Genomic DNA, 103,907 nt, shown 5'->3' on the forward strand with positions numbered 1-103,907 from the left:
CCAGCGGGCCCAGATCCACGACAGCGCCAAGGCGATCTGTCGGGAGGCGGGTTACCACGGCGCCGGCACGGTGGAGTACCTGGTGGGCGCGGACGGCACCGTCTCCTTCCTGGAGGTCAACACCCGGTTGCAGGTCGAGCACCCGGTCACCGAGGAGACGGCGGGCATCGACCTGGTCCGCGAGCAGTTCCGGATCGCCGACGGCGAGGAGCTGCGGCTGACCGAGGACCCGGCCCCGCGCGGGCACTCCATCGAGTTCCGGATCAACGGCGAGGACCCGGGCCGCAACTTCCTGCCCGCGCCGGGCACGGTCACCGCGCTGCGGCTGCCCACCGGCCCGGGGGTCCGGGTCGACACCGGCATCTCGGCCGGCGACGTGATCGGCGGCAACTTCGACTCCCTGCTGGCCAAGGTGATCATCAGCGGGGCGACCCGGACCGAGGCGCTGGAGCGGGCCCGGCGGGCGCTGGACGAGATGATCCTCGACGGGATGGCCACGGCCCTGCCGTTCCACCGGCTGGTGGTGCGCGACGAGGCGTTCACCGCCGAGCCGTTCACCGTGCACACCCGGTGGATCGAGACCGAGTTCGACAACACCGTCCCGCCGTTCGCCGCCGCCGCCGGCCCCGCCGAGGGCGCGGCCGAGCGCGAGACCGTCGTGGTCGAGGTGGGCGGCAAGCGGCTGGAGGTGACCCTCCCCGCCGGCCTCGGCTCGGGTACGGCGGCAGCCGCTCCCGCCGGCAGGAAGCCGGCCCGCCGTTCCGGTGGGGCGAAGGCCGCCGCGACGGTCGGCGGCGACGCGCTCACCTCCCCGATGCAGGGCACCATCGTCAAGATCGCCGTGGCGGACGGGGACGCCGTCGCCGAGGGCGATCTCGTCGTCGTCCTGGAGGCGATGAAGATGGAGCAGCCGTTGTACGCGCACAAGGCGGGCACCATCGGTGGCCTCGCGGCCGAGGCCGGGGCGACCATCACCGCCGGCGCGACGATCTGCACCATCGGCTGAGCGCCGCCCGGCCGGCGCGGCCCCAACGGGACGGGCCGGCCTCGCCCTGCCCGGTAGGGGTCTTCCGCTGGTAGGGGGTCTTTTCCGTCACCAGTGGCGGCGGCGCGGCCCGGGGCCGGGAATGATGGCCGGGTGAGGTTCCTTCATGGCGCGGTACCCGCGCACGACCTGACCTACAACGACGTCTTCATGGCGCCGGCCCGCTCGCAGGTCGGCTCCCGGCTGGACGTCGACCTGGCGACCTCGGACGGCACGGGCACCACGATCCCGCTGGTGGTGGCGAACATGACGGCGGTGGCCGGCCGGCGGATGGCCGAGACCGTGGCCCGGCGCGGGGCCATCGCGGTGATCCCGCAGGACATCCCGATCGAGGTGGTGGCCAACGTCGTCGAGTGGGTCAAGCGGCGGCACCTCGTGTACGACACGGCGATCACCCTCGGCCCGACCGACACCGTCGGCGACGCCATCCACCTGCTGCCGAAGCGCTCGCACGGCGCGGTGGTGGTGGTCGACGAGCAGGAGCGCCCGCTGGGCGTGGTGACCGAGGCGGACACCGTCGGGGTGGACCGGTTCGCCCAGCTTCGGCACGTGATGTCGACCGAGCTGCACACGGTGCCGTCGGACGCGGATCCGCGTACCGGATTCGACCGGCTCTCGGCGGGCCGGCGGCGGCTCGCGCCGGTGGTGGACGGCGCGGGCCGGCTGGTCGGGGTGCTGACCCGCAAGGGCGCGCTGCGCGCGACCCTCTACCGGCCGGCGGTGGACGACCGGGGCCGGTTGCGGATCGCGGCGGCCGTGGGGATCAACGGCGACGTCACCGGCAAGTCCGCCGCGCTGCTGGCGGCCGGGGTGGACACCCTGGTGGTGGACACCGCGCACGGCCACCAGGAGCGGATGCTGGCCGCGCTGCGGTCGGTCCGCGCGCTCGACCCGGGCGTCCCGATCGCGGCCGGCAACGTGGTCACCGCCGACGGGGTACGCGACCTGGTCGCCGCCGGTGCGGACATCGTGAAGGTGGGCGTCGGGCCGGGCGCGATGTGCACCACCCGGATGATGACCGGGGTGGGGCGGCCGCAGTTCTCGGCGGTGCTCGACTGCGCGACGGCGGCCCGGGAGCTGGGCCGGCACGTCTGGGCCGACGGCGGGGTGCGACACCCCCGCGACGTGGCGCTGGCGCTGGCGGCCGGGGCGTCGAACGTGATGATCGGTTCCTGGTTCGCCGGCACGTACGAGTCGCCGGGGGATCTCTACACCGACGCGGACGGGCGGCGCTACAAGGAGAGCTTCGGGATGGCGTCGTCGCGGGCGGTCAGCGCGCGCACCGGCGACGACAGCCCGTTCGACCGGGCCCGCAAGGCGGTCTTCGAGGAGGGCATCTCCTCGGCGCGGATGTACCTGGACCCGAACCGCCCCGGCGTGGAGGACCTGATCGACGAGATCATCGCGGGGGTGCGCAGCGCCTGCACGTACGCGGGCGCGCGGGACCTGACCGAGTTCCACGACCGGGCGCTGGTCGGGGTGCAGAGCACGGCCGGCTACACCGAGGGGATGCCGCTGCCGACGAGCTGGTGACCGGCTCGCCGGGCGGGGCCTCGGTCGGCCCGGCCCGGCCAGCCGGAGAGCGGACGGCGTGCGGCGGTGGCGCTCAGTCGGTGGCCCGCGCCGCCGGGCCGCCCTCGGCGGCGGCAGCCCGACCGGCGTCGACTTCGGCGCTGGCGTCGGTGGCGGTGGCGGTGGCGGTGGCCTTCTCGGCGGTGGCGTCGTCGGCGGTGGCGTCGTCGGCGTCGGCGGTGGCGTCGTTGGCGCGGGGAAGCCGGGCGCAGGCGACCAGGCCGATCAGCAGGAAGCCGGCGGCGGCGAAGGCCGCGTACCGGGTGGCCTCGGAGAAGGCGGCCTTGGCCTCCTCGGCGATCGCGGCGGTGCGCGGGTCGTCGGCCAGCCCGCCGATGGCCGCGCCGGCGCTCTCCTTCACCGCGGTGACCACCCCGTCGCGTTGGTCGGCGCTCAGGCCGGGCTGGTCGGCGAGGCGGTCGCCCAGGATGCCGCCGAGGCCGGCGAAGAGCACCGTGCCGAGCACGGCGATGCCGAGCGCGGAGCCCACCTGCCGGGCGGTGCTCTGCAGGGCGGAGCCCTGACCGCTGCGCCGCACCGGCACCTCGGCCAGGGAGACCCCGGTGAGCTGGGCGGTGGCCAGGCCGACGCCGACGCCGTAGACGAAGAGGAAGCCGACCGGGGCCCACCAGGTGGTGTCCGGGGCGACCACGAGCCCCAGCCCGGCCACGCCGACCAGCTCGGCGGCGACCCCGAGCTGGACGACCCGGACCGGGCCGACCCGCCGGGTCAGGGCCGCGCCGAGTCCGCTGGCCAGGAAGCTGCCAAGCGCCAGCGGCAGCAGCGCCACGCCGGTGCCGAACGCGCTGTAGCCGAGGACGTTCTGGAACCACAGTGGCAGGGCGAAGAGCAGCCCGAACTCGCCCAGGCTGACGATCGCGGCGGCCAGGATGCCGGTGCGGAACGAACGGATGCCCAGCAGCGACACGTCGAGCAGGGCGACCCGGCCGGCGCGGTTGCGGCGCACCTGGTGGGCCACGAAGGCGCCGAGCGCGGCGAGGCCGAGCAGCCCGGCCACCGGCACGGGCGAGATCGGGGCGGTCCAGTCCAGCCCGAAGAGGCTGAACGGCCGCTCCCGCGCCCACCAACCGTAGGTGCGTCCCTCGATGAGGGCGAAGACCACGCCGGTCATGCCGACCACCGACAGCAGCGCGCCGACGAGGTCGACGCCCCGTTCGGCCCGCTCGTCGCGGGACTCGGCGACCAGCGCCAGGGTGACCGCGACGACGACGATCCCGACCGGGACGTTGATGCCGAAGGCCCACCGCCACGAGTATTCGGTGGTCAGCCAGCCCCCGAGCAGCGGCCCGAGGGCGGCGGAGCCGCCGATGGTGGAGCCCCAGACCGCGAAGGCGATGCCGCGCTCGCGGCCGACGAAGTTGGCGTTGAGCAGGGAGATCGAGGTGGGCAGCATCATCGCCCCGCCGACGCCCTGGAGCACGCGGGCGCCGATCAGCGTCTCGCCTGAGCCGGCCAGCGCGGCGAGGACGCTCGCGGCGACGAAGACGCCCACCCCCGCGACGAACATCCGCCGCCGCCCCGCCCGGTCGGCGAGGCGCCCGGCGACCAGCAGCAACGCCGCGAAGACCAGGGTGTACGCCTCCTGCACCCACTGTGCGTCGGTGGAGGTGATACCCAGGTCCTCGATGATCTGCGGCACGGCGACGTTCACGATCGTGGCGTCCACGATGATCATTGCCACGCCGAGGCTGATCGCCAGCAGCCCCCACCAGCGGCCGGCTCCCTGTCCATATTTCACGCCTGCCAAGATACTTGACGGGCGAGCTTTCCGCCGATCGGCCGGCCCGTGGCTTCCCGCCGCGATGCGGCCGGGCACCGCCGCCACCCGTTCGGGTGACGCGCGACAAATTCGTTTGGGCCCTGACTATCAGGGGGCTAACCTCGCCGCATGGACGGGATAATCGGGGCGGGGGACGTGCCGCTCGGTCGGCTGCTGGTGACCGCCGGTCACATTGTCGGCCAACGATGGAACCGCCACCTGGCCGAGGAGCACGGCCTCACCCAGGCCGGCATGGGCACCCTGATCACCCTCGCCCGGCACGGCGAGCTGCCGCACCGGGCGGTCGCCGAGCGCTGCTTCGTCCGGCCGGCCACCCTCACCGGAATCATCGACACGCTGGAACGCGACGGCCTGGTGGAACGGCACCGCGACGACGCCGACCGACGCAGCGTACGGCTGGCCCTGACCCCCGCCGGCCGGGAGCGGGTCGCCAAACTCATCGCCCTGATGCGCAACACCGGGCCACTGACCTCGATCGACGCCGACCCCGCGAAGGCGGCCATCATCCGGCAGTTCCTGTTCGAGGTCATCGCCAGTGGAGAGGAGCCACAGATGACGGGTCCCGACGCGAGACCGGAGGGCCGGGCATGCTGATCCGGCTGCTCCGCACCCACCTGCGTCCCTACCATCGGCCGCTGGCGGCGGTGGTGGCGTTCCAGTTCGTCGGCACGATCGCCTCGCTCTACCTGCCGAGCCTCAACGCCGACATCATCGACCAGGGCGTGGCCCGCAGCGACACCGGCTACATCCTGCGCACCGGCGGCTGGATGCTGCTGGTCAGCCTCGTCCAGATCGCCTGCTCGGTCGCCGCGGTCTACCTCGGCGCGCGGACGGCGATGGGCTTCGGCCGGGACGTGCGGGGGGCGCTCTTCAGCCACGTCAACCGCTTCTCCGCCCGCGAGGTGGCCCGGTTCGGCGCCCCCTCGTTGATCACCCGCAACACCAACGACGTGCAACAGGTGCAGATGCTGGTGCTGATGAGCTGCACCATGCTGGTCACCGCGCCGATCATGAGCGTCGGCGGGGTGGTGATGGCGCTACGCGAGGACGTCGGGCTCTCCTGGCTGCTGCTGGTCTCCGTGCCGGTGCTGGCCATCCTGGTCGGGTTGATCGCCCGACGCATGGTCCCCGGCTTCCGGCTCATGCAGACCCGGATCGACACCGTCAACCGGGTGCTGCGCGAGCAGATCACCGGCATCCGGGTGGTCCGGGCGTTCGTCCGCGAGCCGTACGAGACCGAGCGGTTCGGCCGCGCCAACGCCGACCTCACCGCGACCGCCCTGCGCATCGGCCGGCTGATGGCCCTGATCTTCCCGGTGGTGATGCTGGTCCTCAACCTCTCCAGCGTCGCGGTGCTGTGGTTCGGCGCGCAACGCGTCGACGCCGGTCAGATCCAGGTCGGCGCGCTCGCCGCCTTCCTGCAGTACCTGATGCAGATCCTGATGGCGGTCATGATGGCCACCTTCATGTTGATGATCGTGCCGCGCGCCGCCGTCTGCGCCGAGCGGATCGTCGAGGTGCTCGACACCGACTCGTCGGTGGTCCCGCCGACCGCGCCGGTCACCGAGGTCGCCGGCCGGGGCGAGCTGGAGCTGCGCGACGTGCGCTTCCAGTACCCGGGGGCGAGCGAGCCGGTGCTGCACGACATCTCGTTCCGGATCACGGCCGGTCGCACCACGGCGATCATCGGCAGCACCGGGTCCGGCAAGACCACCCTGCTCAGCCTCATCCCCCGGCTGGTCGACGCCACCGCCGGCGAGGTGCTGGTCGACGGGGTGGACGTCCGTGACCTGGCCCCCGACGAGCTGTGGCGGCGCATCGGCCTGGTGCCGCAGCGGCCGTACCTGTTCACCGGCACGATCGCCAGCAACCTGCGGTACGGCAACCCGGACGCGGGCGACGAGGAGCTCTGGGCCGCCCTGGAGGTCGCCCAGGCCCGGGACTTCGTCGCCGAGCTGTCCGAGGGGCTGTACGCCCCGATCGCGCAGGGCGGCACCAACGTCTCCGGCGGGCAGCGGCAACGCCTGGCCATCGCCCGCGCCCTGGTCCGCCGCCCGGAGATCTACCTTTTCGACGACTCGTTCTCGGCGCTCGACCTCAGCACCGACGCCCGCCTGCGGGCGGCGCTGCGGCCGGTCACCGCGGACGCGGCCGTGCTGATCGTGGCCCAACGGGTCTCCACGATCATCGACGCCGACCAGATCATCGTGCTCGAGGACGGGGGCATCGTCGGGATGGGCCGACACGCCGAACTGTTGCAGGACTGCCCGACGTACGCGGAGATCGTCGCCTCCCAGCAGACCGCGGGGGTGCCGGCATGACCGCCGTACCGGCGCAGAAGCCCTCGGCCCCGCAACCGGCCGACGCGCAGGGCCCACCGAGACGACTACCCCCGGCCGCGCAGCGCGGTGGCCCGCCGTGGGCCGCCGGTATGCCGGCGGAGAAGTCGATGAACTTCGGGCCGTCGGCCCGGCGGCTGCTGGGCCGGCTACGCCCGCATCGTCTCCCGCTCCTCGCCGCCGTCGGCCTCGCCGTGGTCAGCGTCGCGTTCAGCGTGTACGGGCCCAAGGTCCTCGGTCACGCCACCGACCTGATCTTCAGCGGGGCGCTCGGCCGCCAACTGCCCGCCGGCACCACCGCCGAGCAGGCCGTGGCGGCGGCGCGCGCCGCCGGCAACGACAACTTCGCCAACATGCTCGCCCGGATGGACGTGGTGCCCGGGGCGGGCATCGACTTCACCGCGCTGAGCCGGGTGCTGCTGCTGGCGCTCGGGCTCTACCTGACGGCCGGCCTGCTGCTGTGGTGGCAGGGCTGGCTGCTCAACGACGTGGTGCAGCGCACCACGCTGCGCCTGCGCGCCGACGTGGAGGAGAAGCTCAACCGGCTGCCGCTGCCGTACTTCGACAAGCAGCCCCGCGGCGAGCTGCTCAGCCGGGTCACCAACGACATCGACAACATCTCGCAGACCCTGCAGCAGACCCTGAGCCAGCTGCTCACCTCGCTGCTCACCCTCGTCGGCGTGCTGGTCATGATGTTCTGGATCTCGCCGCTGCTGGCCCTGGTCGCCCTGGTCGCGGTGCCGCTGTCGGTGCTGGTGACCGGCCAGATCGCCAAGCGGTCGCAGCGGAAGTTCGTCGCCCAGTGGAAGCACACCGGCGAGCTCAACGGCCAGATCGAGGAGGCGTTCAGCGGCCACGAGCTGGTCAAGGTCTTCGGCCGGCAGCGCGAGGTGGAGGCCGACTTCACCGCCAAGAACGAGGAACTCTTCCGGGCCAGCTTCGGCGCGCAGTTCATCTCCGGGATCATCATGCCGGCGATGATGTTCGTCGGGAACCTCAGCTACGTGGCGATCGCCGTGGTCGGCGGGCTGCGGGTGGCCTCGGGGACGATGAGCCTCGGCGACGTGCAGGCGTTCATCCAGTACTCCCGGCAGTTCACCCAGCCGCTCACCCAGGTCGCCGCGATGGCCAACCTGCTGCAGTCCGGGGTGGCCTCCGCGGAGCGGGTCTTCGCCGTCCTCGACGCGCCGGAGCAGAGCGCCGACCCGGCGGTGCCGGCCCGGGTCACCGACCCGCACGGCCGGGTCGAGTTCGCGCACGTCTCCTTCCGGTACGAGCCGGACAAGCCGCTGATCTCCGACCTGTCGCTGGTCGCCGAGCCGGGGCACACGGTGGCCATCGTCGGGCCGACCGGGGCGGGCAAGACCACCCTGGTCAACCTGATCATGCGCTTCTACGAGCTGGACGCCGGCCGGATCACCCTCGACGGGGTGGACGTGACCACCCTGAGCCGGGCCGACCTGCGCGGCCGGGTCGGCATGGTGCTGCAGGACACCTGGCTCTTCGGCGGCACCATCCGCGACAACATCGCCTACGGCCGGCCGGGCGCCAGCGAGGAGGAGATCGTCGCCGCCGCCCGGGCCACCTTCGTCGACCGCTTCGTGCGCAGCCTCCCCGACGGCTACGACACCCTCATCGACGAGGAGGCCAGCAACATCAGCGCCGGCGAGAAGCAGCTCATCACCATCGCGCGGGCGTTCCTGGCCGAGCCGTCGCTGCTGATCCTCGACGAGGCGACCAGCTCGGTGGACACCCGCACCGAGGTGCTGCTCCAGCGGGCCATGGCGGCGCTGCGCTCGGACCGGACCAGCTTCGTGATCGCCCACCGGCTCTCCACGATCCGTGACGCCGACCTGATCCTGATGATGGAGAACGGCAGCATCGTCGAGCAGGGCACGCACGAGGATCTGCTGGCCGCCCGGGGGGCGTACCACCGGCTCTACCAGTCCCAGTTCACCCGCCCCGACCCGGTGGTTTCGCTCGACGCCGAGCCCCAGCCCGCCAGCGTGCAGGGCTGACGGTCGTGGCGACGGACGACGGGCCCGGGGCAGGGAGCGCGTGGACGGGCCGGTGAGCGCGGGCAGCGGGGGCGGGCCGCCGGCACGGGACCTGCCGGCGGCCCGCGGCGGCCCGGTCGTCACGACCGAGAGGCCCGACGCACCCGTGCCGCGCCGACAACGGTACGCCGACCACCGCCCCGGCGTCGCCCACCCACGGCGATCCGCCGAGGTCGGCAAGGGCGGCGGGCCTGCTCCGCGCCGGTCGGGTCCGGTCGTGGCGATGGTCACCAGCGGCGGGGGTGCGCACCGGTGATGCCGGCCACACGGCCAGGCTCGGTGGATCCGATCCGCCGGCCCCGGCCCCTGGCGCACCCGATCGGCCGAACCCGGCAAGGTGGCAGTCGTGCCTGAGCTCCTCACCCACGTGGCGTCGCCGCTCTGGGCCTACCTGGCGCTGCTCGGCCTGCTGGCCGTCGACGCCTTCGTGCCGATCGTGCCCACCCAGCTCGTGATGATCACCGGCGGGGCGCTCACCGTCTACGGCGGGCTGAACCTGCCGCTGACCATCGGGGTCGGCGCGCTCGGCGTCTTCGCCGGCGACGTGGCCTGTTACCTGCTCGGCCGCAGCGCCCCGCAGCGCCGACGCCGGCCGCCCACCGAGCCGGGCCGGGCCCGGCGGATGGCCGGCCGCGCCACCCGGGGGCTGCGCCGGCCCGGACCGTTGGTGATCCTGCTCTGCCGGTTCGTGCCCGGCGGGCGGATGGCCGCCTGCTTCGCCGCCGGGCGCAGCCGCTACCCGTACCGGCTCTTCCTCACCTACGAGACGGTGGCGGCGGCCGGCTGGGCCACCTACGGGGCGCTGATCGGCCACCTGGGCGGGACGGCGCTGACCGACTCCGCCTGGCACCTGCTGGTCGTCGCGGGCGCGGCGGCGGCCGGCTTCGCGGTCGCCGGGTGGGCGATGACGGCGTTCGGCGCCCGCACCGGCCGCCCCGGCGCCCGCACCGACGACTCCGGCACGCCCGCCGCGGAGACCCCGGCGGCTACTCCAGCTCGTGGAGCATGAGCTGGCGGGCGGCCTCCGTGATGGAGCCCGACAGGCTCGGGTAGATGGTGATGGTGTGGGCCAGCTCGTTGACCGTGAGGTTGTTCTCCACCGCCATCGTGATCGGCAGGATCAGCTCGCTGGCCTTCGGGGCGACCACCACGCCGCCGACGACCTGACCGCTGGCCGGGCGGCAGAAGAGCTTGACGAAGCCGTCGGCCAGGTCGTCCATCTTCGCTCGGGCGTTGCCGGCCAGCGGCAGCATCACCTGCCGGGCCGGGATCTTGCCGGCGTCCACCTCGTCCTGGGAGACGCCGACGGTGGCCAGCTCCGGGTCGGTGAAGACGTTCGCCGAGACCGTACGCAGCCGCAGGGGCCGGACCGCCTCGCCGAGCGCATGCCACATCGCGATCCGCCCCTGCATCGCGGCGACGCTGGCCAGTGGCAGCACGCCGGTGCAGTCGCCGGCGGCGTAGACGCCCGGCACGTTGGTCCGCGACACCCGGTCGACGGCGACGTAGCCACCCCGGGCCAGCTCCACGCCGTACTCGGCGAGGCCGAGGCCGGCCGTGTTGGGGATCGAGCCGACCGCGATCAGCGCGTGTGAGCCGGGCACCAGCCGACCGTCGGAGAGCTCGACCTCCACCCCGTCGGCGGTGCGGCGCACGGCCTCGGCGCGGGAGTTGTTGAGGATCGTCATTCCCCGGGCGCGGAAGACCCGCTCGATGGCCATGGCCGCGTCGGCGTCCTCGTGCGGCATCACCCGGTCCCGGCTGGAGACGAGGGTGACCTCGACCCCCATGGCCAGGTACGCGCTGGCGAACTCGGCGCCGGTCACGCCGGAGCCGACCACGATCAGGTGCTCGGGGAGCTCGGGCAGGTCGTACACCTGCCGCCAGGTGAGGATGCGCTCGCCGTCGGGCTGGGCGGTGGGCAGCCGGCGCGGGGTGGCGCCGGTGGCGACCAGCACGGTGGAGGCGTTGACCGGGTACTTCTCGCCCCCGTCGGCGGGGGTGACGACGACCTGGTGGGTGTGGCCGAGCATGTCCTCGCCGAGCCGGGCCGTCCCCGCCACGAAGTTCACGCCGGCCTTGACCAGCTTGGCGTGGATGTCGGCGGACTGGTGCAGGGCGAGCCGCTTGACCCGCTCGTGCACCGTGCGCGCGTCGACGGTGACCGCCTCCAGGCCGTCGGAGTGCACCCCGAACTCCTCGGTGTCCCGGTACCCGGTGACCACCTGTGAGCTGGCGATGAAGGTCTTGGACGGCACGCAGTCGGAGAGCACGCAGGCGCCACCGGCCCCCTCGGCCTCCACCACGGTGACATCAGCGTCCAGCTGGGCGGCGACCAGGGCCGCCTCGTACCCGGCCGGCCCCCCGCCGATGATCACGATCTGGCTCACGGCTATCGCTCCTCGTCCATGGTCACGGTGACTTTCTTCTCCCCGACGCGTCCGACACGCACCGTCGTATTCTCCCCCACCCGTCCGCCGGGCTATCGTCATCGCCGTGCGTCACTACGCCGCCTACGGCTCAAACCTGGACCCTGCCCGGATGCGTGCCTATTGTCCGCATTCCCCGATGGTGGGCATCGGCTGGCTGGAAGGCTGGCGGCTCACCTTCGCCGGCGCGGACGTCGTCGGCTGGGAGGGGGCGGTCAGCACGATCGTCGAGTCCCCCGGCGACCGCGTCTTCGTGGCGCTCTACGACATCCACTCCTTCGACGCCGCCCAGCTCGACGAGATCGAGGGGGTGACCGCCGAGACGTACCGCAAGCTGCACGTGCGGGTCTCCACCCTCGACGGCGACGTCACCGCCTGGGTCTACGTCTTCGACGGGTACGAGGGCGGCCTGCCGACGGCGTGGTACCTGTCGGAGATCGCGAACGCGGCCGAGAAGGCGGGCGCGCCCGACGACTACGTCAGCGAGCTGCGGTCCCGACCCACCGGCACCGCGTCGGCGTAGCGCGTCTGGCACGCCCCCCAGTCTGCTCCGCCCGCCGGGCGGGCCACCCGCCGCCCCCGCCCCGGGTCACCCGCCCCACAGCGGCGGGTGCCGGGCGGTCAGCCGGCCGCGGCGACGACCAGCTCGTACAGGTCGATGGTGCGGTCCTCGCGCAGGCCCACGGAGCGGTAGAGGGAGAGCGGGCCGGTCGGGTTGGCCAGGTCGACGCCGAGACCGGCGAAGGCCCGGCCCTTCGCCGCGTACCGGTGGAACGCCCGCAGCAGCAGCGCCGCGCCGACGCCCCGCTTGCGCGCCCCGGGGAGCACGGCCAGGCTCTTGACGAACCCCTCGTCCCGGTCGAGCGCCTGGTCGGAGGATTGGAGCACGCCGACCGGGGCGCCGTCGGCCTCGGCGAAGAACCACTCGTCCCAGGCGGAGTCGTCGCCGACCCGGGCCCGCCACCGGTCGTACGGCAGCGGCTCGTAGTCGCCGAGGTCCCGGAACGCGGTGTCGTAGACCCGGTGGAACTCCCGCAGGTCCGCCTCGTCGCCGCCGCGCACCTGACGGATCGTCACCCCGGCGGGCGGGGCGGGCGGCTGCGCCGGCAGGTCGGCCAGCCGGCGGCGCATCCGGACGTACCGCTTGGTGTAGGTGAACCCGCGTTCGAGCAGGGCCGCGCGCCACTGGCGCTCGGGCGGGCAGGCCACGCAGCGGACCGTCAGGGCCGGCAGCCCGCGCTCGGCGGCCCGCTCGGCCACCCGGGCGAGCTGCCGGTCCAGCAGCGGCGTCTGGACGGCCCGGCCCGCCACCGGGTCGGCGAAGACGTCGACGAACTCCCGCCCGACGCCGGTGGGGTTCTCCACGGTGGCCCAGGCGACCACCGTGCCGAGCGGGTCGAGCCCGAGCCAGCAGTCCCGCTCCGGGTCGACGTACGGCGCGGTCAGCGCGGCCTGCACGTCCTCGGCGTCGAAGTCCGGGTAGCCGATCGCGTAGGTGTCGGCGGCGTGCACCACCGCGAGGATCGACGGCACGTCGTCGAGGGTCGGGCGACGCGCGCCCCAGCCAACGGGAAGGGTCACCGCGCGATCCTGGCAGCCGCCCGCCGCCCGCGCCGCCCATTTTTCCCCCGGCAGAGCGGGTGCGCGGCGGGCCTCAGGAAGGGGCTCTGCCCTGCGCGCGGGCGCGGGCGGTGGCCAGCAGGTCCAGCAGCGCCGGCCCCTCGGCCGCGCCGAGGGCGCCGAACCCGACCGAGGCCAGCCGGTCGGTCACCGCGTCCGCCCAGAGCCGACGCCGCACCTGCGGGCCGATCCGCGGGTACGGCGGCGGCCAGCCGCAGGCCACCGCGCTGTGCTCGCCCCCGGGGCCGGCGAGCAGCGCCTCCAGCGGGGTCAACCCGGCAACCCGCACCGCGATCAGGTACGCCCCGGCGAAGTGCTCGCGCAGCAGCAGCAGGCCGACGGCGGCCCGCGCGCCCGGCGCGTCGCCCGGTGGGGTCATGGCCCGGCGGGCGGCGAAGAGCGGCATCCCGGTGGGGTCCGCCGCGTCGACCACCCGGTCCAGCAGCCCGGCCAGCCGCTCCACCCCGGGCAGGCCGGCGAGGGTCTGCTCGCCCCAGCGGCAGCATTCGGCGAGGTTCGCGGCGGCCACCTCCAGCGGGGGGATCCGGCGGGCCCCGCTCTCCCAGCCGTCGGCGACGGCGTCCGGGGCGATGAAGCCGAGCGCGGCGGCCACCGTCGGGGTGCGGACGTCACCCAGGGCCCCGGCCCGGCCGAGCAGGTGGAAGGCCCAGCCGGAGATGCCCAGCAGCCGGGCCCGGTGCAGCCGCCCGGGGCAGCGTTTGAACAGCTTCCCGAGCTCCAGCACGTCCGGCCGGCTCGCGGCGGCGACCTGCTCCGGCGTCATCGTCACTCAGTGCGCCCCTTCGTCGTCGGCGGCGGCGGCCCGGCCGGCGTCATCGTCGGCGACCCGGTCGTCGGCAGGTCGGTCGGCGGCGGCCCGTTCGTCGGCGTCGATGGCCTCGAGCGCCCCCTCGACCTCGCCGGTGTGCCGCCGGGCGGCGGTCAGGGCGCGTTCGGCCGCCCGCCGGGCCAGCTTGCGGCGGCTGAGTTCCTGCTCGGCCTCGGCGCGTCGCCGTTCCAGCTCGGCCAGCGAACGCTCGATGTCGGCCAGTTTCTCGACGCCGTCGTGCTCGGCGTCCGCCGCGCCGGTCAGCTCCGCCGCCGCCCGCTCCTGGTCGGTACGCGCCTTGGCCAGTTCCCGGTGCAGCGCCCGCCGCTGCCGGTCCCGCTCGGCGGCCTTCTTGGCGGCGGCCTTCTTGGCGGTCTTGGCCGCGGCCTTGTCGGCGGCCTTGTCGGCGGCCTTGTCGGCGGCCTCCTTGCCGCCCTTCCTGCCGCCCCCGCCGGCGGTCTCCTTGCCGGCGCCGCCGGCGGTCTTCTTGCCGCCCCGGTCGGCGGTCTCCTTGCCGCCCCCGCCGGCGGTCTCCGTGCCGCCCCGGTCGGCGGCGCTGCCGTCCCGGTCGCCGGCCCTGCCGCCCCGGTCGGCGGTGCGGTCGGTGGTGACCGGTGTCGGTGCCTCGCCGCCGGTGATCAGCCTGAGCTGTGGGCGGGGCACCTCGCCGAAGCCGGCGTAGCTGGCGGCCCGCAGCAGCCGGCCGGAGCGCACCTGCTCGGCGACGCCGGCGTCGGCCAGCGCGGCGTTGAGCGTCGACTCCACCTCGGCCAGCGGCAGCTTCCCGCCCGGCGGGCCGCCCTCGACGTCGGCGGCCAGCTGCCGTACCTCGGTGACCAGGGCCGCGACCAGCGCCCGGCGCTGGGCGGAGAGCTCCCGCAGCCGGGGGCCGCGCAGGTCGCGTTGGGCAGCGCGCAGCGCCTCGGCGAGCTGGGCCAGGTCGGCGACGAGGTCGGGGCGGCGGAGGGCCAGCAGGTTGACCAGCCAGGCGGCCACCGTGGGGCGGCGCAACCGGGCGATCTCGCGGGCGGTGGCCGGGTCGCCGGCGCGACGGGCCTCCGCCACGGCGGCGTCGCGGGTGGCGACGAAGCGCTCCGGCGGCTCGCGGTAGAGCCGTCGGGTCAGCTCCTCGGGGGGCGGCACCGGGTCAGGCGTCGAGCCGGCTGCCCGGCTCGAGACGCTGGTAGTCGGTGTGGCACAGCGCCGCGTACTGGCGGTCGAGCACCGCGAGGCCGTTGGCGTTGAGCAGCCCGTCGTGCAGGGCGAACGCGCGGCGCGGGGCGACCGCGCGGATGAAGTCGAGCACCTCGGAGAACTTCGACCAGGGGGCGTGGATCGGCGCGAAGAGCGTGTCGACCCGGACGTCCTCCGGCACCACGAGGGAGTCGCCGGGGTGGTAGACCACGCCGCCGAGCAGGTATCCCAGGTTGTCCACCACCGGGATGTCCGGGTGGATGACGGCGTGCCGCCCGCCGTACGCCCGCACGGCCACGCCGGCGGCGGTGAACGACTGCCCGGGGGTCACCGGCTCCAGCGCCTCGGCCGCGTCGCCGAGCACGCCGGCCAGGCTGGCCGGGCCGTGGATGCGCAACGGCCGGCGGTCGAGCTGCCGGGTGACCGCCTCGACGTCCAGGTGGTCGGGGTGCTCGTGGGTGATCAGCACCGCGTCCGCCCCGTCCAGCGCCGCCGGGTCGCTGAAGCCGCCCGGGTCGACGACCAGCACCCCGGCGTCGTCCTCGACGCGCAGGCACGAGTGGGCGTACTTGGTCAGCTGCATCGTGGCTCCCTCGATTATCGAATCGTGACGTTCCTGAGCGCAGTCTGCCGGAACCCCCGGGCCACCGCCCCGCGTCTGACGTAACGCCCGAGTGGGCCGAGGAAATGGGGGGCGCAGTGGACGGACAGGTAGGACGACGGTTGCTGGCGGCGGTCGGGGTGGTGGCGCTGCTCGCGGTGGGCGGGTGCGGAGCACTCGGCGACGATCGTTCGTCGAAGGACTCGGCGGACACCGCGCCGCAAAGGGCGGCGCCGCAGGAGGGCAAGGACACCAACGGGGCCAAGCCCGGCACGGACGGGCCGAAGGCCGGCGCGGGCGGCGGAGCGCCCGATCTGCGGGTCGACCAGAAGTCGATCGTCTACACCGGAAGCATGCAGGTCCGGGTCGACGAGGTGGACGCCGCCGCCCGGTCCGCCGTCACGGTGGCGACCACGGCCGGGGGCTTCGTCGGCGGCGACGAGCGGCGCAGCACCGGCGACAACGCGTGGGCGAAGCTGGAGCTGCGGGTGCCGGCGGCGCGGTTCAACCCCGTGCTGGACGAGCTGGCGAAGCTGGGTCAGGAGGTTTCCCGGTCGATCAGCGCGGAGGACGTGACCGAGCAGGCCGTGGACCTGGACGCCCGGATCGCCACCCAGCGCGCCCGGGTGGAGAGCGGGCGCAAGCTGCTGGCCCGCGCCAACTCGATCGACGATCTGGTGTCGCTGGAGAGCGAGGTGGCCCGGCGGGAGGCCGACCTGGCGTCGCTGGAGGCGAAGAAGCGCCGGCTGGCCGACCTGACGGCGCTCTCCACCATCACCCTCAACCTGGTCGGCAAGGACGCCCGGCCCTCGGACGAGGAGTCGGAGGCGGGCTTCCTGACCGGCCTGGAAGGCGGCTGGAAGGCGTTCACCGCGTCGGTGACCGTCCTGCTCACCGTCCTCGGCGTGCTGCTGCCCTGGGCGGTGGCCCTCGGCGCGCCCGTCGCGCTGCTGGTGCTGCTGCTGCGCCGACGCCGGCGCCAGCGTCGGCCGGCGCCGGCGGCAACGTTCAGCGAGCCGCCGCGAGTGCCCGCAGCGCGGTCTGAACCATGAGTCGTACGCCGAACCCGATCGCCCGCTCGTCGACGTCGAACGAGGCCCGGTGCAGGTCGATGTTGGGGCCGGAGCGGCCGACGCCGAGGCGGGCCAGCGCGCCGGGGACGTACTCCAGGTACCAGGAGAAGTCCTCACCGCCCATGCTCTGCGGGGTCTCCGCGACGCCGTCGGGGCCGAGCGCCGCGACGGTGGCGGCGGTCAGCACCTGGATCGCCCGCGCGTCGTTGCTGACCGGCGGGCGACCGCGCAGGTATTCCAGGTCGACGGTGGCCCCGGTGGGGGCGATGACGTCCCGGACCACCTGAGTAACGATCTCGGGGGCCTGCTCCCAGGTGTCGCGGTCCATCACCCGCAGGGTGCCGGAGGCGCTCGCCTCGGAGGGGATGACGTTGTACTGGGTGCCGGCCGAGGCGTGGCCGAAGACCAGCAGCAGCCCGCTGTTGGCCGGCACCCGGCGACTGACCAGGGCGGGCACCTCGGTGACCAGCCGGCCGAGCGCGTCGACCAGGTCGACGGTCAGGTGCGGCCGGGCGGTGTGCCCGCCCGGCCCGGTGAGCCGGACGGTGACGTTGTCGGCGGCGGCGGTGATCGGGCCGACCCGCAGGCCGACTTTGCCGGCCGGCTGGTTGGGGTCGCAGTGCAGGGCGAAGATCTGCACCACGTCGTCCAGGCCGCCGGCCTCGATGACCTCCAGCGAGCCGCAGGGCAGGATCTCCTCGGCCGGCTGGAAGATCAGCCGGACCCGGCCGTCCAGCTCGCCGAGGTCGGCGAGCTGGGCCAGCAGCATGCCGACGCCGAGCAGCACCGTGGTGTGCACGTCGTGGCCGCAGGCGTGGCAGACGCCGTCGTGGGTCGACCGGTAGGGCACGTCCTTGACGTCGGTCAGGGGCAGCGCGTCGATGTCGGCGCGCAGCGCGACCACCGGGCCGTCGGGGCGCCCGTCGATGTCGCAGATGACCCCGTTGCCCTTCGGCAGCAGGCGCGGGCTCAGCCCGGCGAGGGAGAGCTCGCGGGCGATCAGGGCGGCGGTCTCGAACTCCTCGCCGGAGAGCTCCGGGTGGGAGTGGATGTGCCGTCGGGTGGCGATCAGCCCGGGTATCCGCAGGGCGAGCAGGTGGTCCAGCTCGAAGGGGAGGGGCTGGGACCCGGACGGGGCTTCCGGCCAGGCCGACGACGCCAGCTGGCCGCCGTTCGGCAGCGTCAACGCACTCGTCACGTCGAAATCTCGATCACTAGAAATGGATGGATCATGAGGGAGGACAGCAGACAGACTAGACCTCCGGTGGTGACGCTGTGCAACTTCAATCCCGTAATGATCAGACCGCGCAGCGTCACGAAAGCCCTGGTCCAAGGGCTCCACAATCTGCGGGACAGCAGGTAGATCATGCTCGTAAGCCATCATCTGCCCCACACCTCCTACAACCCGTAATCGACCGGCGGTCACGAAATCGCCGTCGATCCGAGGCCGTCGCTTCCCGAATTGTCGCATTAGTGGCTTGCCACAACTGCCACTCGGACAATTAACCGACTGCGGTCGACGGCCGGAATTCATCCGACGGTGACATGGCCCGAAGCCACGCTCGCGGACACCCTGTCCGCCCCTGTCGCCGGGAGGGATACCCCCGCTGCCGGGCGGGCACACACCCGAGCCGACGACGCCGATCGGCGTCGCGGCCGTCGGTGGCGCGCGGGCGGGCCGAGGGGTGAGGCCCCGACCGCCCACCCGACCCTAGCCCCGGGCGCGACGGCATGCGACCCCACTTCCGGACGGCGCGGACCCCCTTCCGGACGGAGAACGCAAGCCGGCCGACCCCACGTCCGGCGTACCGGAGGCGGGGTCGGGCAGGACGCAGCGGTGGGGGCGGGGAAGGCGCAGGAGGCAGGGGCGTCAGAACCGGTCGGTGGGGCGGTAGGTGCCCCAGACCTGGCGCAGGGTGCCGCAGACTTCGCCCACCGTGGCGCGGGCCCGCAGGGCCTCCCGCATCGGGTAGAGCACGTTCTCCGTGCCCTCGGCGGCGACGCGCAGCTCGTCGAGGGCGCGGGCGACGGCCGCCCCGTCGCGCTCCGCGCGCAGCTTGGCCAGCCGCTCGGCCTGCGTCGCCTCGATCGTCGGGTCGACCCGCAGCGGCTCGTACGGCTCGTCGGTGTCGACGGTGAACCGGTTGAGCCCGACCACCACCCGCTCGCCCGAGTCGATCTCCTGGGCGATCCGGTACGCGGACTGCTCGATCTCCCGCTTCTGGAAGCCCGCCTCGATGGCGTCCACCACCGAACCGTGGTCGGCCACCCGCTCCATCAGCTCGACCGCCGCCGCCTCGATCTCGGCGGTCATCGCCTCCACCACGTACGAGCCGGCGAAGGGGTCGACGGTGGCGGTCAGGTCCGTCTCGTACGCCAGCACCTGCTGGGTGCGCAGGGCCAGCCGGGCCGCCTTCTCGGTGGGCAGGGCGATGGCCTCGTCGAAGCTGTTGGTGTGCAGCGACTGGGTGCCGCCGAGCACCGCGGCCAGCCCCTGCACCGCCACCCGGACCATGTTCACCTCGGGCTGCTGGGCGGTGAGCTGCACGCCCGCGGTCTGGGTGTGGAAGCGCAGCATCATCGACTTCGGGTCCTTCGCGCCGAACTCGTCGCGCATCACCCGGGCCCAGATCCGCCGGGCGGCGCGGAACTTCGCCACCTCCTCCAGCAGGGTGGTGCGGGCCACGAAGAAGAACGACAGCCGGGGCGCGAAGTTGTCCACGGCGAGCCCGGCGGCCAGCGCCGCCCGCACGTACTCCACGCCGTTGGCGAGGGTGAAGGCGATCTCCTGCGCGGGCGACGCCCCGGCCTCGGCCATGTGGTAGCCGGAGATGGAGATGGTGTTCCACTTCGGCACCTCCTTGCGGCAGTACGCGAAGGTGTCGGCCACCAGCCGCAGCGAGGGCTTCGGCGGGAAGATGTACGTCCCCCGGGCGATGTACTCCTTGAGGATGTCGTTCTGGATGGTGCCGTTGAGCGCCGCGCCGGGCACCCCGTTCTCCTCGGCGACGAGCTGGTAGAGCAGCAGCAGCACCGAGCCCGGCGCGTTGATCGTCATCGAGGTGGAGACCTTGTCCAGCGGGATGTCGGCGAAGAGTAGCCGCATGTCCTCGATGGAGTCGATCGCCACCCCGACCTTGCCCACCTCGCCGTGGGCGATCGGGTCGTCGGAGTCGTACCCCATCTGGGTGGGCAGGTCGAAGGCGACGGAGAGGCCCATCGTCCCGGCGCGCAGCAGCTGCTGGTAGCGGGCGTTGGACTCGGTGGCGGTGCCGAAGCCGGCGTACTGGCGCATGGTCCACGGCCGCGAGGTGTACATCGTGGGGTAGACCCCCCGCGCGTACGGGAACTCGCCGGGCGCGCCCAGCCGGGAGTCCAGCCCCTCCGGCAGGTCGTCGGCCGTGTAGACGGCCTTGATCGGAAAGCCGGACTCGCTCGGCCGAGGTTCGCTCATCCCCGGATGGTAGGACGCGCGGGCGCACCGACGGGTGAGGGATGGCACACATCGTCGGGCCCCGAGAGCGCGGCCGGAACGTGAACGACCAGGCACGCAGGGTCGAGTTCGGTATTCGTCCGCCGCGTCGGGTTTCGCATCGGGCGTCGGAACCAGCAAGATAGAGGAGTTCTGTCCCAGCCCCCTCGATTTACCCCGGTGGCTTTTCTGTGACTCAGATCCCGACGTGGAGCGGCGGATCGATCAGTCCACCCCACGGACGCGCGGCGCCCGGCACCACCATCGGTGGTCGCTACTCGCTGCGGTCCGCGGTGGGCAACGGCGGCATGGGCACGGTTTGGCGTGCCACGGACACCCTGTTGCGGCGCGACGTGGCCGTCAAGGAGGTCATCCTCCCGCCGGGCCTGGCCCCGAGCGACCGCGACGCGATGTACGAACGCACCCTGCGCGAGGCCCGCGCCGCGGCGGCCATCCAGCATCCGGCCGTGGTCCAGGTGTACGACGTGGTCACCGAGGGTGGCCGCCCCTGGATCGTGATGGAGCTGCTGGACGCCCGCAGCCTGGCCGACATGGTCATCGAGGACGGTCCGATCGCGCCCCGCGCGGTCGCCAAGATCGGCATTGCCCTGCTCGGCGCGCTGGAGGTGGCACACGCGCTCGGCGTGCTGCACCGCGACGTCAAGCCGGCCAACGTGCTGATCTGCACCGACGGCCGGTGTGTGCTCACCGACTTCGGCGTGGCCAAGCTCCCGACCGACGTGCAGCTCACCACCCCCGGCATGGTGCTCGGCTCGCCGCACTTCATCTCCCCCGAGCGCGCCATGGGCCAGGAGTTCGGGCCGCCCAGCGACCTGTTCTCCCTCGGCGTCACCCTCTACACGGCGATCGAGGGGCGGCCCCCGTTCGACAAGGGCGACCCGATCGAGACCATGCACTCGGTGGTCGAGGACCCGCCGGCCACGCCGCAGCGCAGCGGCCCGCTGACCCGGGTGCTGATGGGGCTGCTGGAGAAGGACCCGGCCCGCCGGCTCGACGTGCACACCTCCCGGGCGATGCTGCGCGAGCTGCTGGCCGGCCCGCTGACCAGCAACGCCACCGCCGTCAACTCGGTGACCGACCCGTACGCGGTGGTGCCGATCGCGCCCCGGCCGCCGGTCGCGGTCAACCCGCCGCCGGCCCCCGAGCCGAAGCCCAGCGGGCAGATCGGCGGCTCGGCGATGCTCGCCCCCGGCGAGTCGCTGACCGACCGGCTGGCCGCGCTGCGTCGCGGCGGTGGGGCGAAGAAGGCCATCGCCGCCGCGAGCACCGCCCCGCTGGACGAGACCAGCGCCGACGCGCTGGCCGGGCCGCTGCACACCCCCACCGGGGCGATGCCCGCGCCGACCGCGACGCCGTCCGTCCCGGCCTCGACGCCGCCCGCGCCGACGCCGCCGGCCGGCCGGACGTACGGCGGCTCGTCGGAGGCCACCCAGCGGGTCGACTCGGCGAGCGCGCCGGAGGCCACCCAGCAGGTGACGTACGGCACCTCCCCCGACGCCACCCAGCAGGTGCCCTTCGGGACCCGCCCCGGCGTGAGCGGGCGGACGCCCTTCGGGGCCCGGCCGGGCCCCGCCCCGCGCGCGCCCTTCGGCGGGCCGGACGCCACGCAGCGGGTGCCCTTCGGCGGGCCGGACGCCGGCCAGCAGTCGGGTCACGCCGATGCCACCCAGGCGGTGCCGGGCTACGGCACGCCCGCCGCGCAGCGCCCCGGCGGCCAGTACGGCGGCGGGCAGTACGGCGGCGGGCAGTGGTCGGTCCCCGGCACCGGCCAGCCCTGGGCCACCTCGCCCGCGCCGGCCGACGGCCCCCCGCCCGGCGGGGTCGGCCGGGTCGTCGCCGGCATGCGGGGCTGGTCGCGCAAGGTGCAGCTCGCCGCCGCCGGCGGCCTCGTGCTGCTGCTGGTGGTGGCCGGTTTCATGATCTTCGGCGGCGACGACCCCAAGCAGCCGGGCCCACCGGCGGCGCCGCCCAACGCGGCCCCCGCCGCACCGCAGGAGGTCGAGATGGAGGAGCACTCGACCAAGGGCATCACGGTGCAGGTGCCCAAGGGCTGGGAGCGCCGCAGCGCCGGTGTCTGGGTGGACTTCATCGACCCGCAGGACAACGGCCGCAAGGTCCGCATCCTCGCCGAGGACTGGAGCGGCACGTCGCTGCGTTGGGCGGAGACCGCCGAGCGGGGCCTGCGGACCAGGTCGACGTCCTGCCCGAAGCCGTACAACCAGGTGTCGATGAGCGAGCAGCAGCTCGCCGGCCAGGCGGCGGCCCAGTTCGAATACACCTGCGGCGAGGGCGACGGCATGCGGCACGGCGTCTGGCGCGGCGTGGTGCACGAGGGGAAGGTCTACTCGTTCTACCTCTCCGCCACGGACGCCCGGTTCGCCGAGAGCAAGCCGATCTTCGAGAAGATGGTGACCTCGTTCAACTTCGGCTCCGGCGGCTGAGGCCAGGCGGGCCGGCGCGGGGCTCGGCCGGGTTGACCCCGGCGGGGCCGACGGGAGGTGGCGTTCCGCCGCCGTGCTATCAAGGGGCATGGCGGCGGAACCCACAGACCATGACGACCTTCGTGACCAGGCCCGACGGTGGCTCGACGACGACCCCGACCCGGCCACCCGCGACGAGCTGCGGGCCGTGCTCGACCGGCTGCCGGCGAGCGCGCCCGAGCTGGCCGACCGGTTCGCCGGGCCACTGACCTTCGGCACCGCCGGGCTGCGCGGCCCGCTGCGCGCCGGCCCGAACGGGATGAACCTGGCCGTGGTCACCCGGGCCGCCGCCGGGCTGGTCGCCTGGCTCGCCGACCAGGGCGGCACCGGCCCGCTGGTGATCGGGTACGACGCCCGGCACGGTTCCCGGGAGTTCGCCGAGCGCACCGCCCGGGTCGCCACCGGCGCGGGCCGCCCGGCGCTGCTGCTGCCCCGCCCGCTGCCCACCCCCGTGCTGGCGTACTCGGTGCGCCACCTCGACGGGGTGGCCGGCGTGATGGTCACCGCCAGCCACAACCCGCCGCAGGACAACGGTTACAAGGTCTACCTGGGCGCGGGGCTCGGCGGTGCGCTGGGCGCGGGGGCGCAGATCGTGCCGCCGGCCGATGCCGGGATCGAGGCGGCCATCCGGGCGGTCGGCCCGCTGGCCGAGGTGCCGCTCGGGCCGGCCGGGCAGGTGCTCGACGACGACCTCGTCGCCGCATACGTGCAGCGGGCCGCCGCCGTGATCGCCCCGGACGGGCCGCGCGACCTGCGGGTGGCGTACACGCCGCTGCACGGGGTGGGCGCGGCGGTGCTGACCGCCGCCTTCAGCCACGCCGGCTTCGGCGTGCCCGGCGTGGTGGCCGAGCAGGCCGAGCCGGACCCGGACTTCCCGACCGTCAGCTTCCCCAACCCGGAGGAGCCGGGCGCGGTGGACCGCCTGGTCGCGCTCGCCGAGCGCATCGACGCGGACCTGGCCATCGCCAACGACCCGGACGCGGACCGCTGCGCGGTGGCCGTCCGCGACGGGGCGGTCGGGTGGCGGATGCTGCGCGGCGACGAGGTGGGCGCGCTCCTCGCCGACCACCTGATGCGCCGGGGCGTCACCGGCCTCTACGCCACCACCATCGTGTCGTCGTCGCTGCTGCGGGCGATGTGCGCCGCGCGGGGCCTGCCCTACGACGAGACGCTGACCGGGTTCAAGTGGATCGTGCGGGCCGGGGGCGGCTCCGCGCCGCTGGTCTACGGCTACGAGGAGGCGCTGGGCTACTGCGTCGCCCCGGAGCACGTACGCGACAAGGACGGCATCACCGCCGCGCTGGTCGTCGCCGAGCTGGCCGCCGGGCTGAAGGCGCAGGGGCGCACCCTCACCGACCGGCTCGACGAGCTGGCCGCCGAGTTCGGCGTGCACCGCACCGACCAGCTCTCCGTCCGGGTGGACGACCTGCGGATCATCGCCGACGCGATGGCCCGGGTCCGGGCGGCCACCCCGACGGCGCTGCTCGGGCAGCCGGTCACCGAGTCGCGGGACCTGCTCCCCGTCTCCGACGTGGTGGTGCTGCGCACCGACTCGGCCCGGGTGGTGATCCGCCCGTCGGGCACCGAGCCGAAGCTGAAGGCGTACCTGGAGGTGGTGGAGCCGGTCGCGGACGGCGACGTGCCGGCGGCCCGGGAACGGGCGACCACGGCCCTGGCCGCCCTACGCGCGGAAATCGCCACGACCCTCGGCCTCCCGACGTAGCCCGCCAAGGTGATCAGGACGCCATGGACCCTAAACCGGCGCGGAAAGGTCCATGGCGTCCTGCTCACCGAAGCTTGGGCGGGGGTCAGGGGCGTTTGCCGAGGGCGGCGTCGACGGCGCGGCCCAGGGCGGTGACGACCAGCGCCACCGAGGGGCGCACCACCGAGACGTCCAGCCCCACGGTGCCCGAGAAGCCGGCCCCGCCGGCAATCTCCTCCAGCCGGGTGTGGGCGTCGCGGGCGGCGTCGCCGGTCAGGCCCAGCGCCGGCTCCATCCGCAGCACCGCGACCAGGGTGGCCAGGGCGGCGGTGCGCTCGTCGGGAAGCTGCCCGTCGGCCAGCGCCTCGGCCAGCCGCCGCCGGATGTCGGCCTCCACCGAGGCGTCCGTCGTCGGGTAGCGGTGCACGTGGATGAAGCCCAGCTCGGTCTCGTCGACGTCGCGGACCACGCCCTGGGCGACCAGCTCGCCGAGGATCCGGTCGCGCAGGCCGTGGCGCAGCCGCTGCACCCAGGACGACGGGGTGTGCGGGGTGTCGGCGGCCATCCGCCCCAACACCTCGTCGAGGTGCGGCTCGCCGGTCGGCGTCGGGTCGGTGACCACCAGGTTGCCCTCGGCGTACGCGACCCGGCCCGCCAGGGCCAGCTCGATCAGCACCGCCGCGGCCATGCCCAGGTCGAGGCTGATCCGGGGCATGGTCGCCTTGCCGGATTCATCGTCGTACGCCAGGAGCAGCAGCTCCTCGGCCAGCGCAACACCAGTCATGGCCCGAGACGCTATCGCCTGCGCGCACCCGGCGCGCCCCCCACTCACGCTTTCGGTCAGCGGGGGCCGCCTTCACCGCACTTCTCAGCAGCGGGGCATGCCGCTCTCAGCAGCGGGGCACGCCGCTCTCAGAAGCGGGGCATGCCGCCGAACTGGCGGTCGCCGGCGTCGCCGAGGCCCGGCACGATGAACTTGCTGTCGTTGAGGCCCTCGTCGATGGCGGCGGTGACCAGGCGCAACGGCAGGCCGGAGCGTTCCAGCCGCTCGATGCCGACCGGCGCGGCGAGGACGCAGAGCACGGTGATGTCGGTGCAGCCCCGATCGGCCAGCAGTCGGCAGCAGTGCTCCAGCGAGCCGCCGGTGGCCAGCATCGGGTCGAGGACCAGCACGGGCAGGCCGGCCAGGTCGCGGGGCAGCGACTCCATGTACGCCCGGGGCTCGTACGTCTCCTCGTTGCGGGCCAGGCCGACGAAGCCCATCGACGACTCGGGGAGCAGGGCCAGCGCGGCGTCGGCCATGCCCAGGCCGGCCCGCAGCACCGGCACCAGCAGCGGCGGGTTGGCCAGCCGGGTGCCCTCGGTGCCGGTGACCGGGGTCTGCACCTGGTAGTTCTCGACGGGGAAGGAGCGGGCCGCCTCGTACACGAGCATGGTGGTGAGCTCGTGCAGCGCGGCCCGGAACGAGGAGGAGTCGGTGCGTGCGTCCCGCATGGCGGTCAGCCGCGACTGGGCGAGCGGGTGGTCAATGACGTGTACGTCCACGGTCACTGAACCTACCGAACCGCCGGGTCGCCCGGTGCGGGTGCGGGCTGTGGCAGCGACGCCGCTCACCTGCCGGTGGGCCTCCCGGCACCGCCCGGCAGCGACGCGAGGCCGCGCCCGACGCCGCGCGGGAGGTTCGCGGGCCCGTCGAGCGTGACCAGGATCACCACCCGGGTCGATGCGTAGACTTCCGGGCATGACGGCGACAGCGACGTCGGCCCGGTCGGACCTCTCCGAGCTGGGACGATCCGAGACGGCCCTGCGGGCGTTCCTGCACGGCCTGCCCGGCGTGGACCAGGTGGGCGCGGAGCAGCGGGCCGCCCAGCTCGGCACCCGCTCCATCAAGACCACGGCCAAGGCCCAGGCCATCGACCTGGCCATCCGGATGGTCGACCTGACCACCCTGGAGGGCGCGGACACCCCCGGCAAGGTGCGGGCGCTCGCGGCGAAGGCGCTGCGCCCCGACCCGGCGGACCCGTCCTGCCCGCACGTCGGGGCGGTCTGCGTCTACCCGGCGATGGTGCCGCACGTCGCCGAGGTGCTGCGCGGCTCCGGGGTGCACCTGGCCAGCGTGGCGACCGCGTTCCCGTCCGGGCAGGCGCCGCTGGCGGTCAAGCTCGCCGACGTCCGGGCCGCCGTCGCGGCCGGCGCCGACGAGATCGACATGGTGATCAACCGGGGCGCCTTCCTGGCCGGGCGCTACGGCGAGGTGTACGACGAGATCGTCGCCACCAAGGAGGCCTGCGGCGACGCCCACCTCAAGGTGATCCTGGAGACCGGCGAGCTGGCCACCTACGACAACGTGCGGCGGGCCTCCTGGCTGGGCATGCTCGCCGGCGGCGACTTCATCAAGACCTCCACCGGCAAGGTCCCGGTCGCCGCGACCCTGCCGGTGACCCTGGTGATGCTGGAGGCGGTGCGCGACTTCCGGGCCGCCACCGGGCGGCAGGTCGGCGTGAAGCCGGCCGGCGGGATCAAGAACACCAAGGACGCGATCAAGTACCTGGTCATGGTCAACGAGACCGTCGGCGCGGACTGGCTGGACCCGGACTGGTTCCGGTTCGGCGCGTCCAGCCTGCTCAACGACCTGCTCATGCAGCGCACCAAGCTGACGACCGGCGTCTACCCCGGTCCCGACTACTTCACCCTGGACTGACCGTGATCTTCGAATACGCCCCCGCGCCCGAGTCGCGCGCGATCGTCGACCTCCGGCCGTCCTACGGTCTCTTCATCGACGGCGAGTTCGTCGACGGCGAAGAGCTCGACAAGTCGGTCAACCCGGCCACCGAGGAGGTGCTGACCGAGGTCACCTGGGCCGGCAGCGCCGACGTGGACCGCGCGGTCCGCGCCGCCCGCCGCGCGTACGAGACGGTGTGGGGCCCCATGCCGGGCCGGGACCGGGCCAAGTACCTGTTCCGCATCGCCCGGCTCATCCAGGAACGCTCCCGCGAGCTGGCGGTGCTGGAGACGCTGGACAACGGCAAGCCGATCCGGGAGTCCCGCGACGTCGACCTGCCGCTGGTCGCCGCGCACTTCTTCTACTACGCCGGTTGGGCCGACAAGCTGCCCTACGCCGGCTTCGGCGCGGACCCCCGGCCCGTCGGGGTCGCCGCGCAGGTCATCCCGTGGAACTTCCCGCTGCTCATGCTGGCCTGGAAGGTCGCCCCGGCGCTGGCGGCCGGCAACACGGTGGTGCTCAAGCCCGCCGAGACCACCCCGCTGACCGCGCTGCTCTTCGCCGAGATCTGCCAGCAGGCCGACCTGCCCCCCGGGGTGGTCAACATCATCACCGGGGCCGGCGAGACCGGCCGGGCCCTGGTCGAGCACCCGGGCGTGGACAAGGTCGCCTTCACCGGCTCCACCGAGGTCGGCCGGGCCATCGCCCGGACGGTCGCCGGCACCCGCAAGAAGCTCACCCTGGAGCTGGGCGGCAAGGCCGCCAACATCGTCTTCGACGACGCCCCGATCGACCAGGCCGTCGAGGGGATCGTCAACGGCATCTTCTTCAACCAGGGGCACGTCTGCTGCGCCGGCTCCCGGCTGCTGGTCCAGGAGAACGTCGCCGAGCAGGTGCTGGAGTCGCTGAAGCGCCGGATGGCGCTGCTGCGCGTCGGCGACCCGCTGGACAAGAACACCGACGTCGGCGCGATCAACTCCGCCGCCCAGCTCGACCGCATCCGCGCCCTCACCGACGCGGGGGCCGCCGAGGGCGCGCAGCGCTGGTCGCCGGCGTGCGAGCTGCCCGACCGCGGCTTCTGGTTCGCCCCGACGATCTTCACGGGGGTCACCCAGGCGCACCGGATCGCCCGGGAGGAGATCTTCGGCCCGGTGCTGTCGGTGCTGACGTTCCGCACCCCCGCCGAGGCCGTCGAGAAGGCCAACAACACGCCGTACGGGCTCTCCGCCGGGGTCTGGTCCGACAAGGGCTCCCGCATCCTCTGGATGGCCGACCGGCTGCGCGCCGGCGTCGTCTGGGCCAACACGTTCAACAAGTTCGACCCCACCTCGCCGTTCGGCGGCTACAAGGAGTCGGGCTACGGTCGCGAGGGCGGCCGGCACGGGCTGGAGGGGTACCTCAATGTCTGAGCGGGTCGCGGTACGCAAGACGTACAAGCTCTTCATCGGCGGGAAGTTCCCGCGCAGCGAGTCGGGACGGTCGTATCTCGTGCAGTCGGCGAACGTGTCTCTGGCCTCCCGCAAGGACGCGCGGGACGCGGTGGTCGCCGCCCGCGCCGCCGTGAAGGGCTGGTCCGGGGCGACCGCGTACAACCGGGGTCAGATCCTCTACCGGGTCGCCGAGATGCTGGAGGGCCGGCGCGAGCAGTTCGTCGCCCTGGGCGTGCCGGCTGACGAGGTGGACGCCGCGATCGACCGCTGGGTCTGGTACGCGGGCTGGTCCGACAAGCTCCCCCAGGTGTACGGCGGCGCGAACCCGGTCGCCGGCCCGTACTTCAACCTGTCGGCGCCCGAGCCGACGGGCGTGGTGGCGGTGGTGGCCCCGGCGGCCCCGGCGCTGCTCGGCCTGGTCAGCGTGATCGCCCCGGCGATCGTCACCGGCAACACGGTCGTGGTGGCCGCCTCCCCCGCGCAGCCGCTGGCGGCGGTGACCCTGGCCGAGGTGCTGGCCACCTCCGACCTGCCCGGCGGGGTGGTCAACATCCTCACCGGCGCGATCGGCGAGACCGCGCCGACGCTCGCCGCCCACCTGGACGTCAACGCCATCGACCTGACCGGGGTGACCGACCCGGAGCTGGCCACGGAGCTGGAGGTCAAGGCGGCGGAGAACCTCAAGCGGGTGCTGCGCCCGGCCCCGGCCGACCACGACTGGACGGCCGACCCCGGCGTGACCCGGATGACGACCCTGCTGGAGACGAAGACCGTCTGGCACCCCAAGGGCACCTGACCCTCTACGCACGAGGCCTTCGGGTGCAGTTCTTGTCACCAGGGCGACCAGAACTGCACCCGATGAAGGTGGCGAACCGGGCCGGCGGGGCAGCGGGGACGGGGGGTTTCTACTACGGGGGGTAGGATTGGGCGGTGACGCGGCTTGGGGAGCTTGAACGTGCGGTGATGGACGTGCTGTGGGACACCGTTCCGGGCACGTCGGACGGGACGACCGTGCGCGAGGTCGCCGACGCGCTCGACGGCCGCGAGCTGGCGTACACGACGGTGATGACCGTGCTCGACCGGCTCGCCGGCAAGGGCATGGTGCGCCGGCAGCGGGAGGGTCGGGCCTGGCGGTACCGGGCGGCGGCCACCCGCGAGGCGCACATCGCCCAGCTCATGCTCGACGCCCTGGACCTCGGCGGCAGCCGGGACGCCGCCCTGGTGCGCTTCGCCCGCTCGGTCACCGGCACCGAGGCCGAGGTGCTGCGCGCCGCGCTGGCCACCGAGGCGGCCAAATCCGCACCCGCCACCGACGCGGCCCGGTCCGCGCCGGCCACCGCCGGGACCGGGGCGCTGACCGACCGGGTCGAGGACCCGCGCGCGGGGCGGGCCGGGCAGCCGGCCACGGTCGACGAGGCCACGGAGCGGTAGGGGCCACCCGCCATGGCGTACGCCGTGCACTTCGCCGCGACGGTCCTGGCCTGTTACCTGACCGCCCAGGTCCTCGCCGCCGCCACCTGGACGTGGCGCAGCCCCCGGGTGGCGATCGTCTGCTGGCAGGCGGTCGGGCTCGCCCTCGGCCTCTCCGCGATGGGCCTGCCGATGGCGCTCGGCGTGGCCCCGTACGACCGCCCCACCGGCGGCGCGCTGCTCGCCCTCGCCACCGACCTGGCCCACGGCACCCTGCCGGCCGGGCTGGGCGTGGTCCACCTCGGCGGAGTCGGCGTCGGCGTGGGCATCGGGGCGGTGCTGCTGGCCACGACCGTACGCAGCCTCCACGCGGCGGTGCGGGCCCAGCGTCGGCACCGGGACCTGCTCACCCTGGTCGCCCGCCGGGATCCCGACGTGCCGGGGGCGCTGGTGCTGGACCATCCGAGCGCGGCGGCGTACTGCCTGCCGGGGATGCGGCCCCGGGTGGTGGTCAGCGCCGGGGCGCTCGACCTGCTCGACCGGGCCGAGCTGGAGGCGGTGCTCACCCACGAGCGGGCGCACGCCCACGAGCGGCACGACCTGGTGCTGCTGCCGTTCCTCGCGCTGCGCCGGGCGCTGCCCTGGTTCCGCTGGGTACGCGACGCCCACGACCGGGTGGCGCTGCTGGTCGAGATGCGGGCCGACGACAAGGCCCGGGAGCTGCACGCCGAGGTGCCCCTGGCCGGCGCGCTGCGGCGCTTCGCCGCCGCCGGCCACCGGATCGCCCCGGCCGGCACCCTGGGCCTGGGCGACCGGGACCTGGACGTACGGGTCCAGCGGCTGCTGGTCACCGGTCGGCCGCCCCGGCTGATCGGGGCGACCGCACTGGCGGTGGCGGCCACGCTGGTCGCGCTGCCGATCTCGCTGTTCCTGAGCTGACTCTTCCCGAGCTGACTCCTCCTGAGCCTGACCGCCCGCAGGTCACGCCGTCGGCCCTACTACGCTTCAGGCGATGAGCTGGTCGAGGTGGCGGGGACGAATCGACGGCAGGGCACCGGTATTCCGGTGAACCGCCGTCCCTTCGACCCGCGTCTGCTGCGCCGGGTCCCCGCGGCCCGGCGCGACTTCGCCGTACTCGCGGTGCTCGGCGGGCTGACCGCGCTGCTGATCGTGGCGCAGGCCACCGCGCTGGCCACGCTGCTGGCCACCGCGATCGACGGGCGGCTGGACCGGGCGGCGCTGGCCGGTTTCCTCGCCGCCGTGGCGGGGCGCGGCCTGGTCGCCTGGGGGCAGGGCACGGTGGCGGCGCGGGCCGCCGCGACCGTCAAGGCGGCGCTGCGGGAGGACCTGCTGGCCGCCGTGGGCCGGCACGGGCCCGGCTGGGTCGCCGGGCAGCGGGCCGGGCAGCTCGCCACGCTGGCCGGGCGGGGGCTCGACGCGCTGGACGCGTACTTCACCGGTTACCTTCCCCAGCTCGTGCTCAGCGTCACGGTGCCGGCGGCCGTGCTGGCCCGGATCGTCTTCGCCGACTGGGGCTCCGCAGTGATCATCGTGCTGACCCTGCCGCTGATCCCCGTCTTCGGCGCGCTGCTCGGCTGGCAGGCCCAGGCCGCCACGGAACGCCAGTGGCGGCGGCTGTCGCTGCTCGGCGGGCACTTCCTCGACATGGTCGCCGGGCTGCCCACCCTGCGCGTCTTCGGCCGGGCCCGGGGCCAGGTCGAGGTGGTACGCCGGATGGCCGACGGCCACCGCGAAGCGACCATGCGGACGCTGCGGATCGCCTTCCTCTCGGCGTTGGTGCTGGAGCTGGTCGCCACGCTGTCGGTGGCGCTGGTCGCGGTGCCGGTGGGCATCCGGCTGCTCGGCGGCGGGCTCACCCTCTCCACCGCGCTGCTGGTGCTGCTGCTCACCCCGGAGGCGTACCTCCCGCTGCGGGCGGCCGGCAGTCGGTTCCACGCCAGCATGGAGGGGCTCACCGCGCTGGACGAGGCGCTCACCCTCTCCGCCGTGGAGCCGGGTACGGCCGGCCGGGCCGCGTCGACGCCGGTCCCCGACGGGCGGGGCGAGATCCGGTTCGAGGGCGTGACCGTCGCGTACGAGCGCACGGTCGCGCTGCGCGACGTCACGCTGACCATCCGACCCGGCGAGCGGATCGCCGTCGTCGGCCCCAGCGGCGCGGGCAAGAGCACCCTGCTCAACCTCCTGCTCGGCTTCGTCGCCCCGACGCGGGGCCGGGTCACCGTGGACGGGGTCGACCTCGCCGACGTCGACTCCGACGCCTGGCGGGAACGGCTCGCCTGGGTGCCCCAGCGGGCCCACCTCTTCGCCGCGACGCTGGCCGACAACATCCGCCTCGGCGCGCCCGACACCCCCGACGACGCGCTCGCCACCGCGCTCTCCGCCGCCGCGCTGGACGAGGTGGTCGCCGCCCTGCCCGACGGGCTCGACACCGTGCTCGGCGAGCGCGGCCACGGCCTCTCCAGCGGGCAGCGGCAGCGGGTTGCGCTGGCCCGCGCGTTCCTCCGCGACGCCCCGGTGGTGCTGCTCGACGAGCCCACCGCCCGGCTGGACACCGCCAGCGAGGCGGTCGTACTCACCGCCACCCGCCGGCTGGTGGCCGGGCGGACCGCCCTGCTGGTGGCGCACCGGCCGGCGTTGCTGGAGGACGCCGACCGGATCCTGCGGGTCGAGGACGGCCGGGTCACCGAGCTGACCACGGCGCGGGCCGGGGAGCCGGCCCGATGAGCCGCGACGACCGGCAGGCCGCACCCGTGGACCGCGACGACGGGCGAGCCGGCGTGGTGGGCGGTGACCGTCTGGCCGGCGGCCCGCGTACGCCGGGGGTGACGCCCGCCGACGACGCGGTGGCGCCGCCGCTGCCGGCCGGGGTGCCCGGCCCGGTTTCGCCGGCCGACGCCCCGACGCCCGACGCGACCGCTGGGAGCGTCCGGGCCGCCGAACGGGTGGTGCTCCGGCTGGCCCGGCCGTACCTGGGGCGGCTCGTCGGGGCGGGGCTGCTCGCGGCCGCCACCGAGTTCGCCGGGCTGGCCCTGATGGCCACCGCCACCTGGCTGCTGATGAGCGCCGCCGGCCAGCCACCGCTGGACCGGCTCACCGTGGCGATCGTCGCGGTCCGGGCGCTGGCCATCGGCCGGGGGGTGTTCCGCTACACCGAGCGGCTGGCCGGGCACGACGCCGTACTGCGGATGATCACCGACGTCCGGGCCCGGGTCTTCGCCGCGCTGGTGACCCGCCCCGACACCGCCCGGCGGCGCACCGGGGACGCGCTGAGCCGGCTGGTCTCCGACGTGGAGGCGGTCCAGGACCTGTTGCTGCGGGTCCTCGTGCCGGGGGCCGCCGCCGCAGGCGTGAGCGTGCTGGCCCTGGCCGGGGCGGCGGCGGTCTCGCTGCCGGCGGCCGGGGCGCTGGCGCTGGGCCTGCTCCTCGCCGGGGTGGCGCTGCCGCTGGCCGCCACCGCGCTGACCCGCCGGGCCGCCGACGAGGTCGCCCCGCTGCGCGGCGCCCTCGCCACGGACGCGGTGGACCTGGTCCACGGCGCGGCGGACCTGGCCGCGTTCGGCGCGACCGGGCAGGCGCTGGGCGTCGCCGCCGGGCGGGCCCGGCGGCTGGCCCGGCTGGAACGGCGGCTCGCCGCGACCGGGTTCGCCGTGGACGCCGCCGGGGTGCTGATCGCCGGGGCGACCGCGGCGGGGGTGGTGGTGGCCGCGCTGCGCACCGACGTCGGCGGGGTGCTGGTCGGGGTGCTCGCGGTGGGGTCGCTGACCGCCGTCGAGGTGGCGCTGACCCTGGTCGGCGCGGCCCGGCAACGCACCCAGCTCCGGGCCGGCCTGATCCGGGTGGCCGCCCTGCTGGGCACGCCGGAGGGCAACGCCGCCGGCCCCTCCCCCGGCACCCCACCCACCGGGTCGGGCCCGGCGCGGCACGACGGCGAGACGGCGGTACCCGCGCGCCACGACGGCGAGACGGCTGCCCTCGCGCGGCACGACGTGCGCTTCGAGGAGGTGACCGTCCGGTACCGGGCGGGCGGGGCACCGGCGCTGGACCGGTTCACCCTGGACCTGCCGGCCGGCCGCCGAATCGCCGTGGTCGGGCCGAGCGGGGCCGGCAAGAGCACCCTCGCCGCCGTCCTCACCGGCACGGTGCGCCCCGAGGCGGGCCGGATCACCCTCGATGGGGCGGAGCTGTCGGCGTACCCGGCCGACGAGCTGCCGGGCGCGGTCGGCGGGCTGCTGGCCGAGGCGTACGTCTTCCACGCCACGGTCCGGGAGAACCTGCTGCTCGGCCGCCCCGACGCCGACGCCGACGAGCTGACCGCCGCGACCCGGGCCGCCGGCCTGCTGGACTGGGTGCACGCCCAGCCCGCCGGCTGGGACACCGTCGTCGGCGAGGAGGGCGGGCAGCTCTCCGGCGGGCAGCGGCAGCGCCTCGCGCTCGCCCGCGCGCTGCTGGCCGCGCCGGGGGTGCTGGTGCTCGACGAGCCGACCGAGGGCCTCGATCCGGCCGCCGCCGACGCGGTGCTGGCCTCCGCGCTGGCCGCCACCCCGGCCGGGCACTCGGTGCTGCTGATCAGCCACCGGCTCAGCGGGCTGGCCGGCCTCGACGAGATCGTGGTCCTCGACGCCGGCCGGGTGATCCAGCGTGGCCGGCACGCCGAGCTGGTCGCCACGGCGGGCTGGTACCGGGACCAGTGGCTGCTCCAGGAGGCGGCGGAACGCGGCTACCTGGCCCTGGCCCCCCGCCGCTGAGTGGCCCGCCGCCGACCGCGTCGCGGCGCTCCCCGACGTCCCCACCGGTCCACCCGCCGGACGGCGGACGGGGTGCGGACGACGGTCCCCGGGGTGGCCCACTAGGGTATGTGCCCAGAGTCACTCGGCGGCCGGAGACGCCGCCGGGTGGGCAGCCCGAAGCACACGGAGGTCAGCGTGGCCCGCCAGTCGCCCCAACGGCCCGACGCCGACGAGCCTGAGCTCGACGACACCGACGGCACCGTCGAAGAGGTCGAGGAGGAGGTCGAGCGGCCTGCGGCGCAGGACGTCGACCGTTCGCTCTGGGACGAGGTGCGCATCGACCCGGTGGAGATCGCCCTGCCCGCCGGCACCGGCTACACGCTGCGGGCGTACCGGCCGGCGCGGGAGCTCACCCCCACCGACGTCGCCGAGCGCGACGCCGACGACCCCTTCCTGGCCCGCCGGCAGGCCGTCGAGGCCGAGGACGACGACGAGGTGGTGATCCTCGACGAGGAGGTGGCCGCCGAGTTCGCCGAGGCCGACGAGGACGACGGCAAGGCCCGCCGCAAGGACGCCAAGGACTCCGCCAAGGACGCCAAGGACTCCGCCGACGACTCCGCCGACGACGAAGAGCCCGAGGACGAGGACGAGGACGAGGAGGACGGCGACGAGGAGGTTCCGCTCTTCCTCAGCCACCGGGGCAAGCTGCTGTTGTTCAAGACGCCCGAGGCCCTGGTCAGTTTCGTCCAGTCGGGTGCGCCCAACGACATGTCTCAGCTGGACGGGTGGAATGAACTGGCGGATCGGCTGACCCCCGCCGACATCGCCCCGCTCGCCGAGGACACCTACGAGTTGGACCTGGTCGTGGAGAACCTGCGCGGCGGGCACGACACCTGGGACGCCCCGCTGCTCATCCAGGCCGGCGAGGCCGCCCGCGACGTCGCCTATGCGCTGCGGCTTCCGGCCGTGCTCGACATGCTCTCCACCGGCTCCAGCCTGGACGACCTGGACGAGGCGCTGCGGTCCACCGTCAACGGTGGGATCGGCGGTTTCCTCGGTCGGCGGCGGCTGAAGAAGATCGGGGCGCAGACGGCGAGTCTCGGTTGGCGCACCATTGTCGGGAAGATCTCTGCGGTCGTGGACTGGCGCGACTGACGCGTTCCAGGGAGCATCAGTCTCTGGCAGAGAAAGAGCCCAGTCCGGGAGGAGGACGACGCCGTGGCGCTCGTGCGCGTGTACTGCGGTTTGGCCTCGGCGGAACCGGCCGACCGAACGGCCTCGGCCGGTCCGACGCTGACGTCCGCCGTGGTCGACGACGCAGGCCGGCTGCTGCATGTCTGCGAGATCGGCGACAGCCCGGCCGGCTACGCCCGGCTGGTCGCGCTGCTCGTGGAGCGGTCGGGCGGGCCGAGCGGGGCGGCGATCGCGGCCGACAGCGACGACAACACCGTCACCTCGCTGCTCAGCGCCGCCGGGCGGCCCCTGGCGATCGCCGACGACGACCTGGTGGACGACTTCGCCGAGCGGTTCGCCGACGACGACTCGCTGGAGGAGATGCAGTCCCCGCCGGCCGAACGGCGGGCGGTCGGGCTGGCCCGGGCCCTCCAGGCCGGGGCGCTCTCCGCGGTCAGCCTCCCCGCACCTCGGGACCTCGCCGGCTACAAGCAGGTCCTCGCGGCCCACGCCGCGCTCGCCAGCGGTCGGCACTCCGCCGCCGCCGCGCTGCGCGAGGTGCTGCGCGAGCTCTACCCGGCCGCGCTGCGCGCGTACCCGGACCCGGCCGAGCCGGTCGCGCTGGCGGTGCTGGACGCGCTGCCCGAGCCCGGCATGCTGGGCGGGACGATCGCCCGGGGCCGGGAGGTCTCGGTGGCGGCGGACGCCATCGCCGCCCACCTCGCCGCAGACGGGGTGGCCGACGCCGAGGAGATCAACGAGGCGGTGACCGCCCTGCGGGTGGCCATCTCGGAGACCCCGCGTCGCGCGGCGGTCAGCCGGGCGCTCACCTCCGCCGTGGCGGAGACCGTCCGTCAGGCGGTCGCCTCGGTGCGGGCCTGCGACGCGGGCTGCGAGGCGCTGGTCAGCGCGCTCGGCGCACGGGTCACCGCCCCGGCGGTGGCACCCGGCCGCCGGGCGGCCGCCCACCGGGGCGAGCCGGCCACCGAGCTGACCGGCCTCGCCGGCGTGGGGACCGGGCTGCGCTCGCTGCGGCCCACCGAGCCCGAGCCGGTCGGCCGGCGCAGCCGACCCGAGCCGTTGCCCGGCGGCAGCATGCCCGCCCCGCCCCGGCCACTCAGCCCGCCGCCGGTCGCGCCGGAGCCCGTGACCCCGCCGCCGGTCGCCCCGCGCCCACTCACCCCCGCCGCCAAGGCCACCACGCCCGGCGCCGCCGAGCAGACGATGGGCGAGGCACGCCGGGTGGACGGGCCGACCAACCGGCCGGTCTCCGCCCCGCCGCCCCCGCCGCCGGGGATCACCCCGATCGCACCGACCCAGCGCGAGCGCGGCTCGGTGCCGCCGGCCGAGGCCGGCGAGCCGTTCCGGCCGACGTTGACCACCGCCGCGATCCAGCACGCCCGGGCGGAGCGGCAACGCACCGTCATTCCGCCCCGGCCGAAGACCACCGGCGAGGCCGCGCCGCCCACCGGCGGCTTCAGCGTCACGGACCTGAGCGTTCCGGTGCCGACCCCGCGTCCCGGCCAGGAACCCGCGCCCTCCGCGCCCCCGGGCTCCCGGGCGAACTGGCCACTGGTCAGCAACCCGGAGGACCCGTCCGACAGCGCCGCCGACAACCCGGTCGCCCGGTCCTACGAGGACCGGGGGGCCCGGCAGATCGACGGGCCGACGCAGTTGGTCTCGACCGAGGGCCGCATCACCCCGCCGTGGCTCGCCAACGACCTGCCCCAGGAGCCGCCGATGCTGCGGCTGGTCGAGCCGCCGCCGCTGGCTGACCGGGCGCTGCGCCCCGGGTCGGGCCAGGACGGTGAGCCGCACCTGGAGACGCCGCCACTGCGGCTGGTCGACCGGGGGGATCCCGCCCGCGCCGACCGCCCCGAGCCGCAGCCCCACGCCGACCGTCCGGCAACGGACCACCTGCCGGAACGGCCGGCGACGGACCGCCTGCCCGATCGGCCCGGGATGGACCGCCTTCCGCAGCGACCGGCAGCGGAGCGGCCCTCGATGGACCGGCTGCCCCAACGACCGGCAGCGGAGCGCTTCCCGGAGCGGCCGACGACGGACCGCCTCCCCCAGCGGCTGACGGCGGACCGGCAGTCCGACCGCCCGGCCACGGACCGGCAGTCCGACCGGCCGACGACGGACCGACTGTCCGAGCGGCCCGCGTTGGAGCAGCGCGTCGAGCGGTCGGAGTCGGAGCAGTGGCCGACCCCGGTGCAGCCGCCGCGCGCCGCGCCGATGGAACGGCGTACCCCACCCATCTCCGCCGAGGGCGACGGCGACTTGCTGATCTTCGCCGCTGCCAGGTCGGCCTGGTTCGTCGGCCAGGACGACGAGGCCGAGGTGGAGTGGGCGAGCACCGCCGACACCGGGTGGCAGGCCGCCGAGCAGGCCGCCCGGCCGGCCGTGGGTGCCGAGACGAAGGCCGGGCTGCCGAAGCGGGTGCCACAGGCCAACCTGGTCCCGGGTTCTCCGCTGCGTGAGGAGCGTCCGCTGCGGATAGTCCGCGACGCGGCGAGCCTGGCCGAGAACACCACCGGCTACTTCCGCGGCTGGCGTCGCGGGCAGGAGATCGGCGGGTTCGCGGTCGGCGGGCGACCGGGCCGCGAGGCGGCCGGTGGCTGGGACTTCACCCGCGACACCGGGGACCGCGACGACGACCGGGAGTACGAGTACCGCTCCGCCGGCTACCGTTCCTGACCTACCGCGCCCGGTACGCGGCCTCCGCGTACCGGGCCCGACCCCACCGCGACCGGTCCGGATCGGGTGGCACGGTCGGACCGGGCCGGCCGATCCGGGCCCGGAAATCCGCACCGGCGACGCCCGGAAACCGCCTCTCACCTGCGTGTTCATTCCCACAGGCCGTTGACGCCGACCCCCGGGGCCGGGAGCATTCCCGGCGTAACGCCGGCGGCGGATGTCGCCGGGGTGGGAAGGCGACGGCACATGGCGGCACCGGCAAGCGACCCGGCCACACTCGACCGGCGGAAGGTGCTCGCGGCCACGGCCAGCGCCCTGCTGCTGACCGCCTGTGGGCGCGGCGAGGCGGAGGACGACGAGCCCGCCCGTGGCGTCACCACGGCCGGCGGTAAGGACCTGGTGCTCGGGGTCAGCCTCGAGCTGACCGGGGCGGGTGCCGCCCTCGGCGTGCTCCAGGAGCGGGCCCTACGGATCAGCCTGGAGTCGCTCAACGCCGACGGGGTCCCCGTGGGCAACCTGCGGCGGAGCATCCGGCTGGAGATCCGGGACAACGCCAGCGACCCGCGCCTGGCCGCCCAGCAGGCCACCGAGCTGATCCGCCGGGGCGGCGTGCACGCCCTGCTCGGCGGGACCCTCACCGAGACCTCCGCCGCCATCGTCGAGGTCGCCCAGCAGTTGCAGACCCCGTACGTCTCCCTGGCGCACGGCGACGGTATCGTGCTGCCGCTGGCCCAGCGGACCTACATCTACAAGCTGACCCCGGACGCCGCCGACGTGGCCCGCCGGCTGGCCCGCCTCATCGCGTCGCAGGGGCTCGAACGGGTCACCCTGCTGGCCGCGTCCGGGCTGCACGGCAACTCGGGCGTACGGACGATGTCAGCGGCCCTGCGGACCGTCGGCCTGAAGCCCGGCGCGGTCGTCCGGCTGCCCGACGCCGCGGAGAGCTTCTTCCCGGCCGCCCAGCGGGTGGTGGCGGCGAAGCCCGACGCCGTGGTGATCTGGGGCACCGCCCCCGATACGGGTGCCGCCGCGCAGGCGTTGCGCCAGTCCGGGCACAGTGGGCCGCTCTACCTGGACTCGGGCGGCATCGCCGAGGAGACCCTCGACGGCCGCAACGCCGCCGCCCTGGAGGGCGCGTACGCGGTGCACCCGATCTGCCTGGGCGGGTCCACGCTGACCAACACCACCATGGCGGCGCTGGCCCGGCGGGACTTCGTGTACCGCTACATCCAACGCCACGGCGGGTTCAGCGGCTTCGCCCCGTACGCCTCGGACGCGCTGCAACTGATCGCCAACGCGGCGCGGCAGGCGTCCAGCGTGGACCGGGGGCGGCTGCGGGCGTACCTGCAGACCCAGGTCATCGAGGGCATCGCCGGGGCGTACTCGTTCGCGCCGATCCGGCACGGCGGCATGGACCGCAACTCGCTCGGCGTCTACCGGGTCGACCACGGTGGCTGGGTCCGGGTGTCCTGAGCCGTGGCCGGCTCTCCGGGCCCGGCGCGGGCCGGGGAACCGGGCAGAACCGGCCGGGGCCGGGCAGAACCGGCCGGGGCCGGGCAGCCGGAAGCGCCCGGCGACCCGGTGTGGTGCCGGGCGGCCGGGCGCGTCCCGGGTGGGTCAGGCCGGGGCGACGGCGCGCGAGCGGCGCATCGTCAGCACGTACTCGACCAGCGAGATCAGCACGTGCTTCGTCGACTCCCGGTTCCGGGCGTCGCAGGCCACCACCGGCACGTCCTGCGAGATCGCCAGCGCGTCCCGGACGTCCTGCGGGTTGTGGTACTGCATCCCGTCGAAGCAGTTGATGGCCACCAGGTACGGCAGCCGCCGGTGCTCGAAGAAGTCGATGGCGGCGAAGCAGTCGGCCAGTCGACGGGTGTCGACCAGGACCACCGCGCCGATGGCGCCCCGGACCAGTTCGTCCCACATGAACCAGAACCGCGTCTGGCCGGGGGTGCCGAACAGGTACAGGATCAGGTCCCGGTCGATCGAGATCCGGCCGAAGTCCATCGCCACCGTGGTCGTCGTCTTGCCCGGCACCTGCCGGGTGTCGTCGACGCCCACGCCGGCCGAGGTCATGATGGCCTCGGTGGTCAACGGAGTGATCTCCGAGACCGAGCCGACCAGCGTCGTCTTACCGACGCCGAACCCACCGGCGATAACGATCTTCGCCGATGTCACCCGGCCGCTCGGTGCGGGCGGGCGGTGCGACATGTCAGAGCCTGCGAAGTCCACTCAGCACCCTCTCCAGCAGTTCAGTGCCCACCGCGTCGTCGGAGTCGTCCAAGATGGTCGGCTCGTGAACCGCGACCAGGCCGTCCGTCGCCATGTCGGCGATGAGCACCCTAGCCACACCGAGCGGAAGCTGCATGCGCGCCGCGATCTCGGCGAGCGACTGCACACGTCCGTCACACAGCGCGGCGATGTACTGGTGCTCGCGGCCTTGGCCGCCGTTGCCAGTGGCAGCGGCGGTGCGGCCACGCACCGTCGTTTCGACGAGCGCCTCCAGCGCGATGTCCAGCCGGGGGCGGGTACGACCGCGGGTCACGGCGTACGGACGGACCAACGCGCCGGTCGGCTCGTCACGATCGACCATGTCGCCGCTCACCTCCCTCGTCCCTCGTACCGGCTGGGCCCCGGAGGGGAACCCGTCGTCGTCCTTGTCGTTGCTGTTCGGCCCGACCCACGGATCAGCGCGGGTCAGCCCATCATGCCCACAGCCGCACGCGGCTGCGGGGTCAACGCGTCGCCCACCCGGTCGACCAGGAGGGCCATCTCGTAGCCGACCTGGCCGACGTCGCAGCTACGGGCGGCGAGCACGGCGAAGGACGAACCATCCGAGATGGACATCAGGAACAGGAAGCCATTGTCCATCTCGACCACGGTCTGCAACACCGCGCCACCCTCGAAGCAGCGAGCCGCCCCCTGGGTCAGGCTGACCAGCCCGGACGCGATCGCGGCCAACTGGTCGGCCCGGTCCCGTGGGAGGTCTCGTGACGACGCGAGGAGCAGGCCGTCCGCGGAGACGGCGACCGCATGCGCGACACCCGGCACCCGGTCGGCGAAGTTGGCCAGCAGCCAACCGAGATCCTGCGTAGTTGTCATCGTTGTTGCTCCTTCTGCCCGCTCCCGGCCACCGGGCCTGAGCCAGACTGCGAGGATTGCTGCCCTCCCGGAGTCGCCTCCGGGCTGGTCGGGGTGCCGTCGGGTTGGGTACGCCCGCGCTGCACTCCTCGATGGTAGGCCGAGAGGAGGCCGCGCACGCCCTCCGGCGTACGGCGCTGAACGGCGATGGCCGGCTTCTCGACCGCGCCGGGAACTAGTTGGGCCATCGGCACCCGCTTCGGCAGGCCCTGGCGGGTTGTCTCCGCCACCGGGACCTCGGTGGCCGCCGAGGCGGCCCGCCATCCGTCGTCCGCCGCGGTCTGCCACGCGGCACCCGGCCGCCTGGCCGCCAGCGGCTCGCCGTGACCGGGGCGGACGCCACCGTTGGCCGTCGACCCGTTGTCGCGCGGCGACCCTCCGGCCATCGTGCTGTCTGCCATCGGTGCGTTACCTGTAGTCCCTGGTGCTGGTGTCTGTACGGCCCGGCCGGTGGCGTCGACCGCGGAGAACTGTTGGGTCACCGCACCGTTCGGGTAGGCCGGGGCCTCCTCGGTCGGCCCCGGCTGGGGCGTGCCGAGCGTCTCGTCGGCACCCTCGCGGCGGGTGCGGAACCAGGCCGACTCGAGCTCCCGGAAGATCGGCAGCTCCATCGTCTCGTCCGCGTACCGCTGCGCCTGTGCCGGGGCCGTCGACCGGGCCGGCGGCGTCGACGGCGCGTCGTCGCGCGGCATTCGGGGCAGCTCGGTGGTCATGTCCAGCGCGGCGGCGAGTCGCTCGGGCACCGGCGGGGCGGCCGGCTCCCGCTCGGCCGGGGCCACTGGCGGCCAGGCCGGCGGGGCGGGCTGCCCCTGGCCGGTCGGAACCGGCCGGCTCGGCAGCGGCGGCGCGGAGGCCGGCTGGCCGGAGACCGGCACGCCGGAGACCGGCACACCCGAGACGGGCACGCCGGAGACCGGCACACCCGAGACGGGCACGCCGGAGACCGGCCGGCCGTAGACCGGGGGTGCGGAGACCGGCGGCGGGGTCCAGCCCCGGGTCTCCGGGCTGCTCGGCAGCTGCCGAGGGATCGTCGGCTGCTGGCCCGCACCGGGCTGGTCGGCCTGACCGGCGCGGCGCTGCGGCAGCGGGTCGATCTGCTGGCCGTGGGAGGTACGAGGGCTGAAGCGGTCTGCGCCCCCGGCCCCGGCCAGGTCGCCCCACGCCGGCATGGAGCGGGGCGCGTCGGCGGGGCGGCCGTTGCGTGCGGCCGGGTCGAAGGTCCGACCGCCGAGGGTGACCTGGTTGCCGGAGTGTCCCGGCCGCTGCCCCGCCGAAGTCGACGGGCCGTTACCGAAGGCCGCGAACGCGCCCAGGGCCGGGGGCGCCCCGGCCGACTGCGGGCCGCCGGCCTGCGGGGAGCTGGCCTGCGGGAGGCTGGCCTGCGGGGGGCTGGCCGACTGCGGGCCGCCGGCGGAGGCCGGCAGGGCGGGGAACTGGTTGCCCCGACCGGAGAGCGCCCGTGGCACCAGCACCGACGTCGGCATGGTCACGTCGGCGACCGTGCCCCGGTCCGCGCCGGGCCGCAGCTCGACCCGGACGCCGTGGCGCGACGCCAGCCGGGCGACCACGACCAGGCCCATCATCCGGGAGACGGCCACGTCCACCTGCGGCGGCGTGGCCAGCCGGTCGTTGAGCTCGTGCAACTGGTCGGCGCTGATGCCGATGCCCCGGTCCTCGACGTAGAGGGAGGCGCGGTCGCCGACCCGGCGGGCCTCCACCATCACCTGGGAGTCCGGCGGGGAGAAGGCGGTCGCGTTGTCGAACAGCTCGGCGACCAGGTGGACCAGGTCGTTGACCGCGTGCGCGGCGACCTCGATGTCCCGGTCGATCACCCCGAACTCGATCCGGGTGTAGTGCTCGACCTCGGACTGGGCGGCCCGCAGCACGTCGATCAGCGCCGCCGGCTCGCGCTGCACGCGGGTGGAGTCGGCGCCCGCGAGCACCAGCAGGTTCTCGTCGTTGCGGCGCATCCGGGTGGCCAGGTGGTCGAGCTGGAACAGCTCGGCCAGCCGGTCCGGGTCCTCCTCGCCGCGCTCGAGCCGGTCGAGGTGGCCGATCAGCCGGTCGACCAGGATCTGCGAGCGCCGGGCCAGGTTGACGAACATGGTCGCGACGGAGGCGCGCAGCGCGGCCTGCTCGGCCGCCGTCCGCACGGCCTCCAGGTGGACCGCGTTGAACGCCTCGGTCACCTGGCCGAACTCGTCCTTGCTGCGGACCGGCAGGGGCTCGGCGATCTGGTTGGCCAACTGGACCGGGGACTGCTGGCTGGACAGCTGCGGGTCGCGCAGCCGGGCGACCGCCTGCGGCAGCCCGTACTGGGCGATGTGGAACGCGCCCTCGCGCAGCTCACGCAGCGAGCGGGCCATCGAGCGGGCGACCAGGTAGGCGAAGAGGATGGCCAGCAGCAGCATGCCGAGCAGCAGGCCGGTCTGCACGAACACCGTGCGCTGCACGTCGGAGCGGAGCGCGTCGGCCTGCCGGACCACGTCGCCGTCGAGCTTCGCCTCGACGGTGCGGATCAGCCGGGCGTTGGCCACCATGGCCGCGTCCCACTGGTCGGCGCCGAAGGGTGCGTCGACCATGCTGCCGTTGATGTTGCCGTCGATCCAGCCGGTGTAGTTCTGGGCCTCGCGCCGGTCGCCGCCGGAGACGGTCTGGTCGTGCAGGTCCGACTCGGCGGAGTTGGCGACCGCCTTGAAGCTCTGCAGCGCCTGCTGCTGGCCGGTGCCGCTGGCGATGTAGTCGGTGCGCAGCACCGGGGTCAGCTCGCGCTGGATCAGCGCCCGGTGCACCACCACCCGGCGGACCGAGAGGTATTCCTTCTCGCGGGCCACGGCGGCGGCGGCCCGCATCCGGTCGCTCAGGTCGTTGTCGCCGGCGAGCTGGGTGCCGGAGTCCCGCACGGCCAGCAGGTCGTTGATCAGGCCCTCGTACGCCTGCATCGCGTCGATGATCTTCAGCTTGCCGTTGAACACCTGGCTGCGGGTGCCGGAGAGGTCCTTGAGGTTCTGGTCGATGCCGTCGAGGAGCGTGTCCAGGCTGCCCGGCAGGTCCTCGACCTTGGCGCGCTGTTGCAGGTAGGGAACCTTGGCCTGGTCGACCCGGCTGTTGACCCGGTTGTACGCCTCCTGGTACTGCGCCTTGGCCTGCTCGCCGTTCGCGCCGAGCAGCAGCACCGCCGAGGTGCGCTCGTCCTGGAGGGTGTTGACCAGCTCGCCGGAGTGGTTGACGAGGGTGGCCAGGTCGCCCGAGCGGTTGGCGTTGTCGAGGTTGTCCAGGTTGTCGACGAGGCCACTGGTGCCGACGACGATCGTCGCGATCGTCGGCACGATCATGATGAGACCCAGCTTCGACCAGATCGGCATGTCGCGGAGCCGATCGGCCGGCCACCGCAGTCGCGACAGGAAGGAGCCCGCCGTCCTTGGCCGTTTGCTCACGTCACCGCCCTCGCGATCACAGCGTTCCCGCGTTGCCCCGGGCAACGCCCAGCGGCCGACCCGGCGGGTCGGACCTCCGAGATTCCATCACGCCGCCTTCGAAGAAGAAAGCCCAGGTTGGCCGTTGCCGTCGGTGTGATGAGATGTTGCTGCAATTTGCTCGCAATCTGCCTGGCCGGAGTGACACAAAGTAATGGATCATCCGCACCGCGTTGTCCTGCTCGCTGGCCCGTCCGGCTCCGGAAAATCGTATATTGCGCAGCGAACCGGACTTCCCGTCCTTTGCTTGGACGACTTTTACAAGAACGGCGATGACCCTACGTTGCCCCGCCACAACGGGCTTGTGGATTGGGACTCACCCCGCGCGTGGGACGCCGAGGCGGCCGTGGAGACGATTGCCCGGCTCGCCCGGGAGGGTCGGGCCGAGGTCCCCGTCTACGCCATCGGCGCCGATCGTCAAGTGGCCACTCGGTCCTTCGAAGTCGCCGGATCGCCACTCTTCGTCGCCGAAGGTATCTTCGCCGCCGAGATCATCGAGCAGTGCCGACACCGGGGGTTGCTGGCCGGCGCGTACGCGCTGCGCCGCCCGCGCGGCACCACCTTCGTCCGCAGACTCTCCCGTGACCTGGCCGAACAGCGCAAGGCCCCCGGGGTGCTGCTGCGCCGCGGGCTGGCCCTGCTGCGCGCCGAGCCGGCCGTGCTGCGCCGCCAGGCCGGCCTCGGCGCCCATCCGGCCGCCGCCGGCGAGGTGCTGCGCCGGGTGGCCGACCTGCTGGCCGCCGGCCAGCCACCCCGGCACTGATCACCCCAACAGCTTCGCGTACGCGGGCTTGATCACCTCATCGATAATCGCCAACCGCTCGTCGAACGGGATGAATGCGCTCTTCATCGCATTGATGGTGAACCACTGGAGTTCCTTCCAGCCGTAGCCGAAGGCGTCCACCAACAGCGCCATCTCCCGCGACATCGAGGTGCCGCTCATCAGCCGGTTGTCCGTGTTCACCGTGACCCGGAATCGCAGATCGCGCAGCAGCCCGATCGGGTGCTGGGCGATCGACGCCGCCGCGCCGGTCTGCACGTTCGACGACGGGCAGAGCTCCAGCGGGATCCGCTTGTCCCGCACGTACGCGGAGAGCCGGCCGAGCACCGCCGGGTCGCCGGGGGTGATGTCGTCGACGATGCGCACCCCGTGGCCGAGCCGGTCCGCGCCGCACCACTGGATCGCCTGCCAGATCGACGGCAGCCCGAACGCCTCACCGGCGTGGATGGTGAAGTGGAAGTTCTCCCGCTGCAGGTACTCGAAGGCGTCCAGGTGCCGGGTGGGCGGGAAGCCCGCCTCCGCGCCGGCGATGTCGAAGCCGACCACCCCGGCGTCGCGGTGCCGCACGGCCAACTCGGCGATCTCCTGCGACCGGGCGGCGTGCCGCATCGCGGTGAGCAGGGTGCCGACCCGGATCGGGGTGCCCGCCGCGGCGGCCAGCGCGGCGCCCTCGGCGAACCCGGCGACGACCGCCTCCACCACCTCGTCGAGGGTCAGGTCCCGCTCCAGGTGCTGCTCGGGGGCGAACCGCACCTCGGCGTAGACGACCCCGTCGGCGGCCAGGTCGAGCGCGCACTCCCGGGCCACCCGGCGCAGCGCGGCCGGGGTCTGCATGACCGCGACGGTGTGCGCGAACGTCTCCAGGTAGCGCTCCAGCGAGCCGGAGTCCGCCGACTCGACGAACCAGCGGCCGAGCGCCTCGGGGTCGGTGGTGGGCAGTTCGTGGCCGACCTCGGCGGCCAGCTCGACGATCGTCGCCGGCCGCAGGCCGCCGTCGAGGTGGTCGTGCAGCAGCGCCTTCGGGACCTTGACGATGTCCTCGTATGAGATTGCGACCATGCTCAGACCCTAGTCAGCCACCGTGCGCCACCGGTGACGGGACCGGCTGGAAGGATGGCCCGGTGACAGATTCCCGCATCGTCGACCGGCTGCGCTGCCCGGTCTGCGCGGAACCGCTCGCCGAGGTCACCGCCGGGACGGCCCGCGCGCTGCGCTGCCCGCGCCGGCACAGCTTCGACGTGGCCCGCCAGGGATACGTCAACCTGCTGGCCGGCCGGGCCCCGCACGTGGGGGACACCGCCGAGATGGTCGCCGCCCGGGCCGACTTCCTGGCCGCCGGCCACTACGACGTGGTCTCCGCCGCGCTCGCCGCTGCCGCCCGCGACGCGATCCGGGGACCGCACGCGCCGGACCCGACCGACGCGGCGGACCCGGCCGACGCGGCGGAGCCGGCGCGGGTCGCCGGGGCGGCGCTCGGGGCGTACCCGCTGGTGGTGGACGCCGGGGCCGGGACCGGGCGGCACCTCGGCGCGGTGCTGGCGGCGCTGCCGGACGCCGTGGGGCTGGCCCTGGACGTCTCCAAGCCGGCGCTGCGCCGCGCGGCTAAGGCCCACCCCCGGGCGGCGGCGGCGCTGGCCGACACCTGGCAGCGGCTCCCGCTGGCCGACGCCTCGACGGCCGTGCTGCTCAACGTCTTCGCGCCGCGCAACGGCGCGGAGTTCCGCCGGGTGCTGCACCCGGCCGGCGCGCTGCTGGTGGTCACCCCGACCGGGGCGCACCTCGCCGAGCTGGTCGACGCGCTGGACCTGCTGCGGGTCGACCCGGCCAAGGCCGACCGGGTCGCCGGGAGCCTGGCCGCCCACTTCGAGCAGGTCACCGAGACCCTGCTGCGGGCCCGGCTGGAGCTGACCCGCCCGGAGGTGGCCACGCTGGTCGGCATGGGCCCGAGCGCCTGGCACACCGACCCGGCCGTGCGCGCCGCGCGGATCGCCGCGCTGAGCGAGCCGGTCGCGGTGACCCTCGCGGTACGACTGACCGTGCACCGCCCCCGCTGAGCGACCCAGGCCCGCAGCGGCTGAGCGGGCGCGCGTCGACCCGGGCGGGGCACCCATACCGGCTCACGTCGACAGGTCGACCTCTTCCCAGCCCGGCGGCTCGTCGTGGTACGGCCCGCGCAGCACCACCGCCCACTCCAGCGCCCACCGGCGCTGCCCGATGGCGTTGGCGTCGATCACCCCGGGCAGCCGTCGGCCGGCCCGCTCCGTCTCCAGGTACGCCCAGTCGAGGCAGTAGTGCAGGTCCAGTAGGGCCGCCGCGTCGGCCGGGTGCTGGGGCTCGACGCGGATGCGGGAGCGCCACTCGGCGAACGTCTCGCCGGCGGCGAGCTGCGGCAGCCGCTGCACCAGCTCCTCGTCCACCGGCAGGGTCGGGTCGAGCTGCTTGCTCAGGCCGAGCACCCAGGTCAGCGAGAAGAGGGCGTCGTGGTGCAGCACGAACGACCGGTGGTCGCCCTTGCTCCCCATCACGAACTGCCACTCCGGCGGGGTGACCACCTCGACCAGGTGCGAGCCGAGCAGCCAGCCCATCGCCGCCTGCGGCGACATGCCGAAGCAGCGGGCCAGGATCAGGTGCAGCACCGCGATGCGTGCCTCGATCTCCACGATCGGCCGCAGCTCGATCTCGTCGCCCGGCTCCCACACCAGGGGGAACTGCTCCGGGGGCAGCGGCAGCCCGAGGCGGGCCAGCTCGTCCAGGCTGGCGTCGCGGACCTCTCGCGGGTCGGGGGCGGCTACACGCACGGCTCAGGTCCCTGTCAGTCGACTCGGCTCGGATGCCCGGCTATCCCCCCTGGCCTGGGAGGATAGCCGGTCGGCGCGAGCCGCGCCACGGCGGTCGGCGGCGCGCACCGGCTCAGCCGACCCGCTCGACGATCAGCGGCACGCCGGCCGGGGCGGACGCCGAGATCCGCACCGCGGGGGCCGCCTCGGCCAGCGCGGCGGGAATCCGGGCGGCGTGCTCGGAGCGCAGCTCGTAGAGCGGGTCGCCGGCCCGCACCGGGTCGCCGGGGCGCTTGTGCAGCACCACCCCGGCCGGGAAGCTGACCGGGTCCTCCTTGCGGGCCCGGCCGGCGCCGAGCCGCCAGGCGGCCACCCCGATGGCGTACGCGTCGATCGACGCCACGAAGCCGTCGGCGTCGGCGCGGACCACCTCGACCTCGTTCGCGGTCGACAGCGGGGCGTCCGGGTCGCCGCCCTGGGCGCGGATCATCGCCCGCCAGGCGTCCATCGCCCGGCCGTCGCGCAGCGCCGCCGCCGGGTCGGCGTCGGGGAGCCCGGCCGCGTCGAGCATCTCCCGGGCCAGGGCCAGGGTCAGCTCCACCACGTCGGCGGGGCCGCCGCCGGCCAGCACCTCGACCGACTCGGTCACCTCGACCGCGTTGCCGACGGCCAGCCCCAGGGGGGCGGACATGTCGGTGAGCAGGGCGACGGTCCGCACCCCGTGCGCGCCGCCGAGCTCGACCATGGTGCGGGCCAGCTCGCGGGCGTCGTCGACGGACTTCATGAACGCGCCGGAGCCGACCTTCACGTCGAGCACCAGCGCGCCGGTGCCCTCGGCGATCTTCTTGCTCATGATCGAGCTGGCGATCAGCGGGATCGCCTCCACGGTGCCGGTGACGTCGCGCAGCGCGTACAGCTTGCGGTCGGCGGGGGCGAGGCCGTCGCCGGCCGCGCAGATCACCGCGCCCACGTCGCGGAGCTGCCGGATGAACTCGTCGTTGGTCAGCGACGCCCGCCAGCCGGGGATCGACTCCAGCTTGTCCAGCGTCCCGCCGGTGTGGCCCAGGCCGCGCCCGGAGAGCTGCGGCACCGCGCCGCCGCAGGCCGCGACCAGCGGGGTCAACGGCAGGGTGATCTTGTCACCGACGCCGCCGGTGGAGTGCTTGTCGACGGTCGGCCGGTCGACGGCGGAGAGGTCCAGCCGCTCGCCGCTGGCGATCATCGCGGCGGTCCACCGGGCGATCTCCGGCCCGCTCATCCCCCGCAGCAGGATCGCCATGGCCAGCGCCGACATCTGCTCGTCGGCCACCAACCCCTTGGTGTACGCGTCGATCACCCAGTCGATCTGGGCGTCGCCGAGCACCCCGCCGTCCCGCTTGACGCGAATGACGTCGACCGCCGTGAATGCACTCATCGCTTGAAATCTCTTCTCGTCGAGAATGTGGGCTCAGCCGGCCCAGCGGGTCGGAATCTCCATCGGGGGCTCGCCCTCGCCGGCCCAGAAGATGGTGCCGGCCGCGTCGACCACCACCACCCTCGGGCTGCGGGCGTGCCCCCAGGCGATCGCCTCCGCCGGGTCGGCCCAGTTCGGGCCCTCCTCCAGCACGCCGGTCTCGGCGCCCTCGGTGTCCCCGGCCGACCGCTCCCAGTACGCCGTCCAGACCGGCTGGCCGCTGGCGAGGTCCGCGTGCACGAAGACGGTCCCCCGGCCCCGCCAGGCGGCCAGCCGGTCCGGCACCACGGGCACCGGGCGCTCGCCGGTCACCGTCTTCAGGTCCTCGACGTCGAACGCGTGCGGCAGCAGCTCCGCCATGGTCAGCGGGCCGTCGGCGGCCTCGATCAGGCAGCCCGGCCCGCCCTGTTCCCAGAGCAACTGCCGGCACCGGCCGCAGGGCATCAGCGGCTCGCCGAGGGCGTCGACGCAGGAGAGCGCGACGATCCGACCGCCGCCGGTGGCGTGCAGCGACGAGACCACCCCGCACTCGGCGCAGAGCACCACGCCGTACGCGGCGTTCTCCACGTTGCAGCCGACCACGATCCGGCCGTCGTCGACCAGGGCGGCGGCCCCGACCGGGTACTTCGAGTACGGCACGTAGGCGTGCCGCATCACCTCGGTGGCGGCGGCCCGCAGCCGCTCCCAGTCGATCTCGGTCATCTCGTCATTCTGCCCAATTCACGCCGGTCAGGCGCGGGCAGGGGCCTGCCCCGCAGCTCAGCGCACGGCCAGCTCCGCCGGCGGGAAGATCCCGTACGGCACCGCCAGCAGCAGCGCCGCCGCGCCGACCTGGACCACCAGCGGCATCCGGCGGACCGCCAGCAGGACGCCGGCGGCGAAGCCGGCCGCGCCGAGGATCGCCGCCAGCCATTCCGGCGGCGGCGTCCAGCGCGGCTGTAGCCCCTGGTGGAGCAGGGCGGCGTCGATGGTGAGGAACCCGCCCAGCAGGGCCGCCGGCAGGGCTCGGTCGTCGCCGACGAGCCGCACCGCCAGCCAGACCAGGGCGGTGACGAGCAGCGGCCCGACGAGGAGCGCCGGCACCCGGAGACTGATGCAGTCGCCGAAGTTCGTCACTTCGCACCCCGACGCGTACCGGATTTCGGCACGCCACATCGACGCCAGCACCGCCGCGCCGAGCGCGCCCAGGGCCCCGGCCACGGCGGCCGCCCCGGCCGGTCGCATCGTCGTCCGGTCCCCCGCGCCGCGCCAATTCGTCCTCGTCACCCTCGTCATCCTCGACGAGATCCGGCGGCGGACAACCGTCCGGATACTCAGTGCGCCACCCCGGCCCGGAGACGACCGTGCCCGGCCGGGGGCTCCCCCGGCCGGGCACGCTTCGATCGGACCTCAGCCCTTGGCGTACGGCTTCCCGCTCGCCGCCGGGGCGCGGACCTTGCCGACCAGCCCGGCCACGGCCAGCATGGTCGCCAGGTACGGCAGCATGGCCAGGAACTGGCTCGGGATGCTGCTGCCGATCGCCCCCAGGTACGTGCCGAGCTGGTCGGCGAAGCCGAAGAAGAGCGCGGCCAGCAGCGCGCCCGTCGGGCTCCACCGGCCGAAGATCAGCGCGGCGAGGGCGATGAAGCCCTTGCCGCCGATCATGTTCTTGGTGAACGAGTAGAGCGCCAGCGTGTACGACGCGCCGCCGATCCCGGCGACCACCCCGGCCAGCAGGACGTTGCGGTAGCGCAGCCGCAGCACCTTCACCCCGAGGGTGTCGGCGGCGGTGGGGTGCTCGCCGACCGACCGGGTACGCAGCCCCCAGCGGGTGCGGAACAGGCCGACGTGGATGACCAGCACCAGCAGCAGCCCGAGGTAGAGGAAGATGTTGGCCCTGAACAGCGCCGGCCCGATCAGCGGGATGTCGCTGAGCAGCGGGATCTCCCAGGTGCCGAAGCGGGGTGCGGAGTTGTAGCGCTCCGCGTCGGTCTGCATCAGCCGCTCGTAGAGGAAGCCGGTGATGCCGACGGCCAGCAGGTTCAGCACGATGCCGATCACCACCTGGTCGACCAGGAAGCGGATGGCGAAGACGGCCAGCAGCAGCGAGATGAACGCGCCGCCGATCGCGGCGGCGACCAGGCCCACCCAGACGCTGCCGGAGAGGCTGCCGAAGAGCGCGCCGCTGAACGCGCCCATCAGCAACTGCCCCTCGATGGCCACGTTGACCACCCCGGAGCGCTCGCAGAGCACCCCGGCGAGGGCGCCGAAGATCAGCGGTAGCGCCAGGATGAACGTGCCGCGCACCATGTTGACCAGCGGCATGAAGTTGCGCCCCTCCGGGGCGGCGGAGACCTGCCAGCACAGGAACGACAGCACGAAGGCCCCCAGCCCCACGCCGAGCAGCAGGGCGAACCAGCGCCTCGGCGCCCGGGTGAGCAGGGCCACGCCGGTCGCCGCGGTGACGAGCCCGAAGAGGATCGCCCCGAGGGTTCCGTTGATCGCCAGCGCCCCGCCGCCCTCGGTCTCGCTGAGGGTGAAGCGGGCCTGCCGGTCGGTGGCGAGCGCCCCGAAGAGCACCGCCGCGAGCACGCCGAGCGCGAGCAGCACCGCGCCGACCTTGCGGGTGCGGTTCCAGAAGCCCTCGTCCACCGGGGCCACGGCGACGTCCGGGACAGCCATGGTCGACATGCGTTACCAGCCCTTCGCCAGGCTCGTCTGCAACCGGGCGGCACGCGCGGCCCGGAGCTGGAAGATCGCCTTCACCAGGGCCGGCGCGGCGATGAAGATGACGATCAGTGCCTGGAGCACGGTGACCAGCTCCAGCGAGATCCCCGAGTACGACTGCATCCGGTTGCCGCCGGCCTGCAACGCGCCGAAGAGCAGCGCGGCCAGCAGGACGCCCCACGGCTTCACCCGGCCCAGCAGGGCCACCAGGATGCCGTCGAAGCCGATCTGGGCGATCACCAGCGGGGTCAGCGCGGTGGCCGTCGAGCCGAGCACCATCTGGCTGCCGCCGAGGCCGGCGAGCAGCCCGGCGAGCGCCATCATCAGCACGTACGTGCGGCCGACGCTGATGCCGGCGGTGCGGGCGGCGTCCGGGTTGGCGCCGACCGCGCGCAGCTCGAAGCCGAAGGTGGAGCGCTTGAGCAGCCAGGCGACGAACCAGGTGGCCAGCACGGCCAGCAGGATGCCGGCGTGCACCCGCAGGTCGTCGCCGAGCAGCCGGGGCAGCTGGGCCGACGAGTCCACGGGCTTGCTGATCGCGTCGGCCCGGTCGGGGTTCTGCACCCCGCTCTGGACGATGATCCAGGCCAGGAAGTAGACCGCGACGTAGTTGAGCATGATCGTGTTGATCACCTCGTGGGCGCCGGTGCGCGCCTTGAGGATGCCCGGGATGAAGCCCCAGAGCGCGCCGCCGGCCGCGCCGGCCAGCAGGGCGACGATCAGGTGCAGCACCGGGGGCAGCGGCAGCAGGAAACCGGCCAGCGCGGCGAGGATGACGCCCATGGTGGCCTGGCCCTGCGCGCCGATGTTGAACAGGCCGCCCCGGAAGGCGAGCGCCACCGACAGGCCGGTGAAGACCAGCGGCGCGGCGTAGGTCAGCGTCTCCGAGATCGGGCTGAGCGCCGCGGTGAAGCCGGACGCCTCCGGGTCGAAGATCGCGCCCTTGAAGAGGTTCGCGTACGCCTCGCTGACCACCGTCCAGCTCGCGTTGATCGCGTCGGCGGGCCGGGCGGTGATGTAGCCGTAGGTGGCCAGCACGTCCGGGTCCGAGACGATGATCAGCACGGCGCCGACGATCATCGCCAGCAGCACCGCGAGCGCGGTGACGGTGACGGTGTTGGCCGCCCAGAGGTTGTCCAGGAAGAGCCGGCCCAGGCTGGGCCGGTGCGGCGGGCCGGGCTGCTTGGGGGAGGTGGCGGTGGCGGTGGCGGCCCGGTCGGCGTCGCCGGCCGACACCCGCGCCGCCTGGGTCTCGGTCGCCGGTTCCTTGTCGGGGGAGCCGGCCGCCGGATTCGGGTTGCTCATGCCTCTTCCTCGTTACCGGGGCCGTCGGGGGCCGGGGCCGGGGGCGCGTCGGCGGCGGCCGGCGCGTCGGGGGCCCGCTCGGTGGGCGCGGGTGTCGCGTCGGGGGTGATGCCGGCCATCAGCAGGCCGATCGCCTCGCGGGGGGTCTCCGGGCCGACGATGCCGATGATCCGGCCTCGGTACATCACCGCGATCCGGTCGGCCAGGTCCAGCACCTCGTCCAGCTCGCTGGAGACGACCATGACGGCGGTGCCCTCGTCCCGCTCCCGGATGACCCGGGAGTGGATGAACTCGATGGAGCCGACGTCGACGCCCCGGGTGGGCTGGGCGGCGATGAAGAGCTTCAGCGGCCGGGACATCTCCCGGGCCACGATCACCTTCTGCTGGTTGCCGCCGGAGAGCGTGCCGACGGGCGCGTCGGCCGACGGGGTACGCACGTCGAACTGCGCGATCCGCTCCTTCGCCGACTTGGCGATGGCGTCCGGCCTGAGCGACAGCCCCTTGCCGAAGGGCGGCCGGTCGTAGATGTCCAGCACCAGGTTCTCGGCGACGCTGAACTCCTTGACCAGGCCGTCGGCGCTGCGGTCCTCGGGGACGTAGCCGACCCCGGCGCGGAGCACCTTCTTGGTCGACCAGCCGTGCACCGACTGGCCGTCGAGGGTGACCGTGCCGCCGAGGATCGGGCGCAGGCCCATGATCGCCTCGATCAGCTCGGTCTGCCCGTTGCCCTGCACGCCGGCCACGCCGAGCACCTCGCCGGCGCGCACGGTGAGGTCCACCCCGTCGACGGCGCGGATCTGCCGGTCGTCGTCGACGACCAGGCCGGCGACCTCCAGGACGGGTCGGCCCGGGGTGGCCGGCTGCTTGTCCACGTTGAGCCGGACGCTGCGGCCGACCATCAGGGCCGCCAGTTCGTCGCGGCTGGCGGTCGGCGCGGCGGTGCCCACGGTCCTCCCGCGCCGGATCACGGTGATCCGGTCGGCGATGGCCTGGACCTCGCCGAGCTTGTGGGTGATGAAGACGATCGACTTGCCGGCGGCCTTGAGCGAGCGCATCACGGCCAGCAGCTCGGTGGTCTCCTGCGGGGTGAGCACGGCGGTCGGCTCGTCCAGGATCAGCAGGTCGACGTCGCGGGTGAGGGCCTTGACGATCTCCACCCGCTGCTGGATGCCGACGGGCAGGTCCTCGACCACCGCGTCCGGGTCGACCCGCAGGTGGTACCGGTCGGAGACCTCGGCGACCTCGCGGCGGGCCCGACGCCGGTCCAGGAAGCCGGCGATGCCGCCCTTGACCTGCTCGGCGCCGAGCATGACGTTCTCGGCCACGGTGAAGACCGGCACCAGCATGAAGTGCTGGTGCACCATGCCGATCCCGGCCGCGATCGCGTCGGAGGGGCCCTTCAGCCGCAGCGGCGTCCCGTCGACCAGGATCTCGCCCTCGTCGGGCTGGTAGAGCCCGTAGAGCACGTTCATCAGGGTCGACTTGCCGGCACCGTTCTCGCCGAGCAGGGCGTGAATCTCTCCAGGCTCCACCGTCAGGTCGATGTGATCGTTGGCGACCAGATCACCGAACCGCTTGGTGATGCCGCGCAGTTCGAGTCTCAGCGCAACCTCCTGGAGTGCGAGCGATGGTGCAGCGCGGTCGCTGCGGAGCCGGTCACCGGGGCGGGCCGGGCTTCGGGTGGTGCGGACCGGCCGCCCCGACGGCGCGGGTGGGTTCCCCGCGTACGTCGAGGCGGCCGGTCGTCGTGCCTGGTCCGCCGGCCGCTGCGGTCGGTGGTCGCACCGCGGTGGCCGGCGGGGTGGTCACTTGGTCGGCTGCGCCTTCGAGGTGACCGTGATGGTGCCGGCGGCGATGTCGGTCTTGAGCTTCTCGACCTCGGCCTTGAGGTCCGCCGGGACCAAGCTGTCGAACTCGTGGTACGGGGCGATCGAGACGCCGTCGTTGGCCAGCGTGCCGACGAAGCCCGGGGTGGGCTGGAGCTTCTCGCCACCGGCGGCCTTGACCACGGCCTCCTTGACGGCGCCGGAGATGTTCTTGACCACGGTGGTCAGCAGCGCCGCGCAGTTCGGGGTGCTCTCGCAGCCGTCGGCGTCGACCCAGATGACCGAGTACTTGCCGCCGGAGGCCTGGGCCGCCGCGGTGGTGCCGAGGCCGGCGCCGCCCGCGACCGGCATGATGATGTCCGCGCCCTGGGCGACCAGGGTGTCGGAGACCTTCTTGCCCTCGTCCTGCTTCTCGAACGAGTTGGAGAAGGAGCCCTTCTGGGTCTCCTTGTTCCAGCCGAGCACCTTGACGCTCTTGCTCTTGGTCTTGTTGTAGTGCGCGACGCCGTCGACGAAGCCGTCCATGAAGATGGTCACCGGCGGGATCGGCATGGCGCCGTAGGTGGCGACCGTGCCCGACTTGGACATCCCGGCGGCCAGGTAGCCGGCCTGGAAGGCCGCCTGGGCGGTGTCGAACTGCATCGGGAAGACGTTGGCGGCTTCCGGCTTGGCGTCGACGATGCCGAACTGCTGGTTCGGGTTCGCCGTGGCGATCTTCTTGGTGGCGTCGGACATCAGGCCACCGACGGCCAGGATGAAGTCGCACTTCTGGTTGACGTACCCGGTCAGGTTGACCTCGTAGTCCGCCTCGGCCTTCGACGCGACGTACTTGATGTCGATGTTGTCGTTGGCCTTCTTGGCCTCCTCCAGGCCCTTCCAGGCGGAGGTGTTGAACGACTTGTCGTCGATGCCGCCGACGTCGGTCACCATGCAGGCGCTGTACTTCTTGGCGCCGGTGCCAGCCGCGCCGTCCTTGTCGTCCTCGGGAGCCTCACCACACGCGGCGGCCCCCAGCACGAGCCCACCCGCCACGAAAGCGGAGGCGATCCGCATCCCACGCACAGAGCGCAAGACATCTCCTTCCCATTGCACACCGCTCTGCGCGGTGGCAGCCCTTGAGCCGGCCCTGCGGTCGCACCGCCGGCATCCCACGTTACGGACGGGAGCGTACGCCCGCGTCCACCCACCGATCGCCAATCGTGCACGACTGTTGGACGCCTGTTACCCCTACGTAACCCCTGCCGTGGGGTAGATCACTCGACGCCCCTCCGGCGCACCGACCGGGCGTCCCGAACGTCCGGTTCCGGCGGTGTCAGCCCCCGCTCGGGGGTCACCGCCAGAAGACCGCCACGGCCGCGTTGACCAGGGTCAACCCGACGATGGCGAGGAAGTGGCCCCGGTTGACCGACTCCCGCTTTCGGGAGAAGAAGACCATGACAAAGATCAGCAGCGCGAGCACCAACTTGGTAACAAGCTTCGCCGGCTCCGGCTCGTTGCCGTCGCGCAGCGGGGCGGAGAGCCCGATTCCGGTCACCAGCATGATCACCGACCCCCAGAGCATGGCCGGGTTGATCCGCAGCTTCGCGCTGACGTACTGGACGATCGCGCCGCCGAGCAGCAGCGCGAAGCCGATCAGGTGGACGTAGCGAAGGATCAGTCTGAGAGCTTCCATGCACCCATCCTCCCCCATCAACGACGCGTTGTAGTAGCCGGTGGTGGGCCCGGCCCGCCACCGGCGGGCTCAGACCCCCCGGCGGCTCAGCCCTTGACCGCGCCGGCGGTGAGGCCGGAGACGATGTAGCGCTGCAGGAACTGGAAGACCAGCACCGTGGGGATCGCGGTGAGCAGGGTCGCCGCCGCGAAGATGCCGAAGTTGTTGTTGCGCTCGTCGCCGTTGAGCATCCCGAACATGCCGACGGCCAGGGTCTTCTCGTCGGTGCTGGTCAGGAAGACGCTCGCCAGCAGGAACTCGTTGATCGTGGTGATGAACGACAGCAGCCCGGTCACCGCCAGGATCGGCGCCACCAGCGGCAGCATGATCCGGAAGAAGACCTGGGCGTGGCTGGCCCCGTCCATGGTGGCCGACTCGTCCAGCTCCCTGGGCAGGGTGTCGAAGAAGCCCTTCATCAGCCAGGTGTTCACCCCGAGCGCCCCGCCCAGGTAGAGCAGGAGCAGGCCCCACGGGGTGTTGAAGCCGATCGCCGGCCAGAGGTCGGTGATCGCGCCGAAGATCAGGAAGATCGCCACGATCGCCAGGAACTGCGGGAACATCTGGACCAGCAGCAGCGAGAGCAGCCCCACCCGCCGGCCCCGGAACCGCATCCGGGAGAAGGCGTACGCCGCCAGCGCGGAGATGAAGACCGACGCGAACGAGGCGGCCCCGGCGATCAGCAGCGAGTTGAGGAACCACCGCTCGAAGGCGGTCCGGGCGAAGAGCTCGCTGAAGTTGCTCAGCGACACCCCGCCGACGGGCACCAGCTCCGTCGAGGAGAGGGTGCCCAGCGGGTTGAGCGCCGCGGAGACCACGAAGACGATCGGGAAGAGGCTGAACAGCACGGCGAGCACGCCGACGACGTGCCGCCAGCCGACCTCGGCGAACCAGCGGCCCCGCCGCCGGGCGGGGGTGCGGCGGCCGGTGGCCGGCTGGGCGGTGCCCGGGTGGGCGGTGGGCGGGTGGCCCGTGGCCCCGGTCAAGGTGCTCACGAGTACACCTCCTCCTGCTTGCGGGTGCGCCGGAAGCTCACCGCCGACACGATCGCGACGATGGCGAAGATGAACAGCGAGACCGCCGCGGCGTAGCCGTACTCCGCGCCCTGCCCGCCGAAGGCCAGCCGGTAGGTGTACGTGATCAGCAGGTCGGTCGCGCCGTTTCTGGAGTTCTCCGCCGGGAACGGGGCCCCGTCGGTGGTCAGGTAGATCGCGTTGAAGTTGTTGAAGTTGAACGCGAACGACGAGATCAGCAGCGGCGAGAGCGCCACCAGCAGCAGCGGCAGGGTGACCGCCCTGAACGACTGCCAGGGCGACGCCCCGTCGACGGAGCTGGCCTCGGTCAGCTCGCGCGGGATCGCCTGCAACGCGCCGGTGGCCACCAGGAACATGTACGGGTAGCCGAGCCAGAGCTGCACCAGGATCACCGCGAAGCGGGCGCTCCACTCCTGGCCGAACCAGTCGACCCCCAGCCCGAAGAGGTTGTTGATCAGGCCGAAGTCGGTGTTGAACATGTCCCGCCAGACCAGCAGCATCGCGAACGACGGCATGGCGTACGGCAGGATCAGCAGCATCCGGTAGAGGTTGGTGCCGCGCATCCGGGGCGAGTGCAGCGCCAGCGCGATGCCCAGGCCGAGGACGAAGGTGCCGCCGGTGGAGCCGAGGGCGAAGGCGACGTTCCACAGCAGCGTGCCGAGGAACGGCCCGGAGACGTTGTCGTCGGTGAGGACCCGGGTGAAGTTCGCCAGGCCGACGCCGACCTTCCAGCCCTGGGCGAGGCGGTCGCCGTCGGCGGCGACGAAGGAGCCGGTCGCCTCGTCGGCGGTCCACCGCTGGCCGGTCTCGGTGTCGGTGATGCAGTCGCAGCCGGCGTCGTACGCGCGGGTGGCCTTGCCCTCGTAGGCGCGCGACAGGCCGGAGGAGCGCAGCGCGCCCCCGGCGGTCGGCACCACGAAGTCGGTGATCTCCTGGCTGCGGGCGCTGGCCTGGCCGAAGGTGAGCACGGTGTAGCCGTCGGCGGCGGTGACCTTGCCGCCGGGGGCCACGGTCACGTCGGCGGCGTCGAGCCCGCGCAGCCCCTCGGCGTCGCCGACGGAGACCGCGCCGCTGGCCGGGTCGGTGACCAGGAAGACCAGCGGGCCGGTGGCCGGGTCGCCGGAGGTGGCCACGGAGAGGGGGTACTGCGCCGAGCCGGGGACCTGGGTGACCGACGCGGTCTGGATGGCGACGATCGCGTCGTTCTTGTCGCCCCGGTGGCCGTCGCCGTAGTTGGTGAAGGCGGTGCTCGCGGTGTAGAGCACCGGGACGATCTGGAACGCGATCAGCAGCAGCGTCCCGGGGACCAGGTACTTGGCCGGGATGTGCCGGCGGGTGAGGTAGAGGTAGCAGAGGCCGGCGGTGGTGGCCGCGAGCACGGCCAGCCCGGCCCAGTGCTCGGCCGCCACCAGCGGGAAGGCCGCCCAGATGGCGATGCCGACCACCAGGCCGAGCAGGACCACCTTGACGACGAGGCCGGTCGCGGTGACCGGCGTGTGGTGCCGCGCCGCGCGGGCGGCGGTATCGAGCCCGGAGCCGACGGGCTCCCGGCCCGGGTCCCGCGTGGCGGGGCCCGGGCCGGACAGCTCGGTGTTCATTACTTGATCTGGCCGGAGATCGTCTTGCCGGCCGCGGTGACCGTCTTGGCCGGGTCCGCGCCGCCGATCACGGCGGCCTCGGCCTTGCCGAACGGGTCCCAGATCGCGGCCATCGCCGGGATCGCCGGGAGCACCTGGCCGTTGCGGCCGGCCTCGGTGAACTTGGCCAGGTCCGGGTCGGCGCCCTTGACCTGCTCCAGGGCGGCGGTCAGCGCCGGCGGCCGGGGCTCGGCCTGGTACAGCGCCACGGCCAGCTCCGGGGTGGTGGTGTAGTTCGCCACGAACTCCTGGGCCAGCGCCTTGTTCTTGGCCTTGGCCGCCACGTAGAAGGCCTGCACGCCGACGAACGGCTGGGCCTCCTTGCCGCCGGCGAAGCCGGGGATGGGCGAGATGTCGTACGAGATGCCGGCCTTCTTCACGTCGGCGGTGGCCCACGGTCCGGAGACCAGGTAGGCGCACTTCTTGCCGGTGAAGGTGGCGATCGAGTTGGTGTCGGCGATGGAGCGCTTCAGCACGCCCTCGCCCTTCTCGCCGAGCGCGCCGATCTTCTTGAACGCCTCGATCGACTCCGGCTTGCCGACGCCGAGGTCCTTCGGGTCGTAGTCGCCGTTGGCGGTGGTGCCGAAGAGGTAGCCGCCGGCCGAGGCGTACAGCGGGTAGATGTGGTACGCGTCGCCCTGCTGGCCAACCTGGAGGCAGAGCGTCTCGGTGACCTTCTTCTCGGCCTTGAGCTTCTTGCCGGCGGCGACCACGTCCTCGATCGTCTTCGGCGCCTCGGGGGCCAGCGCGGTGTTGCGGATCAGCGCCAGGTTCTCCCGCGCGTACGGCACGCCGTAGAGCTGGCCGTTGTAGGTGACGGCCTTGATCGAGGTCGCGTCGAACGCGCCCTTCTGGTCGGCGGCGAGCTGCACCGGGTCGATGGCGCCGTTCTGGACCATGTTGCCGATCCAGTCGTGCGCGCCGACCACCACGTCCGGGCCGCTGCCCTGCTGGGAGGCGGTGACGAAGTTGGTCTGCAGGTCCTTGGAGACGGCCTGCACCTCGACGGTCACGCCGTTGGCCTGGCCGAACTTCTCGGCGAACGGCTTGAGGGCGGCGGCCCGCTTGTCGTCGGCCCAGATCACCAGCTTGCCGCCGGCGGCGTCGGCGGACTGCTTGGCGGCCGGCGCGTCCTTGTCGTCGCCACCGCCGCAGCCAGTGGCGGCCAGCGCCAGGCCGAGAACGGCGGCCACACCCGCGTTACGGATGCGCATGGGTACTCCTGTCGTCGTGGCGGTGTCGCCGGGGGAAGGACGGCCGCCATTGGATTCATCGCTGTCTGCACAGCCCGGCGCCTGAGTGCGACGCCCACGTTCCCGCATGTTGCGGGCACGTTAGCAAGATATTGCAGGGACGGTAAGGGCTTGCAATCGGCTCCCGCAAGAACTTGCCGGTGGGTTAGGGTTCGCACCATGCGTGCTCGACTGTCCGACATCGCCCAGCAGGCCGAGGTGAGCGAGGCCACGGTGTCGCGGGTGCTCAACGACCGCCCCGGCGTGGCCCCCGAGACCCGGCAGGCCGTCCTGACCGCCCTCGACGTCCTCGGCTACGAGCGCCCGGCCCGGCTGCGCAAGCGCAGCGCCGGCCTGGTCGGCCTGGTCGTGCCGGAGCTGGAGAACCCGATCTTCCCCGCGTTCGCCCAGGTGATCGAGTCGACCCTGGCGCAGAGCGGCTTCACCCCGGTGCTCTGCACCCAGACCCCGGGCGGGGTCACCGAGGACGAGTACGTCGAGATGCTGCTCGACCGCCAGGTCTCCGGCATCGTCTTCGTCTCCGGCCTGCACGCCGACACCGCCGCCGGCCACGACCGCTACCGCGCGCTGCTCGCCCGGCCGCTGCCGATCGTCATGATCAACGGGTACGCCCCCGGCATCGCCGCGCCCTTCGTCTCCTGCGACGACCGGGAGGCCACCGAGCTGGCCGTCGCCCACCTGGTCGCCCTCGGCCACCGCCGGATCGGGCTGATCACCGGGCCGGACCGGTTCGTCCCGGTGCAGCGCCGGGTGGCCGGCTGGCGGGCCGCCATGGAGCGGCTGACCGACCTGCGCGACGCCGAGCTGGACGCCCTCGCCGAGCTGACCCTCTTCGGCGTGGAGGGCGGCGAGGCCGCCGCCGGTCGGCTGCTGGCGCGCGGGGTGACCGGCCTGGTCTGCGGCTCCGACCTGATGGCGCTGGGCGCGATCCGGGCCGCCCGGCAGCGCGGCCGGTCGGTGCCGGACGACGTGTCGGTGGTCGGCTACGACGACTCGCCCCTGATGGCGTTCACCGATCCGCCCCTGACCACGATGCGCCAGCCGGTGGCCGCGATGGCGGTGGCCGCGGTCCGGGCCCTGGTCGACGAGATCAACGGCCACGGTGCCCCGCACTCGGAGTACCTGTTCCGCCCCGAGCTGGTGGTGCGCGGCTCCACCGCCGTGGCGCGGCGGCCCGTCCCCGCACCGGCGGGCAGCGCCGGCCAGCGCCCGGCCGCGCCGGTCGTCGTACCCGCCTGATCCGCGCGGTCCGGGGGCCGTCCGTCCCCACCCGTCCCCACCGGGCGTTTCTTGCGCAAGTTCTGTTTGACTCTTGCAGCCGTCGGGCCGCATCCTGCTCTGACCACCCGGCTGGGGCGGGGCGCGATGCCGCGCGGGCCCAGCCGTACCGCGCGCCACAGAACGGGGATCGTCACCGATGACCGCCAGCAATCCCACGCCGCTGACCGCCGACGACGACTGGTGGCGCGCCGCGGTCGTCTACCAGGTCTACGTCCGCAGCTTCGCCGACGCCGACGGCGACGGCGTGGGTGACCTGCGGGGCATCCGGGAACGCCTGCCCTACCTGCGCGACCTCGGGGTGGACGCGCTCTGGCTCACCCCCTTCTACACCTCGCCGATGATCGACGGCGGCTACGACGTCGCCGACTACCGGGACGTCGACCCGCTCTTCGGCACCCTCGCCGACTTCGACGCGATGATCACCGACGCGCACGCCATGGGCCTGCGGATCATCGTCGACATCGTGCCCAACCACACCTCCACTGCGCACCCGTGGTTCACCGCCGCGCTCGCCGCCGCCCCCGGCTCCCCCGAGCGGGCCCGCTACCTCTTCGCCGAGGGCAAGGGCGAGCACGGCGAGCTGCCGCCGAACGACTGGGAGAGCATCTTCGGCGGCCCGGCCTGGACCCGGGTCCCCGACGGCCAGTGGTACCTGCACCTGTTCGACCCGGCCCAGCCGGACCTCAACTGGCGGCACCCGGAGGTCCGCAGCGAGTTCGAGGACGTGCTGCGCTTCTGGCTCGACCGGGGCGTCGACGGGTTCCGCATCGACGTGGCCCACGGCATGATCAAGGCCGAGGGGCTGCCGGACGTCGGCTTCAGCACCATGACCACCGGCCAACGCCAGTCCGAGCTGCTCGGCAAGGACCGGCTGCCCTACTTCGACCAGGACGAGGTGCACGAGATCTACCGCGCCTGGCGGCCCATCCTGGACAGCTACCCCGGCGGCCGGATGGCCGTCGCCGAGGCGTGGGCCGAGACGCCGCAGCGGCTGGCCCGCTACATCGGCCCCGACGAGCTGCACCAGGCGTTCAGCTTCGACTTCCTCGAAGCCACCTGGTCGGCCGACTCGTTCCGCAAGGTCATCGACACCGCGCTGGCCGAGGCGACCGTCGTCGGCGCCCCGACGACCTGGGTGCTCTCCAACCACGACAAGCAGCGCCACGTCACCCGGTACGGCGACGGCGAGGTTGGGCTGCGCCGGGCCCGCGCGGCCAGCCTGCTGATGCTCGCCCTGCCCGGCTGCGCCTACCTCTACCAGGGCGAGGAGCTGGGGCTGCCGGAGGTGCTCGACCTCCCCGACGAGCTGCGCCAGGACCCGTCGTTCCTGCGTACCGGCGAGAGCCGGGACGGCTGCCGGGTGCCGATCCCGTGGAGCGGCGAGCTGGCCCCGTACGGCTTCGGCCCGGCCGGCAGCGCGCCGAGCTGGCTGCCGGCCCCGGCCACCTGGGCCGCCCTCTCCGTCGCCGCCCAGACCGGCGTGCCCGGCTCCACGCTGGAGCTCTACCGCGCCGCCCTGCGGATCCGGCGCACCCACCCCGCGCTGGCCCGCGACGCCGACGAGGTGACCTGGCTGGAGGGCACCGGCCCCGGCGTGCTGGCGTTCCGCCGCACCGCCGGCGACACCGAGTTGACCTGCGTGGTCAACATCAGCGCCGCGCCGGTCCTGATCGACGGGTACGGCCGGCCGGTCGTCGCCAGCGCGGAGCTCACCGAGCAGGGTGTCGGGCATCTCCTGCCGGTGGACGCGGCCGCCTGGTTCGATCGGCCCGTGGCGGGGTAACCCCGTACTACCCTGGCCGTCCGTCGTGCCCCGCGCCGACGGGCGGCTGGGCATTCGACCCCTTGTGGTGGGGGGTGAGGTGGCATCGGCCGGCCCCGGGCACGCTTTGTCGTCCGGGGCCGGCCGACGCCCGCCGTCCGCCGCCCCAGGCAGCCCCCGCCCTCCCCCGCCCGCCCCCGTCCGCCCCCGTCCGCCCCCGTCCGACCCCGTCCGACCCCGTCCGACCCCGTCCGCCATGACGGGACGCCCCCCGCGACCGGTGCGTAGCAACCCGGCCAACCTGTGGCGGATCACCTCTCGGGCCGGCAGCGAGCGCACACCGGATCACGGTGCGGGCGGGAGCGATGCGGCCACCAATCCACCGCCCTCGCTACTTTCAGCGACATCCCCCGACCCCAAGGCAACCCCACCTCCGCCCCTTTGCTCTGCTGCCCCATAGGCAACAGCTACTGGCAGTGGTCGTGCGTCCCAATGGCAATCAACGATCCCTGCGCGTCGCAAACGCCACCCACCGCGCCCACCCCACGGGCCAAGATCCGAGCATCTTCAGGGAAAATGCTGGGTGAAAGCCGGGTTCAGGCAGCATCTTCAGGGAAAATGCGCAGATCTTGGCCCGGCGAGGGCGGCGCGGCGGGTGCAGCGGCCCGGCGGGTGCAGCGGCCCGGCGGGTGCAGCGGCCCGGCGGGTGCAGCGGTCCGGCGGGTGCAGCGGCCCGGCTCGGCGGTCAGCGGCCCTTTTCGGTGAGCAGCTTGGCGATCCGGGCGAAGCCGGCGCGCAGTTCGTCCTCGTCGGGGGCCGGCAGCGGGCCGGTCCGGTCGTCCACCTCGGCCGCCGCCTCCAACTCGTCGTCGATGACGTCCTCGAAGTCGCCGTAGAGGTCGGCCGCCTCGATCCGGGCGGCGTCGTCCTCGGCGGCGACCTGGGCGGCGGCGATCTCGCCCCGGATCTCGGCGGGCGAGAGCGCCGGCAGCAGCGGCTCGACCACCGCCATGAGCTGCTCCTCGGCCACCACCGCCTCGGCGAGGGCCAGCGCGTGCGGTCGCTCGTACGGGCCGCAGACCACCGGCTCCCACTCGTCGGCGTCGGCCTCCCCGAGCGGGGCGAAGGTGATGATCCACGGCAGGCCGAGCATCGGCGAGCCGTCCGGCAGGTCCAACGTCACGAGTGCGCCCACGCGCCCATCATGGTCGATTCTCACGTTCCCGTGGGCGGCATTTGCCCGAATTGCACCTTCTTCGGCTGTCGGTCCCCTGATTGCCGCCCGCCGCGCACCCCCGCACGCGGGGCGGTCAGCCTGGGCGGGCGGCGGTCAGGGCGGCCCGGACCAGGTCCAGCGCGACCTCCGGCGACACCCCGAGCCGCAGCGCCGCCGCCGCGTAGTCGGCCGCCGCCCGCTGCAACCGGTCCGCCGCGTCGTCGCGCCCCGGCGCGACGAAGGTGCCGTTGCGGCCCCGCGTCTGCAACAGCCCGGCCGACTCCAGCTCGCGGTACGCCCGCGCCACCGTGTTCACCGCCAGCCCCAACTCCCCGGCGAGCTGCCGCACGGGCGGCAGCCGGGTGCCCACCGGCAGCCGCCCGTCCCCGATCCGCTCGGCCAGGCCGCCGCGCACCTGCTCGTACGGCGGCAGCGGCGACGCCGGGTCCACGGTGATCATCCAGGTCACCCCGCTCCCCCGGGCGCTCCCGGATCGGTCTCGGCATCCACGTCCGCCTCCCGGGGGGAATCGGCCTCCAGGTCGAGGTCGGCCGGCGGCGGCCCCTCGGAGAGGTCCACCACCCGACCGTGAGGGCTGGTCGCGGCGAGCGCCGCGCCGAAGAGCACGAGCTGGTTGAGCAGGTACAGATAGAGCAGCACCCCGACCGCGCCGGCCACCACCGTGTACGCCGGATTCCGCTCGGTGCGCACCACGTAGTACCGCCCGACCGTGTTCAGCAGCGTGATGCCGACCGCGACGGTCAACGCCACCGGGCGCAGCCGGCGGCGGCTCATCCGCAGCCGGGGCACCGCCAACAGCAGCGAGAGCGCCACGACCAGGTTGATCAGCACGCTGAACAGCACGCTCACCACCGTCAGCGTCACCGAGCCGGTGCTGCGCAGCAGGAAGCGCAGCAGCGACTCCAGCGCGTCCAAGGCGGCCACCGAGAGGCCGAGCATCACGAAGACCAGCAGCAGCACGCCCAGGTCGACCAGCGGGCGCATCACCACGTTGCCGGGCTGCTGGTTGAACCCGTACAGCAGCCGTTGTGAGGACCGGATCGCCTCCACCCAGGCGATCCCGGTGAAGACCAGGATGATCAGGCCGACCACGCCGACGGTGTTGCTGCTCTGGGCGATCTGCTCCGGGTCCAGGAACGGCAGGTTCTCCCCGAGGAAGTCGTCGGCCGCCTCGTTGACCCCGGGGTTGTCCTCCAGGATCCAGCCGAAGACCGAGTACCCGACCAGGGCCAGCGCGAAGACCGCGAAGAACCCGTAGTAGGCGATGGCCGCCGCCAGCCGCCCGCCGAACATGTCCGAGTAGAGCGTCCCGGCCCGCCACACGTGGTCGAAGACCGGCCATCGACGACGCCTGGCAGCCACCCACCGGTCGACGCCGGCCTCGATCCGCCCCAACAGCTCCACGCCGCCATCCTCGCCGATCCCCGCCCATCTGCGCGTCTAACAACGGCCTCAATTCACTTCGTTCCCGCCCCTGCGGCCCACCCGGCCCGGTTGATCAAGAAGTTATTGTCATCCGCTTCGGCGTTTCCCGTCCCTAACTTCTTGATCACCGACGGATCCGGGGGCGGTGCGGCCGGTTCGGGGGCGGCGGGATCCCGAGCGGTGGAGCCTTTGGAGCTGAGGCGGATACGACATCGGCGATGACGTAGCGGCTTCGGCCGATCGAGACGCTGTTCAGGGTGCCGTGGGTCGAAGCCCGGGGGCATGATCAACGGTGGGATACTCGTATGTCGGCCTCCGCGATGGCCCCTACGGTCCAGGCCATGCTGATTCGGGAAGAACAAGTCCAGGACCAGGAACCGGTCCGCGCCGTCCACCGGCGCGCCTTCGGGGCCGAACATGGCGACACCATTGCGGAACTCGTGGACGCCCTGCGCCGCGACGATCCCACCGCCGGCTTTCGTAAGCCGTCGCTGCGCATCCCCGACCGAGCCTTCCAGGTAATCAAGCTGTCGGCGTACGAGCCCTGGATGACCGGGACGTTCGTCTACTCGAATACGTTCTGGCGGCTCGACTGCGTCGGTGCACGCGCCAACAAGACCTGATCAGGCGGGTGCCTCCAGACCGTCCTACCTGGAGAGCTACAGGGGTGCCGAACCGCAGAAGCTTGGCCTCCCGGCCGCTCAGCTCTCCCGGGGCGGTGGATAAGGCGATGGCTGTGGGCCGCCGCTAGGGCCTGTCTCGTGGATCTTGGCGGTCGGGGATGGCGCGTAGCCAGTCGAGGGTTTCGACCAGGTCGAGGGTGGCTTGGAAGTGGGCCGCGAGTTTGTCGTACCTCGTGGCGAGCCCTCGCCAGTGTTTGCGCCGGTTGAAGCCACGTTCGACCTGGTTACGGTCCCGGTAGGCGACCTTGTTGAAGGCCGGTGGTCGGCCGCCGCGTCGTCCTTTCCGCTTCCGGTTGGCGATCTGGTCGTTGGGCTCGGGGATGACCGTGGTGATGCCCTTGTCCCGCAGGGCGGTCCGATTCGCGCGAGAGGAGTACGCCTTGTCACCGGTGAGCGAATCGGGCCTCTTGCGTGGCCGGCCCACGCCGCCGGGGCGGTGCACGCGGACCTGTTCCAGCAGGGGGATCAGTTGGCGGGTGTCGGCTGCCTGACCAGGAGTGATCAGGGTGGCCAGGGAACGGCCGCGCCCGTCGGCCAGGGTGTGGATCTTCGTGGTGAGACCACCCCTCGATCGGCCGATAGCCTGTGCTGCCCGTGATTCCTCCCGACTCAGCCCCCTTTACGGGCGCCGGCGGCATGCTGGTGGGTTCGCACGATGGTGGCGTCGACCTGGGCGTTCCAGTTGATGTCGTCGTCGAGCTCGGCCAAGGCGATGACATGGTCCTTCAACCGGGTCCACGTGCCGTCGGCCGCCCATCGAGCGAACCGTCCGTGCGCGGTCTTCCAAGGCCCGTACCGTTCGGGCAGGTCCCGCCACGGCGACCCGGTACGTTTCACCCAGCAGATCGCGTTGATGACCTGCCGGTGATCCCGCCACCGGCCGCCCCGTACGGGCTGCGCCGGCAACAACGATGCCAGCACAGCCCACTCATGGTTCGTGAGATCACCTCGCGCCATGCAGGGCTTAACGAGCGAGACTCATGATCCGCAAGACAGAACCTAGGCGATGACGTAAACGAATCAGCTCCAGATGTGCCGAACCGCAAGTACCTGACCTCCCGGCCGTTCAGCTCTCCGGCGGTGGCGGTTCGTCCGCTCCGCGGGCTTTCCAGGGCTGGTGTTCGGTGATCCAGGCTTCTACGTCCGCCACCAACCAGACCGCACCGCCGGCCAGCCGGTCGAAGGGCTCCGGGAAATCGGGCCGGCTGGTGAGCTGAACGACCCGGACACGCGACACTCCGAGCCGTTCCTGAAGCTCCGCACTCCCGTACAGCTTCCGCCGCCAACCCATGCCCGAAGCATCCCGAGAGACCCCCCTTCCATTTCTGGAAGCCGCCCTGCCCTCACTCTTTAGCACCGCCTGCCAGCCTGATAGACAACCTAGCCCCCTCTTACACACTTGACAGGGGGTAGGCGGATCAGGTCCTATGGTTGGGCAGCACAACAGGTAGCGGTCCGGTCACGTTACTGAATCTCCGTGACCGGACCTGCCTGTCTCTGGAGGTGGGCATGGCGATGGACAACAGACCGACCCGCCCTGTGGCCTGGTCACGACGGTCAGGGAGATCGCGAAACAACAGGACGACAAGTGCTCCGGGTCGCACCGGACATAGCGCGGGTACCGCCAGTGGCGCTGGGCAGAGCTCGACTGCGTCTTCTGCGCCCCAATCGGAAGAGCCGTTGCTGCCCCGGGCCGGGGAGCGTCGGGAGGGGTGCTGGTCATGACGGCGGATCGCGACGATCGGGGCGAGCAGATCCAGGCGGCGGAGCGGGAGGCTGCGCGGCAGCGGATTCTTGCCCAGGCCGAGGCGGAGCGGATACCCGTGGAGGAGACGACGCGGGCGGTGCCGGATCGGCGGTGGCGACGTGGACAGCGATGAGGTGCTGCCGATCGGGCGGCGGGTGGCGTACTGGCGCAGGCGGCGGAAACTGTCGCAGCAGGTCTTCGCCGATCGGGTCGGCAAGTCGAAGTCCTGGGTCGACAAGATCGAACGCGGGGTGCGGTCCCTGGACAAGGTGTCGACGCTGCGGGACATCGCCGCCGCGCTGCGCATCGACACCGCCGTGCTCCTCGGCCGAGACTTCCAACCCGCCGCACTCACCCAACGGACGGAAGGGGTGGAGCGGATCCGGGCGGCCCTGTCGGCGTACGACATCGCCCTTGGCCGGCCGGCGGGCCGCCGGGGCGCGGTGCCCGGCGAGCAGGTGGCGCGGGACGTCGAGCACGCGTGGGTGCTGTTTCAGCACGCCCGGTACCCGCAGGTGGTGGCCGTGGTGCCGGACCTGCTGGCCGCCGTGCAGCGGGTCGTCGCCGACGATCCCGGCCGGGGTCGGCCGCTGCTGGTGGAGGCGTACCGGGTGACCGCGTCGCTGCTGGTCAAACTCGGCGAAGTCGACCTCGGATGGCTGGCCGCCGACCGGGCCATGACCGCCGCCACCGGCGACCCGGTCCGGGTGGCCACCGCAGCGGTGCAACTCGGCCAGGTCTTCCGCGCCTCCGGACGGGCGCGGGCGGCGCAGTCGGCGACGCTGGCCGCCGCGTACCGGATCGCCCCGCCCGACCCCGACGACGCTGCCCCCGACGGGCTGTCGTTGTGCGGGACGCTGCTCGTGCAGGCCGCCCTGGCCGCCGCCCGCCGGGGCGACGACCACGCCACCGCCGAACTCCTCGACGAAGCCACCGAAATGGCCGCGCGGGTCGGAGACGGCCACGACCACCACCGCACCGCGTTCGGACCCACGGCGGTCGACCTGGCCCGCGCCGCCGCAGCCCTCGAACTCGGCGACGCCAACGACGCGGTGACCTGGCACGAGAAGGCAACCACCCGCGACGCCTGGCGATGGCTACCGGTCGAACACCGCGCCGCGCACCTGCTCGACGCCACCCGCGCCTACCTACAAACCGGCGACCCCGCCAACGCCGGCCGGGCGCTCGTCGACGCCGAACGCCTCGCACCCGCCGAGATACGCCACCGACCCGCCGCCCACGAAGTCCTCGCCCAGGTCGCCCGCGACCCACGCGCCCCCGCCACGGTCATCCGACTCGCCACCGCCCTCGGGGTGACCTGAGCATGACCGCACCGTTTCTCTCCCTGGCGCAGATCCGCAACCGGCTCATCCTCACCGCCCGCGCGATCCTCCGCGACCACGAGGCCAACCCGGACGGCCACTGTCGGGTCTGCCGGACCCCGCACTGCCGGGTATCGACCGCCGCCCGCAACGTCATCAACGCCGCCGAAAAGGTAAGGCAGCGAAGGACAGCAACGCCGCCGATCGCAGGAAAACCGCACCAGCCCCAGCAGTCCGAGGGACCTCTTACCTGATTGGACGGTCAGCAGCCGAGGAGGAAGTCGCGGCGGGGCTGCCAGCGGGTCTCGCCGCTGTGCGAGAAGAGGGTGAACGAGTCGACCTGGAACATGGCCGAGAAGTCGGCCAAGTCCTCGTACACCTCGTCCAGCGCCTCCGGCGCGACGTCCTGCGCCACCGTGACGTGCGGGTGGTAGGGGAAGCGCATCTCGCGGTGCAGCTCCGGGACCGACCTGATCTCCCCGGCCAGCAGCTCGCACTCGCTGATCCCGGCGGCCACCGCGACGAAGACCACCTGGGTCACCGGGCGAAACGTGCCGGTGCCGCGCAGGTGCAGGGTGAACGGCGGGTGCCCGGCGGCCACCCCGGCGAGGTGCCGCTCGACCTTCGGCAGCGCGGCCATCGGGATCTCGGTGGGCCCGAGCAGTGTCACGTGCGCCTGCACCACCAGGGGGTCGCCGGCGGCGGCCCGCCGTCGGGTGAGCATCCCGCCCCACGGCTCCGGGATGTCCACCGCGATCCCGATCTGAATGGTGTCGCCGGTCAGCGGCGCCCCGTTCCCGCGCTCCACGCTCCGCGCCACCCCTCCGGCCACCGGCCCGTCCTCCCGCACCGTCGCGCCGGCTAGCTCAGGCGGACCGGCAGCGGGAAACCAACCCGCTCGTACGCCTGCCGCAGCGTCACCGACGCCACCGCGCGGGCCTTCTCCGCCCCGGCGGTGAGCAGCCCGTCGAGCTGCGCCGGGTCGTCGAGGTACGTCTTGGTGCGCTGCTGGATCGGCGTCACGAACTCCCGGACCACCTCGCCCAGGTCCTTCTTCAGGTCGCCGTAGCCCTTGCCGGCGTACGCGGCCACCAGGTCGTCGATGCTCCGCCCGGCCAGCGCCGAGTAGATGGTGAGCAGGTTCGACACCCCCGGCTTGGTCTCGCTGTCGAAGACGATCTCCCGGCCGGTGTCGGTGACCGCCGAGCGGATCTTCTTCGCCGAGCGGGCCGGGTCCTCCAGCAGGTCGACGATGCCGGCCGGGGAGGACGACGACTTCGACATCTTCGCCGTCGGGTCCTGCAGGTCGGTGATCTTCGCGGTGTCCTTGACGATGTGCGGCGCGGGGACGGTGAACGTCCGGCCGAACGTCGAGTTGAACCGCTGGGCCAGGTCGCGGGAGAGCTCCAGGTGCTGGCGCTGGTCCTCGCCGACCGGCACCGCGTCGGCCTGGTAGAGCAGGATGTCGGCGGCCTGGAGGATCGGGTACGTGAAGAGGCCGACGCTGGACCGCTCGTTGCCCTGCTTCTGCGACTTGTCCTTGAACTGGGTCATCCGGCTGGCCTCGCCGAAGCCGGTGATGCAGCCCAGCACCCAGGTCAGCATCGGGTGCTCGGGCACCTGCGACTGGACGAAGAGCGTGCTGCGGGCCGGGTCCACCCCGACGGCCAGCAACTGCGCGGCGGCCACCCGGGTCCGCTGCCGCAGCACCTTGGGGTCGTGCCCCGCCGTGATGGCGTGCAGGTCGACCACGCAGTAGAACGCCTCGTGGCTCTCCTGCAACGCCACCCAGTGCCGCACCGCGCCCAGGTAGTTGCCGAGGTGGAACGAGTCGGCCGTCGGCTGGATGCCGGAGAAGACGCGGGGCCGGGCGGGTACGTCGTCGGACATGCCGGCATTCTGTCAGCTACCCCCGGCGTACGTCAGGAGGGGCCGGCGGGTCGCGCCGGGGCCGCCGCCAGCGGGCCCGCGGCCTCGCGGCGCGGCTCGGGCAGGCGCACCGCGGAGACGGCGAGCCGGGACACCCGCCGCCCCTCCAGCGCCAGCACCCGCAGCAGCCACCCGCCGGGCGGGTCGTCCGGGGCGGCGTCGTCGCCGGCGTCGTCCACCGGCACCTCGTCGCCGGCCACCGGCAGCCGGCCCAGCGCCGCCATCACGTAACCGCCGACGGTCTCGTACGGGCCGGGCGGCAACCGGACCCCGGTGCGCTCGGCGAAGTCGGCGAGGTTGAGCCGGCCGTCGACCACGGCGGGCACCCCGGTCAGGGCCGGCTCGCCGGTGTCGTCGAAGCCGTCGTGGACCTCCCCGACCAGCTCCTCGATCAGGTCCTCCAGGGTGACGATGCCGGCGGTGCCGCCGTACTCGTCGACGACCACCGCCAGGTGGTGCCCCTCGCGGCGCATCTCGGTCAGCGCGGCCAGCACCCGCTTGCTGCCGGGCAGCTGCTTGACCTCCCGGGCCAGCTCCCCGACGGTGCTGCCGGGGGCCAGGTCGGGGCGGAGCAGCACGTCGCGCAGGTGCACGAAGCCGACCACATCGTCGTGGGTGCCGTCGACCACCGGGTAGCGGCTGTGCGGCTCGGCCCGCACCAGCTTGGACGCCTCGGCGAGGCTCAACCCGGCGGAGAGGAAGACCACCTCGGTGCGGGGCATCATCACCTCGCGGACCAGGCTCGCGCCCGCCACCAGCACCTCGTCGATGATCCGCCGCTCGTCGGGGTCGATGACGGTGTTCGCGGCCACCAGGTCGCGCAGCTCCGCCTCGCTGATGTGCTCCCGGCCCGCCGCCGGGCTGGCCCCGAGCAGGTCGGTGACCGCCCGGGTGGCGCCGTCGGCGGCCCGTACCACCAGCCGGGCGACCGCCCGGGCCAACGGCCCCGGCTCCCGTCGGGGCCGCCCCGGCCGCCCGCGCCGTAAACCGGGCCCGCCCGCTTCCCGCGTGCCTGTAGGCATACCTGTAGATGGTAGGGCCCGCGACGGGCCGGGACAGCGCTCCGCGCCGGCAGGAGCCCGGCCGGCGGCCGTAGGGTGGTCGGTGGCGGCCGTGCCCGAGCACGGCCAGGCGGGAGGACTTCGAGGTGAAACTGCTCGTCACCGGCGGTGCCGGCTACATCGGCAGCGTCGTGACCCGGATGCTGCTCGACGCCGGGCACGAGGTGGTGGTCCTCGACGACCTGCGCACCGGGCACCGGGAGGCGCTCGCCCCGGACGCCACCTGGGTCGACGCGCCGATCACCGACGCCGCCCGGGTGCTCACCCGCGAGGCGGGCTTCGACGGGGTGCTGCACTTCGCCGCCCTGATCGCCGCCGGCGAGTCGATGGTCCGGCCCGAGCTGTACTGGTGGAACAACACCGTCGGCTCGCTGGCCCTGATCGACGCGGTGCGCGCCGCCGGGGTGCCCCGGATGGTCTTCTCCTCCACCGCCGCCGTCTACGGCAACCCGGTCGAGCTGCCCATCCCGGAGACCGCCGTGAAGGCCCCCACCAACACGTACGGGGCCACCAAGCTCGCCGTGGACATGGCGCTCACCTCCGAGGCGATCGGGCACGACCTGGCCGCCGTGTCGCTGCGCTACTTCAACGTCGCCGGGGCGTACCTGCGCGGCGACGTCGCCATCGGCGAGCGGCACGACCCGGAGACCCACCTCATCCCCATCGCCCTGGACGTGGCCGCCGGCCGGCGGCCCAAGCTGCAGCTCTTCGGCGACGACTACCCCACCGTCGACGGCACCTGCGTGCGCGACTACATCCACGTCGAGGACCTGGCGCGGGCGCACCTGCTGGCGCTCACCGCCGCCGAGCCCGGCCGGCACCGCATCTACAACCTGGGCAACGGTGCCGGCTTCACCAACCGGCAGGTCGTCGACGTGGTCCGCGAGGTCACCGGCGAGGCGCTGCCCGTCGAGGTGGCCCCGCGCCGCGAGGGCGACCCGGCCGAGCTGGTCGCCTCCGCCGCGCTGGCCCGCGAGGAGCTGGGCTGGGTCCCCGAGAAGCCCACCCTGCACGACATGGTCGGCGACGCCTGGGCCTTCTACCGCACGCACGTCCTGGCCCGCCCGTGACCGGCCCCACCGGCCCCGCAGACGACGTCGCCGGCCGCGCCGCCGCCGCCTTCACCCAGCGGTACGGCGAGCGCCCCGCCGGCCTGTGGGCGGCGCCCGGCCGGGCCAACCTGATCGGCGAGCACACCGACTACAACGACGGCTTCGTGCTGCCCTTCGCGCTGCCGCTGCGTACCGTGGTCGCCGCCGCGCCGCAGGCCGACGGGCGCTGGACGGTCACCTCGGAGCTCTCCGACACCCCGATCGAGTTCGGCGCGGACGCCATCGCCGAGCCCGGCCGGGTCACCGGCTGGGGCGGGTACGTCGCCGGGGTGGCCTGGGCGCTGCGCGACGCCGGCCACCAGGTGCCGGGGGCGCGGCTGGCCATCGCCTCCGACGTGCCGATCGGCTCCGGGCTCTCCTCCTCCGCCGCGCTGGAGGCGGCCGTGCTGGCCGCCCTGGTCGACCTCGGCGGGCTGGACCTGCCGACGCAGCGGGGGCCCCGGCTCGCCCAACGCGCCGAGAACGCCTACGTGGGCGCGCCCACCGGGATCATGGACCAGTCGGCGGTGATCCGCTGCCGGGCGGGGCATGCGCTCTTCCTCGACTGCCGCACCGAGGCCGTCGAGCACATCCCGTTCGACCTGGCCGCCGCCGGCCTGGCGGTGCTGGTGGTCGACAGCCGGGCCCCGCACCGGCACGCCGACGGCGAGTACGCCTCCCGCCGGGCCGCCTGCGAGCGGGGGGCGGCGCTGCTGGGGGTGCCGGCCCTGCGCGACGTGCCCGTCACCGACCTGGACGCCGCCCTCGCCCGCCTAATCGGCTCCATCGAAGCGCCGCCCGGCGAGGACGTCGAGGTCGTTCGGCGGCGGGTGCGGCACGTGGTCACCGAGAACCAGCGGGTGCTCGACACCGTGGAGCTGCTGCGCGCCGGCCGGCTCCGCGACGTGGGGCCGCTGCTGACCGCCTCGCATGCCTCGATGCGCGACGACTTCGAGATCACCGTCCCGGAGATCGACACCGCCGTCGAGGCGGCCCTCGCCGCCGGGGCGTACGGGGCCCGGATGACCGGCGGCGGCTTCGGCGGCTGCGTCCTCGCCCTGGTCGACGCCGAGCGCGCCGACGCGGTGGCGACGGCCGTCACGGCCGCGTACGCCGAACGCGGCTATCCCGCCCCCGGCTTCCACCCGGTCACCCCCGCCCCCGGCGCGCACCGGCTGTGACCGGGCGGGGAGGGGCCCGCGGGCCCTTCCCCGGCGCGACGGCTCGGGTGGGTCAGCCGGCCTCGACGATCATGCCGGCGCCCACCGTCCGGTTGGTGGTCTCGTCGATGATCACGAAGCCGCCGGTGGTGCGGTTGCGGCGGTACTCGTCGGCCAGCAGCGGCACGGTGGTCCGCAGCCGCACCCGGCCGATCTCGTTGAGCCGCAGCTCGGCGGCGGACTCGTCGCGGTGCAGCGAGTTGATGTCGAGCCGGTAGTGCAGGCCGCGCACGATCGCCCGCGCCGACCGGGTGGTGTGCTTGATCGCGTACTTCCCGCCGACCTGCAACGGGCGGGTCTCGTCCATCCAGCAGATCATCGCCTCGATGTCCTGGGCGACGGCCGGGGCGTTGTTCGGCCGGCAGATCATGTCGCCCCGGGAAATGTCGATCTCGTCGGTGAGGCGGACGGTCACCGACATCGGCGGGAACGCCTCGGCGACCGGGCCGTCGGCGGTCTCCACGGCGGCGATGCGGGAGGTGAACCCCGACGGCAGCACCATCACCTCGTCGCCGGGCTTGAGCACCCCCGAGGCGACCTGACCGGCGTACCCCCGGTAGTCGGTCACGGTCGTCGACTGCGGGCGGATCACGTACTGCACCGGGAAGCGCACGTCCTGGAGGTTGCGGTCCGAGGCGATGTGCACCCGCTCCAGGTGGTGCAGCAGCGACGGCCCCTCGTACCAGGGCATGTTCTCCGAGCGGGTGACGATGTTGTCGCCACGCAGCGCGGAGACCGGCACCACCGTCAGGTCCGGCACGTCCAGCTTCGCCGCGAACGCGGTGAACTCGTCGGCGATCCGCTCGAAGACCTCCTGCGAGAAGTCCACCAGGTCCATCTTGTTGACGCAGAGCACCAGGTGCGGCACCCGCAGCAGCGAGCAGAGGAACGCGTGCCGCCGCGACTGCTCCACCAGGCCCTTGCGGGCGTCCACCAGGATCAGCGCCAGGTCGGCGGTGGACGCGCCGGTGACCATGTTGCGGGTGTACTGGATGTGCCCGGGGGTGTCGGCGATGATGAACTTGCGCCGGGGGGTGGCGAAGTAGCGGTACGCCACGTCGATCGTGATGCCCTGCTCCCGCTCCGCCCGCAGGCCGTCGGTGAGCAGCGCCAGGTTCGTGTACTCGTCGCCCCGGGCCGCGCTGACCGCCTCCACCGCGGCGAGCTGGTCGGTGAAGAGCGACTTCGTGTCGTAGAGCAGCCGGCCGATCAGCGTCGACTTGCCGTCGTCGACACTGCCGGCGGTGGCGAAGCGCAGCAGGTCCATCGGCCGCGCCCCGGCGTCGACCTCGCCGGTCAGGGTGTCGGTGCTCATCAGAAGTAGCCCTCCCGCTTGCGGTCCTCCATGGCGGCCTCGCTGACCCGGTCGTCGCCCCGGGTCGCGCCGCGCTCGGTGATCCGCGTCGCGGCCACCTCCTCGATCACCTTCTCCACCGTGTCCGCCTCCGAGCGCACGGCCGCCGTCATCGACGCGTCGCCGACCGTGCGGTAGCGGACCCGGGCCGTGAAGCGTTCCTCGCCCGGCCGGGCGCGGAAGAACTCGTTCACCGCGTACAGCATGCCGTCGCGCTCGATCACCTCACGGGAGTGGGCGTAGTAGATCGACGGCAGCTCGATCCGCTCCCGGGCGATGTAGTGCCACACGTCCAGCTCGGTCCAGTTGGACAGCGGGAAGACCCGGATCGACTCGCCGGGGTGGTGCCGGCCGTTGTACAGCGACCACAGCTCCGGGCGCTGGTTCTTCGGGTCCCACTGGCCGAACTCGTCGCGGAAGCTGAAGACCCGTTCCTTCGCCCGCGCCTTCTCCTCGTCGCGCCGCGCCCCGCCGAAGAGCGCGTCGAAGCGGTGCTTCTCCACCGCGTCCAGCAGCACCGGCGTCTGGATCCGGTTGCGCGTGCCGTCGGCGGCCTCCCGCACCAGGCCCTTCGTCAACGCCTCCGGCACGCTCGCCACCACCAGGTGCAGGCCCAGCTCGGCGACCCGCCGATCCCGGTACGCCAGCACCTCCGGAAAGTTGTGCCCGGTGTCGACGTGCATCACCGGGAACGGGATGTTCGCCGGCGCGAACGCCTTCTGCGCCAGCCGCAGCATCACGATCGAGTCCTTGCCGCCGGAGAAGAGCAGCACCGGCCGCTCCATCTCCGCGACCACCTCGCGCATCACGAAGACGCTCTCCGCCTCCAGCGCATCGAGGTGCGAGACCTGATAGGTGCCGGGGGTGGTCATGACACGGCCTCGATTCGCTCGGATCCGCCCATGGATTCCAGACCTTTCCGGTCGGACACGTGAAAAAGAACGCTCAGGCTACCCGGAATGCCGCTGCAACGCTGCAAGCGACCGATCCGCGGGATCCTTGCGGCGGACCAGCAGATCGGGCAGGCGCGGACCAGCCTCGTTGTATCTCAGCGCAGAACCGTCGATCCGGGAAGCGTGCAGACCGGTGGCCGTCACCACAACCACGCCCCCAGACCGCGCAGACTACCGGCCCGACGGCCGTGATCCGCGTACGCCCCCGCCCGGGCTCAGGCCCCGTGGTAGAGGTTCTGGGTCGGCTCCACGCCCCGGGTGATCACCGACTCGACCACGTCCGCCGCCCGGTCGACCAGGAACTCCAGCTCCTTGCGCTCGGTGGCGGAGAAGTCCGACAGCACGTAGTCCGCCGGGTCCTGCCGGCCCGGCGGCCGGCCCACCCCGAAGCGCACCCGGACGTAGTCCTTCGTCCCCAGCGACTTCGACATCGAACGCAGGCCGTTGTGCCCGCCCTCGCCGCCGCCGCGCTTGATCCGCACCTGGCCGTAGTCGATGTCCAGCTCGTCGTGGACCGCGATCACCCGCTCCGGCGGTACCTTGTGGAACTGCGCCAGCCCCGCCACCGGCCCACCGGAGAGGTTCATGTACGTCAGCGGCTTCGCCAGCACCAACCGGGGGCCGCCGAAACCCAGCCGCCCCTCGGCGACGTCGGCCACCGCCCGCTTGTGCCGGCCGAACTTCCCGCCCACCCGGGCGGCCAGCAGGTCGGCCACCAGGAAGCCCGCGTTGTGCCGGTTGCCCGCGTACTCCCGACCGGGGTTGCCCAGGCCGACCACCAGCCACGGCCCCGCCTCGTCCGTCACGCCACGCCCCTCGCTCTCACCGTCGCGCCCCGGCGGCCGTTCCGCGCCGGCCGCCCCCGATCCGTCGTCCCCGCGCCCGCCCACCGGCGGTCACCCGCCGCCGCCGGGCGCGATCCGCCCCCGGTACGACGACAGGCGCCCCCGGAACCGGGAGCGCCTGTCGCACGAAACTGCGGACCGATCAGGCCTCGGTCTTGGCCTCGGCCTCGGCCTGCTCGCCCTCGGCGGCCTCGGCACCCTCGGCGGTCTCCTCGCCGGCCTCGGTCTCCTCGGCGGCCTCCTCGGCCTCGGGGAGGGTGGCCTCGAGCTGCTCGGCCGTCGGCGCGGCGGTCACCGAGGCGACCGAGAGGGCCGGGTCGGCGATCAGCTCGACGCCCGACGGCAGCTCCACGTCGCCGGCGGTGACCTGGCTGCCGGCCTCCATGCCCTCGACCGAGGCCTCCAGGTGGTCCGGCACCTTCGTGGCGTCGGCCGTCACCGAGAGGGTGTCGTGGTCGTGCACGATCAGCGTGTTCTTGGCGGCCTCGCCGGTGAGCTGCACCGGGACGTCCACGGTGACCTTCTCGCCCCGGCGGACCAGCAGCAGGTCGACGTGCTCGAAGCTGTCCTTGATCGGGTCCCGCTGGATCGCCTTCGGCAGCGCCAGCACCTGGGTGCCGTCGCTGACCTCGATCGCGAAGAGCTGGTTGGCGCCACCCCGACGGATCGCGGCGGCGAACTCACGCGCGGGCAGCGCGATGTGCTGCGGCTTCTCGCCGTGGCCGTACAGCACGGCGGGCACCAGGCCGGCCCGGCGGGTACGACGGGCACCACCCTTGCCGAACTCGGTACGGGGCTCGGCGCTGATCTTTACCTCGGACACGGGGAAACTCCTGATGCTTTCGCTGCGGCGGTTTGTCGTCTGGCGGTGCTGGGGCGAGGGGCTCGCTGGGGCTCATGCGTCATGAACGACTGCCCGGAGCACCGCGTCGATGACGGTGTCTCCGTGCGGTGCTTTTCAGCGGCCCGCCGGGCACCCTCGCCGTGGCAACCGCACCAGTCTACCCGAGCCCGTCAGCGCCTCGACGGCAGTCCCCGCCCCGACCGCGCCGGAGGCCGAAATCCGACCCGCGACGGCCCGCCGCCCCCGCGCGGCGGAGGCCGGAAACCGACCCGCGACGGCCCGCCGCCCCCGCGCGCCGCCCCCGGGACGGGGCCCGGCGCGCGGGGGCGCAGGTCAGCTCAGGCCGCCGAAGAGGGTGGTCACCGACCCGTCGTCGAAGACCTCCCGGATCGCCCGCGCCAGCAGCGGCGCGATCGACAGGACGGTCAGCTTGTCGAGCTGCTTCTCCGGCGGCAGCGGCAGCGAGTTGGTCACCACGACCTCGGTGATCGGGCTGTTCTTCAACCGCTCCGTCGCCGGGTCCGACAGCAGCGCGTGGGTGGAGGCCACCACGATCTCCGCCGCCCCGGCCTCCTTGAGGATCTCGGCGGCCTTCGTGATGGTGCCACCCGTGTCGATCATGTCGTCGACGATCAGGCAGACCCGGCCCTCCACCTCGCCGACCACCCGGTTCGCCACCACCTGGTTGGGCTTGAGCGGGTCCCGGGTCTTGTGGATGAACGCCAGCGGGCAGCCGCCCAGCCGGTCGGTCCACCGCTCCGCCACCCGCACCCGCCCCGAGTCGGGGGCCACCACCGTCATCGGCCGGCCGACGAACTTGCGCTCCACGTACTCGGCCAGCACGTCCATCGCGAAGAGGTGGTCCACCGGGCCGTCGAAGAAACCCTGGATCTGCGCCGTGTGCAGGTCCACCGTGAGGATCCGGTTCGCGCCCGCGGTCTTGAGCAGGTCCGCCACCAGCCGCGCCGAGATCGGCTCCCGGCCGCGGTGCTTCTTGTCCTGCCGGGAGTACGGGTAGAACGGCAGGACCACCGTGATCCGCTTGGCCGAGCCGCGCTTCAACGCGTCCACCATGATCAGGGTCTCCATGACCCAGGTGTTGACCCCGTGCGTCACGGACTGCACCACGAAGGCGTCCGAACCGCGCACCGAGTCCTTGAACCGTACGAAGATTTCCCCGTTGGCGAAGTCGTACGCGTCGGCGGGCGTCGGCGCGATGCCGAGGACCTCGCCGATCTCCTTCGCCAGCTCCGGAAAACCCCGTCCGGAGAAGAGCATCAGGCTCTTGCGGTTTTCGGCGACGATGCTGCCCATGGGCTCGTCTGCTCCCGTTGGTCGGTGGTCCCGGCTGCGGTGTGACCGGGACTATTCGGTTGCAGTATCTCCCCCGCCCGAGGGCGGCGGAACCGCCTCGGCACCCCGGTGCATTGCCTCACCTTCCCTTGCGGCACTCGCGCCACCCGACGCATCCTCCGCCCCGCCGGCCGCCGTACCCGCTGCCCCGCCGGCCGCACCCTCTGCCCCGCCGGCCGCCGCTCGGGTGGCCCGCTCGGCGGCCGCCGCAGAGGCGGTGCCGGCCCGCCTGCGGGCCACCCACCCGTCGATGTTGCGCTGCGGCGCCCGGGTCACCCCGAGCGCGCCCGCCGGCACGTTCTGGCTGATCGCGCTCCCCGCCGCCACGTACGCCCCCGGGCCCACCTCCACCGGGGCGATCAGGCTGGTGTCGCAGCCGACGAACGCCGCCTCGCCGACCGTGGTCCGGTGCTTGTTCACCCCGTCGTAGTTCACGAAGATCGTCGCCGCGCCGATGTTGGCCTTCGCCCCGATCGTCGCGTCACCCACGTACGACAGGTGCGGCACCTTCGCGCCCGCGCCGACCTCGGAGTTCTTCACCTCGACGAACGTGCCGACCTTGGCCTTCTCGGCCAGCTTCGCCGCCGGCCGCAGATACGCGTACGGCCCGACGCTGGCCCCCGGGCCGACCTCGGCGCCGACGGCGTGGCTGCGCAGCATGGTCGCCTCCGGGCCGACCACGGTGTCGATCAGCGTGACGTCCGGGCCGATCACCGCCGCCGCGCCCACCACCGTCCCGCCGCGCAGCTGGGTGTTCTGGTCGATCACCGCGTCCCGGTCCACCGCGACCGTCACGTCGATCCAGGTGGTCGCCGGGTCCAGGATGCTCACCCCGGTGCGCATCCAGCGCTCGTTGACCCGGTCGCGCAGCAGCCGACGCAGCGTGGCCAGCTCGACCCGGTCGTTGCAGCCCAGCGTCTCGGTGTGGTCGGCGGCCACGTGCACCGCCACCGGCTCACCCGCCGAGACCAGCAGGCCGAAGACGTCGGTGAGGTATTCCTCGCCCTGGTCGTTGTCGGTGGAGAGCTTGCCCAGCGTGGCGCGCAGCCGCGCCGCGTCGAACGCGTAGATGCCGGCGTTGATCTCCCGCAGCGCGCGCTGGGCGGGGGTGGTGTCGCGCTCCTCGACGATCTGCTCCAGCCCGCCGGTGGCGTCCCGGACGATGCGCCCCAAGCCGGTCGGGTTCGGCACCTCGGCGGCCAGCACGGTGGCGGCGGTCCCCGCCTCCTCGTGCGCGGCGACCAGCGCGGCGAGGGTGTCGGCGCGCAGCAGGGGCGCGTCGCCGTTGATCACCACCACGGTCCCTGCCGCCTCCGGCACGGCATCCAGCGCGATCCGGACCGCGTGGCCGGTGCCGAGCTGCTCGGCCTGGAGCACCGGGACGGCCGCCGGGGCGACCTCGGCCAGGTGCGCCCGCACCTGGTCCGCGCCGTGCCCGACGACCACCACGGTCCGGTCGGCGGCGAGCGGGGTGGCGGCGGTCAGCACGTGGCCGAGCAGGCTCCGGCCCAGGAGCGGGTGCAGCACCTTGGGCAGAGCCGACTTCATCCGTTTGCCCTCACCGGCGGCGAGCACGACAACGGTGCGGGGGTTGGGCTGGGACACGACGTGCTCCCGTCGGGACGGCGACAGTCTCGCCGGCCATGCTAACCAGACAATGGCGGCGAGACAGTAGAAGCTCCCGGGAGAGGATTCGAACCCCTATAATCAGGACCAAAACCTGACGTCCTGCCCTTAGACGACCCGGGAAGGGCTGAAGCGGACAAATTGCATGGTCGACCGCTCCCCTACACCTTAGCCTCCCGCGCCGTCGACGCCATCGCCCATTCCCTTCATGATCCCTTCGATCCGCCAATACAGCTCGCGGCCCCTCGGCACCTCCACGGTCAGGCAGCCCCGATAGCCCTCGCCGGTGTTGCGCCGGACGGTGGTGGGCCGGTGTCGCTTCAGGGAGACCGGCCGGAAGACCTCGGGCGCCACCCGGACCTGCTCGGCCCACCACCGGACCGCCGCCGCCGGGTCTGCCGTCTCGTGGATGCTCACCCGGAACGACAGCGCCTCGCGCGCGACGCCCATCGCCTCGACGAACCGCACGAACACGTCGATCAGCAACGGATCACTGTTGACGAACCTGACCCGGCAGTCGTTTGGCCGCCACGGCTTCGCCTTGGCGCCTTCTGCCCAGTAGAGCGCCGCGCCCACCAGGATCAGCTCCCGCCGCTCCAGGCCGCCCACCCAAGCTGCGGCAGCATCGCCGGCCGCCGCGCGGGCGGAGTCCCGAGCCTGCCGGTGGGCCGCCCACTGTGCGTCGGTCATCGCCTTGGAGTGGGCCCTGCGCCGCTCCCGCCCGGCCTCGTCGGCCGGCCCCTGCGGCAGGTGTCGCACCCAGAGGTAGGCCGTGGAGCGGCTCACCCCCAGCCGGGTGGCGATGTCGGGGACCGAGCAGCCCTGCCGGCGCAACTCCACGGCTTCGGCGTGCAGCTCGTCCTTCGCGTTGGGCCGGCGCGTCCACTCCGGCGGGGGCACCCCGCGCAGCAACTCCTGCACCCGGTTGCGGCCGAGCCCCGTCCGGGCCCGGATCTGCCGAACGCTGAGCCCCTCCACCGTGCGTAGCCGGCGCACCTCAACCGCCGAGGAATCCTCCACGACCAGCAGATTAGAACACCCGTACGACAAGGAGGCCGCCCATCCGGGCCGGGGACGGGTCGCGGCCGGTCGCCCGCCGACTGGGACCGGGCGGTGGGATTCGCGGCCGCCTGGAAGGATGGCCGGATGAGCGGGCAGGTCCGGCCCGCCCTCGGGCCGCCCGGCCGCCCGGCCGGCGGGCCCGGCCCGACCGGGCCGCTCGGCCCCGCCAAAGGCGACAGGAACGGCGCAGGCCCCAGCACGGGCCGGCGGGCGCGGCACAGGAAGCGGCCCAGCATGGGGCGGCGGGCGCGGCCCTGGGCGGGGCAGCGGCATCCCACGACAGGGCGTCACCGAGCGCCGGCGAGGTGACGACATGGCGGACGATCCGGTCAGCGGCAGCACCGGGGGCCGACGACGCGCGGCCCCGGTGGCGGGCAAGCCGCCCCCGCGGGTACGGATGTCGGCGGCGCAGCGCCGGGAGCAGTTGATCTCGACCGGTCGGCAGTTGTTCGCCGAGCGGGGCTTCGACGCGACCTCGATCGAGGAGGTGGCGGCGCGGGCGAACGTCTCCAAGCCGGTGGTCTACGAGCACTTCGGCGGCAAGGAGGGGCTCTACGCGGTGGTGGTGGACCGGGAGGTCCGGGCCCTGCTGGAGCGGCTCACCACGGCCCTGACCGCCGGTCACCCCCGGGAGTTGCTGGAGCAGGCGGCGCTGGCCCTGCTCGGCTACATCGAGGAGGAGACCAGCGGGTTCCGGGTGCTGGTCCGGGAGTCGCCGGTGATGTCGGCGACGGGGAACTTCAGCAGCGTGATGAACGACGTCGGGCACCAGGTCGAGCACATCCTGGCCGCCGAGTTCAAGACCCGGGGGTACGACCCGAAGCTCGCCGAGCTCTACTCGCAGGCCCTCGTCGGGATGGTGGCGCTGACGGGGCGCTGGTGGTTGGAGGTGCGCCGGCCGCGCAAGGAGACGGTGGCCGCGCACCTGGTCAACCTGGCCTGGAACGGGCTGTCGCACCTGGAGCCGAAGCCGACGCTGATCACGTGGAAGGGCCGGCGTCCCCCGGCCTAGGGGCCCGCGACGACGCCTTCGCGGCCCGGCCGGACGCCCCGCTGGCGGCGGCGGGGGTCAGCGACCGCCGGGGGCGGTCGCGCGGCGGTGCCGGGCCTCGACCTCGGCGTGCTCGGGCGAGCCAACCTTGTCGTAGAGGCCGGTGGCGAGCAGCACCAGCCCGAAGAGCAGCGACACGATGACGGTGGACATCGAGAAGTTGAGGAAGTTCGCCGAGGTCTGCAGGACGGACATCATCAGGATGCCGGTGACCAGGAAGACGATCCCGGCGGTGAGGTTCATGTAGTGGCCGAGGTTGCCGCGCCGGGACGCGCCGATCATGAGCACCAGCCCGAAGACGATCGAGGCGAGCGAGAACGCCAGGTTGGTGCGGAGCCCGAGGGCCCAGGTGTCGCCCCGGGCGAAGAGCCCCTCTCCCCAGGTCAGGGCCACTCCCCAGACGCCGAAGACGAGGATGTAGAGCCCGATGAGCGCCGACAGTGCCCGGTAGAGCGGCCGTGCGGGGTGGTTGACCGGGAAGTGCGCCATGCCGTGAACTCCCCTCCGAGGATCACCGATTCCGGGGGGATTGTCCCTTGCTGGGCCGGCCGGCGTCCGGCGAACCGCCGAACCCGGGCGCGGCCCCCACCGGGCGACGGAGCGAACCGGCGACGGAGCCCACCGGGCGGGCGGTGCGGGCACCGCCGGGCAGCGAGAAGCCGACCGGCACCCGGCCGGTCGGCTTCTCGAAGATGACGCTGTGCATGCCGCCGAGGGGCGCCCGGGGTCAGAGGACCAGGCGGGCCTTCTGCCAGGCCTCCTGCTCGTCCTCGCTGCCGACCTTGCCGTACATGCCGACCATCAGCAGCACCAGGGCGAGCGTCAGCACCACGATGACGGTCACGATCGTGAAGTTGAAGATGTTGGCGTCGGTCTGCAGGAAGGCCAGCTCGGCGAGGCCGAGCACGAGCAGCGCGTACGCCAGCCACTGGTTGATCGCGACGTCGATGTTGCGGCCGATCGCGGTGCCGGCCAGGATCAGCACCCCGAGCAGGATGGTCAGCGCCGAGTATCCGAGATTCGTCCCCTGGCCGAGCACCTTCGTGTCATCCTGGGCAAAGAAGTCGTTGCCGGCGCTGGCGATGACGCCGAGCACTCCGAAGACCACGAAGTACAGACCAACGAGCCCGCCGATCGCCCGGTAGATCGGCCGCGCGGGGTGGTTGACGGGGGTGTGGGCCATGTCTGAGTCTCCAAGACCGTGCGGGTTAGGTGAGGGGTCGTCACCTTCGATTGTCCCGCACGGCGGGCTGTGACGCCGCACACCCCCCACCCGAGGCCGGCTCAGCTCCCGGGGACCTGCTCGGCGAGGCCCATCCAGGTCTCCTCCACCTGTTCCCGTTCCGCCCGGACGTCCTTGAGCTGCGCGTCGAGCTCGGCGACCTTGGCGTAGTCGGTGGCGTTGGCGGCGAGCTGGTCGAGCAGCGCGGCCTCCCGCTGGTCGAGCTTGCCGATCTGGCGTTCCAGCCGGGAGAGCTCCTTCTTCGCCTGTCGGGCCTCGGCGGCGGACATCCCGCCGGCCGCCGGGGTGGCGTCGGTCGCGGCGGTGTAGGTGTCGCTCACCGCCGCCGACGGCTGGTTCGCGGCCCGCGCCAGGTACTCGTCGACGCCGCCGGGCAGGTGCACGAGCCGGCCGTCGCCGAACATCCCGTACGCGGTCTCGGTGACCCGCTCGATCAGGTACCGGTCGTGGCTGGCCACGATGATGGTGCCCGGCCAGGAGTCGAGCAGGTCCTCCAGCGCGGCCAGGGTGTCGGTGTCCAGGTCGTTGGTGGGTTCGTCGAAGAGGAGCACGTTGGGCTCGCCGGCCAGCAGCCGCAGCATCTGCAACCGGCGGCGCTCCCCGCCGGAGAGATCGCCGACCGGGGTCCAGAGCCGGCGGTCGTCGAAGCCGAAGACCTCGGCGAGCTGGGCGGCGGAGACCTCCCGGTCGCCGAGCTGCACCCGGCGGGCGACCTCCTCGACGGCTTCGAGGACGCGCAGGTGGCTCGGGAGCTCGGCCAGCTCCTGGGACAGGAACGCCGGCTTGACGGTGGAGCCGGTGGCGAACCGCCCGCCGTCGGGACGGGTGATCCCGGCCAGCAGCCGCAGCAGGGTGGTCTTGCCGGCCCCGTTGCGGCCGAGAATGGCGATCCGGTCGCCGGGGCCGACGTGCCAGGTGGTGTCGCGCAGGATCTCCTTCGGGCCGGCCAGCAGCCGGACGTCCTCCAGGTCGTACACCTGCTTGCCGAGCCGGGCGGTGGCCATCCGCTGCAACGACGTGGTGTCGCGCACCGGCGGCACGTCGGCGATGAGCGCGTTGGCGGCGTCGATGCGGAACCTGGGCTTGGAGGTCCGGGCGGGCGGGCCCCGGCGCAGCCAGGCGATCTCCTTGCGGAGCAGGTTCTGCCGGCGGGCCTCGGTGGCGGCGGCGACCCGGTCCCGTTCGACGCGGGCCAGGGTCCAGGCGGCGAAGCCGCCCTCGTACGCCCGGACGGTCTGGTCGGCGACCTCCCAGGTGGCGCTGCACACCGCGTCGAGGAACCACCGGTCGTGGGTGACCACGACGAGCGCGCCCCGGCGGGTGACCAGGTACTTCGCCAGCCAGTCGACGCCGCCGACGTCGAGGTGGTTGGTGGGCTCGTCGAGGATCAGCAGGTCCGACTCGCGGACCAGCAGGGCGGCCAGCGCCACCCGGCGGCGCTCGCCGCCGGACATCGGCCCGACGGGTTGGTCGAGGCCGAGGTGGGGCATGCCGAGGCCGTCGAGGATGGCGCGGACCCCGGAGTCGCCGGCCCACTCGTGCTCGGCGCCCATGCTCTCGCCGAGCCAGGCGGTGCCGAGCACCACGTCCCGGACGGTGGCCTCGGGGGTCAGCGTGAGGGCCTGCGGCAGCCAGAGCACGCGCAGGTCGCGGCGGTGGGTCACCCGGCCGTCGTCCGGGTCCTCCTGCTTGGTGAGCAGCCGCAGCAGGGTCGACTTGCCGGCCCCGTTGAGGCCGACGACACCCACCCGATCGGCGTCGTCGAGGCCGAGGGAGACGTCGGTGAGCAACTGCCCGGCCGCGCCGTACCCCTTGGAGACCCGGTCCAGGTTGACGATGTTGGCCACTGGCCCACCTTCCATGATCAAGGCGTCCCGGTGCCGGCGGGCACCTGGGGACGCCTGGCCTCCAAGGGTACGCGGACGCCCCGGGCCGCCCCGGCGGGCGTACGCCGGAGCCGCCCCATGCCCCCGGCGGACCCGGAACCGGCCCCGCGCGGATCATCGGGCCGACCGCGCGTCCCGGACGGTCTGAGCCGGCCCGTGCGGGGCCGGCGTGCGGGTCAGCTGATCCGCGCCCCGGCGACCGGACCGTGGGCGGTGCGGGCCTCGCGGCACACCTCGGCGGCCTCCAGCTCGGCGGCGATCCGCTCGGCGTCGTCGGCGTCGGTGGCGAGGAAGACGCAGGTGGGCCCGGAGCCGGAGACGATGCCGGCGAGCGCCCCGGCGGCCTCGCCGGCCTTGAGGGTGGCGGCCAGGGAGGGGCGCATGGCCAGCGCGGCGTCCTGCAGGTCGTTGCCGAGGGCGGCGGCGAGCACCCGGGGGTCGCGCTGGCGCAGCGCGGCCAGCAGCCCGTCGGTGCTGCCCAACGGCGCCCCGGCGGCCCCAGCGGCGCGGAGCCGGTCCAGCTCGGCGTAGGCGGCGGGGGTGGAGAGCCCGCCGTCGGCGACGGCGACCACCCAGTGCCAGGACGTCGGGCGGGCCAGCACGGGGCTGACCGCCTCGCCCCGGCCGGTGCCCAGCGCGGTGCCGCCGTGGATCAAAAACGGCACGTCCGAGCCGAGGTCGGCGGCGATCCCGGCGAGCTCGTCGCGGGACAGCCCGGTGCCCCAGAGCGCGTCGCAGGCGACGAGCGCGGCGGCGGCGTCGGCGCTGCCGCCGGCCAGCCCACCGGCGAGCGGGATCTGCTTGCGCAGGTGCAGCCGGGCATGCGGGGCCACCCCGGCGTACGCAGCCAGCGCGCGGGCGGCCCGGATCGCCAGGTTGGTGTCGTCGAGGGCCAGCTCGCCGGTGCCCTCCCCCTCCATGGTCAGGGCGAGGGTGTCGCCCCGGCGGGCGGTCAGCTCGTCGTAGATGGAGATGGCGTGGTAAACGGTGTTCAGCTCGTGGTATCCGTCGCGGCGCAGCGGGCCCACCCCGAGATGCAGGTTGACCTTGGCGGGCACCCGCACCCGGACGGGGCCGGTGGCCCCGCGCCGCTGCGGGTCGTCCTCGTCGTCCGGTTCCCAGGCCTCGGTCACCGGGTGCCGCCCCACGGGCGCGGGCGGGCGTCGAACGACTCGGTCACGATCAGCTCCTCGGCGGGCACGGCGTCAGCCTACTTCGCGGGCGGCGCGGCGGTCGGGGCCGACGCGGCGATGGCGGCGAACTGCTCCACGGTGAGCGACTCACCCCGCGCTCCGGGGTCGACGCCGGCGGCGATCAGCGCCTCGGCGGCCCGGTCCGCGCCGCCGGCCCAGCCGGCGAGGGCGGCCCGCAGGGTCTTGCGGCGCTGCGCGAACGCGGCGTCGACGACGGCGAAGACCCGCTTCCGGGGCACCTCGGGTCGGGGCGGCTCGCGGCGGGTGAAGGCGACCAGCCCGGAGTCGACGTTGGGCACCGGCCAGAACACGTTGGGCGGCACCTTGCCGGCGGCGCGGGCCTGGGCGTACCAGGCGAGCTTCACCGACGGGATGCCGTACACCTTGGAGCCGGGGCCGGCGACCAGGCGGTCGGCGACCTCCTTCTGCACCATCACCAGGCCGCTGCGCAGGGTGGGCAGCTCGGCCAGCAGGTGCAGCACCACCGGCACGGCCACGTTGTACGGCAGGTTCGCCACCAGCGCGGTCGGCGCCGGCTCGCCCAGCTCGGCGGCGGTGACGCGCAGCGCGTCGGCGCGGTGCACGGTGAGCCGGTCGGCGTGCGGGGCGGCGTACCGGGCGGCGGTCTGCGGCAGCGCGGCGGCCAGCGTCGGGTCGATCTCGACGGCGTGGGTGTGCGCGGCGACCGGCAGCAGGGCCAGGGTGAGCGAGCCGAGGCCGGGGCCCACCTCCAGGGCCACGTCGTCGCCGGTCAGGCCGGCGGTGGCGACGATCCGGCGGACGGTGTTCGGGTCGTGCACGAAGTTCTGGCCGAGCTTCTTCGTCGGCTGCACGCCGAGGCGGGCGGCGAGTTCCCGGATCTCCGCCGGGCCGAGCAGGCCGGTGTTCACCACGGGCCGAAGGCGCGTTCGCCGTTGGCCGACAGCGCGGCGCAGAGCTCGTCGAGGTCCGTGCCGGTGGTCGCGGCCAGCGCCCGGACGGTGACCGGGATCAGGTACGACGCGTTGGGCCGGCCCCGGTGCGGGACGGGCGTCAGGTACGGGGCGTCGGTCTCCACCAGCAGTTGCTCGGCCGGGGTGAGCGCGGCGGCCGCGCGCAGCGCGGTGGCGTTGGCGAAGGTGACGGTGCCGGCGAAGCTGAGCAGGTACCCCCGGCGGACGCACTCGGCGGCGAAGTCGGCGTCGCCGGAGAAGCAGTGCAGCACGACGGTCTCCGGGGCGCCCTCGTCGTCGAGGATGCGCAGCACGTCGGCGTGGGCGTCCCGGTCGTGGACGACCAGGGCCTTGCCGTGCCGCTTGGCGATGGCGATGTGCGCCCGGAAGCTCTCCTCCTGGGCGGCCCGGCCCTCGTCGCCGGTGCGGAAGAAGTCCATCCCGGTCTCGCCGATGCCGCGCACCCGGTCCCGGCCGGCGAGCGCCTCGATGCACCGCAGCGCCTCGTCGAGGTCGGCCAGCCGGGGTGCCTCGTTGGGGTGCAGGGCGACGGTGGCCAGCACCGCCGGGTACCGGTCGGCCGCGTCGGCGCTCCATTGCGAGGAGGCCACGTCCACCCCGACCTGGACGAGCCGGTCCACCCCGGCGGCGGCGGCCACCGCGACGGCCGCGGCGACCGGGTCGTCGGCGGTGGCGTTGCCGCCCGCCCCGCCGGCGGGTGCGCCGGCCTCGCTGACGGTGATGTCCAGGTGGGTGTGGCTGTCCGGCACGGGGCGGGGCAGCGGCTCGGGCGCGGGCGGGAACTCCCCGGCCCGGCGGTCGGCCCGCTGCCGGCGGGACTCAGTCGGCTCGGTCATCGCCGCCAGCATCACACACCGCCGGTCGGCCCGGTCCGCCGCCCGCCACCTGCGCCCGGGTACGCATATCGGCTACCGCCCCGGGAAAGCGCGGCGGGTCCCACGACCCGACCCCGTCCGGGAGATGACATGCCCTTCGTCACCGTCGGCGCGGAGAACTCCGCGCCCATCGACCTGTACTACGAGGATCACGGCGCCGGTCAGCCCGTGGTGCTGATCCACGGTTACCCGTTCAACGGGGCGACCTGGGAGAAACAGACCAACGCGCTGCTGGCCGCCGGGTACCGGACCATCACGTACGACCGGCGCGGCTTCGGCAATTCCGGCCAGCCGGCCGCCGGGTACGACTACGACACGCTCGCCGCCGACCTGGACGTGCTGCTGACCGAGCTGGACCTGCGCGACGTGATCCTGGTGGGTCACTCGATGGGCACCGGGGAGGTGACCCGCTACCTCGGCGCGTACGGGTCGGATCGGGTGGACCGGGCGGTGCTGTTGTGCCCGCTCGCGCCGTTCCTGCTGAAGACCCCGGACAACCCGGAGGGGGTGGACCGGGCGTTGTTCGACGGGTTCCAGCAGGCGATCCTCGCCGACCGGTTCGCGTTCCTCACCAGCTTCTGCGACAACTTCTTCAACTTCGCCGACAACCGGGGCAAGCTGGTCAGCGAGGAGGCGTACCGGGCGCACTGGCAGATCGGGGCGCGGGCCTCGGCGATCGCCACGTACCAGTGCGTGGACGCCTGGCTGACCGACTTCCGCGCCGACCTGCCCCGCATCGACGTGCCCGTGCTGATCGTGCAGGGCGACCAGGACCGGGTGCTGCCGTACGCGGTGACCGGGCAGCGGTTGCAGCCGCTGCTGGCCGACAGCCGGCTGGTGACGCTGGCCGGGGCCCCGCACGGCATCCCGTGGACCAATGCCAACGAGGTGAACCGGGCGATCCTGGAGTTCGTCGTCGCCCCGGCGATGGCCCGGCGCTGAGCCGGGCCGCCGCCGGGGTCGGTCGGTCGACGAGGAGCTGGATCGGTCAGTCGGCGAGCCGGGCCAGCTCCTCCTCGACGATCGACGGGTCGAGCTTGCGGAAGACCGGCTTCGGCGCGGCCAGCGGCCGGCCCGCCTCGATCGGCACCGACTCCCAGCGTGCCCCGACGGTGTAGTTCCCGGTCAGCACCGGGTACGCCGGCCCCTCGTCGAGGTCGTCGACCTCCACGATCACCGGCATCGGCGCGTGCACCCCGGTGCCGCCGAGCAGCTCGTGGATCTGCTGCGCGGAGTGCGGCAGGAACGGGGTGAGCAGGGTGTTCGCGTCGCTGATCACCTGGAGGGCGACGTGCAGGATCGTACCCATCCGGGGCTTGTCGGCCTCGCCCTTGAGCTTCCAGGGCGCCTGGTCGGAAAGGTACTTGTTGGCCTCGGCCACGACCCGCATCGCCTCGCCGATGGCCTGCTTCTGCCGGTGCCGGGCGATCAGGTCGCCGACGGTGTCGAAACCGGCGCGGGCGGTGGCCAGCAGCGCCTCGTCGGCCTCGGTGAGCCCGGCCGGGTCGACCGGCGGGACCGCGCCGAAGTTCTTCGCCGCCATCGACACCGACCGGTTGACCAGGTTGCCCCAGCCGGCGACCAGCTCGTCGTTGTTGCGGCGGAGGAACTCGGCCCAGGTGAAGTCGGTGTCGTTGCTCTCCGGGCCGGCCGCGGCGATGAAGTAGCGCAGCGCGTCGGCGTCGTAGCGCTCCAGGAAGTCCCGGACGTAGATGACGACCTTGCGGGAGGAGGAGAACTTGCGCCCCTCCATGGTCAGGTACTCGCTGGAGACCACCTCGGTAGGAAGGTTGAGCCGGCCCAGCGCGCCGGGCTGGCCGTCGCGGTCGCCCGCGCCGGAGTAGCCGCTGAGCAGCGCCGGCCAGATCACCGAGTGGAAGACGATGTTGTCCTTGCCCATGAAGTAGTAGCTGCGCGCGTCCTTGCCCTCGGCGTCGGCGGACCACCACTTGCGCCAGGCCTCGGGGTCGCCGCTGCGGCGGGCCCACTCGATGGAGGCGGAGAGGTAGCCGATGACCGCGTCGAACCAGACGTAGATCCGCTTGTCGGTGCGGTCCTGCCAGCCGTCGAGGGGGATCGGCACCCCCCACTCCAGGTCCCGGGTGATGGCCCGGGGCTGGAGGTCGTCGAGGAGGTTGCGGGAGAAACGCAGCACGTTGGGCCGCCAGCCCTCGCGGGCGTCGAGCCACTGCCGCAGCGCGTCGGCCAGGGCGGGCAGGTCGAGGAAGAAGTGCTCGGTCTCGACGAACGCCGGCGTCTCGCCGTTGATCTTCGACTTCGGGTCGATCAGGTCGGCCGGGTCGAGCTGGTTGCCGCAGTTGTCGCACTGGTCGCCGCGGGCGCTGTCGTACCCGCAGATCGGGCAGGTGCCCTCGATGTACCGGTCGGGCAGCGTCCGGCCGGTCGACGGGGAGATCGCGCCCACGGTGGCCTTGGGGACGATGTAGCCGTTGCGGTGCAGCCCGGCGAAGAGCTCCTGCACCACCGCGTAGTGGTTGCCGGTGGTGGTGCGGGTGAACAGGTCGTACGACAGCCCGAGCGCCTGCAGGTCCTCGGCGATCACCCGGTTGTACCGGTCGGCCAGCTCGCGGGGCTTGAGCCCCTCGGCGTCGGCCTGCACCTGGATCGGGGTGCCGTGCTCGTCGGTGCCCGAGACCATGAGCACGTCGTGGCCGGCCATCCGCATGTACCGGGCGAAGACGTCGGAGGGAACGCCGAAACCGGAGACGTGGCCGATGTGGCGCGGGCCGTTGGCGTACGGCCAGGCTACCGCCGCGAGAACGTGACTCATGACCAGCAAGCCTAGTGACCGTGGCGGGCCGACCGCGAACCAATAGCCCGCTTGCGGCGGAACGCGCCCGCCGTGGCCACCCCGCTCGCCTCGCCGAAGGCGCCCCCCTTCCCTCGCCTCGCGAGCACCGCCTGATCGACGCGGCGGCGAAAGCCGGTCCCCGCCAACGAGCCACGGACCCGAGCCGCACACCCTCCCAAATCCTGAACATTCACTCCCACCTCACGGGACAACAAAGAGATCTTGGTGAATTCCGCCCCCTCCAGGGGCCCTTTGGCACCAAGATCTCCGCCGTTCGCCGCGCTGGCGCGCCCTCAGCACGCCGATCATGGACTCATGGTGCCCGAAAAGAGGGTTTTGCCGCTTTTATTCCCCACCACAACTCCATGATCGGCGCGGCGGCACGGCGCGGGGGCGGCGGGGGCGGCGGCACGGCGCCGGGGCGGCGGGGGCGGCGGGGGCGGCGGCACGGCGCGGGGGCGGCGGGGGCGGCCGGGAAAGGCGAGGTTGGCTTAAGGTGCGGGAGGTTGGGGTGTCCCGGCGTATGGGGATCGCAGTATGCCGCATACCGGGGCCCTGGTTGACCGACGGCCGGGACTGTGGCGGTAGCCGCCGCCGACCGCTCGCCCGATTTGTCGCCGACACGCGGCCTGAGCTGCCCGGCCACCCTCCCGTGCCGGTGTCCAATGGACCCCGTGATTGGCAGAAGAGCCGCCTCGGGACATGAGGAGCAGCCCACCGGGCCAACGGTCGGCGCCGGCTCGCCCGGCCCGCCGCCCCGTGCCGACCCGACCACGCCACACCCCCGCACCGGCCCGCCGCCCCGGGCCGACCCGACCACGCCACACCCCCGCACCGGCCCGGCCACCGACCCGGCCGCGCCACCAAGACCGGCCACACCACCAAGATCGGCCACGCCACCAAGATCGGCCACGCCACCAGGATCGGCCGCGCCACCAAGGCCGACCGCGCCACCAGCACCGGCCGCCCTGGCGGAACCCGTCGCAGTGCCGGCGCAGCCGACCGGCCGCCCCGACCGGTCGGCGGAGGTGGAGCCGACCACCGGAGCACCGGTCGACGCCGTGCCCCGCCGGGTCCCGATGCGGCAGGCCGGCAGCCGGCTAGGCCCGGCAACAGGGGTCGAATCGGGCGAGTCGGGCGACGACGACGGGCTGTTCTGGGCCCCGATCGAGGAGGTGCACTGGGACGGCACGCCGCTGCGCGAGGAGCACGGCCAGCGGTCCCGGCTGCGCCGCCGCGCCGCCGACCGGGGGCCCGCCGGGCGCGCTCGACGCACCACCCACCCGCCGCAGCCGTGGCAGGGGCTGACCGCGCTGCTGGCGCTGAGCCTGCTCGCCGCGTTCTTCGCCTGGGTCAGCGCCGGCCCGTTCTGGGTGGCGCTCGGGCACGGCAGCGCCGGTACGGCGGTGGTCGGCGAGTGCACCGGCGGCGGGCTGAGCCAGCGCTGCCGGGGGATCTTCACCGCCGACGGCGACCGGTTCGTCGCCTTCGGGGTACGGATCAGCGGGGTGCCCGCCGAGCGCAGCGCCACCGGTGCCACCCTGCCGGCCCGGATGACCGGGCCGACGGCGGACACCGCGTACGCCGAAACCGGCGCCGCCCGTCACCTGTCCTGGTCACTGGGGCTGCTGCTGGTGCTGGCGTGCGGCGTGGCCATCGCCCGCGCCACGGGTGCCACCCTGCTCCCCGACCGCCGAGCTCGCCGCTGGGCGACAACCGCCGCCCTGACCGCCCCCCTCCTGATCACCGCCGGCTTCCTAACCACCGCCTGGTAACCCCACCCCACCCCACCCCACCCCCACCAAGGCCGGGTTGATCAAGAGGTTTGCGTCAAAAACGATCACCTCGTTGACGCAAACCTCTTGATCAACCCGGGAGAGAAGGGGGGGAGGGGGGAGGGGGGAGGGGGGGGACAGGGGGGTTAGGCGTGGACCACGTTGTAGACGTCGCGGCGGCGTAGGGCGTACTCGGTGGCGACCTCGGTTATTGCGTCGCGGCGGGAGAGGCCGGCGGCCTCTCGGGCGGCGACGGCCGCGCGCAGCGTGTCGTCGTCGGGGCGCTCGGCGTCGGACGGGGACGCGCCGGCCACCACCAGGGTGATCTCGCCGCGCGGCTCGCCGTCGGCGGCCCAGGTGGCCAGCTCGCCGAGCGGCCGGCGGACCACCTCCTCGTACGTCTTCGTCAGCTCCCGGCAGAGCGCGGCGGGCCGGTCGGCGCCGAACGTGGCGGCCAGGTCGGCCAGCGCCGAGGTGATCCGGTGCGGGGCCTCGAAGAGGACCAGGGTCCGCTCCTCGGCGGCCAGGGCGCGCAGCCGGGCGCGCCGGGCGCCGGGCGTGCGGGGCAGGAAGCCCTCGAAGCAGAAGCGGTCGCTGGGCAGGCCGGAGAGGGCCAGGGCGGTGGTGACGGCGCTCGGGCCGGGGGCGGCGGTGACCGGCACCCCGGCGTCCAGGGCGCCCCGGACCAGCCGGTACCCGGGGTCGGAGACGCTGGGCATCCCGCCGTCGGTGACCAGGGCGACGACGTAGCCCTCGCGCAGCACGTCGACCAGCTCCGGGGTGCGGCGCTCCTCGTTGCCCTCGAAGTAGGAGACGATCCGGCCGGGCACCTCGACGCCGAGGTCCCGGGTCAGCCGGGTCAGCCGCCGGGTGTCCTCGGCGGCGACCACGTCGGCGGCGGCGAGCACCTCGCGGAACCGGGTCGAGGCGTCGGCCGGGTTGCCCAGCGGTGCGCCGAGGAGAATCAGGCGGCCAACCTCGGACATTTCACCCACGTGACGTACTCCTTCATCGACAGCCGTACCAGTATTGGCGGCGACGGACGCCACCGGGCACCTTCGCAGCCTACGATCGGCTCGTGACGAGTGCGTCGACAGCGCAGAGCGCGAGCGCGGACCGAGCCGAATCGGAGCACGCCGGGGCCGGCGACGCGACCGAGGAGACGTCGGGGTCCCCGCCGACCAGCGGCGACGGTGGCGGGATCCGCGCCGTCGTGCGACGCCGCCTGGCCACCGTCGACGCCCGGCTGGACGTCAACTCGTGGCTGGCCACCGCCGTCGTGGTGGCGATCGCGGCGATCCTGCGGTTGGTCGGCCTCAGCCACCCCAAGGGCAAGATCTTCGACGAGATCTACTACGCCCGCGACGGCTGGGCCCTGATCGACAAGGGCGTCGAGTGGAACTACAAGGACAACGGCCCGTCGTACGTGGTGCACCCGCCGCTGGGCAAGTGGCTCATCGGCCTCGGCGAGTGGGCGTTCGGCTACTCCGACGCCGAGCACAACATCTCGGTGCCGGGGCACCTGATGACCACCGCGCCGGAGTTCGGCTGGCGCTTCTCCGCCGCCATCGCCGGCACCCTGTCGGTGCTGCTGCTGGTCCGCATCGGCCGCCGGCTGTTCCGCTCCACCGCGCTGGGCTGTGCCGCCGGGCTGCTGCTCGCCCTGGACGGCTTCCACCTGGTGCTCTCCCGCACCGCCCTGCTCGACATCTTCCTGCTGCTCTTCGTGCTGGCCGCGTTCGGCGCCCTGGTCTGTGACCGGGACGCCCGGCGGCGGCGGTGGCGTCGGGAGCTGGACGCCGGCCTCGATCCCACCGCGCCCGGTCGGGCCGGCCGGCCGGCCGGCGGCTGGCGCAACTGGCCCTGGTGGCGGCTGGCCGCCGCGGTGCTGATCGGCTGCGCCTGCTCGGTGAAGTGGAGCGCGCTGTACTTCGTGCCGGCCTTCGCGCTGCTGGTCCTGCTCTGGGAGGTCGGCGTCCGCCGCTCCGCCGGGGTACGCCGGCCGTGGCGCGACGCCCTGCTCGACGAGCTGCCGTGGCTGGTCCTGGCCGGGGTGGTCATGGTCGTCACCTACGTGGCCACCTGGTCGGGCTGGCTGCTCGGCGACGACGGCTACTACCGCCTCGCCGCCCGGTACCCGAACGTGCCCGGCCTGAGCGACACCCCGATCGTCGGGGCGCTGAACAACCTCTGGGAATACCACAAGGCCGCGTACGGCTTCCACACCCAGCTCGACGACGCGCACAAGTACCAGTCCTGGCCGTGGCAGTGGCTGCTGCTCGGCCGGCCGGTGGCCTTCCACTGGACCGGGGACGGTGGCTGCGGCGCACCGAGCTGCGCGGAGGAGATCCTGCTGCTCGGCACGCCGCTGCTGTGGTGGTCGTTCCTGCCCGCCCTGGCCGGGGCGGCCTGGATCGGCCTGGCCCGGCGGGACTGGCGGGCCGGGGCGATCCTGCTCTGCGTGGCCGCCGGCCTGCTGCCCTGGTTCTGGTACGCCCTCGACGGGCGGACGATGTTCTCGTTCTACGCCGCGCCGGCCCTGCCGTTCCTGGTGCTGGCGGTGGTCTACGTGCTGGGCGCGATCGCCGCCCCGGCCCGCGCCGGCGCCGCCCCGCCGCTCGGGCAGCCGTCCGCCGCGACGGACGAGGACGCCGACGACCGCCGGCTGATCGGCGCGTTCGTGATCGGCGCGTACGTGCTGTTGGTGGCGCTCTGCTTCGCGTACTTCTACCCGATCTTCGTGGGCAAGCTGCTGCCGTACGCGGAGTGGTCGGCCCGGATGTGGCTGGAGGGCCGCTGGATCTGACGGCGGCGGCCGGCCGGCCCGCGGAGCCGGGGCCGGCCCGGACGCGGGGGCCGGCCCGGGGCGCGAAGGCCGGCCCGGGGCGCGAAGGCCGGCCCGGGGCGCGAAGGCCGGCCCGGGGCGCGAAGGCCGGCCCGGGGCGCGGGCGGCCCGGATACGAAGGCGCGCGCCCCGATCGCCTGCCACGGGGGAAGCGGGCGATTGGGGCGCGCAAGACAGAGCTTAACCACCCTCCAGCACCGGCACAACGGCTGGCCTCGGGTCAGATTTCCGACCGTACCCACTTCCGCCTCAGGGTTCACGGCCGGAGACGACCCCGGCTGAGCTGCGGGAAGCACCCGGCTCCGGGGGCGCACGGCCCTCCGGAGTGGATCTCACTACACTCCCCCGGTGATCAACATAAGACGATCGACGACCGTCCTTCGTGGGCTGCTGGCGGTGGGCGTCCTGCTCGGCCCCGTGCTCGCGGTGGGCGGGCCCGCGCCCGCGCGGGCCGACGAGGAGACCGCCGCCGAGCCGCCCCGGGTCGAGCTGGTGCTCGACGTCAGCGGCTCGATGCGGGCCCGGGACATCGACGGGCGCAGCCGCATCGAGGTGGCGCAGCAGGCGTTCCACGAGGTGGTGGACGCGCTGCCCGAGCAGACCCAGCTCGGTATCCGGGTCCTCGGTGCCACCTATCGGGGCAAGGACAAGAAGGTCGGCTGCCAGGACACCCAGCAGATCGTGCCGGTCGGCCCGGTGGACCGCACCGGGGCCAAGGCCGCCGTGGCGACGCTGCGGCCCACCGGGTTCACCCCGGTCGGGCTGGCGCTGCGCTCGGCCGCCCGGGACCTGGGGACCGGCGCCACCGCCCGCCGGATCGTGCTGATCACCGACGGCGAGGACACCTGCGCCCCGCCGGACCCGTGCGAGGTGGCCCGGGAACTGGCCGCGCAGGGCACCAAGCTGGTGGTGGACACCCTCGGCCTCGCCCCCGACGAGAAGGTACGCCGGCAGCTGCTCTGCATCGCCAACGCGACCGGCGGGACGTACACGGCCGCGCAGAGCGCCGACGAGTTGACCGGCCGGCTCAAGCAGCTCGTGGACCGGGCCCGGGACACGTACACCGCCGCCCCGGCCGTGGTGGGCGGCACCGCCCGCTGCCCGGACGCGCCGCTGCTGGCCCCCGGCGTCTACACCGACCGGGAGAAGTTCTCGGAGCACCGCTGGTACCGGGTGCCGGTGCGGGCCGGGCAGGAGCTGCGGGCCTCGGTGAGCATCGCGCTGGACCGCCCGGTCAACCCCGACCACGGGGTGCTGCTGCGGGCCACCGCCCCGGACGGCCGGGAACTGGTCCGGGGCGTCGACGCCGGCAGCGGCCGCACCGACGTGGTCTCCGCCGGCCTGCGCTGGTCGGCCGCCGCCGACGCAACCGACGGCGACGACTCCGACGGTGACGGGGAGACGCCGACCCCGGTGCCGGGCGACGCGAGCGCCGCGCCGACCACGGTCTGTCTGGTGGTCAGCAACGCCTTCGCGCCCCGCCCCGGCACCCGCGCCGACCCGGGCATGCCGATCGAGCTGACCGTCGACGTGGTGGCCTCGTCGCCGGCCCCGGCCGGGCCCGACCTGGGCCGGGGCTGGGTGCTGCTGGTGCTGCTGACCCTCGCCGGCCTGCTCACCGGCCTGCTCGCCGGGCTGCTCACCCGCTGGTGGGTCGCCACCTGGAGGGAGAACTGACGATGCGTACCCCATCGATCCGGTCGGGGGCGGCGCTGGCCGCCGCCGCCGCGCTGACCCTGCCGACCACCGCTGCCCTGGGCCTGCCGGCCCAGCCGGCGGCGGCCCGGGGCGCGCTCGCCGCGCCCACCCCCTCCCCCGGTGCCGCCACCGTCACCAAGGCCGGCACCTCGTTCCTGACCGCCACCGGGATCGCCGCCGGGCAGCCGGTGCGGGTCGGCGGGTCGACCGGCGACTACCTGTACTGGTCCTTCCCGGCCCGCGCCGGGCAGCGCCACGAGGTCACCGCCACGGTCACCTTCCCGAAGGGCCGCACCGGCGCGTCGACCTGGACCGTCGAGGTCTTCGACGGGCTGCGCCGCCGGCAGGCCTGCACGGCGGGGGCGCAGACCCCGACCGCCGCCGCGTCGGCGACCAGCGTCCCGCTCGGCTGCGCGCTGCGTCAGGTGCGGTCGTGGGCGGAGCCGTGGTCGGCCGACCCGCTGCCCGGCACGTACTACGTCCGGCTCTCCGTGGTGGAACTGCCGGAGCGGGACCTCGGCCTGCCGATCGACGTGGACCTGCTGGTCTCCGAGGTCGGCGACGGCGACGCCCCGGCCGACGACGGGGAGCTGAAGGCGCCGCTGGTGCCGAACACCAAGGCCGGGACGGTGCTGACCGGGGAGCCGGCGGCGGCGCCGGCCGAGGAGGACGACGAGGGGCTGCTCGCCGGGTGGCTGCCCGACCTCTCGTCGCGCTGGATCTGGACCACGATCGGCGGCGTGCTGGCGGCGCTGGCCGGCGTGGTCGGCTTCGCCCTGACCCGCCGTCCCCGCCGCCCCTGACCCGCCACCCCGGCCGCCTCCGTCTCGTTCTCGGGGGCGGCCGGGAGCGGGGCGGCCGGGGGATTCTCCGGCGTCGCCCGGTGCGGTACGTTCGGCACCGATGAGCACTTCGGGCGCGGGGGGCGGGAATGCGTGACCTGCTGCCCGCCGAGGTCGCGGTGGCCGTCGCCGAGGCCGACGACTGGGCCGGTGAGCTGCTGCCCGAGGAGCGGGCCTGCCTCGGCGAGCGGGCCGTGCAGAGCCGCCGCCGCGACTTCACCGCCGGGCGGGTCTGTGCCCGCCGGGCGCTCACCCGGCTGGGGGTGCCGGCCGTCGCGGTGCCCTCCGCGCCGGACCGCGCCCCGGTCTGGCCGCCCGGGGTGGTCGGCACGATCACCCACACCCCCGGTTACTGCGCCGCCGCCGCGGCCCGCGCCGACCGGGTCCGGTCGGTCGGGATGGACGCCGAGGGGCACCGGGAGCTCAACGACGGGGTACGCCGGCTGATCGGCCTGCCCGAGGAGTGGGACGACTGCGCCCGGCTGCCGACCGGCGTCTCCTGGCCGGTGGTGCTCTTCAGCGCCAAGGAGACCATCTACAAGGTCTGGCATCCGGTCGTCGGCACCTGGCTCGACTTCCTCGACGCCCGGGTCACGCTGGATCCGGAATCGGGGCTGTTCACGGCCCGGATCAGCCCCGCCCGGCTGGCGGCGGCCCCGGTGCCCGATCCACCCGCGACGATCACCGGCCGGTTCGCGGTCGACGGCGACCTGGTACGCACCGCCGCCGTCCTGTTACCGCGCTGAGACGACACGCGGACTCGGGATTTTACCCGGGGCGATACCGTCAGGTCGTCGTGTTCGAGACCAGGACCAGGTGCCAAGGAGTACGGTGAGCCACCCCCAGGATCCATACGGGTCGCAGGACCCATACCGACCGAACCAGGAGCCGCCGGCACCACAGTGGCCGGCCGACCCGACGGCTCCGCCCCCGCCCCCGCCGCCGATGCCGCAGCCGCAGGCGATGCCGCAGCCGCCCGCCTTCGGCGCCCAGTACCCTCCGCCGCCGGTCTCCGGCGCGCCGTACCAGCCCACGTCCGGCTCCCCCTACCAGCCGCCGCAGCCCGGCCCGGACCCGGCGTACCAGCCGGGCCAGTTCTCGGCGCCCCCCGCCCCGGATCAGGGATACCAGCAGCCCTACCCGCCCACCTCGGGTGGGCCGTACCCGCCGCCGCCGGGTGGCGGCGGATACCCGCCGGCCGGCCCCGGCTACGGGTTCACCCCAGCACCGGCGAAGAGCGGCGCGAAGCCGGTCATCATCATCGTCGCCATCGTGGCGGTGGTCGCGCTGATCTGCTGCATCGGCGGCATCGTGGCGCTGGTCAGCGGCGTCAACCGCACGGCGAAGGAGATCAGCCAGGTCCCCCTGCCGACGTCCGCGCCGGACACCCGGCCGACGTCCTCGTCGAACCCCAGCGGCCAGAACTTCAACCTGTCGGCCGGTGACACCCTGACCATCAACGAGCCGGACGGCACCCTGGCGATCAAGGTTACGCAGTTCCGCACCTCGACCAAGGGCTGCAAGTCGTACTCGCCCGACCCCAAGAAGGGGATGTACCTGATCGCGGACGTCACCGCGACGGTGCAGAAGGGCAACATGTCGATCAACCCGTTCTACTTCAACTGGGTGGCCGACGACGGCACCACCACGAACGGGATCGCGGGCGCGTTCGCCGGCTGCGGCGACCTGCTCGCCTCGGGCGTCAACCTGCCGGAGGGCACCACCCGCACGGGCAGCGTCACCTTCGACGTGTCCGACAAGAACGGTTCGCTGGAGTACCGGCACAAGCTGCGCGCCGCCGGGGCCTGGAAGCCGTAGGTCAGCTCCCCGTACGGTCGGCCGGTCGCACGGCGAGCACGACGGAGGCCGCCCCCCGGGCCGGGGGCGGCCTCCGCCGCGTCGGTGGGGCCGTCAGACGGTGTACAGGAGCTTCCCTCCGCTGAGGGTCGTCGCCGAGACGGCGGTGCCTCGGACCCCGGAGCTGAGGTTGCGCCAGCCGTTGTTGCTGGCCGCCTCGTGCACCACCCCACCGGCCACCGTGTAGACGATCTTCACGCCGTTGAGGTTGACCGCCGCCAGGGCGTCGGCGCTGACCCCCGAGATGCCGGAGTTGAGGTTGCGCCAGCCGTTGTTGCTGGCCGCCTCGTGCACCACCCCACCGGCCACCGTGTAGACGTGCTTCACGCCGTCGACGACGATCGCGGCCAGAGCGTTGGGGCTGATCCCGGAGATGGCGGTGTTCAGGTTCCGCCAGCCGTTGTTGCTGGCCGCCTCGTGCACCGTCCCGCCGACCACCGTGTAGACGATCTTCACGCCGTTGAGGTTGACCGCCGCCAGGGCGTTGGGGCTGACCCCCGAGATGCCGGAGTTGAGGTTGCGCCAGCCGTTGTTGCTGGCCGCCTCGTGCACCACCCCACCGGCCAC

The 103,907-nt window shown here is 73.7% G+C and carries 88 protein-coding genes, 1 tRNA gene and 2 pseudogenes (1 of these 91 cut by a window edge); 38 read left to right on the plus strand and 53 right to left on the minus strand.

Annotation, left to right across the window (positions count from 1 at the left end):
• Both ACLQ2V_RS05165 and ACLQ2V_RS05170 read left to right on the plus strand, forming a co-directional pair.
• Window positions 1-1,006, plus strand: partial view of an acetyl/propionyl/methylcrotonyl-CoA carboxylase subunit alpha gene (locus ACLQ2V_RS05165; protein WP_425717202.1) — the 3' portion only. 746 nt of this gene lie to the left of the window's left edge; only the last 1,006 of its 1,752 coding nucleotides appear in the window; its start codon lies beyond the left edge, outside the window; it ends in the stop codon at window positions 1,004-1,006.
• A 132-nt stretch (window positions 1,007-1,138) separates the two neighbouring features.
• Window positions 1,139-2,578, plus strand: coding sequence for a GuaB1 family IMP dehydrogenase-related protein (locus ACLQ2V_RS05170; RefSeq protein WP_425717203.1), 1,440 nt, complete (start codon window positions 1,139-1,141; stop codon window positions 2,576-2,578).
• A 166-nt stretch (window positions 2,579-2,744) separates the two neighbouring features.
• Here the strand turns inward: ACLQ2V_RS05170 and ACLQ2V_RS05175 are convergent.
• Window positions 2,745-4,313 (minus strand): annotated as a pseudogene (locus ACLQ2V_RS05175) (MFS transporter); the annotation flags it as partial.
• A 213-nt stretch (window positions 4,314-4,526) separates the two neighbouring features.
• Between ACLQ2V_RS05175 and ACLQ2V_RS05180 the strand changes: the two are divergent.
• From ACLQ2V_RS05180 to ACLQ2V_RS05195, 4 genes are all read left to right on the plus strand, one after another.
• On the plus strand, window positions 4,527-5,012 hold the full coding sequence (locus ACLQ2V_RS05180) for a MarR family winged helix-turn-helix transcriptional regulator (protein WP_425717204.1): 486 nt from the start codon (window positions 4,527-4,529) through the stop codon (window positions 5,010-5,012).
• Window positions 5,006-6,739: an ABC transporter ATP-binding protein gene (locus tag ACLQ2V_RS05185; RefSeq protein WP_425717205.1), complete on the plus strand. Its 1,734-nt coding sequence runs from the start codon at window positions 5,006-5,008 to the stop codon at window positions 6,737-6,739. Before ACLQ2V_RS05180 ends, ACLQ2V_RS05185 begins: the two co-directional genes overlap by 7 nt.
• Window positions 6,736-8,775, plus strand: coding sequence for an ABC transporter ATP-binding protein (locus ACLQ2V_RS05190; protein ID WP_425717206.1), 2,040 nt, complete (start codon window positions 6,736-6,738; stop codon window positions 8,773-8,775). The genes ACLQ2V_RS05185 and ACLQ2V_RS05190 overlap by 4 nt, the downstream gene beginning before the upstream one ends.
• 385 nt (window positions 8,776-9,160) lie before the next feature.
• Entirely contained in the window at window positions 9,161-9,823 is a 663-nt protein-coding gene (locus tag ACLQ2V_RS05195; RefSeq protein WP_425717207.1) for a DedA family protein, read from the plus strand.
• Here the strand turns inward: ACLQ2V_RS05195 and ACLQ2V_RS05200 are convergent.
• Window positions 9,801-11,204: an NAD(P)H-quinone dehydrogenase gene (locus ACLQ2V_RS05200; RefSeq protein WP_425717208.1), complete on the minus strand. Its 1,404-nt coding sequence runs from the start codon at window positions 11,202-11,204 to the stop codon at window positions 9,801-9,803. The two genes, ACLQ2V_RS05195 and ACLQ2V_RS05200, sit on opposite strands and share 23 nt — an antisense overlap.
• A 106-nt stretch (window positions 11,205-11,310) precedes the next feature.
• Between ACLQ2V_RS05200 and ACLQ2V_RS05205 the strand changes: the two genes are divergently transcribed.
• Window positions 11,311-11,766, plus strand: a complete 456-nt coding sequence (locus ACLQ2V_RS05205) for a gamma-glutamylcyclotransferase (protein WP_425717209.1) — start codon at window positions 11,311-11,313, stop codon at window positions 11,764-11,766.
• A 98-nt stretch (window positions 11,767-11,864) separates the two neighbouring features.
• On the opposite strand, the gene ACLQ2V_RS05210 is transcribed toward ACLQ2V_RS05205, so the two are convergent.
• The 4 genes from ACLQ2V_RS05210 to ACLQ2V_RS05225 form a co-directional block, all read right to left on the minus strand.
• A complete protein-coding gene (locus tag ACLQ2V_RS05210) occupies window positions 11,865-12,824 on the minus strand; it encodes a GNAT family N-acetyltransferase (RefSeq protein ID WP_425717210.1) in 960 nt (319 codons plus the stop codon).
• Window positions 12,825-12,897: 73 nt separating this feature from the next.
• The gene (locus tag ACLQ2V_RS05215) at window positions 12,898-13,647 is read right to left on the minus strand and encodes an SCO6745 family protein (RefSeq protein WP_425717728.1); all 750 of its coding nucleotides are present in this window, start codon (window positions 13,645-13,647) and stop codon (window positions 12,898-12,900) included.
• 6 nt (window positions 13,648-13,653) lie between these two features.
• Window positions 13,654-14,835, minus strand: coding sequence for a hypothetical protein (locus ACLQ2V_RS05220; RefSeq protein WP_425717211.1), 1,182 nt, complete (start codon window positions 14,833-14,835; stop codon window positions 13,654-13,656).
• A 4-nt stretch (window positions 14,836-14,839) separates the two neighbouring features.
• The gene (locus ACLQ2V_RS05225) at window positions 14,840-15,469 is read right to left on the minus strand and encodes an MBL fold metallo-hydrolase (RefSeq protein WP_425717212.1); all 630 of its coding nucleotides are present in this window, start codon (window positions 15,467-15,469) and stop codon (window positions 14,840-14,842) included.
• Window positions 15,470-15,573: 104 nt separating this feature from the next.
• Between ACLQ2V_RS05225 and ACLQ2V_RS05230 the strand changes: the two genes are divergently transcribed.
• Window positions 15,574-16,539 carry a DUF4349 domain-containing protein gene (locus ACLQ2V_RS05230; RefSeq protein WP_425717213.1) on the plus strand — a complete coding sequence of 322 codons (966 nt, stop codon included), beginning with the start codon at window positions 15,574-15,576 and terminating at the stop codon, window positions 16,537-16,539.
• On the opposite strand, the gene ACLQ2V_RS05235 is transcribed toward ACLQ2V_RS05230, so the two are convergent.
• Both ACLQ2V_RS05235 and ACLQ2V_RS05240 read right to left on the minus strand, forming a co-directional pair.
• Window positions 16,496-17,758: an amidohydrolase gene (locus ACLQ2V_RS05235; RefSeq protein WP_425717214.1), complete on the minus strand. Its 1,263-nt coding sequence runs from the start codon at window positions 17,756-17,758 to the stop codon at window positions 16,496-16,498. The genes ACLQ2V_RS05230 and ACLQ2V_RS05235 overlap by 44 nt on opposite strands.
• 672 nt (window positions 17,759-18,430) lie before the next feature.
• Complete coding sequence (locus ACLQ2V_RS05240) at window positions 18,431-20,014, minus strand: acyl-CoA mutase large subunit family protein (RefSeq protein WP_425717215.1); 1,584 nt, start codon at window positions 20,012-20,014, stop codon at window positions 18,431-18,433.
• 209 nt (window positions 20,015-20,223) lie between these two features.
• Between ACLQ2V_RS05240 and ACLQ2V_RS05245 the strand changes: the two genes are divergently transcribed.
• Entirely contained in the window at window positions 20,224-22,494 is a 2,271-nt protein-coding gene (locus ACLQ2V_RS05245) for a serine/threonine-protein kinase (RefSeq protein ID WP_425717216.1), read from the plus strand.
• Between the two features lie 88 nt (window positions 22,495-22,582).
• A complete protein-coding gene (locus ACLQ2V_RS05250; protein ID WP_425717217.1) occupies window positions 22,583-24,256 on the plus strand; it encodes a phospho-sugar mutase in 1,674 nt (557 codons plus the stop codon).
• An 85-nt stretch (window positions 24,257-24,341) separates the two neighbouring features.
• Here ACLQ2V_RS05250 and ACLQ2V_RS05255 read toward each other — a convergent pair whose 3' ends face one another.
• Window positions 24,342-25,019, minus strand: a complete 678-nt coding sequence (locus tag ACLQ2V_RS05255) for a GOLPH3/VPS74 family protein (RefSeq protein WP_425717218.1) — start codon at window positions 25,017-25,019, stop codon at window positions 24,342-24,344.
• A 128-nt stretch (window positions 25,020-25,147) separates the two neighbouring features.
• Window positions 25,148-25,780: a uracil phosphoribosyltransferase gene (upp, locus tag ACLQ2V_RS05260; protein WP_425717219.1), complete on the minus strand. Its 633-nt coding sequence runs from the start codon at window positions 25,778-25,780 to the stop codon at window positions 25,148-25,150.
• A gap of 196 nt (window positions 25,781-25,976) precedes the next feature.
• Here upp and deoC point away from each other — a divergent pair, with 196 nt between their 5' ends.
• The 10 genes from deoC to ACLQ2V_RS05310 all read left to right on the plus strand — a co-directional run bounded on the left by deoC (window position 25,977) and on the right by ACLQ2V_RS05310 (window position 39,891).
• A complete protein-coding gene (gene deoC, locus ACLQ2V_RS05265) occupies window positions 25,977-26,936 on the plus strand; it encodes a deoxyribose-phosphate aldolase (protein ID WP_425717220.1) in 960 nt (319 codons plus the stop codon).
• A gap of 5 nt (window positions 26,937-26,941) precedes the next feature.
• Complete coding sequence (locus tag ACLQ2V_RS05270) at window positions 26,942-28,366, plus strand: aldehyde dehydrogenase family protein (RefSeq protein WP_425717729.1); 1,425 nt, start codon at window positions 26,942-26,944, stop codon at window positions 28,364-28,366.
• On the plus strand, window positions 28,359-29,183 hold the full coding sequence (locus ACLQ2V_RS05275; RefSeq protein WP_425717221.1) for an aldehyde dehydrogenase family protein: 825 nt from the start codon (window positions 28,359-28,361) through the stop codon (window positions 29,181-29,183). Before ACLQ2V_RS05270 ends, ACLQ2V_RS05275 begins: the two co-directional genes overlap by 8 nt.
• Before the next feature lie 134 nt (window positions 29,184-29,317).
• Window positions 29,318-29,818, plus strand: coding sequence for a BlaI/MecI/CopY family transcriptional regulator (locus tag ACLQ2V_RS05280; protein WP_425717222.1), 501 nt, complete (start codon window positions 29,318-29,320; stop codon window positions 29,816-29,818).
• 12 nt (window positions 29,819-29,830) lie between these two features.
• Complete coding sequence (locus tag ACLQ2V_RS05285; protein ID WP_425717223.1) at window positions 29,831-30,736, plus strand: M56 family metallopeptidase; 906 nt, start codon at window positions 29,831-29,833, stop codon at window positions 30,734-30,736.
• A gap of 126 nt (window positions 30,737-30,862) precedes the next feature.
• The gene (gene cydD / locus ACLQ2V_RS05290) at window positions 30,863-32,542 is read left to right on the plus strand and encodes a thiol reductant ABC exporter subunit CydD (protein ID WP_425717224.1); all 1,680 of its coding nucleotides are present in this window, start codon (window positions 30,863-30,865) and stop codon (window positions 32,540-32,542) included.
• A complete protein-coding gene (gene cydC / locus ACLQ2V_RS05295) occupies window positions 32,539-34,563 on the plus strand; it encodes a thiol reductant ABC exporter subunit CydC (RefSeq protein WP_425717225.1) in 2,025 nt (674 codons plus the stop codon). Before cydD ends, cydC begins: the two co-directional genes overlap by 4 nt.
• Window positions 34,564-34,710: 147 nt before the next feature.
• Window positions 34,711-35,700, plus strand: coding sequence for a DNA primase (locus ACLQ2V_RS05300; protein ID WP_425717226.1), 990 nt, complete (start codon window positions 34,711-34,713; stop codon window positions 35,698-35,700).
• Window positions 35,701-35,715: 15 nt separating this feature from the next.
• Window positions 35,716-38,418 (plus strand): transposase, encoded by a 2,703-nt coding sequence (locus tag ACLQ2V_RS05305; protein WP_425717730.1) that lies wholly within the window; start codon window positions 35,716-35,718, stop codon window positions 38,416-38,418.
• A 246-nt stretch (window positions 38,419-38,664) separates the two neighbouring features.
• Complete coding sequence (locus ACLQ2V_RS05310; protein WP_425717227.1) at window positions 38,665-39,891, plus strand: ABC transporter substrate-binding protein; 1,227 nt, start codon at window positions 38,665-38,667, stop codon at window positions 39,889-39,891.
• 144 nt (window positions 39,892-40,035) lie between these two features.
• On the opposite strand, the gene ACLQ2V_RS05315 is transcribed toward ACLQ2V_RS05310, so the two are convergent.
• The 4 genes from ACLQ2V_RS05315 to ACLQ2V_RS05330 all read right to left on the minus strand — a co-directional run bounded on the left by ACLQ2V_RS05315 (window position 40,036) and on the right by ACLQ2V_RS05330 (window position 44,996).
• A complete protein-coding gene (locus ACLQ2V_RS05315) occupies window positions 40,036-40,629 on the minus strand; it encodes a GTP-binding protein (RefSeq protein ID WP_425717228.1) in 594 nt (197 codons plus the stop codon).
• Window position 40,630: 1 nt separating this feature from the next.
• Complete coding sequence (locus ACLQ2V_RS05320) at window positions 40,631-41,011, minus strand: DUF742 domain-containing protein (RefSeq protein WP_425717731.1); 381 nt, start codon at window positions 41,009-41,011, stop codon at window positions 40,631-40,633.
• Between the two features lie 104 nt (window positions 41,012-41,115).
• Window positions 41,116-41,520, minus strand: a complete 405-nt coding sequence (locus ACLQ2V_RS05325; RefSeq protein ID WP_117671056.1) for a roadblock/LC7 domain-containing protein — start codon at window positions 41,518-41,520, stop codon at window positions 41,116-41,118.
• The gene (locus ACLQ2V_RS05330; RefSeq protein ID WP_425717229.1) at window positions 41,517-44,996 is read right to left on the minus strand and encodes a nitrate- and nitrite sensing domain-containing protein; all 3,480 of its coding nucleotides are present in this window, start codon (window positions 44,994-44,996) and stop codon (window positions 41,517-41,519) included. The genes ACLQ2V_RS05325 and ACLQ2V_RS05330 overlap by 4 nt, the downstream gene beginning before the upstream one ends.
• A 385-nt stretch (window positions 44,997-45,381) precedes the next feature.
• On the opposite strand from ACLQ2V_RS05330, the gene ACLQ2V_RS05335 reads away from it, so the two are divergent.
• A complete protein-coding gene (locus ACLQ2V_RS05335) occupies window positions 45,382-45,798 on the plus strand; it encodes a hypothetical protein (protein WP_425717230.1) in 417 nt (138 codons plus the stop codon).
• Here the strand turns inward: ACLQ2V_RS05335 and ACLQ2V_RS05340 are convergent, their stop codons facing one another.
• Window positions 45,799-46,875, minus strand: coding sequence for an adenosine deaminase (locus ACLQ2V_RS05340; protein WP_425717231.1), 1,077 nt, complete (start codon window positions 46,873-46,875; stop codon window positions 45,799-45,801).
• Between the two features lie 62 nt (window positions 46,876-46,937).
• Between ACLQ2V_RS05340 and ACLQ2V_RS05345 the strand changes: the two genes are divergently transcribed.
• Window positions 46,938-47,870, plus strand: coding sequence for a putative RNA methyltransferase (locus ACLQ2V_RS05345; RefSeq protein WP_425717232.1), 933 nt, complete (start codon window positions 46,938-46,940; stop codon window positions 47,868-47,870).
• A 63-nt stretch (window positions 47,871-47,933) separates the two neighbouring features.
• Here the strand turns inward: ACLQ2V_RS05345 and ACLQ2V_RS05350 are convergent, their stop codons facing one another.
• The 12 genes from ACLQ2V_RS05350 to ACLQ2V_RS05405 form a co-directional block, all read right to left on the minus strand.
• Window positions 47,934-48,614, minus strand: a complete 681-nt coding sequence (locus ACLQ2V_RS05350; protein ID WP_425717233.1) for a DUF4272 domain-containing protein — start codon at window positions 48,612-48,614, stop codon at window positions 47,934-47,936.
• Between the two features lie 112 nt (window positions 48,615-48,726).
• Window positions 48,727-50,007: a thymidine phosphorylase gene (locus ACLQ2V_RS05355; protein WP_425717234.1), complete on the minus strand. Its 1,281-nt coding sequence runs from the start codon at window positions 50,005-50,007 to the stop codon at window positions 48,727-48,729.
• 33 nt (window positions 50,008-50,040) lie between these two features.
• On the minus strand, window positions 50,041-50,748 hold the full coding sequence (locus ACLQ2V_RS05360; protein ID WP_425717235.1) for a cytidine deaminase: 708 nt from the start codon (window positions 50,746-50,748) through the stop codon (window positions 50,041-50,043).
• A gap of 57 nt (window positions 50,749-50,805) precedes the next feature.
• On the minus strand, window positions 50,806-51,312 hold the full coding sequence (locus ACLQ2V_RS05365) for a hypothetical protein (protein ID WP_425717236.1): 507 nt from the start codon (window positions 51,310-51,312) through the stop codon (window positions 50,806-50,808).
• Window positions 51,313-51,435: 123 nt separating this feature from the next.
• Window positions 51,436-52,716 (minus strand): ABC transporter permease, encoded by a 1,281-nt coding sequence (locus ACLQ2V_RS05370; RefSeq protein WP_425717237.1) that lies wholly within the window; start codon window positions 52,714-52,716, stop codon window positions 51,436-51,438.
• Between the two features lie 3 nt (window positions 52,717-52,719).
• On the minus strand, window positions 52,720-54,057 hold the full coding sequence (locus ACLQ2V_RS05375; RefSeq protein ID WP_425717238.1) for an ABC transporter permease: 1,338 nt from the start codon (window positions 54,055-54,057) through the stop codon (window positions 52,720-52,722).
• On the minus strand, window positions 54,054-55,661 hold the full coding sequence (locus ACLQ2V_RS05380) for an ABC transporter ATP-binding protein (protein WP_425717732.1): 1,608 nt from the start codon (window positions 55,659-55,661) through the stop codon (window positions 54,054-54,056). The genes ACLQ2V_RS05375 and ACLQ2V_RS05380 overlap by 4 nt, the downstream gene beginning before the upstream one ends.
• 201 nt (window positions 55,662-55,862) lie before the next feature.
• Entirely contained in the window at window positions 55,863-56,936 is a 1,074-nt protein-coding gene (locus tag ACLQ2V_RS05385) for a BMP family lipoprotein (protein ID WP_425717733.1), read from the minus strand.
• 277 nt (window positions 56,937-57,213) lie between these two features.
• The gene (locus ACLQ2V_RS05390; RefSeq protein WP_425717239.1) at window positions 57,214-57,555 is read right to left on the minus strand and encodes a hypothetical protein; all 342 of its coding nucleotides are present in this window, start codon (window positions 57,553-57,555) and stop codon (window positions 57,214-57,216) included.
• 86 nt (window positions 57,556-57,641) lie between these two features.
• The gene (locus ACLQ2V_RS05395) at window positions 57,642-58,586 is read right to left on the minus strand and encodes a sugar ABC transporter permease (RefSeq protein ID WP_425717240.1); all 945 of its coding nucleotides are present in this window, start codon (window positions 58,584-58,586) and stop codon (window positions 57,642-57,644) included.
• The gene (locus ACLQ2V_RS05400; protein ID WP_425717241.1) at window positions 58,583-60,223 is read right to left on the minus strand and encodes an ABC transporter permease subunit; all 1,641 of its coding nucleotides are present in this window, start codon (window positions 60,221-60,223) and stop codon (window positions 58,583-58,585) included. Before ACLQ2V_RS05400 ends, ACLQ2V_RS05395 begins: the two co-directional genes overlap by 4 nt.
• Window positions 60,223-61,476 (minus strand): sugar ABC transporter substrate-binding protein, encoded by a 1,254-nt coding sequence (locus ACLQ2V_RS05405; protein WP_425717242.1) that lies wholly within the window; start codon window positions 61,474-61,476, stop codon window positions 60,223-60,225. Before ACLQ2V_RS05405 ends, ACLQ2V_RS05400 begins: the two co-directional genes overlap by 1 nt.
• A 198-nt stretch (window positions 61,477-61,674) precedes the next feature.
• On the opposite strand from ACLQ2V_RS05405, the gene ACLQ2V_RS05410 reads away from it, so the two are divergent.
• Window positions 61,675-62,754, plus strand: coding sequence for a LacI family DNA-binding transcriptional regulator (locus tag ACLQ2V_RS05410; RefSeq protein WP_425717243.1), 1,080 nt, complete (start codon window positions 61,675-61,677; stop codon window positions 62,752-62,754).
• Window positions 62,755-62,932: 178 nt separating this feature from the next.
• Window positions 62,933-64,579: a glycoside hydrolase family 13 protein gene (locus ACLQ2V_RS05415; protein ID WP_425717244.1), complete on the plus strand. Its 1,647-nt coding sequence runs from the start codon at window positions 62,933-62,935 to the stop codon at window positions 64,577-64,579.
• 724 nt (window positions 64,580-65,303) lie between these two features.
• Here ACLQ2V_RS05415 and ACLQ2V_RS05420 read toward each other — a convergent pair.
• The 3 genes from ACLQ2V_RS05420 to ACLQ2V_RS05430 all read right to left on the minus strand — a co-directional run bounded on the left by ACLQ2V_RS05420 (window position 65,304) and on the right by ACLQ2V_RS05430 (window position 67,199).
• On the minus strand, window positions 65,304-65,753 hold the full coding sequence (locus tag ACLQ2V_RS05420; protein ID WP_425717245.1) for a hypothetical protein: 450 nt from the start codon (window positions 65,751-65,753) through the stop codon (window positions 65,304-65,306).
• Window positions 65,754-65,868: 115 nt separating this feature from the next.
• Window positions 65,869-66,234, minus strand: a complete 366-nt coding sequence (locus ACLQ2V_RS05425; protein ID WP_425717246.1) for a GntR family transcriptional regulator — start codon at window positions 66,232-66,234, stop codon at window positions 65,869-65,871.
• A 5-nt stretch (window positions 66,235-66,239) separates the two neighbouring features.
• Window positions 66,240-67,199 carry a YhjD/YihY/BrkB family envelope integrity protein gene (locus tag ACLQ2V_RS05430; RefSeq protein ID WP_425717247.1) on the minus strand — a complete coding sequence of 320 codons (960 nt, stop codon included), beginning with the start codon at window positions 67,197-67,199 and terminating at the stop codon, window positions 66,240-66,242.
• A 362-nt stretch (window positions 67,200-67,561) separates the two neighbouring features.
• Between ACLQ2V_RS05430 and ACLQ2V_RS05435 the strand changes: the two genes are divergently transcribed.
• The gene (locus ACLQ2V_RS05435; protein WP_425717248.1) at window positions 67,562-67,843 is read left to right on the plus strand and encodes a hypothetical protein; all 282 of its coding nucleotides are present in this window, start codon (window positions 67,562-67,564) and stop codon (window positions 67,841-67,843) included.
• A 124-nt stretch (window positions 67,844-67,967) separates the two neighbouring features.
• Here the strand turns inward: ACLQ2V_RS05435 and ACLQ2V_RS05440 are convergent.
• Window positions 67,968-68,860 (minus strand): IS5 family transposase gene (locus tag ACLQ2V_RS05440; protein WP_425717249.1). Its coding sequence is split into 2 segments (ribosomal slippage): window positions 67,968-68,515 and window positions 68,515-68,860, totalling 894 coding nucleotides; the frame shifts between segments, so codons are not numbered across the junction.
• 764 nt (window positions 68,861-69,624) lie between these two features.
• Here ACLQ2V_RS05440 and ACLQ2V_RS05445 point away from each other — a divergent pair.
• The 3 genes from ACLQ2V_RS05445 to ACLQ2V_RS05455 are packed head-to-tail and all read left to right on the plus strand — an operon-like array spanning window position 69,625 to window position 71,226.
• Window positions 69,625-69,783: a hypothetical protein gene (locus ACLQ2V_RS05445; protein WP_425717250.1), complete on the plus strand. Its 159-nt coding sequence runs from the start codon at window positions 69,625-69,627 to the stop codon at window positions 69,781-69,783.
• Window positions 69,770-70,972, plus strand: coding sequence for a helix-turn-helix domain-containing protein (locus ACLQ2V_RS05450; RefSeq protein WP_425717251.1), 1,203 nt, complete (start codon window positions 69,770-69,772; stop codon window positions 70,970-70,972). Before ACLQ2V_RS05445 ends, ACLQ2V_RS05450 begins: the two co-directional genes overlap by 14 nt.
• 2 nt (window positions 70,973-70,974) lie before the next feature.
• Window positions 70,975-71,226 carry a hypothetical protein gene (locus ACLQ2V_RS05455; protein WP_425717252.1) on the plus strand — a complete coding sequence of 84 codons (252 nt, stop codon included), beginning with the start codon at window positions 70,975-70,977 and terminating at the stop codon, window positions 71,224-71,226.
• 8 nt (window positions 71,227-71,234) lie between these two features.
• Here ACLQ2V_RS05455 and ACLQ2V_RS05460 read toward each other — a convergent pair whose 3' ends face one another.
• From ACLQ2V_RS05460 to ACLQ2V_RS05470, 3 genes are read right to left on the minus strand one after another with little or no spacing between them, the layout of a single operon-like run.
• Entirely contained in the window at window positions 71,235-71,822 is a 588-nt protein-coding gene (locus ACLQ2V_RS05460) for a 2'-5' RNA ligase family protein (protein WP_425717253.1), read from the minus strand.
• 11 nt (window positions 71,823-71,833) lie between these two features.
• The gene (gene trpS / locus ACLQ2V_RS05465) at window positions 71,834-72,862 is read right to left on the minus strand and encodes a tryptophan--tRNA ligase (RefSeq protein WP_425717254.1); all 1,029 of its coding nucleotides are present in this window, start codon (window positions 72,860-72,862) and stop codon (window positions 71,834-71,836) included.
• 32 nt (window positions 72,863-72,894) lie between these two features.
• Complete coding sequence (locus ACLQ2V_RS05470; protein WP_425717255.1) at window positions 72,895-73,923, minus strand: hemolysin family protein; 1,029 nt, start codon at window positions 73,921-73,923, stop codon at window positions 72,895-72,897.
• A 125-nt stretch (window positions 73,924-74,048) separates the two neighbouring features.
• Here ACLQ2V_RS05470 and galE point away from each other — a divergent pair, with 125 nt between their 5' ends.
• Entirely contained in the window at window positions 74,049-75,032 is a 984-nt protein-coding gene (gene galE / locus ACLQ2V_RS05475; protein WP_425717256.1) for a UDP-glucose 4-epimerase GalE, read from the plus strand.
• Entirely contained in the window at window positions 75,029-76,234 is a 1,206-nt protein-coding gene (gene galK / locus ACLQ2V_RS05480) for a galactokinase (RefSeq protein ID WP_425717257.1), read from the plus strand. Before galE ends, galK begins: the two co-directional genes overlap by 4 nt.
• Window positions 76,235-76,286: 52 nt before the next feature.
• Here galK and cysN read toward each other — a convergent pair whose 3' ends face one another.
• The 9 genes and pseudogenes from cysN to ACLQ2V_RS05525 all read right to left on the minus strand — a co-directional run bounded on the left by cysN (window position 76,287) and on the right by ACLQ2V_RS05525 (window position 84,268).
• Window positions 76,287-77,588 (minus strand): sulfate adenylyltransferase subunit CysN, encoded by a 1,302-nt coding sequence (gene cysN, locus ACLQ2V_RS05485; RefSeq protein WP_425717258.1) that lies wholly within the window; start codon window positions 77,586-77,588, stop codon window positions 76,287-76,289.
• On the minus strand, window positions 77,588-78,499 hold the full coding sequence (gene cysD, locus ACLQ2V_RS05490) for a sulfate adenylyltransferase subunit CysD (RefSeq protein ID WP_425717259.1): 912 nt from the start codon (window positions 78,497-78,499) through the stop codon (window positions 77,588-77,590). The genes cysN and cysD overlap by 1 nt, the downstream gene beginning before the upstream one ends.
• A 78-nt stretch (window positions 78,500-78,577) precedes the next feature.
• Window positions 78,578-78,733 (minus strand): annotated as a pseudogene (locus tag ACLQ2V_RS05495) (3'(2'),5'-bisphosphate nucleotidase CysQ); the annotation flags it as partial.
• A gap of 62 nt (window positions 78,734-78,795) precedes the next feature.
• A complete protein-coding gene (pth, locus tag ACLQ2V_RS05500) occupies window positions 78,796-79,386 on the minus strand; it encodes an aminoacyl-tRNA hydrolase (protein ID WP_425717260.1) in 591 nt (196 codons plus the stop codon).
• Window positions 79,387-79,567: 181 nt separating this feature from the next.
• A complete protein-coding gene (locus tag ACLQ2V_RS05505; protein WP_425717261.1) occupies window positions 79,568-80,248 on the minus strand; it encodes a 50S ribosomal protein L25/general stress protein Ctc in 681 nt (226 codons plus the stop codon).
• A 354-nt stretch (window positions 80,249-80,602) separates the two neighbouring features.
• Entirely contained in the window at window positions 80,603-81,583 is a 981-nt protein-coding gene (locus ACLQ2V_RS05510) for a ribose-phosphate diphosphokinase (RefSeq protein ID WP_425717262.1), read from the minus strand.
• Between the two features lie 51 nt (window positions 81,584-81,634).
• Complete coding sequence (gene glmU, locus ACLQ2V_RS05515) at window positions 81,635-83,227, minus strand: bifunctional UDP-N-acetylglucosamine diphosphorylase/glucosamine-1-phosphate N-acetyltransferase GlmU (RefSeq protein ID WP_425717263.1); 1,593 nt, start codon at window positions 83,225-83,227, stop codon at window positions 81,635-81,637.
• A gap of 73 nt (window positions 83,228-83,300) precedes the next feature.
• Window positions 83,301-83,371: transfer RNA gene (locus ACLQ2V_RS05520), tRNA-Gln, on the minus strand.
• Between the two features lie 45 nt (window positions 83,372-83,416).
• Entirely contained in the window at window positions 83,417-84,268 is an 852-nt protein-coding gene (locus tag ACLQ2V_RS05525) for a helix-turn-helix domain-containing protein (RefSeq protein WP_425717264.1), read from the minus strand.
• A gap of 355 nt (window positions 84,269-84,623) precedes the next feature.
• On the opposite strand from ACLQ2V_RS05525, the gene ACLQ2V_RS05530 reads away from it, so the two are divergent.
• Window positions 84,624-85,322 (plus strand): TetR family transcriptional regulator, encoded by a 699-nt coding sequence (locus ACLQ2V_RS05530; RefSeq protein ID WP_425717265.1) that lies wholly within the window; start codon window positions 84,624-84,626, stop codon window positions 85,320-85,322.
• 57 nt (window positions 85,323-85,379) lie between these two features.
• Here the strand turns inward: ACLQ2V_RS05530 and ACLQ2V_RS05535 are convergent, their stop codons facing one another.
• From ACLQ2V_RS05535 to ACLQ2V_RS05565, 7 genes are all read right to left on the minus strand, one after another.
• Window positions 85,380-85,850 carry a DUF4383 domain-containing protein gene (locus tag ACLQ2V_RS05535; protein WP_425717266.1) on the minus strand — a complete coding sequence of 157 codons (471 nt, stop codon included), beginning with the start codon at window positions 85,848-85,850 and terminating at the stop codon, window positions 85,380-85,382.
• 22 nt (window positions 85,851-85,872) lie between these two features.
• A complete protein-coding gene (locus tag ACLQ2V_RS05540) occupies window positions 85,873-86,067 on the minus strand; it encodes a hypothetical protein (RefSeq protein ID WP_425717267.1) in 195 nt (64 codons plus the stop codon).
• Between the two features lie 21 nt (window positions 86,068-86,088).
• Window positions 86,089-86,544: a DUF4383 domain-containing protein gene (locus ACLQ2V_RS05545; RefSeq protein ID WP_425717268.1), complete on the minus strand. Its 456-nt coding sequence runs from the start codon at window positions 86,542-86,544 to the stop codon at window positions 86,089-86,091.
• Between the two features lie 101 nt (window positions 86,545-86,645).
• Window positions 86,646-88,451 carry an ABC-F family ATP-binding cassette domain-containing protein gene (locus tag ACLQ2V_RS05550; RefSeq protein WP_425717269.1) on the minus strand — a complete coding sequence of 602 codons (1,806 nt, stop codon included), beginning with the start codon at window positions 88,449-88,451 and terminating at the stop codon, window positions 86,646-86,648.
• A 215-nt stretch (window positions 88,452-88,666) separates the two neighbouring features.
• Window positions 88,667-89,623 (minus strand): 4-(cytidine 5'-diphospho)-2-C-methyl-D-erythritol kinase, encoded by a 957-nt coding sequence (locus tag ACLQ2V_RS05555; RefSeq protein WP_425717270.1) that lies wholly within the window; start codon window positions 89,621-89,623, stop codon window positions 88,667-88,669.
• Between the two features lie 77 nt (window positions 89,624-89,700).
• Entirely contained in the window at window positions 89,701-90,573 is an 873-nt protein-coding gene (rsmA, locus tag ACLQ2V_RS05560) for a 16S rRNA (adenine(1518)-N(6)/adenine(1519)-N(6))-dimethyltransferase RsmA (protein ID WP_425717734.1), read from the minus strand.
• Window positions 90,570-91,484 (minus strand): TatD family hydrolase, encoded by a 915-nt coding sequence (locus ACLQ2V_RS05565; protein ID WP_425717271.1) that lies wholly within the window; start codon window positions 91,482-91,484, stop codon window positions 90,570-90,572. Before ACLQ2V_RS05565 ends, rsmA begins: the two co-directional genes overlap by 4 nt.
• A gap of 117 nt (window positions 91,485-91,601) precedes the next feature.
• On the opposite strand from ACLQ2V_RS05565, the gene ACLQ2V_RS05570 reads away from it, so the two are divergent.
• Window positions 91,602-92,453 (plus strand): alpha/beta fold hydrolase, encoded by an 852-nt coding sequence (locus tag ACLQ2V_RS05570; RefSeq protein ID WP_425717272.1) that lies wholly within the window; start codon window positions 91,602-91,604, stop codon window positions 92,451-92,453.
• A gap of 46 nt (window positions 92,454-92,499) precedes the next feature.
• Here the strand turns inward: ACLQ2V_RS05570 and metG are convergent, their stop codons facing one another.
• A complete protein-coding gene (gene metG / locus ACLQ2V_RS05575; protein WP_425717273.1) occupies window positions 92,500-94,302 on the minus strand; it encodes a methionine--tRNA ligase in 1,803 nt (600 codons plus the stop codon).
• A gap of 1,007 nt (window positions 94,303-95,309) precedes the next feature.
• Between metG and ACLQ2V_RS05580 the strand changes: the two genes are divergently transcribed.
• On the plus strand, window positions 95,310-96,098 hold the full coding sequence (locus tag ACLQ2V_RS05580; RefSeq protein ID WP_425717274.1) for a hypothetical protein: 789 nt from the start codon (window positions 95,310-95,312) through the stop codon (window positions 96,096-96,098).
• Between the two features lie 146 nt (window positions 96,099-96,244).
• Here the strand turns inward: ACLQ2V_RS05580 and rsmI are convergent, their stop codons facing one another.
• Window positions 96,245-97,084, minus strand: coding sequence for a 16S rRNA (cytidine(1402)-2'-O)-methyltransferase (gene rsmI, locus ACLQ2V_RS05585; RefSeq protein WP_425717735.1), 840 nt, complete (start codon window positions 97,082-97,084; stop codon window positions 96,245-96,247).
• Between the two features lie 92 nt (window positions 97,085-97,176).
• Here rsmI and ACLQ2V_RS05590 point away from each other — a divergent pair, with 92 nt between their 5' ends.
• The 5 genes from ACLQ2V_RS05590 (at window position 97,177) to ACLQ2V_RS05610 (ending at window position 103,301) form a co-directional block, all read left to right on the plus strand.
• Window positions 97,177-98,904: a dolichyl-phosphate-mannose--protein mannosyltransferase gene (locus tag ACLQ2V_RS05590; protein ID WP_425717275.1), complete on the plus strand. Its 1,728-nt coding sequence runs from the start codon at window positions 97,177-97,179 to the stop codon at window positions 98,902-98,904.
• 387 nt (window positions 98,905-99,291) lie between these two features.
• Complete coding sequence (locus tag ACLQ2V_RS05595; protein ID WP_425717276.1) at window positions 99,292-100,620, plus strand: VWA domain-containing protein; 1,329 nt, start codon at window positions 99,292-99,294, stop codon at window positions 100,618-100,620.
• A gap of 2 nt (window positions 100,621-100,622) precedes the next feature.
• Complete coding sequence (locus ACLQ2V_RS05600) at window positions 100,623-101,444, plus strand: peptidase (RefSeq protein WP_425717277.1); 822 nt, start codon at window positions 100,623-100,625, stop codon at window positions 101,442-101,444.
• Between the two features lie 128 nt (window positions 101,445-101,572).
• Entirely contained in the window at window positions 101,573-102,229 is a 657-nt protein-coding gene (locus ACLQ2V_RS05605) for a 4'-phosphopantetheinyl transferase family protein (RefSeq protein WP_425717278.1), read from the plus strand.
• A gap of 217 nt (window positions 102,230-102,446) precedes the next feature.
• Window positions 102,447-103,301 carry a hypothetical protein gene (locus tag ACLQ2V_RS05610; protein ID WP_425717279.1) on the plus strand — a complete coding sequence of 285 codons (855 nt, stop codon included), beginning with the start codon at window positions 102,447-102,449 and terminating at the stop codon, window positions 103,299-103,301.
• 93 nt (window positions 103,302-103,394) lie between these two features.
• Here ACLQ2V_RS05610 and ACLQ2V_RS05615 read toward each other — a convergent pair.
• A partial coding sequence (locus ACLQ2V_RS05615; protein WP_425717280.1) for a hypothetical protein occupies window positions 103,395-103,907 on the minus strand: 513 nt, incomplete at its 5' end.

Source organism: Micromonospora sp. DT233, from assembly GCF_049841815.1.
In the GTDB taxonomy this organism is placed as follows: Bacteria; Actinomycetota; Actinomycetes; order Mycobacteriales; family Micromonosporaceae; genus Micromonospora.

Excerpts from the sequence above, each read along its gene's own strand:
- trpS (WP_425717254.1), bottom strand. The coding sequence starts at position 72,862 with ATGTCCGACGACGTACCCGCCCGGCCCCGCGTCTTCTCCGGCATCCAG.
- cydC (WP_425717225.1), top strand. The coding sequence starts at position 32,539 with ATGAGCCGCGACGACCGGCAGGCCGCACCCGTGGACCGCGACGACGGG.
- ACLQ2V_RS05360 (WP_425717235.1), bottom strand. The coding sequence starts at position 50,748 with ATGACCGAGATCGACTGGGAGCGGCTGCGGGCCGCCGCCACCGAGGTG.
- ACLQ2V_RS05455 (WP_425717252.1), top strand. The coding sequence starts at position 70,975 with ATGACCGCACCGTTTCTCTCCCTGGCGCAGATCCGCAACCGGCTCATC.
- ACLQ2V_RS05310 (WP_425717227.1), top strand. The coding sequence starts at position 38,665 with ATGGCGGCACCGGCAAGCGACCCGGCCACACTCGACCGGCGGAAGGTG.
- ACLQ2V_RS05510 (WP_425717262.1), bottom strand. The coding sequence starts at position 81,583 with ATGGGCAGCATCGTCGCCGAAAACCGCAAGAGCCTGATGCTCTTCTCC.
- ACLQ2V_RS05225 (WP_425717212.1), bottom strand. The coding sequence starts at position 15,469 with ATGCAGCTGACCAAGTACGCCCACTCGTGCCTGCGCGTCGAGGACGAC.
- deoC (WP_425717220.1), top strand. The coding sequence starts at position 25,977 with ATGACGGCGACAGCGACGTCGGCCCGGTCGGACCTCTCCGAGCTGGGA.
- ACLQ2V_RS05240 (WP_425717215.1), bottom strand. The coding sequence starts at position 20,014 with ATGAGCGAACCTCGGCCGAGCGAGTCCGGCTTTCCGATCAAGGCCGTC.
- rsmI (WP_425717735.1), bottom strand. The coding sequence starts at position 97,084 with ATGTCCGAGGTTGGCCGCCTGATTCTCCTCGGCGCACCGCTGGGCAAC.
- ACLQ2V_RS05215 (WP_425717728.1), bottom strand. The coding sequence starts at position 13,647 with ATGACGCCGGAGCAGGTCGCCGCCGCGAGCCGGCCGGACGTGCTGGAG.
- ACLQ2V_RS05565 (WP_425717271.1), bottom strand. The coding sequence starts at position 91,484 with ATGCTGGCGGCGATGACCGAGCCGACTGAGTCCCGCCGGCAGCGGGCC.
- ACLQ2V_RS05390 (WP_425717239.1), bottom strand. The coding sequence starts at position 57,555 with ATGGAAGCTCTCAGACTGATCCTTCGCTACGTCCACCTGATCGGCTTC.
- ACLQ2V_RS05340 (WP_425717231.1), bottom strand. The coding sequence starts at position 46,875 with ATGGTCGCAATCTCATACGAGGACATCGTCAAGGTCCCGAAGGCGCTG.
- ACLQ2V_RS05540 (WP_425717267.1), bottom strand. The coding sequence starts at position 86,067 with ATGCACAGCGTCATCTTCGAGAAGCCGACCGGCCGGGTGCCGGTCGGC.
- ACLQ2V_RS05355 (WP_425717234.1), bottom strand. The coding sequence starts at position 50,007 with ATGAGTGCATTCACGGCGGTCGACGTCATTCGCGTCAAGCGGGACGGC.
- ACLQ2V_RS05230 (WP_425717213.1), top strand. The coding sequence starts at position 15,574 with ATGGGGGGCGCAGTGGACGGACAGGTAGGACGACGGTTGCTGGCGGCG.
- ACLQ2V_RS05410 (WP_425717243.1), top strand. The coding sequence starts at position 61,675 with ATGCGTGCTCGACTGTCCGACATCGCCCAGCAGGCCGAGGTGAGCGAG.
- ACLQ2V_RS05610 (WP_425717279.1), top strand. The coding sequence starts at position 102,447 with ATGCCGCAGCCGCCCGCCTTCGGCGCCCAGTACCCTCCGCCGCCGGTC.
- ACLQ2V_RS05600 (WP_425717277.1), top strand. The coding sequence starts at position 100,623 with ATGCGTACCCCATCGATCCGGTCGGGGGCGGCGCTGGCCGCCGCCGCC.
- ACLQ2V_RS05530 (WP_425717265.1), top strand. The coding sequence starts at position 84,624 with ATGGCGGACGATCCGGTCAGCGGCAGCACCGGGGGCCGACGACGCGCG.
- cysN (WP_425717258.1), bottom strand. The coding sequence starts at position 77,588 with ATGAGCACCGACACCCTGACCGGCGAGGTCGACGCCGGGGCGCGGCCG.
- ACLQ2V_RS05370 (WP_425717237.1), bottom strand. The coding sequence starts at position 52,716 with ATGTCGACCATGGCTGTCCCGGACGTCGCCGTGGCCCCGGTGGACGAG.
- ACLQ2V_RS05570 (WP_425717272.1), top strand. The coding sequence starts at position 91,602 with ATGCCCTTCGTCACCGTCGGCGCGGAGAACTCCGCGCCCATCGACCTG.
- ACLQ2V_RS05190 (WP_425717206.1), top strand. The coding sequence starts at position 6,736 with ATGACCGCCGTACCGGCGCAGAAGCCCTCGGCCCCGCAACCGGCCGAC.
- ACLQ2V_RS05375 (WP_425717238.1), bottom strand. The coding sequence starts at position 54,057 with ATGAGCAACCCGAATCCGGCGGCCGGCTCCCCCGACAAGGAACCGGCG.
- ACLQ2V_RS05425 (WP_425717246.1), bottom strand. The coding sequence starts at position 66,234 with ATGATCACCGTGGACCCGGCGTCGCCGCTGCCGCCGTACGAGCAGGTG.
- ACLQ2V_RS05325 (WP_117671056.1), bottom strand. The coding sequence starts at position 41,520 with ATGACAACTACGCAGGATCTCGGTTGGCTGCTGGCCAACTTCGCCGAC.
- ACLQ2V_RS05400 (WP_425717241.1), bottom strand. The coding sequence starts at position 60,223 with ATGAACACCGAGCTGTCCGGCCCGGGCCCCGCCACGCGGGACCCGGGC.
- ACLQ2V_RS05180 (WP_425717204.1), top strand. The coding sequence starts at position 4,527 with ATGGACGGGATAATCGGGGCGGGGGACGTGCCGCTCGGTCGGCTGCTG.
- ACLQ2V_RS05315 (WP_425717228.1), bottom strand. The coding sequence starts at position 40,629 with ATGTCGCACCGCCCGCCCGCACCGAGCGGCCGGGTGACATCGGCGAAG.
- ACLQ2V_RS05255 (WP_425717218.1), bottom strand. The coding sequence starts at position 25,019 with ATGACTGGTGTTGCGCTGGCCGAGGAGCTGCTGCTCCTGGCGTACGAC.
- ACLQ2V_RS05415 (WP_425717244.1), top strand. The coding sequence starts at position 62,933 with ATGACCGCCAGCAATCCCACGCCGCTGACCGCCGACGACGACTGGTGG.
- ACLQ2V_RS05435 (WP_425717248.1), top strand. The coding sequence starts at position 67,562 with ATGCTGATTCGGGAAGAACAAGTCCAGGACCAGGAACCGGTCCGCGCC.
- ACLQ2V_RS05535 (WP_425717266.1), bottom strand. The coding sequence starts at position 85,850 with ATGGCGCACTTCCCGGTCAACCACCCCGCACGGCCGCTCTACCGGGCA.
- ACLQ2V_RS05405 (WP_425717242.1), bottom strand. The coding sequence starts at position 61,476 with ATGCGCATCCGTAACGCGGGTGTGGCCGCCGTTCTCGGCCTGGCGCTG.
- metG (WP_425717273.1), bottom strand. The coding sequence starts at position 94,302 with ATGAGTCACGTTCTCGCGGCGGTAGCCTGGCCGTACGCCAACGGCCCG.
- ACLQ2V_RS05470 (WP_425717255.1), bottom strand. The coding sequence starts at position 73,923 with ATGCCTACAGGCACGCGGGAAGCGGGCGGGCCCGGTTTACGGCGCGGG.
- ACLQ2V_RS05545 (WP_425717268.1), bottom strand. The coding sequence starts at position 86,544 with ATGGCCCACACCCCCGTCAACCACCCCGCGCGGCCGATCTACCGGGCG.
- ACLQ2V_RS05605 (WP_425717278.1), top strand. The coding sequence starts at position 101,573 with ATGCGTGACCTGCTGCCCGCCGAGGTCGCGGTGGCCGTCGCCGAGGCC.
- ACLQ2V_RS05445 (WP_425717250.1), top strand. The coding sequence starts at position 69,625 with ATGACGGCGGATCGCGACGATCGGGGCGAGCAGATCCAGGCGGCGGAG.
- ACLQ2V_RS05250 (WP_425717217.1), top strand. The coding sequence starts at position 22,583 with ATGGCGGCGGAACCCACAGACCATGACGACCTTCGTGACCAGGCCCGA.
- ACLQ2V_RS05385 (WP_425717733.1), bottom strand. The coding sequence starts at position 56,936 with ATGCGGATCGCCTCCGCTTTCGTGGCGGGTGGGCTCGTGCTGGGGGCC.
- ACLQ2V_RS05275 (WP_425717221.1), top strand. The coding sequence starts at position 28,359 with ATGTCTGAGCGGGTCGCGGTACGCAAGACGTACAAGCTCTTCATCGGC.
- ACLQ2V_RS05320 (WP_425717731.1), bottom strand. The coding sequence starts at position 41,011 with ATGGTCGATCGTGACGAGCCGACCGGCGCGTTGGTCCGTCCGTACGCC.
- ACLQ2V_RS05185 (WP_425717205.1), top strand. The coding sequence starts at position 5,006 with ATGCTGATCCGGCTGCTCCGCACCCACCTGCGTCCCTACCATCGGCCG.
- ACLQ2V_RS05285 (WP_425717223.1), top strand. The coding sequence starts at position 29,831 with ATGGCGTACGCCGTGCACTTCGCCGCGACGGTCCTGGCCTGTTACCTG.
- cysD (WP_425717259.1), bottom strand. The coding sequence starts at position 78,499 with ATGACCACCCCCGGCACCTATCAGGTCTCGCACCTCGATGCGCTGGAG.